The 111665-nt window shown below is 74.4% G+C and carries 108 protein-coding genes, 1 other RNA gene and 2 pseudogenes (2 of these 111 cut by a window edge); 55 read left to right on the top strand and 56 right to left on the bottom strand.

What is annotated here, in order from left to right; genetic code table 11:
- The 3 genes in view from JOF54_RS16305 to JOF54_RS16295 are tightly spaced (at most 30 nt apart) and all read right to left on the bottom strand, a layout consistent with a single transcriptional unit that may run on beyond the window.
- On the bottom strand, positions 1–521 hold the 5' end (the start) of the coding sequence (locus JOF54_RS16305) for an urease subunit alpha (RefSeq protein ID WP_210057722.1). It extends 1183 nt beyond the left edge of the window; only the first 521 of its 1704 coding nucleotides appear in the window; it begins with the start codon at positions 519–521; its stop codon lies beyond the left edge, outside the window.
- A 1-nt stretch (position 522) separates the two neighbouring features.
- Positions 523–876 (bottom strand): urease subunit beta, encoded by a 354-nt coding sequence (gene ureB, locus JOF54_RS16300; protein WP_210057720.1) that lies wholly within the window; start codon positions 874–876, stop codon positions 523–525.
- Between the two features lie 30 nt (positions 877–906).
- Positions 907–1209, bottom strand: a complete 303-nt coding sequence (locus JOF54_RS16295) for an urease subunit gamma (RefSeq protein ID WP_210057718.1) — start codon at positions 1207–1209, stop codon at positions 907–909.
- 106 nt (positions 1210–1315) lie between these two features.
- On the opposite strand from JOF54_RS16295, the gene JOF54_RS16290 reads away from it, so the two are divergent.
- Positions 1316–1825, top strand: coding sequence for a GNAT family N-acetyltransferase (locus JOF54_RS16290; protein ID WP_210057716.1), 510 nt, complete (start codon positions 1316–1318; stop codon positions 1823–1825).
- Between the two features lie 34 nt (positions 1826–1859).
- Here the strand turns inward: JOF54_RS16290 and JOF54_RS16285 are convergent, their stop codons facing one another.
- Complete coding sequence (locus tag JOF54_RS16285) at positions 1860–2894, bottom strand: glutathione S-transferase family protein (protein ID WP_210057714.1); 1035 nt, start codon at positions 2892–2894, stop codon at positions 1860–1862.
- A gap of 44 nt (positions 2895–2938) precedes the next feature.
- Positions 2939–4651 (bottom strand): WD40 repeat domain-containing protein, encoded by a 1713-nt coding sequence (locus JOF54_RS16280; protein WP_210057712.1) that lies wholly within the window; start codon positions 4649–4651, stop codon positions 2939–2941.
- Positions 4652–4800: 149 nt separating this feature from the next.
- Between JOF54_RS16280 and JOF54_RS16275 the strand changes: the two genes are divergently transcribed.
- Together JOF54_RS16275 and JOF54_RS16270 are read left to right on the top strand one after the other, a co-directional pair.
- On the top strand, positions 4801–6264 hold the full coding sequence (locus tag JOF54_RS16275) for a GuaB1 family IMP dehydrogenase-related protein (protein ID WP_210057710.1): 1464 nt from the start codon (positions 4801–4803) through the stop codon (positions 6262–6264).
- Between the two features lie 49 nt (positions 6265–6313).
- Positions 6314–7297 (top strand): DUF3500 domain-containing protein, encoded by a 984-nt coding sequence (locus JOF54_RS16270; protein WP_210057708.1) that lies wholly within the window; start codon positions 6314–6316, stop codon positions 7295–7297.
- A 151-nt stretch (positions 7298–7448) separates the two neighbouring features.
- Here JOF54_RS16270 and JOF54_RS22000 read toward each other — a convergent pair.
- From JOF54_RS22000 to ctaC, 4 genes and pseudogenes are all read right to left on the bottom strand, one after another.
- Positions 7449–7589: pseudogene (locus tag JOF54_RS22000) on the bottom strand (DUF2277 domain-containing protein); the annotation flags it as partial.
- Positions 7590–7773: 184 nt separating this feature from the next.
- Positions 7774–8169 (bottom strand): cytochrome c oxidase subunit 4, encoded by a 396-nt coding sequence (locus JOF54_RS16260; protein ID WP_210057706.1) that lies wholly within the window; start codon positions 8167–8169, stop codon positions 7774–7776.
- Positions 8166–9986: an aa3-type cytochrome oxidase subunit I gene (gene ctaD / locus JOF54_RS16255; protein WP_210057704.1), complete on the bottom strand. Its 1821-nt coding sequence runs from the start codon at positions 9984–9986 to the stop codon at positions 8166–8168. Before ctaD ends, JOF54_RS16260 begins: the two co-directional genes overlap by 4 nt.
- The gene (ctaC, locus tag JOF54_RS16250; protein WP_307804276.1) at positions 9983–10924 is read right to left on the bottom strand and encodes an aa3-type cytochrome oxidase subunit II; all 942 of its coding nucleotides are present in this window, start codon (positions 10922–10924) and stop codon (positions 9983–9985) included. The genes ctaD and ctaC overlap by 4 nt, the downstream gene beginning before the upstream one ends.
- A 72-nt stretch (positions 10925–10996) precedes the next feature.
- On the opposite strand from ctaC, the gene JOF54_RS16245 reads away from it, so the two are divergent.
- The 7 genes from JOF54_RS16245 (at position 10997) to JOF54_RS16215 (ending at position 17435) form a co-directional block, all read left to right on the top strand.
- Complete coding sequence (locus JOF54_RS16245) at positions 10997–12154, top strand: cysteine desulfurase family protein (protein ID WP_307804275.1); 1158 nt, start codon at positions 10997–10999, stop codon at positions 12152–12154.
- Positions 12151–12372, top strand: coding sequence for a sulfurtransferase TusA family protein (locus JOF54_RS16240; protein WP_307804274.1), 222 nt, complete (start codon positions 12151–12153; stop codon positions 12370–12372). The genes JOF54_RS16245 and JOF54_RS16240 overlap by 4 nt, the downstream gene beginning before the upstream one ends.
- A gap of 154 nt (positions 12373–12526) precedes the next feature.
- Entirely contained in the window at positions 12527–13645 is a 1119-nt protein-coding gene (locus tag JOF54_RS16235) for an ABC transporter substrate-binding protein (RefSeq protein ID WP_307804273.1), read from the top strand.
- 41 nt (positions 13646–13686) lie between these two features.
- Positions 13687–14571 (top strand): ABC transporter permease, encoded by an 885-nt coding sequence (locus tag JOF54_RS21995; protein ID WP_307804271.1) that lies wholly within the window; start codon positions 13687–13689, stop codon positions 14569–14571.
- Positions 14568–15434 carry an ABC transporter permease gene (locus JOF54_RS16225; RefSeq protein ID WP_307804270.1) on the top strand — a complete coding sequence of 289 codons (867 nt, stop codon included), beginning with the start codon at positions 14568–14570 and terminating at the stop codon, positions 15432–15434. The genes JOF54_RS21995 and JOF54_RS16225 overlap by 4 nt, the downstream gene beginning before the upstream one ends.
- The gene (locus JOF54_RS16220) at positions 15431–16495 is read left to right on the top strand and encodes an ABC transporter ATP-binding protein (RefSeq protein WP_210057702.1); all 1065 of its coding nucleotides are present in this window, start codon (positions 15431–15433) and stop codon (positions 16493–16495) included. The genes JOF54_RS16225 and JOF54_RS16220 overlap by 4 nt, the downstream gene beginning before the upstream one ends.
- 139 nt (positions 16496–16634) lie before the next feature.
- Positions 16635–17435 (top strand): glycosyltransferase family 2 protein, encoded by an 801-nt coding sequence (locus tag JOF54_RS16215; RefSeq protein WP_210057700.1) that lies wholly within the window; start codon positions 16635–16637, stop codon positions 17433–17435.
- Positions 17436–17544: 109 nt separating this feature from the next.
- Here the strand turns inward: JOF54_RS16215 and JOF54_RS16210 are convergent, their stop codons facing one another.
- On the bottom strand, positions 17545–17883 hold the full coding sequence (locus tag JOF54_RS16210) for a HesB/IscA family protein (protein WP_245360374.1): 339 nt from the start codon (positions 17881–17883) through the stop codon (positions 17545–17547).
- A 168-nt stretch (positions 17884–18051) separates the two neighbouring features.
- Positions 18052–19113 (bottom strand): glycerate kinase, encoded by a 1062-nt coding sequence (locus JOF54_RS16205; RefSeq protein ID WP_210057696.1) that lies wholly within the window; start codon positions 19111–19113, stop codon positions 18052–18054.
- Between the two features lie 113 nt (positions 19114–19226).
- On the opposite strand from JOF54_RS16205, the gene nadA reads away from it, so the two are divergent.
- Positions 19227–20420, top strand: a complete 1194-nt coding sequence (nadA, locus tag JOF54_RS16200; protein WP_210057693.1) for a quinolinate synthase NadA — start codon at positions 19227–19229, stop codon at positions 20418–20420.
- Positions 20421–20514: 94 nt separating this feature from the next.
- On the opposite strand, the gene pspAA is transcribed toward nadA, so the two are convergent.
- Positions 20515–20799: a PspA-associated protein PspAA gene (pspAA, locus tag JOF54_RS16195; RefSeq protein WP_210057691.1), complete on the bottom strand. Its 285-nt coding sequence runs from the start codon at positions 20797–20799 to the stop codon at positions 20515–20517.
- Positions 20796–21632: a PspA/IM30 family protein gene (locus JOF54_RS16190; protein ID WP_210057689.1), complete on the bottom strand. Its 837-nt coding sequence runs from the start codon at positions 21630–21632 to the stop codon at positions 20796–20798. Before JOF54_RS16190 ends, pspAA begins: the two co-directional genes overlap by 4 nt.
- Before the next feature lie 157 nt (positions 21633–21789).
- Between JOF54_RS16190 and JOF54_RS16185 the strand changes: the two genes are divergently transcribed.
- From JOF54_RS16185 to JOF54_RS16170, 4 genes are all read left to right on the top strand, one after another.
- Positions 21790–22356: a DUF3043 domain-containing protein gene (locus tag JOF54_RS16185; protein ID WP_210057687.1), complete on the top strand. Its 567-nt coding sequence runs from the start codon at positions 21790–21792 to the stop codon at positions 22354–22356.
- A 118-nt stretch (positions 22357–22474) separates the two neighbouring features.
- Positions 22475–23488 carry an aldo/keto reductase family protein gene (locus JOF54_RS16180; protein ID WP_210057685.1) on the top strand — a complete coding sequence of 338 codons (1014 nt, stop codon included), beginning with the start codon at positions 22475–22477 and terminating at the stop codon, positions 23486–23488.
- A gap of 3 nt (positions 23489–23491) precedes the next feature.
- The gene (locus JOF54_RS16175) at positions 23492–23704 is read left to right on the top strand and encodes a hypothetical protein (protein WP_210057682.1); all 213 of its coding nucleotides are present in this window, start codon (positions 23492–23494) and stop codon (positions 23702–23704) included.
- 94 nt (positions 23705–23798) lie between these two features.
- The gene (locus JOF54_RS16170; RefSeq protein WP_210057680.1) at positions 23799–24284 is read left to right on the top strand and encodes an NUDIX hydrolase; all 486 of its coding nucleotides are present in this window, start codon (positions 23799–23801) and stop codon (positions 24282–24284) included.
- Here the strand turns inward: JOF54_RS16170 and JOF54_RS16165 are convergent.
- A complete protein-coding gene (locus JOF54_RS16165) occupies positions 24281–24616 on the bottom strand; it encodes a hypothetical protein (protein ID WP_210057678.1) in 336 nt (111 codons plus the stop codon). The two genes, JOF54_RS16170 and JOF54_RS16165, sit on opposite strands and share 4 nt — an antisense overlap.
- Positions 24613–25749, bottom strand: a complete 1137-nt coding sequence (gcvT, locus tag JOF54_RS16160) for a glycine cleavage system aminomethyltransferase GcvT (protein ID WP_210057676.1) — start codon at positions 25747–25749, stop codon at positions 24613–24615. Before gcvT ends, JOF54_RS16165 begins: the two co-directional genes overlap by 4 nt.
- Positions 25750–25892: 143 nt before the next feature.
- Here gcvT and JOF54_RS16155 point away from each other — a divergent pair, with 143 nt between their 5' ends.
- Complete coding sequence (locus JOF54_RS16155; RefSeq protein ID WP_307804269.1) at positions 25893–27401, top strand: leucyl aminopeptidase; 1509 nt, start codon at positions 25893–25895, stop codon at positions 27399–27401.
- Between the two features lie 441 nt (positions 27402–27842).
- Here the strand turns inward: JOF54_RS16155 and JOF54_RS16150 are convergent, their stop codons facing one another.
- Complete coding sequence (locus JOF54_RS16150) at positions 27843–28187, bottom strand: hypothetical protein (RefSeq protein ID WP_210057674.1); 345 nt, start codon at positions 28185–28187, stop codon at positions 27843–27845.
- A 34-nt stretch (positions 28188–28221) separates the two neighbouring features.
- Between JOF54_RS16150 and lpdA the strand changes: the two genes are divergently transcribed.
- The 8 genes from lpdA (at position 28222) to JOF54_RS16110 (ending at position 37271) form a co-directional block, all read left to right on the top strand.
- On the top strand, positions 28222–29616 hold the full coding sequence (lpdA, locus tag JOF54_RS16145; protein ID WP_210057673.1) for a dihydrolipoyl dehydrogenase: 1395 nt from the start codon (positions 28222–28224) through the stop codon (positions 29614–29616).
- A 123-nt stretch (positions 29617–29739) separates the two neighbouring features.
- Positions 29740–31653, top strand: a complete 1914-nt coding sequence (sucB, locus tag JOF54_RS16140; RefSeq protein ID WP_210059628.1) for a 2-oxoglutarate dehydrogenase, E2 component, dihydrolipoamide succinyltransferase — start codon at positions 29740–29742, stop codon at positions 31651–31653.
- 9 nt (positions 31654–31662) lie between these two features.
- Complete coding sequence (locus JOF54_RS16135) at positions 31663–32568, top strand: TIGR01777 family oxidoreductase (protein WP_210057670.1); 906 nt, start codon at positions 31663–31665, stop codon at positions 32566–32568.
- Positions 32569–32578: 10 nt separating this feature from the next.
- Positions 32579–33301: a lipoyl(octanoyl) transferase LipB gene (gene lipB, locus JOF54_RS16130; RefSeq protein WP_210057668.1), complete on the top strand. Its 723-nt coding sequence runs from the start codon at positions 32579–32581 to the stop codon at positions 33299–33301.
- Positions 33302–33369: 68 nt separating this feature from the next.
- A complete protein-coding gene (locus JOF54_RS16125; protein ID WP_210057666.1) occupies positions 33370–34440 on the top strand; it encodes an ABC transporter ATP-binding protein in 1071 nt (356 codons plus the stop codon).
- Positions 34437–35408, top strand: a complete 972-nt coding sequence (locus tag JOF54_RS16120; protein ID WP_210057664.1) for a DUF2705 family protein — start codon at positions 34437–34439, stop codon at positions 35406–35408. Before JOF54_RS16125 ends, JOF54_RS16120 begins: the two co-directional genes overlap by 4 nt.
- A 58-nt stretch (positions 35409–35466) precedes the next feature.
- Positions 35467–36399 carry a lipoyl synthase gene (lipA, locus tag JOF54_RS16115; protein WP_210059627.1) on the top strand — a complete coding sequence of 311 codons (933 nt, stop codon included), beginning with the start codon at positions 35467–35469 and terminating at the stop codon, positions 36397–36399.
- A gap of 68 nt (positions 36400–36467) precedes the next feature.
- Positions 36468–37271 carry a DUF4191 domain-containing protein gene (locus JOF54_RS16110; RefSeq protein WP_210057662.1) on the top strand — a complete coding sequence of 268 codons (804 nt, stop codon included), beginning with the start codon at positions 36468–36470 and terminating at the stop codon, positions 37269–37271.
- Here JOF54_RS16110 and JOF54_RS16105 read toward each other — a convergent pair.
- A complete protein-coding gene (locus JOF54_RS16105) occupies positions 37250–37738 on the bottom strand; it encodes a DUF1707 SHOCT-like domain-containing protein (RefSeq protein WP_210057660.1) in 489 nt (162 codons plus the stop codon). The genes JOF54_RS16110 and JOF54_RS16105 overlap by 22 nt on opposite strands.
- 147 nt (positions 37739–37885) lie before the next feature.
- On the opposite strand from JOF54_RS16105, the gene JOF54_RS16100 reads away from it, so the two are divergent.
- Positions 37886–39673: an ABC-F family ATP-binding cassette domain-containing protein gene (locus JOF54_RS16100; protein WP_210057658.1), complete on the top strand. Its 1788-nt coding sequence runs from the start codon at positions 37886–37888 to the stop codon at positions 39671–39673.
- A gap of 94 nt (positions 39674–39767) precedes the next feature.
- Here JOF54_RS16100 and JOF54_RS16095 read toward each other — a convergent pair whose 3' ends face one another.
- Positions 39768–40718, bottom strand: a complete 951-nt coding sequence (locus JOF54_RS16095; RefSeq protein WP_210057656.1) for an AraC family transcriptional regulator — start codon at positions 40716–40718, stop codon at positions 39768–39770.
- An 88-nt stretch (positions 40719–40806) separates the two neighbouring features.
- On the opposite strand from JOF54_RS16095, the gene JOF54_RS16090 reads away from it, so the two are divergent.
- Together JOF54_RS16090 and JOF54_RS16085 are read left to right on the top strand one after the other, a co-directional pair.
- On the top strand, positions 40807–41295 hold the full coding sequence (locus JOF54_RS16090; RefSeq protein ID WP_210057654.1) for an anthrone oxygenase family protein: 489 nt from the start codon (positions 40807–40809) through the stop codon (positions 41293–41295).
- A gap of 54 nt (positions 41296–41349) precedes the next feature.
- A complete protein-coding gene (locus JOF54_RS16085) occupies positions 41350–42714 on the top strand; it encodes an FAD-binding oxidoreductase (protein WP_210057652.1) in 1365 nt (454 codons plus the stop codon).
- 24 nt (positions 42715–42738) lie between these two features.
- Here the strand turns inward: JOF54_RS16085 and JOF54_RS16080 are convergent, their stop codons facing one another.
- The gene (locus JOF54_RS16080) at positions 42739–43167 is read right to left on the bottom strand and encodes an RDD family protein (protein ID WP_210057650.1); all 429 of its coding nucleotides are present in this window, start codon (positions 43165–43167) and stop codon (positions 42739–42741) included.
- A gap of 204 nt (positions 43168–43371) precedes the next feature.
- Between JOF54_RS16080 and JOF54_RS16075 the strand changes: the two genes are divergently transcribed.
- From JOF54_RS16075 to JOF54_RS16050, 6 genes are all read left to right on the top strand, one after another.
- The gene (locus JOF54_RS16075; protein ID WP_210057647.1) at positions 43372–45543 is read left to right on the top strand and encodes a glutamine synthetase III family protein; all 2172 of its coding nucleotides are present in this window, start codon (positions 43372–43374) and stop codon (positions 45541–45543) included.
- A 220-nt stretch (positions 45544–45763) separates the two neighbouring features.
- A complete protein-coding gene (gene glnA / locus JOF54_RS16070) occupies positions 45764–47185 on the top strand; it encodes a type I glutamate--ammonia ligase (protein ID WP_210057645.1) in 1422 nt (473 codons plus the stop codon).
- Between the two features lie 156 nt (positions 47186–47341).
- Positions 47342–48592 (top strand): D-inositol-3-phosphate glycosyltransferase, encoded by a 1251-nt coding sequence (gene mshA, locus JOF54_RS16065; protein WP_307804264.1) that lies wholly within the window; start codon positions 47342–47344, stop codon positions 48590–48592.
- Positions 48585–49808, top strand: coding sequence for an MFS transporter (locus tag JOF54_RS16060; RefSeq protein WP_307804262.1), 1224 nt, complete (start codon positions 48585–48587; stop codon positions 49806–49808). The genes mshA and JOF54_RS16060 overlap by 8 nt, the downstream gene beginning before the upstream one ends.
- 4 nt (positions 49809–49812) lie before the next feature.
- Complete coding sequence (locus tag JOF54_RS16055) at positions 49813–50196, top strand: GntR family transcriptional regulator (RefSeq protein ID WP_210057643.1); 384 nt, start codon at positions 49813–49815, stop codon at positions 50194–50196.
- A gap of 95 nt (positions 50197–50291) precedes the next feature.
- Positions 50292–50780: a DUF4383 domain-containing protein gene (locus tag JOF54_RS16050; protein ID WP_210057640.1), complete on the top strand. Its 489-nt coding sequence runs from the start codon at positions 50292–50294 to the stop codon at positions 50778–50780.
- Positions 50781–50978: 198 nt separating this feature from the next.
- Here JOF54_RS16050 and JOF54_RS16045 read toward each other — a convergent pair whose 3' ends face one another.
- Positions 50979–53957, bottom strand: a complete 2979-nt coding sequence (locus JOF54_RS16045; protein WP_372443495.1) for a bifunctional [glutamine synthetase] adenylyltransferase/[glutamine synthetase]-adenylyl-L-tyrosine phosphorylase — start codon at positions 53955–53957, stop codon at positions 50979–50981.
- Between the two features lie 162 nt (positions 53958–54119).
- Between JOF54_RS16045 and JOF54_RS16040 the strand changes: the two genes are divergently transcribed.
- The 3 genes from JOF54_RS16040 (at position 54120) to JOF54_RS16030 (ending at position 57388) form a co-directional block, all read left to right on the top strand.
- Positions 54120–54764 carry a fasciclin domain-containing protein gene (locus tag JOF54_RS16040; protein ID WP_210057636.1) on the top strand — a complete coding sequence of 215 codons (645 nt, stop codon included), beginning with the start codon at positions 54120–54122 and terminating at the stop codon, positions 54762–54764.
- Between the two features lie 99 nt (positions 54765–54863).
- Positions 54864–55610: a sterol carrier family protein gene (locus tag JOF54_RS16035; protein ID WP_210057634.1), complete on the top strand. Its 747-nt coding sequence runs from the start codon at positions 54864–54866 to the stop codon at positions 55608–55610.
- Positions 55611–55711: 101 nt separating this feature from the next.
- Positions 55712–57388 (top strand): sensor histidine kinase, encoded by a 1677-nt coding sequence (locus tag JOF54_RS16030; RefSeq protein ID WP_210057632.1) that lies wholly within the window; start codon positions 55712–55714, stop codon positions 57386–57388.
- 108 nt (positions 57389–57496) lie between these two features.
- Here the strand turns inward: JOF54_RS16030 and JOF54_RS16025 are convergent, their stop codons facing one another.
- Positions 57497–58834 carry a glutamine synthetase family protein gene (locus JOF54_RS16025; RefSeq protein WP_210057630.1) on the bottom strand — a complete coding sequence of 446 codons (1338 nt, stop codon included), beginning with the start codon at positions 58832–58834 and terminating at the stop codon, positions 57497–57499.
- Between the two features lie 52 nt (positions 58835–58886).
- Positions 58887–59678, bottom strand: coding sequence for a carbon-nitrogen hydrolase family protein (locus JOF54_RS16020; protein ID WP_210057628.1), 792 nt, complete (start codon positions 59676–59678; stop codon positions 58887–58889).
- A gap of 64 nt (positions 59679–59742) precedes the next feature.
- Here JOF54_RS16020 and JOF54_RS16015 point away from each other — a divergent pair, with 64 nt between their 5' ends.
- A complete protein-coding gene (locus JOF54_RS16015; RefSeq protein ID WP_307804259.1) occupies positions 59743–61797 on the top strand; it encodes an NAD(+) synthase in 2055 nt (684 codons plus the stop codon).
- Positions 61798–61914: 117 nt separating this feature from the next.
- Here JOF54_RS16015 and JOF54_RS16010 read toward each other — a convergent pair whose 3' ends face one another.
- Complete coding sequence (locus JOF54_RS16010) at positions 61915–62736, bottom strand: transglutaminase-like domain-containing protein (protein WP_210057625.1); 822 nt, start codon at positions 62734–62736, stop codon at positions 61915–61917.
- Between the two features lie 5 nt (positions 62737–62741).
- On the bottom strand, positions 62742–63143 hold the full coding sequence (locus tag JOF54_RS16005) for a YtxH domain-containing protein (RefSeq protein WP_210057623.1): 402 nt from the start codon (positions 63141–63143) through the stop codon (positions 62742–62744).
- Between the two features lie 131 nt (positions 63144–63274).
- Between JOF54_RS16005 and JOF54_RS16000 the strand changes: the two genes are divergently transcribed.
- A complete protein-coding gene (locus tag JOF54_RS16000) occupies positions 63275–63664 on the top strand; it encodes an SRPBCC family protein (RefSeq protein WP_210057621.1) in 390 nt (129 codons plus the stop codon).
- A 273-nt stretch (positions 63665–63937) separates the two neighbouring features.
- Here JOF54_RS16000 and JOF54_RS15995 read toward each other — a convergent pair.
- From JOF54_RS15995 to JOF54_RS15985, 3 genes and pseudogenes are all read right to left on the bottom strand, one after another.
- Positions 63938–65395, bottom strand: a pseudogene (locus JOF54_RS15995) (catalase); the annotation flags it as partial.
- Between the two features lie 56 nt (positions 65396–65451).
- The gene (locus JOF54_RS15990; protein WP_210057617.1) at positions 65452–65892 is read right to left on the bottom strand and encodes a Fur family transcriptional regulator; all 441 of its coding nucleotides are present in this window, start codon (positions 65890–65892) and stop codon (positions 65452–65454) included.
- A 57-nt stretch (positions 65893–65949) separates the two neighbouring features.
- Positions 65950–66132 carry an SPOR domain-containing protein gene (locus JOF54_RS15985; protein ID WP_210057615.1) on the bottom strand — a complete coding sequence of 61 codons (183 nt, stop codon included), beginning with the start codon at positions 66130–66132 and terminating at the stop codon, positions 65950–65952.
- Between the two features lie 29 nt (positions 66133–66161).
- Here JOF54_RS15985 and map point away from each other — a divergent pair, with 29 nt between their 5' ends.
- The 3 genes from map to JOF54_RS15970 all read left to right on the top strand — a co-directional run bounded on the left by map (position 66162) and on the right by JOF54_RS15970 (position 68242).
- The gene (gene map, locus JOF54_RS15980) at positions 66162–67010 is read left to right on the top strand and encodes a type I methionyl aminopeptidase (protein WP_307804258.1); all 849 of its coding nucleotides are present in this window, start codon (positions 66162–66164) and stop codon (positions 67008–67010) included.
- A gap of 64 nt (positions 67011–67074) precedes the next feature.
- Positions 67075–67460, top strand: an RNA gene (gene rnpB / locus JOF54_RS15975) — RNase P RNA component class A.
- 98 nt (positions 67461–67558) lie between these two features.
- Entirely contained in the window at positions 67559–68242 is a 684-nt protein-coding gene (locus JOF54_RS15970) for a class I SAM-dependent methyltransferase (protein ID WP_210057613.1), read from the top strand.
- 60 nt (positions 68243–68302) lie between these two features.
- Here JOF54_RS15970 and mmsB read toward each other — a convergent pair whose 3' ends face one another.
- From mmsB to arfB, 5 genes are all read right to left on the bottom strand, one after another.
- On the bottom strand, positions 68303–69544 hold the full coding sequence (gene mmsB / locus JOF54_RS15965) for a multiple monosaccharide ABC transporter permease (protein ID WP_210057611.1): 1242 nt from the start codon (positions 69542–69544) through the stop codon (positions 68303–68305).
- On the bottom strand, positions 69541–71079 hold the full coding sequence (gene mmsA / locus JOF54_RS15960; RefSeq protein ID WP_210057609.1) for a multiple monosaccharide ABC transporter ATP-binding protein: 1539 nt from the start codon (positions 71077–71079) through the stop codon (positions 69541–69543). The genes mmsB and mmsA overlap by 4 nt, the downstream gene beginning before the upstream one ends.
- Before the next feature lie 137 nt (positions 71080–71216).
- Entirely contained in the window at positions 71217–72347 is a 1131-nt protein-coding gene (gene chvE, locus JOF54_RS15955) for a multiple monosaccharide ABC transporter substrate-binding protein (protein WP_307804256.1), read from the bottom strand.
- A gap of 309 nt (positions 72348–72656) precedes the next feature.
- Positions 72657–73664, bottom strand: coding sequence for a LacI family DNA-binding transcriptional regulator (locus JOF54_RS15950; protein WP_210057607.1), 1008 nt, complete (start codon positions 73662–73664; stop codon positions 72657–72659).
- 94 nt (positions 73665–73758) lie between these two features.
- On the bottom strand, positions 73759–74211 hold the full coding sequence (gene arfB, locus JOF54_RS15945) for an alternative ribosome rescue aminoacyl-tRNA hydrolase ArfB (RefSeq protein WP_210057605.1): 453 nt from the start codon (positions 74209–74211) through the stop codon (positions 73759–73761).
- 59 nt (positions 74212–74270) lie between these two features.
- On the opposite strand from arfB, the gene JOF54_RS15940 reads away from it, so the two are divergent.
- From JOF54_RS15940 to JOF54_RS15930, 3 genes are all read left to right on the top strand, one after another.
- Positions 74271–75131 (top strand): Fpg/Nei family DNA glycosylase, encoded by an 861-nt coding sequence (locus JOF54_RS15940; RefSeq protein ID WP_210057604.1) that lies wholly within the window; start codon positions 74271–74273, stop codon positions 75129–75131.
- A 104-nt stretch (positions 75132–75235) separates the two neighbouring features.
- Positions 75236–76732, top strand: coding sequence for a M15 family metallopeptidase (locus JOF54_RS15935; protein WP_210057602.1), 1497 nt, complete (start codon positions 75236–75238; stop codon positions 76730–76732).
- Between the two features lie 10 nt (positions 76733–76742).
- Positions 76743–77492, top strand: coding sequence for a hypothetical protein (locus JOF54_RS15930; RefSeq protein ID WP_210057600.1), 750 nt, complete (start codon positions 76743–76745; stop codon positions 77490–77492).
- A 460-nt stretch (positions 77493–77952) separates the two neighbouring features.
- Here the strand turns inward: JOF54_RS15930 and JOF54_RS15925 are convergent, their stop codons facing one another.
- Both JOF54_RS15925 and JOF54_RS21990 read right to left on the bottom strand, forming a co-directional pair.
- On the bottom strand, positions 77953–79383 hold the full coding sequence (locus JOF54_RS15925; protein ID WP_210057598.1) for an RNB domain-containing ribonuclease: 1431 nt from the start codon (positions 79381–79383) through the stop codon (positions 77953–77955).
- A 131-nt stretch (positions 79384–79514) separates the two neighbouring features.
- Entirely contained in the window at positions 79515–80396 is an 882-nt protein-coding gene (locus JOF54_RS21990) for a zinc ribbon domain-containing protein (RefSeq protein WP_210057597.1), read from the bottom strand.
- Positions 80397–80504: 108 nt separating this feature from the next.
- Here JOF54_RS21990 and JOF54_RS15915 point away from each other — a divergent pair, with 108 nt between their 5' ends.
- The gene (locus tag JOF54_RS15915) at positions 80505–81767 is read left to right on the top strand and encodes a multidrug effflux MFS transporter (protein ID WP_210057595.1); all 1263 of its coding nucleotides are present in this window, start codon (positions 80505–80507) and stop codon (positions 81765–81767) included.
- A 53-nt stretch (positions 81768–81820) separates the two neighbouring features.
- Here JOF54_RS15915 and JOF54_RS15910 read toward each other — a convergent pair whose 3' ends face one another.
- Together JOF54_RS15910 and JOF54_RS15905 are read right to left on the bottom strand one after the other, a co-directional pair.
- Entirely contained in the window at positions 81821–82396 is a 576-nt protein-coding gene (locus JOF54_RS15910; RefSeq protein WP_210057593.1) for a histidine phosphatase family protein, read from the bottom strand.
- A complete protein-coding gene (locus tag JOF54_RS15905; protein WP_210057591.1) occupies positions 82393–83283 on the bottom strand; it encodes an acyltransferase domain-containing protein in 891 nt (296 codons plus the stop codon). The genes JOF54_RS15910 and JOF54_RS15905 overlap by 4 nt, the downstream gene beginning before the upstream one ends.
- A 74-nt stretch (positions 83284–83357) precedes the next feature.
- Here JOF54_RS15905 and JOF54_RS15900 point away from each other — a divergent pair, with 74 nt between their 5' ends.
- Complete coding sequence (locus JOF54_RS15900) at positions 83358–84848, top strand: aminopeptidase P family protein (protein ID WP_210057589.1); 1491 nt, start codon at positions 83358–83360, stop codon at positions 84846–84848.
- 22 nt (positions 84849–84870) lie between these two features.
- Here the strand turns inward: JOF54_RS15900 and JOF54_RS15895 are convergent, their stop codons facing one another.
- The 3 genes from JOF54_RS15895 to JOF54_RS15885 all read right to left on the bottom strand — a co-directional run bounded on the left by JOF54_RS15895 (position 84871) and on the right by JOF54_RS15885 (position 87487).
- Positions 84871–85872, bottom strand: a complete 1002-nt coding sequence (locus tag JOF54_RS15895) for a Rossmann-fold NAD(P)-binding domain-containing protein (RefSeq protein ID WP_210057587.1) — start codon at positions 85870–85872, stop codon at positions 84871–84873.
- The gene (locus tag JOF54_RS15890) at positions 85872–86924 is read right to left on the bottom strand and encodes an aldo/keto reductase (RefSeq protein WP_210057585.1); all 1053 of its coding nucleotides are present in this window, start codon (positions 86922–86924) and stop codon (positions 85872–85874) included. Before JOF54_RS15890 ends, JOF54_RS15895 begins: the two co-directional genes overlap by 1 nt.
- Before the next feature lie 155 nt (positions 86925–87079).
- Positions 87080–87487: a RidA family protein gene (locus tag JOF54_RS15885; protein ID WP_307804254.1), complete on the bottom strand. Its 408-nt coding sequence runs from the start codon at positions 87485–87487 to the stop codon at positions 87080–87082.
- Between the two features lie 178 nt (positions 87488–87665).
- Between JOF54_RS15885 and JOF54_RS15880 the strand changes: the two genes are divergently transcribed.
- Positions 87666–88886 (top strand): S1C family serine protease, encoded by a 1221-nt coding sequence (locus JOF54_RS15880; protein ID WP_210057583.1) that lies wholly within the window; start codon positions 87666–87668, stop codon positions 88884–88886.
- A 19-nt stretch (positions 88887–88905) separates the two neighbouring features.
- Here JOF54_RS15880 and JOF54_RS15875 read toward each other — a convergent pair whose 3' ends face one another.
- From JOF54_RS15875 to JOF54_RS15860, 4 genes are all read right to left on the bottom strand, one after another.
- Positions 88906–89415, bottom strand: coding sequence for a YflT domain-containing protein (locus JOF54_RS15875; protein WP_210057581.1), 510 nt, complete (start codon positions 89413–89415; stop codon positions 88906–88908).
- Between the two features lie 171 nt (positions 89416–89586).
- Positions 89587–91098: a D-alanyl-D-alanine carboxypeptidase/D-alanyl-D-alanine endopeptidase gene (gene dacB, locus JOF54_RS15870; protein WP_210057579.1), complete on the bottom strand. Its 1512-nt coding sequence runs from the start codon at positions 91096–91098 to the stop codon at positions 89587–89589.
- A 71-nt stretch (positions 91099–91169) separates the two neighbouring features.
- Complete coding sequence (locus JOF54_RS15865) at positions 91170–91865, bottom strand: VOC family protein (RefSeq protein WP_307804253.1); 696 nt, start codon at positions 91863–91865, stop codon at positions 91170–91172.
- A complete protein-coding gene (locus tag JOF54_RS15860; RefSeq protein ID WP_210057577.1) occupies positions 91852–93567 on the bottom strand; it encodes an IlvD/Edd family dehydratase in 1716 nt (571 codons plus the stop codon). Before JOF54_RS15860 ends, JOF54_RS15865 begins: the two co-directional genes overlap by 14 nt.
- 33 nt (positions 93568–93600) lie before the next feature.
- Here JOF54_RS15860 and JOF54_RS15855 point away from each other — a divergent pair, with 33 nt between their 5' ends.
- The 4 genes from JOF54_RS15855 (at position 93601) to JOF54_RS15840 (ending at position 97756) form a co-directional block, all read left to right on the top strand.
- Entirely contained in the window at positions 93601–94620 is a 1020-nt protein-coding gene (locus JOF54_RS15855) for a zinc-dependent alcohol dehydrogenase (RefSeq protein ID WP_210057575.1), read from the top strand.
- Positions 94621–94689: 69 nt separating this feature from the next.
- Positions 94690–95988: a magnesium transporter MgtE N-terminal domain-containing protein gene (locus JOF54_RS15850; protein WP_307804251.1), complete on the top strand. Its 1299-nt coding sequence runs from the start codon at positions 94690–94692 to the stop codon at positions 95986–95988.
- Positions 95989–96046: 58 nt separating this feature from the next.
- Positions 96047–96553: a DUF1003 domain-containing protein gene (locus JOF54_RS15845; RefSeq protein ID WP_210059619.1), complete on the top strand. Its 507-nt coding sequence runs from the start codon at positions 96047–96049 to the stop codon at positions 96551–96553.
- A 24-nt stretch (positions 96554–96577) separates the two neighbouring features.
- Positions 96578–97756: an Mrp/NBP35 family ATP-binding protein gene (locus JOF54_RS15840; protein ID WP_210057573.1), complete on the top strand. Its 1179-nt coding sequence runs from the start codon at positions 96578–96580 to the stop codon at positions 97754–97756.
- Positions 97757–97798: 42 nt separating this feature from the next.
- On the opposite strand, the gene JOF54_RS15835 is transcribed toward JOF54_RS15840, so the two are convergent.
- From JOF54_RS15835 to JOF54_RS15810, 6 genes are all read right to left on the bottom strand, one after another.
- The gene (locus tag JOF54_RS15835; RefSeq protein WP_210057571.1) at positions 97799–98227 is read right to left on the bottom strand and encodes a sec-independent translocase; all 429 of its coding nucleotides are present in this window, start codon (positions 98225–98227) and stop codon (positions 97799–97801) included.
- A 2-nt stretch (positions 98228–98229) separates the two neighbouring features.
- The gene (locus JOF54_RS15830; RefSeq protein WP_245358155.1) at positions 98230–99780 is read right to left on the bottom strand and encodes a trypsin-like peptidase domain-containing protein; all 1551 of its coding nucleotides are present in this window, start codon (positions 99778–99780) and stop codon (positions 98230–98232) included.
- 4 nt (positions 99781–99784) lie between these two features.
- Entirely contained in the window at positions 99785–101293 is a 1509-nt protein-coding gene (locus JOF54_RS15825) for a zf-HC2 domain-containing protein (RefSeq protein WP_210057569.1), read from the bottom strand.
- On the bottom strand, positions 101290–101979 hold the full coding sequence (sigE, locus tag JOF54_RS15820) for an RNA polymerase sigma factor SigE (protein WP_210057567.1): 690 nt from the start codon (positions 101977–101979) through the stop codon (positions 101290–101292). Before sigE ends, JOF54_RS15825 begins: the two co-directional genes overlap by 4 nt.
- A 176-nt stretch (positions 101980–102155) precedes the next feature.
- Positions 102156–103040 (bottom strand): 4-hydroxy-tetrahydrodipicolinate synthase, encoded by an 885-nt coding sequence (gene dapA / locus JOF54_RS15815; RefSeq protein ID WP_210057565.1) that lies wholly within the window; start codon positions 103038–103040, stop codon positions 102156–102158.
- 45 nt (positions 103041–103085) lie between these two features.
- Positions 103086–103313, bottom strand: coding sequence for a biotin/lipoyl-binding carrier protein (locus JOF54_RS15810; RefSeq protein WP_210057563.1), 228 nt, complete (start codon positions 103311–103313; stop codon positions 103086–103088).
- An 86-nt stretch (positions 103314–103399) separates the two neighbouring features.
- Here JOF54_RS15810 and JOF54_RS15805 point away from each other — a divergent pair, with 86 nt between their 5' ends.
- Positions 103400–104059, top strand: coding sequence for an O-methyltransferase (locus JOF54_RS15805; RefSeq protein ID WP_210057561.1), 660 nt, complete (start codon positions 103400–103402; stop codon positions 104057–104059).
- 150 nt (positions 104060–104209) lie between these two features.
- Here the strand turns inward: JOF54_RS15805 and glgC are convergent, their stop codons facing one another.
- On the bottom strand, positions 104210–105436 hold the full coding sequence (gene glgC, locus JOF54_RS15800; RefSeq protein ID WP_210057559.1) for a glucose-1-phosphate adenylyltransferase: 1227 nt from the start codon (positions 105434–105436) through the stop codon (positions 104210–104212).
- A 134-nt stretch (positions 105437–105570) separates the two neighbouring features.
- On the opposite strand from glgC, the gene glgA reads away from it, so the two are divergent.
- Positions 105571–106749 (top strand): glycogen synthase, encoded by a 1179-nt coding sequence (gene glgA / locus JOF54_RS15795; RefSeq protein ID WP_210059617.1) that lies wholly within the window; start codon positions 105571–105573, stop codon positions 106747–106749.
- A gap of 270 nt (positions 106750–107019) precedes the next feature.
- On the opposite strand, the gene JOF54_RS15790 is transcribed toward glgA, so the two are convergent.
- A complete protein-coding gene (locus JOF54_RS15790; RefSeq protein ID WP_091410491.1) occupies positions 107020–107187 on the bottom strand; it encodes a DUF3117 domain-containing protein in 168 nt (55 codons plus the stop codon).
- Positions 107188–107314: 127 nt separating this feature from the next.
- Between JOF54_RS15790 and JOF54_RS15785 the strand changes: the two genes are divergently transcribed.
- The gene (locus JOF54_RS15785; protein ID WP_210057558.1) at positions 107315–108109 is read left to right on the top strand and encodes an enoyl-CoA hydratase/isomerase family protein; all 795 of its coding nucleotides are present in this window, start codon (positions 107315–107317) and stop codon (positions 108107–108109) included.
- Between the two features lie 3 nt (positions 108110–108112).
- Here the strand turns inward: JOF54_RS15785 and JOF54_RS15780 are convergent, their stop codons facing one another.
- The 5 genes from JOF54_RS15780 to dapE form a co-directional block, all read right to left on the bottom strand.
- On the bottom strand, positions 108113–108679 hold the full coding sequence (locus JOF54_RS15780) for a DNA-3-methyladenine glycosylase I (protein ID WP_210057555.1): 567 nt from the start codon (positions 108677–108679) through the stop codon (positions 108113–108115).
- Positions 108676–109158: an SRPBCC family protein gene (locus JOF54_RS15775; protein ID WP_210057553.1), complete on the bottom strand. Its 483-nt coding sequence runs from the start codon at positions 109156–109158 to the stop codon at positions 108676–108678. Before JOF54_RS15775 ends, JOF54_RS15780 begins: the two co-directional genes overlap by 4 nt.
- Positions 109155–109511: a DivIVA domain-containing protein gene (locus tag JOF54_RS15770; RefSeq protein ID WP_210057551.1), complete on the bottom strand. Its 357-nt coding sequence runs from the start codon at positions 109509–109511 to the stop codon at positions 109155–109157. The genes JOF54_RS15775 and JOF54_RS15770 overlap by 4 nt, the downstream gene beginning before the upstream one ends.
- Before the next feature lie 39 nt (positions 109512–109550).
- Positions 109551–110264, bottom strand: a complete 714-nt coding sequence (locus JOF54_RS15765) for an LOG family protein (RefSeq protein WP_210059616.1) — start codon at positions 110262–110264, stop codon at positions 109551–109553.
- Positions 110265–110350: 86 nt separating this feature from the next.
- On the bottom strand, positions 110351–111424 hold the full coding sequence (dapE, locus tag JOF54_RS15760) for a succinyl-diaminopimelate desuccinylase (RefSeq protein WP_210057549.1): 1074 nt from the start codon (positions 111422–111424) through the stop codon (positions 110351–110353).
- A gap of 65 nt (positions 111425–111489) precedes the next feature.
- Between dapE and dapD the strand changes: the two genes are divergently transcribed.
- A protein-coding gene (gene dapD / locus JOF54_RS15755) for a 2,3,4,5-tetrahydropyridine-2,6-dicarboxylate N-succinyltransferase (RefSeq protein ID WP_210057548.1) crosses the window boundary here: on the top strand, positions 111490–111665 show its 5' portion. The gene runs 769 nt beyond the window's last position; only the first 176 of its 945 coding nucleotides appear in the window; it begins with the start codon at positions 111490–111492; its stop codon lies off the right edge, out of view.

The raw sequence follows: 111665 nt of genomic DNA, 5'->3' as shown, positions 1-111665 counted from the left end.
GTGACGGTGGTGGCCTTGGAGCCCTCCGACGGCCCGGTGCCGCCGCCGCCGAGGGTGGTCAGGCCGGCGGCCAGCGCCTCCTCGACCTGGGACGGGGACAGGAAGTGGACGTGGGAGTCGAAGCCGCCGGCGGTGAGGATCCGGCCCTCGCCCGAGATGACGTCCGTGCCCGGCCCGATCACCAGGTCCGGGTGCACGCCGTCGGCGATGTCGGGGTTGCCGCTGCGGCCCAGGCCGACGATCCGGCCGGCCCGGATGCCGACGTCGGCGCGCACCACACCCCAGTGGTCGAGGACGACGACGTTGGTGATGACGGTGTCGAGGGCGCCCTCGGCCGAGGTCAGCAGCGACTGGTTGCCCGACTCGCGGATCGACTTGCCGCCGCCGAACACCGACTCCTCCCCGCCCGCGGTGAGGTCCTGCTCGACCTCGACCCACAGGTCGGTGTCGCCGAGGCGGATCTGGTCGCCGGTGGTGGGGCCGTACAGGGCCGCGTAGTCGGCGCGGTCGAGGAAGGCCACCTCAGGCCTCCGCCCCGGCCGGACCGGGTCGGCCGGCACCGCGCCGCTGGAGGCCGGGCACCAGCCGCCGCCCGCGCAGGGCGACGACGCCGACGGTGCGGGAGGCACCGGGCTCGAAGCGCACCGAGGTCCCGGCGGCGATGTCGAGCCGGAAGCCCGCGGCGGCGGCGCGGTCGAAGTCCAGGCCGCTGTTCACGTCGGGCAGGTGGACGTGCGAGCCGATCTGGATGGGTCGGTCGGCGGTGTTGGTGAACGTCAGCTCACCGCGCTCGTCCGGGCCGCGGTCGGCGTTGAGCTCGATGGTGCCGGGCCGGACGCGGACCGCGCCGGGGCCGTCGCCGCTGGTTCCCGCCATGCCTGCTCCTCGGGTCGCTGCTGGGTCGGTCTACTGGATGGGGCTGTGCAGGGTGACGAGCTTGCGGCCGTCGGGGAACGTCGCCTCGACCTGGACGTCGGTGACCATCTCGGCCACCCCGGGCATCACGGCGTCGCGGCCCAGAACCTCGCGGCCCGCGCTCATCAGCTCCTCGACGCCCGCGCCGTCCCGCGCCCGCTCGACGACCCAGGTGCTGAGCAGGGCGACCGACTCCGGGTAGTTGAGCTTGACGCCGCGGGCGAGACGGTCGCGCGCGACCATCCCGGCGACGGCCTGCAGCAGCTTCTCGACGTCCGACGGAGCCAGGTTCACGTCGTCCTCCCCTTCGCGGTCGCCGGTGGGCTGCGGTAGCGGTCACCGTACCGAGGGATTGTTTCGCCGGCGTTGCGGCCGGCCGGCGCCCGGTAGCGTCGGCCGGGTGCTGATCCGCCCCCGGACCGAGGCCGACGTCGTCGCCTGCGTCGCGCTGATGCGCCGCACCCACGAGGCCGACGGCTACCCGCGCTACTGGCGCGACGACCCGGCGGCCTTCCTGCGCGGCGCCGCCGAGGAGGCGGCCTGGGTGGCCGAGGACGACGACGGCACCGTGCTCGGCCACGTCGGCCTGCACGCCGCGGCGGGCGACCCGACCCTGCCCGCCGCCCGGCGGGCGACGGGGCTGCCGCCCGACCGGCTGGCGGTGGTGGCCCGGCTGCTGGTCTCCCCCGGCGCCCGACGGCGCGGGGTCGGCCGGGCGCTGCTGGCGCGGGTGACGGCGCAGGCGCACGCCGACGGCCGCCGGCCCGTGCTGGACGTGCTGCCCGAGGACGCGGGCCCGGTCGGGCTCTACGAGGCGGCCGGCTGGCGGCGGCTGGAGCCGCTGACCCTGGCGGTCGAGGGCCATCCCGACCTGCACCTGCAGGTGTACCTGGGGCCGCCGCCGGCCTGACCCCGGACCGGGCGGGCGGGCCGCGGCCCCGTGCTCAGGCGGCCCCGGCGCCGTGCCCGGCCGGCACGACCTCGGCGGGCCGCGGCGGGGGCGGCGGTGTGCCGTCGCCGAACGGGCGGCCGCCGAGCTGCTCGCGCCCGTGCGCGGTCAGCCAGCCGGACAGGTCGGGGCCCTTCGGCACGATCTGCGTCGGGTTGATGTCGACGTGGACGACGTAGTAGTGCTGCTTGATCTGCACGAAGTCGGTCGTGTCGCCGAAGCCCGGGGTCTGGAACAGGTCGCGCGCGTAGCCCCAGAGCGCCGAGAACTCGCTGAGCTTCTGCCGGTTGCACTTGAAGTGGCCGTGGTAGACGGGGTCGAAGCGGGCGAGGGTGGTGAACAGCCGGACGTCGGCCTCGGTGATGGTGTCGCCCACCAGGTAGCGCTGACCCGACAGCCGCTCCTCCAGCCAGTCCAGAGCGGTGAAGAGCCGGTCGTAGGCCTTGTCGTAGGCCTCCTGGGAGCCGGCGAACCCGCAGCGGTAGACGCCGTTGTTGACCTCGGTGAACACCCGCTTCGCGACCTCGTCGATCTCGTCGCGGTGCCGCTCGGGGTAGAGCTCCGGGGCGCCGTCGCGGTGGAACTCGGTCCACTCCGTGGAGAGGTCGAGGGTGATCTGCGGGTAGTTGTTCGTCACCACCTGGCCGGTCGGGACGTCGACGACCGCCGGCACCGTGATCCCGCGCTCGTAGTCGGGGAAGCGGGCGAAGTAGGCCTCCTGCAGCCGCTCGTAGCCCAGCACCGGGTCGCGGCCGCCCTCGTCGAGGTCGAAGGTCCAGCTGCGCTTGTCGTGCGTCGGGCCGCAGAGCCCGAGGGAGATGGCGTCCTCGAGCCCCAGCAGCCGCCGCACGATCAGCGTCCGGTTGGCCCAGGGGCAGGCGCGGGCGGCGACGAGCCGGTAGCGGCCCGCCTCGACGGGGTAGCCGTCGCGGCCGTCGCGGGTGATCCGGGTCGCGATGTAGTTCGTGTCGCGGGTGAACTCGCTGCCCGTCGTCACGTAGGCGCCCTTGGTGGAGTGGTCGTCGTCCATGGTGCCCACGGTAGACGACCGGGCCGCACCCGGCGGGGCTGCGCTCAGCCCTCCTCGGTGGTCGTGCTGGACGGCGGCACCGGGGTCGTGACGTCGGTCGCCGGGCTGGTCACCCGGTTCTTGTCGGCGTCCACCGCGCGCACCTGGTAGCGGTAGTCGTGGCCGGGCTCGACGGTGGCGTCGGTCCAGGTCAGCGGGGCGCGCGCCCAGAAGTCGGAGACGGCCTTGCGGGGCGCGCCCACGACCGTCGCGGGGCCGAAGGTGCCGTCGGCGAGCCGGTCGCGGCGGACGACGTCGTAGGTGAGGGAGCGCTGGTCGCGGTCGGCGTTGGTGACGGCGTCGACGACCACCGCCCCGGCCTCGACCCGCAGCTGCGGCGCGGTGCTGGCGTCGGTGAGCAGCGGTCCCTGGGTCCGGGCCGGCACCGCCGAGGGCACGGCGAAGCGGACCAGGCCCTGCTGGGGTTTGCCGTTGACGGCGGTGAACTCCCCCGCGGCGGCGACGTAGATCGTGGTCCCGACCACGTTCCAGGCCGCCTGGGTCTTGCCGGTGAAGGTGCCCGGCGTCAGCTCCGGGAACCAGCTGACCAGCGACGGGGCGGGCTGGCCCGCGAAGTTGCCGTAGTTGGAGCCGACCTGGGCGTTGGTGGCCACGGTGCCGCGCGCGGTCTTGGTCAGCGCCACGGCCCGCCGGTACAGCCGCGGCTTCGCCTCGGGGAAGCCGCCGATGTTCTGGCAGGTGTGGGCGTGCCCGACGACGTAGACGACGCCGCCGACCGGGGCGACCCCGTAGCTGTCGCCGTGGCAGTCCTGCAGCCAGCGGACCGAGCCGTCGGCCGGGTTCGCGGCGAAGGCGCCCTCGAAGTTGCCGCCGCCGTAGGCGTAGCCGGTGCCGTAGACGGTGTCCGCGTCGGCGGTCAGGCTGAGGATGGAGGCCTTGCTGCCGTAGTCCTTGACCACGGTGTTGATCTTCCAGGCCCCGACCTTGCCGCTCGTCGCGTCGACGGCGCCCATGCCGAGGGCCCGGGTGCTGCCGATCTTGTCGAACCCGCCGCCGATGACGACGCGCTTGCGGTCCGGGGTGGCGACCAGGGCGTTGACCGCCCCGGAGGGCTTCGGCGCCCAGCCGGTCAGCTTGCCGGTGCTGCCGTTCACCGCCGCGACGCGGGTGCGCAGCGTGGTGCCGACGCGGGTGAACCAGCCGCCGACGTAGACGTTGGCGCCGACGACGGCGAGCGCGTTGACCCGGGTGTTGAAGGCCGGGGCGGCCGCGCGCAGGGCGCCGGTCCTCGCGTCGAACGCGGCGAACCGCAGCCGCTTCTTCGTCCCGACCTGGGTGAAGTCGCCGCCGGCGAAGACGGTCTTCCCGTCGCTGGAGACGGCCAGCGCCTTGACCTGGCCGTTGAGCGCGCCCGGCTTGAAGGTGGTGCTCAGCTTGCCGGTGGTCAGGCTGTAGGCGAGCAGGTTCTTGCGGGTGGTCGTCGAGGTCCCCGGGGCGGCGCCGGCCGGGCGGGCCTTGCCGAAGTCGCCGGCCGCGTAGACGGTGCTGCCGATGACGACCTGGGTCCAGACGACGCCGTCGACCTGCACGGTGGGCAGGCCGTCGGCGGTCACGGCGGCGGCGCTGCGCTCCAGGACCGGGGGCACCGAGGCGGGGACGGCGGCACCCGCCGGGGTGGTCAGCGTCGCGACGGCGAGGGCGGCCGCCACGGCCGTCCCGCCGAGGGCGCGCCAGCCGCGCGCCGTCCGTGCCTGCATGTCGAAAGTCCCCCGATGTCGCCGTCCGCGGTCCTCGCGGACCCCGCTCCCCAGCCGTGAAGCGTACCGGCCGGACCGCCCGCGCACCGGTGAACGGCGGCCCGCCCGGGTGTGAGCCGGATCGCCAGAACCCGCCCCGGCGGGGGAGGATGGACGCCGTGCGCTTCCTGACTCCTCCGCCCGCCCACGACCTGACCTACTCCGACGTCTTCATGGTGCCGCGCCGCTCGTCGGTGACCTCGCGCCTGGACGTCGACCTGGCCAGCACGGACGGCATCGGCACGACCCTGCCCCTGGTGGTCGCCAACATGACCGCCGTCGCCGGCCGCCGGATGGCCGAGACGGTGGCCCGGCGCGGCGGGGTGGCGATCATCCCGCAGGACATCCCCACCGACGTCGTGGCCGACGTCACGGCCCGGGTGAAGGCGTCGCACCCCCTCTACGACACCGCGGTCACGGTCGCCCCGCACAGCACGGTCGGCGAGGCCCTGTCGCTGCTCCCCAAGCGGGCGCACGGGCTCGTCGTGGTGGTCCAGGACGGCCGTCCCGTCGGCACGGTCAGCGAGGCCGACGCGGCCGGGGTGGACCGCTTCGCCCAGGTGCACGAGGTGATGTCCGACGACGTCCTCGCCGTGCCGCCGGGCACCTCGGCCACCGAGGTCTTCGACGCGCTCACCAGCCGGCACCTGCAGGCCGCCCTCGTGGTGGAGGACGGCCGGCTGGTCGGGGTGATGACCCGCAAGGCCGCGCTGCGCTCGACGCTCTACCGGCCCGCGCTGGACGCCGACGGCCGGCTGCTGGCCGGGGCCGCCGTCGGGATCAACGGCGACGTGGCGGGCCGGGCCTCGGCGCTGCTGGCCGCCGGCATCGACGTGCTCGTGGTCGACACCGCCCACGGCCACCAGGAGAAGATGCTGCAGGCGCTCAAGAGCGTCCGCGAGGTGCGCGACGGCCAGGTGGAGCGCGGCGGGCGGCGGGTGCCGCTGGTGGCGGGCAACGTCGTCTCCGCGGCCGGGGTGCTCGACCTCGTCGACGCCGGCGCGGACGTGGTGAAGGTCGGCGTCGGCCCCGGCGCCATGTGCACCACCCGGATGATGACCGGCGTCGGCCGGCCGCAGTTCAGCGCGGTCCTCGAGTGCGCCGAGGCGGCCGCCTCGGTCGGCCGCTCGACGTGGGCCGACGGCGGCGTCCGGTACCCCCGCGACGTGGCGCTGGCGCTGGCCGCCGGCGCCGGCAGCGTGATGATCGGCTCCTGGTTCGCCGGCACCTACGAGAGCACCGGGGACCTGATGACCGACGCCCAGGGCCGGCAGTACAAGGAGTCCTACGGGATGGCCTCGGCCCGCGCGGTCAAGCTGCGGACCCGCGACTCCTCCGGCTTCGACCGGGCCCGCGCCGCCCTGTTCGAGGAGGGCATCTCGACGGGCCGGATGTACCTGGACCCGGAGCGCCCGAGCGTGGAGGACCTGATCGACTCCATCGTCGCCGGGGTCCGGAGCAGCTGCACCTACGCCGGCGCCAGCTCGCTGGAGGAGTTCGCCGAGCTCGCCGTGGTCGGTGTGCAGTCGGGCTCGGGCTACGACGAGGGCCGGCCGCTGCACTCCAGCTGGTGAGCCGCCGGGCCGCCGGCCCGCGTGCGGTGCCGGCGGCTAGCGTGCGGGGGTGACCACCGCCACGGCACCGCTGGCCCGCGCGATGCGCCGGGCCGCCGCCGACCTGCTCGACACCCTCGACCCCGACCAGCGGCGCGCAGTCCTCGGCCCGTTCGCGACCGCGGAGTGGCACACCTGGACCTACCTGCCCGGTGAGCGTCCCGGCCTGCTGCTCGGCCGGCTCACCCCGGCGCAGCGCGACCGCGCCCAGGACCTGCTGGAGACGGCGTTCAGCCCGCGCGGCCGCTCCGACCTCGCGATGGTGCTGCGCACCGAGGAGATCCGCCGCGAGCTCAGCCCCGCCGACGCCTCCCCGGCCCCGCACCTCGACCCGGTCTACTGGCTGCGCGTCCTCGGCCGTCCGGACGGCGCCGAGCCGTGGGCCTGGCGGATCAGCGGCCACCACCTGGTGGCCCAGGCCACCGTCGTCGGCGACGCCGTCGTCACCGCGCCGCAGTTCGTCGGCGCGCAGCCGGCCGAGATCACCCGCGGGCCGCACCGGGGCTTCCAGTCGCTGCCCCGCGAGCAGGACCTGGCGCGGCAGCTCGTGCTGGTCCTGGAGGAGGACCAGCGCCGGGTGGCGCTCACGCCGGGACCGGCGCCGGACGACGTGCTCACCCGGCAGGACCCCGCGGTCGTCGGCTTCCCCGAGCGCGGGCTGCCCCGGTCCCGGATGGACCGGCGGCAGGGGGCGCTGCTGGAGGCGCTGGTGCGGCAGTACCTCGAGCGCTCCCCCGCCGCCGTGGCCGACGCGGCCTGGGCGGACGCCGCCGACGCGGGCTGGGACGAGGTGCGCTTCACCTGGGCGGGCGGGCTGGAGCGGGGCGAGGGCCACTACTACGCCGTCAGCGGGCCGACGTTCGTGCTGGAGTACGACAACACCCAGGAGTCGGGCAACCACGTGCACTGCGTGTGGCGCGACCGGCGGCACGACCTGGGCGGCGACCTGCTGGCCCAGCACTACGCCGTCGGGCACCGCCCGCCGCCCGGCTGAGCGGCGACGGGGAGGGCGTCAGGCCGAGGCGAACCGCTTGGCCGAGCGGGCCCGCGCCTTGGCGGCCTCCTCCTCGCGGTTCTTCGCCGGCCCCGTGGTCACCCAGGTCCGCCAGCAGGTGCTCGGTGGCGTGGGCGATGTCGTGGACGGCTCGCTGGAAGGCCTCCTCGTTCGCCTTCGACGGCTTGCTCACCCCGGCGATCTTGCGCACGTACTGCAGGGCGGCGTCGTGCACCTCAGAGGAGGTGGCCGGCGGCTCGAAGTTGTTCAGCGGTCGGATGTTGCGGCACATGGCCAGACGATAGTGCGACGGCGCCCGAGCCAGAAGGGCTCAGGAGACGGAGCTGCTGTCCCAGCGTCGGTGACCCGCGGCCTGAACCTGAGAGGGCCGGGCCGAGACACGTCCTGCGTCTCGGCCCGGCCCTCTGGAGCTACCGGTCATGAGCGGCCCAGCACGAGGGCAGCCCAGGATCAGCTCAGTGCGCGTGGTCCCCGCGGTAGAACTCGTAGAGCAGGCCCGTCAGGCTGATCGCCCCGAAGCCGAAGCCCAGGATGGTCAGCCACCAGCCGAAGACCGGGCCGAGGAAGACCAGCACCGCGGTCAGCGCGACGAACAGCGGCCACTTGCTCTGCGGGGGGAAGAAGCCGAGCTCGCCGGCACCCTCCGCGATCTCGCCGGTCCGCTTGTCCTCGGGCCGGGGGTCGAGCCGCCGGGCGATGAGCCCGAGGTAGCCCGCGATCATCAGGCACAGGAAGAAGGTGAGGATCAGCGCGGTGGTGCCGGTGGCGTCGCGCGACAGGATCCAGTACACCGGCGCGATGACGGCGGCGAACGCCGTCAGCGCGAGGAAGATGTAGGCCTCGATCTTCACTGGCGACCCTCCTCAGGACGCGGGGACTGGCTCGGGTGGTCCCGCTCGTAGTGCGTGGTCGGGTCGTCCGAGGTGCCGTCGACGCGGGCCTTGAGCTCCTCCGCCCGCCCGGTGTCGTCCGGGGAGTCCACGGTGCTGTCCTCGAACATCCGGCCGTTGGTGCCCTCGTACTCGCTGAGGGCGACCTCGGGGTGGTGCAGGTCGAAGGCCGGGGACTCCGAACGGATCCGCGGGATCGAGGTGAAGTTGTGCCGCGGCGGCGGCGAGCTGGTGGCCCACTCCAGCGACCGGCCCCAACCCCACGGGTCGTCGTTGTTCACCAACGGGGCGTTCCGCGACTTCCACACGTTCCAGAAGAACGGGATCATCGACGCCCCCAACAAGAACGCGCCCGCCGACGACACCTGGTTGAGCACCGTGAACCCCTCGTTGGGGAGGTAGTCGGCGTAACGGCGGGGCATCCCCTCCACCCCCAGCCAGTGCTGCACCAAGAACGTGACGTGGAACCCGATGAACAACAACCAGAAGTGGACCTTGCCCAACGTCTCGTCGAGCATCCGGCCGGTGAACTTCGGCCACCAGAAGTAGAACCCGGCGAACATCGCGAACACCACCGTCCCGAACACCACGTAGTGGAAGTGCGCCACCACGAAGTAGGAGTCCGACAGCTGGAAGTCCAACGGCGGGGAACCCAGGATCACACCCGTCAGACCACCGAACAAGAACGTGGTCAAGAACCCGATCGCCCACAGCATCGGGGTCCGCATCGCGATGTTGCCACCCCACATGGTGCCGATCCAGTTGAAGAACTTCACCCCCGTCGGCACCGCGATCAAGAACGTCATGAACGAGAAGAACGGCAGGTTCACCGCACCCGTCACGTACATGTGGTGCGCCCACACCGCCACCGACAACGCCGCGATCATGAGCGTTGCGCCGACCAGGCCCACATAACCGAAGATCGGCTTCCGGGAGAACACCGGCAAGATCTCGGTGATGATCCCGAAGAACGGCAACGCGATGATGTACACCTCCGGGTGCCCGAAGAACCAGAACAGGTGCTGCCACAGGATCGGGCCACCGTTCGCAGCGTCGAACACGTGCGCACCCAACGTCCGGTCCGCCTCCAGCACCAACAACGCCGCCGCCAGGATCGGGAACGCGATCAGCACCAGGATCGAGGTGACCAGGATGTTCCAGGTGAAGATCGGCATCCGGAACATCGTCATCCCCGGCGCCCGCATGCACAGGATCGTCGTGATGAAGTTCACCGCACCCAGGATCGTCCCCAGACCGGCCATGTAGAGGCCCATGATCCACAGGTCACCACCCACACCCGGAGAGTTCACCGAGTCCGACAGCGGGGTGTACGCGAACCAGCCGAAGCTGGCCGCTCCCGACGGCGACAAGAACCCGGAGACGGTGACCAGACCGCCGAACAGGTACAGCCAGTACGACAGCATGTTCAGCCGCGGGAACGCCACATCCGGGGCGCCGATCTGCAACGGCATGATCGCGTTCGCGAACCCCGCGAACAACGGCGTCGCGAACAACAACAACATGATCGTGCCGTGCATCGTGAAGAACTGGTTGTACGTCTCCCGCGACAGGTACTGCAACCCCGGGAACGCCAGCTCAGCACGGATGCCGAGGGCGAGAACACCACCCAACAAGAAGAACGCCATCGAGGTGATGAAGTACAGGTTCCCGATCACCTTGTGATCAGTCGTCGTGATCCACTTCCACGACACCGTCCCCAGCTGACGGGTGGGGGCCGCGACCTCCTGGACGGTGGCCGTCCGCTGCATCGTCGTCATCGGTCGCCGACCTCTTCTCCCTGGTAGCGCGCGGCGTCACCCTGCGGGTCCGTGTCCTTGGGCCCGCGGTTCTCGCCGATGTTGCCGGCCTCCGCGAGTCCGCGGAGGTGGGCCTCGTACTCGTCCTCGCTGACCACGTGGACGTTGAAGAGCATCGCGGAGTGGTAGGTGCCGCAGAGCTCGGCGCACTTGCCGCGGAAGACGCCCTCCTTGGTGGGGGTCATCTCGAAGTTGTTGTTGCGCCCGGCGATGACGTCCATCTTGTAGTAGAAGGACGGCACCCAGAACGAGTGGTTCACGTCGGCGGCGCGCAGGTTGAACCGCACGCTCTTGCCGACGGGGAGATAGAGGTCGGGCGTCTGCTGGATGGTGCCGCCCTCCCACACGTCGTCGCCGACGTCCGGGTTGCCGGCCTCCTTGTAGTTGAAGACCCACGACCACTTCTGGGCCGTGACGTTGACCGTCACGTCGGGCTCCGCGCTGCGCGCGGTCACCGTGTTCTGCGCCAGGATCGTGTAGTAGAACAGCACGCCGATGATGACGAACGGCGCCGTGGTGTAGAAGATCTCCATCGGCAGGTTGTAGCGGTTCTGGTTCGGCATGTCGTTGTGGTCGGAGCGGTACTTCAGCACCACCCAGCCGATGAGGCCCCACACGAAGACGCCGATGATGCCGGCGGCGATCCAGGCACCGATCCACAGGTCGCCGATGGCCGGGGCGCGGTCGCTCGCGGCCTCGGGCAGGCCGAGGCGCTTCATCTGCGCGACCGTGTCGCCGGAGCACCCCGCCAGGAAGAGCAGGGCACCGGTGGCGGCCGAGGCCGCGACCAGCCGAGCCGTCGTCCGCCGGACCGGCCGTTGGCTGCTAACCACGTCGTGCCTTTCGTCGAAGCTGTGCATCAGGAAGAGGTGCGGGAGCGGCGCGGCCAGGCCACGCACCCCCATCCTCCGCGTTCACCCTAACCCAGTCGCGCGGGCCCGCCGAGTCGGCAGGGGCGTAGGTTCGCAGGCGTGGCGGAGACGGTGACGACGGTGTTCTGGGACGCGTCCTCGGCCGAGCCGGTGCTCCCCGAGGCCCAGCAGGCGTGGCTCGCCGCGCAGGCTGGCGGATGGGGAGATCCGAGCCGGCTGCACCGTCCCGGACGGCTCGCCGCGCAGGCCCTGGACGCGGCCCGGCAGCTGGTCGCGGACGCCCTGGGCGCCCGCCCCGACGAGGTGGTCTTCCCCTCCTCGGGGGTTCATGCCGCCCACGCGGCCGTCGCCGGCCTGGCGCTGGGCCGCCGACGGGTCGGCGAGGTGGTGGTGACGAGCACGATCGATCATTCGTCCGTGCTGAGCGCCGCGGATGCAGCCGGACGCCGCGTCGCGGTCCCCGTCGACCGCTCCGGGCACCTCGACCTCGAGCGCTGGCGGGCCGCTGTGCGGGCGCCGGGGGTCGCGCTGGCCTGCCTCCAGGTGGCCAACCACGAGGTGGGCACGCTGCAGCCGGTGGACGCCGCGGCGGAGGCCTGCCAGGAGGCCGGCGTGCCGCTGGTGCTCGACGTGACGAGCGCCCTGGGCCGGCTGGACCTGCGCCACCTGCCGGCCGGCACCGTGCTCACCGCCGGGGCGCAGGCGTTCGGCGGCCCGCCGTCGGTCGGCGTCCTGGTCCTGCGCCGCGGCGTCCGCTGGCGCGCCCCCTACCCGACCGACGACCACCAGGGCGGCCGCTGGCCGGGTCCGCCCGACGTCGCGGGTGTGCACGCCGCCGCCGCGGCGCTGGAGGTGTGGCTGCGCTCCGGGCGGGCCGTCGGCGACCGCCAGCGCGGCCTGGTCGACCGGCTGCGGGCCGGCATCCTCGCCGGGGTCCCCGACGTCGAGGTGGCCGGTGACCCGGTGGACCGGGTCCCGCACCTGCTCACCTTCTCGGCGCTCTACGTGGACGGGGAGACCCTGACGCTGGAGCTGGACCGGGCGGGCTTCGCCGTGGCCAGCGGCTCGGCTTGCAGCGCCAGCAGCGAGCACCCCTCGCACGTGCTGGCCGCGATGGGGCTGCTCACCCACGGCAACGTCCGGATCGGCCTGACCCGGCGCAGCACGGCGGGCGAGGTCGAGGCCTTCCTCGCCGTGCTGCCGCAGGTCGTCGCCGGCATCCGCGCCCGCCTCGGGGCGCCCGGCAGCCATCCGTGAGCGACGCGGTGGAGGAGCTGGACTGCCGCGGGCAGCGCTGCCCGCTCCCGGTGATCGCGCTGGCCCGGCGGCTGCCCGCGCTGCCGGTCGGCTCGGTGCTGCGGCTGCTGGCCGACGACCCGGCCGCCGCCCCCGACGTCGCCGCCTGGTGCCGGATGCGCGGCCAGACCCTGGTGAGCAGCCACCCGCCGGCCTTCGAGGTCCGCCGGGACCGCTGAGGCCGGGGGCGGCCCCACCACCGGGCGACGAGCCGGTGAACTCCGCTCCCCGCAGGGGCGCCACGGCGGCGGGACGCGCCGCGACGTGCCACTCTGTGCCCAGCAGGGGTGTCGACGTGCACACACCCCGCGCCGGCTCGACCGAGGGGAACCCGTGAACAGAATCCGCACCACCATCGCCGCCGCCGCCCTGGCGGGGCTCGTCCTGGCGGGCGCGGGCTGCGCCCCGCCGGCGGCCGAGCCGTCCGCCGACGCCGCGGCCGCCGCCACCGCGACCTCCGCGGAGGCGCTCGGCGGGATGGACGCGCTCGTCGCCGCCGCTAAGGCCGAGGGCCGGCTCAACGTCATCGCCCTGCCGCCGGACTGGGCCAACTACGGCGAGATCATCAAGGCCTTCGGCACCAAGTACGGCATCGAGGTGAACTCCGCCCAGCCCGACGCCGCCAGCCAGGAGGAGATCAACGCCGCGACGCAGCTGAAGGGCACCGACCGGGCGCCCGACGTCTTCGACCTCGGGCAGTCGGTCGCGCTGGCGAACACCGCGATGTTCGCGCCCTACCAGGTGGCGACCTTCGACAGCATCCCCACCGCCTTCAAGGACCCGTCCGGGACGTGGGTCAACGACTACGGCGGGTTCATGTCCATCGGCTACGACTCCGCGAAGGTGCCCGCGATCACCTCCGTCGAGGACCTGCTGAAGCCCGAGCTCAAGGGCAAGGTCGCCCTCAACGGTGACCCGACCCAGGCCGGCGCGGCGTTCAGCGGCGTGGTGATGGCCTCGGTGGCCAACGGCGGCTCGGCCGACGACATCAAGCCCGGCGTCGAGTTCTTCTCCCGGCTCTCCGACGCCGGCAACTTCCTGCCCGTCGACCCGACCGCGGCCACCATCGAGTCGGGGCAGACCCCCGTCGTCATCGACTGGGACTACACCAACGCCGCCGTGACCTCCAAGCTCTCCAGCTGGAAGGTGGTCGTGCCCGAGAACGCGCAGGTCGGCGGCTACTACTACCAGGCCGTCAGCAAGGACGCCCCGCACCCGGCCGCCGCGCGGCTCTGGCAGGAGTTCCTCTACTCCGACGAGGGCCAGAACCTCTACCTGGGCGGCGGGGCCCGGCCGGTCCGCGCCGACGCCATGCAGGAGGCCGGCACCCTCGACGCCGACGCCTACGCCAAGCTGCCCGAGGTCTCGGGCGACCCGGTGCTGCTGACCGCGGAGCAGAACACCGCGGCGGCCGCGGTGCTCAGCGAGGAGTGGGCGAAGGTGACCGGCTGAGTGCGCAGCCCCGGCCGGGGACGCCCGTGAGGGACGTCCCGGTGGCGGCACCGGCGACCAGGACCCCGCGGTCCCGGTCCCGGGCCGCCCGCCTGCTGCCGGTGCTCGGGGTGGTGCCGTTCCTGGCCTACCTGGCGGTCTTCCTCGTCGTGCCGACCCTGACGGTGGTCGTCGGCGCCTTCGTCGAGGACGGCCGGCCCAGCCTCGCGGTGGTCCGCGACCTCGCCGACCCGGCCGTGCTGGGCTCGCTGGCCAACAGCCTGGTGCTGTCGGCCCTGACCGCGGTGATCGGCGGCGTCGTCGGCGCCCTGCTGGCCTACGCCGTCGTCACCGGCCCGGCGGACGGCGCCCTGCGCCGGCTCGTCACCAGCGTCTGCGGCGTGCTCGCCCAGTTCGGCGGGGTGACCCTGGCCTTCGCCTTCATCGCCACCCTGGGCATCTCCGGGGTCGTCTCGGTCTGGCTGGACGCCACCTTCGGCACCGGCCTGACGAGCAGCACGTGGCTGTTCAGCCTGCGCGGCCTCGTCCTGGTCTACGCCTACTTCCAGATCCCGCTGATGGTCATCGTCTTCCTGCCCGCCCTGGACGGCGTCCGGGTGCAGTGGCGCGAGGCGGCGGAGAACCTCGGCGCCAGCACCTGGCAGTACTGGCGGCTGGTCGGCCTCCCGCTGCTGGCCCCGGCCTTCCTCGGCTCGCTGCTGCTGCTCTTCGCCAACGCGTTCGCCGCGTACGCCACCGCCGCCGCGCTGGTCAGCCAGGGCAACCCGATCATCCCGCTGTGGATCCGCTCGGCGCTGACCAGCGAGGTCGTGCTGGGCCACGCCAACTTCGCCTACGCCCTCGCGCTGGAGATGGTCCTCGTCGTCGCCCTGGTGATGACCGGCTACAGCCTCCTCGTGCGGCGGACGGCCCGGTGGCTCGGGTGAGCGCCCGCTCGCCGCGCCGGGCGGCGCGGACCCGGCTGCAGGTCTTCCGGGTCGTCGTGCTCGTGCTCACCGGGGCCTTCTTCGTCGTCCCGCTGCTCTCGATGCTCGACTTCAGCACCCGGCTGTTCAACGCCGACGGGCGCACCGGCGCGGCCTGGGCCCTCCTGGTCGCCGACCCGCTGCTGCGCGGGGCGATCGGCACGTCGCTGCTGCTCTCCCTGCTGACGGTGGTGGGCATGCTCGTGCTGCTGGTGCCGACGCTGGTCTGGGTCCGGCTGCGGGTGCCGCGGCTGGGCCGCGCCGTGGAGTTCCTCTGCCTGCTGCCGCTGACGGTGCCGCCGTTGGTGATCATCGTCGGGCTGACCAACGTCACCGCCTGGCTGTCCTACCTCTTCGGCGACACCGCGACCTGGCTGGCCTTCCTCTACGTCGTGCTCGTCCTGCCCTACGCCTACCGGGCGCTGGACGCCGGGCTGGCCGCCATCGACGTGGTCACCCTCGCCGAGGCCGCCCGCAGCCTGGGGGCCGGCTGGCTCACCGTCATCGTCCGCGTGGTGGTGCCCAACATCCGCACGGCGCTGGTCTCGGCGTCCTTCATCTCGATCGCCCTGGTCCTGGGCGAGTACACCTTCGCGTCGCTGCTGAACTTCGACACCCTCCAGGTGGCCATCGCGCTGCAGAGCAAGTCGAACGCCCAGGAGTCGGTGGCCGCCTCGCTGGCCTCGATCCTCGTCGCCGCCCTGCTGCTGGTGGGGCTGTCCTTCGTCAGCGGCCGCCGCCGGACCGGACGCGGGGCCGTCGCCGCCGGCGTCGCCCCGGTCCCCGCCGGCACCGCCCCGCCCGTTCCCGAGGAGCCCCGATGACCGCAAGCCCCCGCCCCGCCGAGCCGGGCTCGGTGGAGGTCCGGCTGGAGGACCTGCACCGCCGCTACGGCGACGTCCGGGCCCTCGACGGCCTGAGCCTGACCCTGGCCCCCGGCGAGCTGGTGGCCCTGCTGGGCCCGTCGGGCTGCGGGAAGACGACGGCGCTGCGGATCCTGGCCGGGCTGGAGGAGCCGACGTCGGGCCGGGTGGTCGTCGGCGGCCGCGACCTGACGACGGTGCCGGCCAACAAGCGCGACATGGGCATGGTCTTCCAGGCCTACTCGCTGTTCCCCCACCTCAGCGCCCGGGCCAACGTGGAGTTCGGGCTCAAGCTGCGCGGCGTCCGGCCCGGGCCGCGGCGCACCCGGGCGCTGGAGATGCTCGAGCTCGTCGGGCTCAGCACCCAGGCCGACCGCTACGCCAGCCAGCTCTCCGGCGGGCAGCAGCAGCGTGTCGCGCTCGCCCGGGCGCTGGCCTTCCAGCCGTCGGTGCTGCTGCTGGACGAGCCGCTCTCCGCGCTCGACGCCAAGGTGCGCGCGCAGCTGCGCGACGAGATCCGCCGCGTCCAGCTGGAGGTCGGGACGACGACCCTCTTCGTCACCCACGACCAGGACGAGGCGCTGGCCATGGCCGACCGCGTCGGGGTGATGAACGCCGGCCGGCTGGAGCAGCTGGACGCCCCGCAGGTGCTCTACGCCGCGCCCCGCAGCACCTTCGTCGCCGACTTCGTGGGGCTGATGAACCGGGTGCCGGCCGAGGTCGCCGACGGCCACGTCCGCGTGCTGGGCGCCCGGCTGCCGGCTCTCGAGGGGTCGGTGACGGCAGGCCGCGGCGTGGCCCTCATCCGGCCCGAGCAGCTGGCGCTGGTCCCCGGCGAGGCCGGCGCGTCCCGGGTGGTGGCCGTCTCGTTCCAGGGACCGGTGTCGCGGGCCCGGGTGCGGACGGCCGAGGGCACCGAGCTGGTCGTGCTGCTCGCCGGCCCGGCGGCCGCGGGACTGGCCGAGGGCTCCCCCGTCGACGTCCGGGTGGACGCCGCGGGCCTGCTCGTCGCCGCCCCCTGAGGGCCGGGCGACCCGTCCTGGCGCAGACCTGAGGTGATGCTGAGCCGCACCGGCCCCGGCTCAGCGGGCGGCCTGAGGTCAGCGCGGGAGGCTCGGGCCCACCGGGCGGAGGGGCCGCCCGATCCGCCCAGGAGCACCCGTGAGCAGCCCACCCTTCGTCTCCGTCCTCGTGGCCGCCGTCGGCGACGACGTCGACCTGCCGGCCGTCCTGCCGCCGCTGCCCGCGGAGGTGGAGGTCGTGCTCGTGGTGGACGGCCGGGCGCCGGCGGGCCTCCTCGCCGAGGCGCGTGCGCTGCGGCCCGGCCTGGTGACGGTCACCCAGACGCGCCGGGGACCGGGCAACGCCCTCGCCTGCGGTCTCCGGGCCGCCCGGGGCGACGTGGTCGTCCTGCTCGCCGCCGACGGCTCCTCCGACCCGGCGACGATCCCGCGGCTGGTCGGGGCCCTGACGGCCGGGGCCGACCTGGCCCGGGCCTCGCGCTTCCTCACCGGCGGAGGCTCGGAGGACCTGGCGCTGGTGCGGGAGATCGGCGACGACCTGCTGAACCTCGTGGCGAACCTGGCCTTCCGCACCCGTGCGAGCGACTTCAGCTCCGGCTACGTCGCCTTCTGGCGCGACCTGGCCCCCGTGCTGGACCTGCCCGACGTGGCCGTGCCGGCCCCGTTCGACGGGCACCTGCTGCCGGGCGACGGCCCGGAGGTCACCGCGCTGGTGGCCAGCCGGTTCGCGGCCTCCGGCGCCCGCGTCGTGGAGGTGCCGACCGTCGAGCGGCGACGCCGCCACGGGGGCCGCCGGCTGACCGCCCGGGCCCGGGCTCTGCGGGTGGTGGGCGCCGAGCGCCGCCGGGTGCTCCGGCGCCGGCGCGGGGACCGGACGCTGCACCGCGCCCTGGTGGCCCGGCCGCCGCGGCTGGTGCAGGACCTCATCAACGCGACCTGACGCGAGCGGACCGGCCGAGGACCCCGGGAACGACAGAGCTCCCTGTCCCCGGACTCGGTGGGGGCAGGGAGCTCTGCGGCTCAGGACGCGACGTGCGCGCCGCGGACGCTCAGTGGAAGCTGTCGCCGCAGGCGCAGGAACCCGTCGCGTTCGGGTTGTCGATGGTGAAGCCCTGCTTCTCGATGGTGTCGACGAAGTCGATGGTCGCGCCCATCAGGTACGGTGCGCTCATCCGGTCGGTCACCACATTGACGCCGCTGAAGTCCTTGACGACGTCACCCTCGAGGTTCCGCTCGTCGAAGAACAGCTGGTAGCGCAGGCCGGAGCAGCCGCCGGGCTGCACGGCGACGCGGAGCGCGAGGTCGTCGCGGCCCTCCCCGTCGAGCAACGCCTTCACCTTGTGCGCCGCCACGTCGGTCAGCAGGACCCCGTCGGCCACGGTGGGCATCCCGAGGGTGGTGGTCTGGTCAGTTGCCGTCATATTCGTCTCCCGCTTGGTCTGGGCGCTCTCGGCGGGGACAACCGGGCGTGCAGCGCGGCTATTCCCTGCTGCCAGTGTAAAGGCGGCCTCCGGGCGGTCCAAGCGCCGTGGGCAGACGGGCGGCGGACAGCCTCCTCACCAGCTCCAGGAGCGCCCGACGCGGCGCGCCGTGGCGGCCAGCTCGTCGGCGCCGACGTCGCCCCCGGACGGCGCGTCCCCGGTGGTCCGGCGCACCGCGTAGGCGGCCTCGATCCCCATCGTGCGCATCTCCCGGGCGCCGATCAGCACCTCCCCCGCCACCACGACGCACGGGGCCAGCGCGTCGGCGGCCGCCTGCGCGGCGGCCGCCACCACGCCCCCGCCGCGCGCGGCGAAATCGAAGACGGAGCAGCCGGTGACCACCAGGTCGGGGACGGCCCGGCCCGGTCCGGTGGCCGCGCCGAGGCCCAGCGCCGGCCCGGTGGCGAGCGACCCGCCCAGGGCCAGCACCGCGAGCCCGAGGCCGCCGCCGGCCCCGGCACCCGGCACCGCGCCCAGGGTGGTGTCGGGGCCGGCGAGGGCGGCGAGCCGCTCGAGGTCGGCGTCGGTGCGCAGCAGCACCGCGGGGTCCAGCCCGGCGTCGCGGCCCCGGGAGGTGATGCCCCGCAGCCCCAGCAGCGGCAGCTCCCGGGCCTCCGCCGGCACCACCCCCACGACGACGGTGCCCCGCAGCCGCTCCCGCACCGGGGCGAGGTCGAGGCGGCCGAGGCCGGTGAGCCCGACGACCCCGGCGTCCAGGGGCACGTCGGCCGTGGCCCCCAGCGCGGCCAGCAGACCGGCGCCGCCGTCGTGCACGGCCAGACCGGTGAGGTCGAGGTGCACCCGGCGCGGCGCGCGCTCGTCGAGCAGCAGCGCGAGTGCCGCGCCCAGCGGGCGGGAGGACGCCGTCAGCGGCAGCCCGGGGGCGGCGGGGGCCGCCTGCTCGACCCGCAGCGCGGACTCCACGGGGCCGTCGGCCCGGGTCAGCACCACCCCGTCGGCGGCGGTGGTGACGACGGGGACGCCCCACAGGTCCGCGGCCGCCGCGACGAAGCCGGCACCGGCGGCGCCGACCGGGGCGACGACCACCTGGGCGCGCGGCCAGCCGGACGCGAGCGCCTCCCCGGCCTGACGGCTGGAGAGGGCGCCGATGACGTCGGCGGCGACGACGACGCGCACGCCGGTCATCCTGGCAGCCGCCCTCCGCCGGGGCGCGGGTGGCCGGGCCGGGTGTGAGCCGGATCCCAGCGCGAGCGGGCGGTCCGGGCCCGGCCCGGGAGTAGATTGCGCCGGTGACCACCACCCCGCAGGCGGGTCCTCGCACGCCGACGCCGCTGTCGCTCCACGTCCTCGGCCGCGAGGCCGACCCGCGCTCCGAGCGGGGGGTCGAGTGCCCCGGCGAGCTGCCGCCGGCGTCGGACCCGGCGCTGGTGGAGCGCGCCCGCCGCGCGAAGGCTGCCCTCGGCGAGCGGCTGTTCGTGCTGGGCCACCACTACCAGCGCGACGAGGTCATCCAGTTCGCCGACGTGACGGGTGACTCCTTCAAGCTGGCGCGGGAGGCCGCGGCCCGGCCCGACGCCGAGTTCATCGTCTTCTGCGGCGTCCACTTCATGGCCGAGTCCGCCGACATCCTCACCGCGGACAGCCAGCGCGTGGTCCTGCCCGACCTGGCCGCCGGCTGCTCGATGGCCGACATGGCCCGGCTGGCGCAGGTGGAGGACGCCTGGGACGTGCTGGCCGACGCCGGGGTCGCCGACGTCACCGTGCCGGTCACCTACATGAACTCCTCCGCCGACATCAAGGCCTTCTGCGGCCGCCACGACGGCGTCGTCTGCACCTCCTCCAACGCGAAGTCAGTGCTGGAGTGGGCGTTCCGCCGCGGGGAGAAGGTGCTGTTCCTGCCCGACCAGCACCTCGGCCGCAACACCGCCGTGCTCGACCTCGGCCTGGGGCTGGACGACTGCGTCGTCTTCGACCCGCACCGCCCCGGCGGCGGCCTCACCCCCGAGCAGCTGCGGGCCGCGACGGTGATCCTGTGGAAGGGCCACTGCTCGGTGCACGGGCGGTTCACCCTCGACGCCGTGCACGACGTCCGCCGCCGGGTGCCCGGGGTGCAGGTCCTCGTCCACCCCGAGTGCCAGCACGAGGTGGTCCTCGCCGCCGACCTCGTCGGCTCGACCGAGTTCATCATCAAGACCGTCGAGCAGGCCCCGGCCGGCTCCTCGTGGGCCATCGGGACTGAGCTCAACCTGGTGCAGCGGCTGGCCCGGGCGCACCCGGAGCAGAGCATCACGTTCCTGGAGCAGCACGTCTGCTACTGCGCCACCATGAACCGGATCGACCTGCCGCACCTGGTCTGGACGCTGGAGAACCTGGCCGCCGGCCAGGTCGTCAACCAGATCACCGTCGACCGCGAGACGGAGCGGTTCGCGCTCGCCGCGCTGCAGCGGATGCTGGAGCTGCCGGGCGAGACGGCGAAAGACTGACGGACCCTCCACCCCCGGACGACGACGAGGGCCGGCCCGGGTCACCGGGCCGGCCCTCGTGCCGTACGTGGCGCGCCGTGGGGCGCCGCCGTCCTCAGCCCGGGATCAGGCCCTCGTCGGAGGCGTCCAGCAGCGCGCGGACGTCCTCCAGGGTGGAGCCCGCAGCCGGGAGGATGAGGTCGGAGTCGGACAGCTCGTCGTCCGGCACCGTCGTCCCCTGGGTGCGGACCTCCTCGAGCAGCGCGTGCAGCGCCCGGTCCAGCTCGGCCTGGTCGCCGGTGCCGACGGCCTGCTCGACCTCGTCGTCGAGGCGGTTGAGGTCCGCGACGACGGCGTCCTCGATCCGCCACTGGCCCTCGCCGAGGATCCGGACGATCATCGGAGGTCGCCCGCGTTCGGCTGGGCCTCCGGCTGGGTCTGCGGCGCGGTGTAGCCGGTCTGCACCGGCGGGACCGGCTGGGCCTGGCCGGCGGGCTGGCCGCCGATCGCCGGCTGGGCGCCCCCGGAGCCGGACGGCAGCGACGCGCGCATCCGCGCCAGCTCGTCCTCGACGTCGCTGGTGGAGGCCAGCTGCTCGAGCTCGAGGGTGATGTCGTCCTTGGCGGTGCCGGTCGGGTCGTCGAGCGCGCCGCTGGCGAGGAGCTCGTCGATCGCCCCGGCCCGCGCCTGCATCTGCTGGGTCTTGTCCTCGGCCCGCTGGATGGCCAGCCCGACGTCGCCCATCTCCTCGCTGATGCCGGAGAACGCCTCGTTGATGCGCGTCTGCGCCTCGGCGGCGGAGTAGGAGGCCTTGATGGTCTCCTTCTTGGTGCGGAAGGCGTCGACCTTGGCCTGCAGCCGCTGGCTGGCCCGGGTGAGCTTCTCCTCCTCGCCCTGCAGCTGCGCGTGCTGGGCCTGGAGGTCGCTCATCTGCTGCTGGATGCCCGAGCGGCGGGTGAGCGCTTCCCGGGCGAGGTCCTCACGGCCGACCTCGAGCGCCTTCTGCGCCTGCTGGGTGAGCTTGTCGGCCTGCGTGCTGAGCTGGGTGGCCTGCAGCTCGACCCGCTTGCGGCTGGTGGCCACGTCGGCCACCCCGCGGCGGACCTTCTGCAGGAGCTCCAGCTGGCGCTGGTAGGAGTAGTCCAGCGTCTGGCGGGGGTCCTCCATCTTGTCCAGGGCCTGGTCGGTCTTGGCTCGGAAGATCATGGAGATGCGCGAAAAGATGCCGCTCATAGGGGTCAGCTGGTCCTTCCCGGGTTGCGTCGTACCGCGGCGACACCGTCGCTCACAGATCTCCACCGTATCTCGCGCCCCGGCGGCGGCGCAGCCCCGGCGACCCTCCCCCGGCCAGGGTTTCGGTTTCGGGGGGAACCCCTGAGAGAATCCCGGGGTGGCACTCTTCCGACGGAGCAGCGAGGGCACCGAGCCGACCCCGACCGCCCCGGCCCCGGCGCCCGCGCCGACGCCGGGCGCGAAGAAGGACCGGCCCACCCCCACCCGCCGGGAGGCGGAGGCCGCGCGGCGCGAGCGGGTCAACCGCACGCTGAGCCCTAAGGAGGCCCGGCGGGCGGCGTCGCAGCAGAACCGCGCGGCGCGGATGCGCACCCTCAGCGCCCGGGAGGCGGCTCCGGAGAAGGCGCTGATGCGCGACTACGTCGACACCCGGTTCAGCCTCGGGGAGTTCCTGCTGCCCAGCCTGGTGGTCATCCTCGCGCTGAGCTTCCTGACCGCGGTCTACCCCACCGTCAGCGCCATCACCACGATCCTCATGTACGTCTTCATCCTGGCGGTCCTGGCCGACTGCTACTTCCTGTGGCGCGGCTTCAAGCGGGTGCTGGCCGACCGGCTGCCGGGCGCCCCGACCCGCGGCCTGATGATGTACGGCGTCAACCGCTCCATCCAGATCCGCCGGTTCCGGATGCCCGCCCCGCGGCTCAAGCGCGGCGACACCTACTGAGCGTCTCCCGCTCCCGTCCCGTCGGGGCAACCCCGCGCGCAGGAGTGTCAGCACCGACCGCTTGACTGTGCGGGTGGGCGGCTCGCAGCCGCCCGACCCTCGACGCGGAAGGTTGGACATGGAGTTCAGGTATCTCGGCAACAGCGGACTCAAGGTCTCCGAGATCAGCTACGGCAACTGGGTGACGCACGGCTCGCAGGTGGAGGCCGACCAGGCCACGGCCTGCGTCCGCGCCGCCCTGGAGGCCGGCATCACGACGTTCGACACCGCTGACGTCTACGCCAACGGCAAGGCCGAGACGATCCTCGGCGACGCCCTGGCCGGCGAGCGGCGGGAGAGCCTGGAGATCTTCACGAAGGTCTTCTTCCCCACCGGCCCGAAGGGGCCCAACGACACGGGCCTGTCGCGCAAGCACATCTCCGAGTCGATCAACGCCTCGCTCAAGCGGCTGCGCACCGACTACGTCGACCTCTACCAGGCGCACCGCTACGACCACGAGACGCCGCTGGAGGAGACCATGCAGGCCTTCGCCGACGTCGTCCGCGCGGGCAAGGCCCTCTACATCGGCGTCAGCGAGTGGACGCCGGAGCAGCTGCGCGCCGGTCACGCGCTCGCGCAGGACCTCGGGGTGCAGCTGGTCTCGAACCAGCCGAAGTACAACGCCCTCTACCGGATCATCGAGGCCGAGGTCGTGCCGACCTCGCGCGAGCTGGGCATCAGCCAGGTCGTCTTCTCCCCGATCGACCAGGGGATCCTCACCGGCAAGTACAAGCCGGGCCAGCCGGCGCCGGAGGGCTCCCGGGCGACCGACACCGCGGGTGGCGGCGCCAACTTCATCAAGGGCTCGCTCAAGGACGAGGTCCTCACCCGCGTCCAGCAGCTGGCCCCGCTGGCGGAGGCGGAGGGCCTGACCATGGCCCAGCTCGCCGTCGCCTGGGTGCTCCAGAACGACAACATCGCCTCGGCGATCACGGGCGGCTCGCGTCCGGAGCAGGTGCACGACAACGCCGCGGCCGCCGGCAAGAAGCTCTCGGCCGAGACGCTGAAGGGCATCGACGAGGCCCTGGGCGACGTCGTCGACTCCGACGGCTCCAAGGTCGGCGAGGCCTCGCCGACGTCGCGGCTGACCTGAGCCGTGGCCGCTCCCAGCACGGCCGGCCCGTGGCGCTGGACCGCCGACCAGGACCCGGGTGACGGGTCGCTGGACCGCACGTTCCCCAGCCAGGGCGAGGCCGAGACGTGGCTCGGGGAGTTCTACCCCGAGCTCCGCGAGGCCGGCGTCCGGTCGGTGAGCCTGCACGAGGCGGACCGGCTGGTCTACGGGCCGATGGGGCTGGACCCGGCCTGACGGCGCCCGGGCGCGCCGCCGTCGTCGACGACGGCGGCGCGCCCGGATCGCGGGGCAGAGGGCCCGGCCGCGCCCCCGCCCTAGGATCGGCCGGGTGCCGACCCCCGCCTACATCCTGGAGCTCCGCCGCAGCCTCGGGCACGGCCTGCTCCTGCTGCCGGGCGTCTGCGGCGTCGTCGTCCGCGACGACCTCGAGCCCGGCCGCCGCCACCTCCTGCTGGTCCGCCGCTCCGACGACGGCACCTGGAGCCTGCCGGCCGGCATCGTCGAGCCCGGTGAGCAGCCGGCCACCACCGTCGAGCGGGAGCTGCTCGAGGAGACGCGCGTCGTCGCGGTCGCGGAGCGGCTGGCGTGGGTCGTCGCCGACCCGCCGCTGGAGTACCCGAACGGCGACCGCTGCCAGTACCTGACGTCGGTCTTCCGCTGCCGCTACGTCTCCGGCGAGGCCGGGGTGGGCGACGAGGAGTCGACGGAGGTCCGCTGGGCCGACCTCGACGCGCTGCCGCCGATGGACGCCCGGCAGCACCAGCGGATCGCGGCCGCGCTGGAGGAGACCGCGCGGACGCGGTTCGAGCGCTAGACCGCGGCGGGCCCGGTCGGCTCCGGCGTGCCGGGGCGGCGGAGCTCCCCGGTCAGCAGCACGACCCCGAAGCCGGCCAGCAGCAGCCCGCCGACGGCGATCACCGGTCGGGCGCCGCGGACCGCCGCCGCCCGCTGCTCGTAGCTCTGGGTGCCGACGTCGCCGGCCTTGGCGCAGACGTCACCGGGCCGCATCGTCGTCCCCCGGCAGGTGACGTCGGGCGAGGCGCCGAGGGTGAACGGGTAGAGCAGCACCAGCAGGCCCACGAGGACGACGACGGCGTGGGCGACCACCGCGCGGCGCCGGGGCCCGCGCACGACCGGGGTGCTCACGGCTCGCGGACGCCGGTGGTCACGAACGGCGGGCGGGTGACGAGGAAGCCCTCGCGGCGCTGCCGGACGTCGACGGTGACGGCGTCGTCCTCGGCCAGCCGGGGGTCCAGCAGGGCCAGCCCGATGCCGGACTTCAGCGTCGGGGAGAACGTGCCGGAGGTGACGAGGCCGACGGCGGCTCCCTCGGCATCGCGGACGACCATGCCCGGCCGCGGGATGCCGCGGCCGACGGCCCGGATCCCGCGCAGCACGCGGCTGGGCCCGGCCTCCTTCTCCGCCCGCAGCGCGGCGGCGCCGAAGAACTCCGGCTTCTTCCAGCCGACGGCCCAGCCCAGCCGCGCCTGCACGGGCGTGATCACGGGCGAGAGGTCCTGGCCGTGCAGCGGGTAGCCCATCTCGGTGCGCAGGGTGTCCCGGGCGCCCAGCCCGGCGGGCTGCAGGCCGTAGGGCTCACCCGCCGCGACGACGGCGTCCCAGACGGCCGGGGCGGCAGCCGACGGGGTGACCAGCTCGTAGCCGCGCTCCCCGGTGTAGCCGGTCCGGCAGACGATGAGCGGCGCGCCCGCGTGCTCGACGACGACGAAGGACATGTAGGCGTGCCCGACGGGCAGGCCGGCGCCGGCCAGCACCTCGTCGGCCTGCGGGCCCTGGACCGCCAGCACGGCGTGGTCGTCGTGCTCGTCGACCACGGTGACGCCCTCGGGCGCGGCGGCGCGGAGCATGGCCACCACCTGGGCGCCGTTGGCGGCGTTGGGGATGAGGAACACCTCGTCGGGCCCGACGAGGTAGGCGATGAGGTCGTCGACCACGCCGCCGTCGTCGTTGCAGATGAGGGTGTACTGCGCCTGCCCGGGCCCGATCCGGTCGAGGTCGGCGGTCAGGCAGCGGTTGACGAAGGCGGCAGCGCCGGGGCCGGAGACCCGCGCCTTGCCCAGGTGGCTGACGTCGAAGAGCCCGACGGCGGTGCGGACGGCGGTGTGCTCGGCCAGCACGCCGGCCCCGCCGTACTCCAGCGGCATCGACCAGCCCCCGAAGGCGGCGAACTTGGCGCCGGCCCCCACGTGGCGGTCGTGCAGCGGCGAGCGGCGGAGCCCGGTCCCGGCGTCGCCCGGCGACGCCCCCTCAGTCGGCACAGCCTCGGCCTGCACAGCCACCTCCACCTCTCGTCCGGTCCCCGGCGAACCTATCGCAAGCGGGCCCAGGACCCCGGGCTAGCCTGAGCACCGCGCCCGGCCGGACGGGTCGGGCGCCGCACCACTCGAGAGGAACGTCGTACGTGAGCACTCCAGTCCTCCCCTCCCTGACCGTCGCCCCGGACCTGCCGACGACGGTCGACGTGCTCGTGGTCGGCCTGTCCGAGGAGGGCCTGCAGGGCCTGCCGCCCGACGTCGAGGCGGCCTACCAGCGCCGGCTCGGGACCGGCGTCGCCGCGCTGGCCACCTCCGTCGGCGCGAAGGCGTCGGCCGGCACCACCCGCACCCTGCCGGCCGTCGACGGCGGTCCCCGCCTGGTGGTCACGGGCCTGGGCGAGGGCCGGCCCGACGCCGAGGACCTGCGCCGCGCCGCCGGCGCCAGCACCGCCTACCTCGGCGCGCTGGCCGCGGAAGGCGGACCGCTGACCGCGGCGCTCGGCTTCGGCACCACCACGGTGGAGGAGCTGCAGGCCGTCGCCGAGGGCGCGCTGCTGGGCGTCTACCGCTACGCGCCGGTGAGCGGCAAGCCCGCCCCGGCCCCGGCCGTCGCGGCGGTGACCGTGCTGCACGCCGGCACCACGACCACGGTCGACGGCGCCGACGTCACCCAGGTGGCGCCCGTCGTCGCGGCCGCGGTGCTGACCGCCCGGGAGTGGGTCAACATCCCCCCGAACCTGCTCTACCCCGAGACCCTGGCCGAGGAGGTCAAGGCGCTCGTCAAGGACAGCAAGATCAGCTACGAGGTGCTGGACGGCCCGGCGCTGGTCAAGGGCGGCTACGGCGGCCTGCTGGCCGTCGGCGGCGGCTCCTCGCGGCCGCCCCGCCTGGTCCGGCTGAGCTACAAGCCGAAGGGCGCGACCCGCCACCTCGCCCTCGTCGGCAAGGGCATCACGTTCGACTCGGGCGGCCTGAGCCTCAAGCCCGGCGACAGCATGTACACGATGAAGTGCGACATGGCCGGGGCCGCGGCGGTGCTGGCGGCCACCCACGCCATCGCGAAGCTGGGCCTGCCGGTCCAGGTCACCGCGTACGGCGCGCTGGCCGAGAACCTCCCCTCGGACACGGCCTACCGGCCCTCCGACGTGCTGACGATCTACGGCGGCACCACGGTGGAGAACGGCAACTCCGACGCCGAGGGCCGGCTGGTGATGGCCGACGCGCTCGCCCGCTCCAACGAGGACCACCCGGACCTCGTCGTCGACGTCGCCACCCTGACCGGTGCCTGCATGGTCGCCCTGGGCGACCGGACCGCCGGCCTGATGGCCACCGACGACGAGACCGCCGACCTGGTCCTGGACGCCGCCGAGGCGGCCGGCGAGGACTTCTGGCAGCTCCCGATCCCCCGCGAGACCCGCGCCAAGCTGGACTCCAAGGTGGCCGACCTCAAGTCGACGGGCGGCGACCGCTTCGGCGGCGCCCTGGTCGCTGCGGCCTTCCTCCGCGAGTTCGTCGACGACGGCACCCCCTGGGCCCACCTGGACATCGCGGGCCCGGCCTTCCTGGAGGGCAAGCCCTACGGCTACGTCTCGGCCGGCGGCACCGGCGTCGGCGTCCGCACCCTGGTCGCCCTCGCCCGCGCGATGAGCCGCTAGCACGGGACGAGTGCTGAGGAACCGCACCAGGGAGAACCCCCGGCTGACGGTTTCTCAGCACTGGCAGGACCGCACCGGACGCCAGACCGGAGGGGCACCTGGGCGGACCGCCAGTGAGCGGTAGCGAAGGTGGCCGCGGTAGCGAAACGAGGGCCCCGGCTCCGGACACGTTCTTCGTCCGGGGCCGGGGCCCTCGTCTCGCTACCTGAGGCGGACATCTGAGTCCACCGCGAACGTTCAAACCCGTGCCGGCAGGAGCCCTGGTGCCGCTCAGTCCATCCCTGATGAGCGACACCGCCTGCCGGCACGGGGAGCGGGACGCCGCCCCCTGGAGGTCCGGGATCGTGTCAGGCGACCCCGGTCACGACGTACCACCTACCAGCCCTTCGGAGCGGGTCGCGGATCGGATGGGGCGGTGCGGAACTTTTTCTCGCCGCGCCCTCAGCGCAGGTCGGGGTGCCGCTTGTTGCGCGTGTTGTAGTCCCGCATCCGCTGCGGGTAGCCGACCACCGCGGCGTCGTAGCCGGGGATCTGCAGGTGGCCGGCGAAGGCGTGCGCCCACTCGGGCGAGGGCACGACGCGGCGGGTCCACTCGCCGTCGTAGGCCACCAGCAGCAACGTGACCTGGGTGACGGAGGTGCGCGGCTCGACGAAGGCCTCGACACCGCGGTGGGTGCGGGCGAACTCGGTGAGGTGGGCGGTGACCCCGTCGTCGACGACGCGGTTCCCCGACGCCACGCTGCGGCCCCGTCTGACCCGCTTCGCGGTCCGGTTCAACCAACCCATGGGTCCCAGTATGGCCGCCTGACAAGATGGTCGGATGAACTCGTACGACCTCGTCGTCCTCGGCGCCGGCAGCGGGGGCTACGCCTGCGCGCTGCGCGCCGCCCAGCTCGGGCTCTCGGTGGCCCTGGTGGAGAAGGACAAGGTGGGCGGCACCTGCCTGCACCGCGGCTGCATCCCGACGAAGGCGCTGCTGCACGCCGCCGAGGTCGCCGACGCCGCCCGCGACGGCAGCCGCTTCGGCATCCACGCCACCCTCGACAAGGTGGACCTGGCCGGGGTGCAGAGCTACTCCGACGGCGTCGTCAGCAAGCTCTACAAGGGCCTGACCGGCCTGGTCCGGGCCCGCGGCATCACCGTCGTCAGCGGGGCGGGCCGGCTGGTCCGCGACGCCGACGGGGTGGGCGTGCAGGTGGGCGAGGACCTCTACCGGGCGCCCGCGGTCGTGCTGGCGACGGGCTCGGCCCCGCGGCACCTGCCCGGCGTCGAGGTCGACGGCGAGGTGGTGCTGACCAGCGACGAGGCGCTCCGGCTGGGCACCCTGCCCGGCCGCGCCGTCGTCCTCGGCGGCGGGGTGATCGGCTCGGAGTTCGCCTCGGCCTGGCGGTCCTTCGGCGTGGAGGTGACGGTCGTGGAGGCGCTGCCCCGGCTGCTGGCCGCGGAGGAGCCCGCGTCGTCGGCGGCCCTGGAGAAGGCGTTCCGCAAGCGGGGCATCGAGGTGCTCACCGGTGTCGCCCTGCAGTCCGCCCGCCGCGAGGGCGCCGGCGTCGCCGTGACCCTGGCCGACGGCCGCACCCTGGAGGCGGACGTGCTGCTGGTCGCCGTCGGCCGGGTGGCCGTCAGCGACGGGCTGGGCTACGCCGAGGCCGGGGTCGCGCTGGACCGCGGGCTGGTGGCCGTCGACGAGCGGCTGCGGACGAGCGTGCCCGGCGTGCACGCCGTCGGCGACCTGGTGCCCGGCCTGCAGCTGGCCCACCGCGGGTTCGCGCACGGCATCTTCGTCGCCGAGGAGGTGGCGCACGCGGCCGGCCGGCTGGACGCCGCCCCGGTCCCGCCGCTGGACCGCGACATCCCGCGCGTCACCTACTCCGACCCCGAGGTGGCCTCGGTCGGCCTCACCGAGGCGCAGGCCCGGGAGCTGCACGGGGAGGTGGAGACGCTCACCTACGACCTGACCGGCAACGGCCGCTCGCAGATCCTCGGCACCTCCGGCTTCGTCAAGCTCGTCCGCCGGGCCGACGGCCCCGTCGTCGGCGTGCACCTGGTCGGCTCCCGCGTCGGCGAGCTGGTCGGGGAGGCCCAGCTGATCACCGGCTGGGACGCCTACCCGAGCGAGGTGGCGAGCCTGCAGCACGCCCACCCCACCCAGCACGAGGCGCTCGGCGAGGCCCACCTGGCCCTGGCCGGGAAACCGCTGCACGTGCACGGCTAGGGCAGGATGAGTCCCGCGGTGTCGCGGCGCCGCCCGGATCGGCCCCCGACCGGCGCAGGTCCCCGAAGGCTAGGCTGACCCGCAACCGCACCAGGTCACGTGATGAAGGAGTCCCAAGACACGATGTCGACTGATGTAACCCTCCCCGCCCTGGGCGAAAGCGTCACCGAAGGCACCGTCACCCGCTGGCTCAAGCAGGTCGGGGACGCCGTCGCCGTCGACGAGCCGCTGCTGGAGGTGTCCACCGACAAGGTCGACACCGAGATCCCCTCCCCCGCCGCCGGGGTGCTGCTGGAGATCCGGGCGCAGGAGGACGACTCCGTCGAGGTGGGTGCGGTGCTCGCCGTCATCGGCGAGGAGAGCGAGGCCGGCGGCGGTGGTGACGCCCCCGCGGCGGAGCCGCCCAGCCAGGAGCACGCGCAGGCCGAGGCCAGCACCGAGCCGGAGCCGGCCAACGCCGCCGACGCCGAGATCGCGCAGGACGACCCGCCCGCCCCGACCCCGGAGCGCACCGCCGGTGCGTCCGCGGGCAGCGGCACCGAGGTCACCCTGCCCGCGCTGGGCGAGAGCGTCACCGAGGGCACCGTCAGCCGCTGGCTGAAGAAGGTCGGCGACAGCGTCGAGACCGACGAGCCGCTGCTCGAGGTCTCGACCGACAAGGTCGACACCGAGATCCCCTCGCCCATCACGGGCACCGTGCTGGAGATCCGCGTCCAGGAGGACGAGACCGTCGAGGTGGGTGCGGTGCTCGCCGTCGTCGGCGACGCCTCCGCGAGCACCGGCTCCGACGACGGCGGCGCCCCCGCCGGCGCGGCCGAGGAGCCCCACGGCGACGACGCGGGCGCGGCCGGCACCCAGGACGAGCCGCAGGCCCCGGCCACCGCCACCGTGACCGACGGCACCGACGTCGAGCAGCAGCCCGCCGCCGGTGACGAGGGCGGCCAGGCGCCGATCCCGGCCCCCGAGCCCCGCTCGGCCCCGGCCCAGCCGGCGGCCCGCGAGGACGCCCAGCCCGAGCAGCACGGCCCCTCGTCCACCCGGACCTCCCCGACCCCGGTCGCGGCCGACGGCGACGCCGTCTACGTCACCCCGCTGGTGCGGAAGCTCGCCAAGGAGCACGACGTCGACCTCGCCTCGGTGAAGGGCACCGGCGTCGGCGGCCGCATCCGCAAGCAGGACGTGCTCGCCGCCGCTGAGGAGGCCAAGGCCGCCGCCGAGGCCGCGAAGGCCGCCCCCGCCCCGGCGCCGGCCGCCGCGGCCGCCGCCCCGGCCCCGGCCGCGGCGAAGGCCGCGCCGTCGGTCGAGCCCAGCTCGCTGCGCGGGACCACCGAGAAGATGTCGCGGCTCCGCAAGACCATCGCCAAGCGGATGGTGGAGTCCCAGCAGGTCTCGGCGACCCTGACCGCGACGGTGGAGGTCGACCTGACCGCCATCTCGCGCATCCGCGCCAAGGCCAAGGACGCCTTCAAGGCCCAGGAGGGCGCGAGCCTGTCCTACCTGCCGTTCATCGCCAAGGCGACGGTGGAGGCGCTGAAGGTCCACCCGAAGCTCAACGCCACGATCGACACCGAGGCGGGCGAGGTCACCTACCCGGCCTCGGAGCACCTGGGCATCGCCGTCGACACCGAGAAGGGCCTGCTCGTCCCGGTGATCAAGGACGCGGGCGATCTCAACATCGGCGGCATCGCCAAGAAGATCGCCGACCTGGCCTCCCGGACGCGGCAGAACAAGGTCACCCCGGACGAGCTCAGCGGCGGCACCTTCACCATCACCAACTACGGCTCGGCCGGGACCCTGATGGACACCCCGATCATCAACCAGCCGCAGGTCGGCATCCTCGGCACCGGCGCGCTGGTCAAGCGCCCCGTCGTCATCAAGGACGCCGACCTCGGCGAGGTGATCGCGGTCCGCGACATGATGTACCTGTCGCTGTCCTACGACCACCGCCTCGTCGACGGCGCCGACGCCGCCCGCTTCCTCTCGGCGCTCAAGCAGCGTCTGGAAGAGGGCGACTTCGGGGGCGAGTTCGGGGTCTAGGACACCGACGTGAGCACCTGGTTGCTGGCCGGCGCCTCCGGCTTCCTCGGCACCGCGCTGCGCGTGCGGCTGGCCACCGAGGGCCACGAGGTCGTCCGGCTGGTCCGGCGCGAGCCCGCCACGAGCAGCGAGCGCCGCTGGGACCCGGCGGCCGGCCTGCTCGACCCGGCCGTGCTCGACGGCGTCGACGTGGTCGTCGACCTCGCCGGCGCCGGGGTGTTCACCCACCCGTGGACGACCGCCCGCCGCGAGCTGCTGCTGAGCTCGCGGCTGGAGACCACCGGCACGCTCGCCCGGGCCCTCGCGGCCCGGGCGGGCGACGGCCGGGAGCGGGTGCTCCTCCAGGCCAGCGGGGTCGCCCGCTACGGCACGGAGCCCCGCACCGAGCCGGCCACCGAGGACACCCCGGCGGCGCCGGACTTCCTGGCCCAGCTGACCGTCGCCTGGGAGGGCGCCGCGCAGCCGGCCGTGGACGCCGGGGTGCGGACGGTGCTGCTGCGCACCAGCCCCGTGCTGGCCGCGAGCGGAGGAGCCTTCGTGCCCATGAAGCTCGCGTGGTCGGCCGGCCTCGGCACGGTGATCGGCTCGGGCCGGCAGCGGATGCCGATGATCAGCCTCGAGGACTACCTCGGCGTGACGACCTGGGCGGCGGCCGAGCCGCGGGCCCGGGGCGCCTACAACCTGACCATCCCCGAGCCGACGACGAACGCCGAGTTCACCGACGTGCTGGCCCGCGCGCTGCACCGCCCCCGGCTGCTCAAGGCCCCGGCCTTCGTGCTGCGCCGGGCGCTGGGCGAGCTGGCCGAGCAGCTGGTGGGCGACTGCTGGGCGGTGCCGGCCCGGCTGACCGGCGACGGCTACGTCTTCCGGGACCCCGACGTCCACGCCACGGTCGCCTCCGCGCTGCGGACCTAGACTCAGGGCCATGAGCCTCGACTTCCTCTACCCCGGCCTGGGCAGCGAGCTGGTGGACTACACCGACGCGTGGGAGCTGCAGCGCCGCCTCCACGCCGAGGTCGTGGCGGGCACCGCCCCGGACACCGTCGTCGTCCTCGAGCACGCCGAGGTCTACACCGCGGGCAAGCGCACCGAGGCCCACGAGCGGCCCCTCACCGGGGACGTCCCCGTCGTCGAGGTCGACCGCGGCGGCAAGATCACCTGGCACGGGCCGGGCCAGCTGGTCGTCTACCCGATCGTCAAGCTGCCGGAGGCCGTCGGCGTCGTCGACTACGTGCGCCGCCTCGAGGAGGCGATGATCACCCTCTTCGCCGAGTACGGCCTGGCGACCGGTCGCGTCCGGGGCCGGTCGGGCGTCTGGCTCGCCGCGGCCGACGGCCGCCCCGAGCGCAAGATCGCCGCGATCGGCGTCCGCGTCGCCGGCGGCACCACGATGCACGGCCTGGCCATCAACGTGGACCCCGACATGACGGGCTTCGACCGCATCGTGCCGTGCGGGCTCAGCGACGTCGGCGTCACGTCGATGGCCGCCGAGCTGGGCGAGGCGCCGACGCTGCCCGAGCTCGCCCACCTGTTCCGGCCGCACCTGGAGCGGGTGCTGGCCTTCGAGCCCTACGAGCAGTCCCCCGACCTCGCGGCGGCCCCGGCGACCCCGGGCGTCACCTACGGGCTGACGGTCGGCGCCGCCTGAGCCCGCGGGGAGGCGCCCACCGCTAGGGTGGGCCGACCCTCCCCGTCGAGAAAGGCCGCTCCGTGCCGGTGACCGAAGCCCGACGCGCGCTCCCGCAGGAGCCGGCGGCCTACGCCGTCGAGGTCCGCGACCTCCGCAAGACCTACCGGACGCGCAAGGGCCGGTTCCAGGCCGTGGGCGGGCTGGACCTCAAGGTGCCGCTGGGCGGGGTGCACGGGTTCCTCGGGCCCAACGGCTCGGGGAAGACGACGACCATCCGGATGCTGCTGGGCCTGATCCGCCCCGACTCGGGCGCGATCCGGATCTTCGAGCAGGACATCCCGACGGCGCTGCCCGCGGTGATCGGCCGGATCGGCGCGATCGTGGAGCAGCCCAAGTTCTTCCCCGCCTTCACCGGCCGCCGCAACCTCGAGCTGCTGGCCACCGGCATCGGCGCCCCCGCCCGGCGGGTCGGGGAGGTGCTGGACGAGGTGGGGCTGACCGGCCGGGACAAGGACCGGTTCCGCACCTACTCCCTCGGCATGAAGCAGCGGCTCGCCATCGCGGCCACCCTGCTCAAGGACCCCGACCTGCTGATCTTCGACGAGCCGACCAACGGCCTCGACCCGGCCGGCATCCACGAGATCCGGGCCACGATGCGCGGGCTCGCCGACCGGGGGAAGACGGTGCTGGTGTCCTCCCACATCCTCAGCGAGGTCCAGCTGGTGGCCGACACCGTGTCGATCATCGGCCGCGGCCGGCTGCTGGCCGAGGGCGAGGTGGACGACATCCTCGCCGCGACCGGCGGGCAGGCGGTGCGGGTGCTGGTGGCCGACCCGGCCCGGGCCGCCGCCGCCCTCGCGCCGGCCGGCTTCTCGGTGCTGCCGCTGCCGGAGGGCCGGATGGAGGTCCGCCGGACCGGTGACCAGCCGGGGTTCGACCCCGCGCAGATCACCTGGCTGCTGGCCCAGCAGGGCCTGTTCGTCGCCGAGCTGGTGCCCGTCCGCGCCGACCTCGAGTCGGTCTTCCTCGACCTCACCGCCGAGGAGCACCTCGGCGCCACCGCCGGCGGCCACCCCGCCGGTCCCCCGCCCCCCGGCCCGCCGCCCGTCACCGGCCCGGCCGGCCCCGCCCGTGCCGCCCAGGAGGACTGGCGATGATCCCCCTGCTGCGCGCCGAGCTGCTGCGCATCCGCAGCCGCCGCCTCACCTGGGTCGCCCTCGGTGCCGTGCTGCTCGTCATCGCCCTCAGCCAGCTGGCGGTGGGCGGGTCGATGCGCCCCGTCACCGCGGACGAGCAGGCCCAGGCCCAGGCCTCCTACACCGAGGCGGTCCGCGACTGGGAGACCAACCACGAGGAGTACGAGCAGGACTGCATCGCCACCGGGGCGAGCGCCGCGGACTGCGCCTACCCGCCGCCCGTCGTGGAGGACTTCGTGCCGCGCTCGGTCAGCACCTTCGCCGAGGCGGGGCAGCTGGTCGTGACCATCACCGTCGCGTTCACCGGGCTGGCGCTGCTGCTGGTGGGCGCCTCGGTCACCGGGGCGGAGCTGTCCACCGGGGCGCTCGCGAACTGGCTGACCTTCGTCCCCGAGCGGGGGCGGGTGTTCGCGGCCAAGGTCGTGGCGCTCGTGCTCGTCGCCGCGGCGTCCACCGCCGTCCTCAGCGCCCTGGCCCTGGGGCTGACCGCCGTCGTCGGGGCCGCCGTCGGCGCGACCCTGGACGGCGGGGGCGGCCTCGCCGAGATCGCCGGCCGCGGGGTGCTCGTCGGGGTGGCGGCCGTCGTCGTCGGGTTCGCCCTGGCCCTGCTGACCCGGCACACCATCGCGGCGGCCGGGACGGTGCTGGGCTACCTCATCGTGTCCGGGGTGCTGGCCGTGGTGTGGCTGGCCGTGCCGGCGCTGTCCGGGGTCCAGCGGTTCCTCCCCGAGAACAACCTGCTGGCCCTGCTGCTGGGCGAGCACACCTACTACACCGTCACCCAGGTGCCCCAGCCCGACGGGACCTACGAGTCCTCGGCGGTCGAGCACGCCATCTCCCTGACCCAGGGCTCGGTCTACTGGGCGGTCGTCGTGGTGGTCCTCGTCGCGCTCACCTACGTCGTCTTCCGCCGTCGCGACGTCAACTGAGCCGTCCCCGACCGGCGGGTAGTCTGAGCGGGTGACAATCGCCCCGGAAGGTCGCAAGATGCTGCGGCTCGAAGTCCGCAACGCGTCGGTGCCCATCGAGAAGAAGCCGTCCTGGATCAAGACGACGGCCAAGATGGGCCCGGAGTACCGCGAGCTGCAGCAGATGGTGAAGACGGAGGACCTGCACACGGTGTGCCAGTCCGCCGGCTGCCCCAACATCTTCGAGTGCTGGGAGGACCGCGAGGCCACCTTCCTCATCGGCGGTGACCAGTGCACGCGGCGCTGCGACTTCTGCCAGATCGACACCGGCAAGCCGGCCGACTTCGACGCCGGCGAGCCCCTGCGGGTGGCCGAGTCGATCCAGAAGATGGACCTGCGCTACGCCACCGTCACCGGCGTCTGCCGCGACGACCTGCCCGACGAGGGCATCTGGCTGTACGCGGAGACGATCCGCAAGATCCACGAGCTGAACCCCGGCACCGGCGTCGAGATGCTGGCCCCGGACTTCTCGGGCAACGCCGAGTACCTCGACCAGCTGTTCGAGACCCGGCCCGAGGTGTTCGCCCACAACGTCGAGACCGTACCCCGCATCTTCAAGCGGATCCGTCCCGGCTTCCGCTACGAGCGCTCCCTCGGCGTGCTCCGCGCCTCCCGCGACGCGGGCCTGGTGACCAAGTCCAACCTCATCCTCGGCATGGGCGAGACCCGCGCCGAGGTGACCGAGGCGCTGCAGGACCTGCACGACGCCGGCACCGAGCTGATCACCATCACCCAGTACCTGCGGCCCTCGCCGCGGCACCACCCGGTCGAGCGCTGGGTGAAGCCCGAGGAGTTCGTCGAGCTGGCCGCCGAGGCCACCGCGATGGGCTACGCCGGCGTGATGAGCGGACCGCTCGTGCGCTCCTCCTACCGCGCCGGCCGGCTCTACCGCCAGGCGCTGGAGTCCCGCGGGGCGACCGGGGCCGACCAGCCCGCCGCCGCATTGGCCTGATCGCCCCGGAGGGCGTAGAAAGGGGTGCCCCGACGGGGGCACCCGGAGGAACGAGAGGCAGAGCCACCATGGCCGACCAACCGCGCACCAAGGCGGTCGCCGCGACGCCGCTGAGCCCGAAGCAGGCGAAGCTCCAGGCGCGCGACGCCAAGCGGGCCGAGAAGGCCCGTCGCAAGGCCAGCACCGACCCGGCCGACATGGGCCGGATCCGCCAGGTCCGACGGGCCTACGAGCTGACCCACGAGTACGACAAGCCGCTGCCCTGGCTGCTGCTGGGCGCCCTGCTGGCCCCCGTCGTCGTCGCCGTGGTCGTCGGGCTGCTGTGGGACCACCTCTTCTACCTGATCCTCATCGGCGTGCTGACCGGCGTGCTGCTGGCCATGGTCGTGCTGGTCCGGCGGGCCAAGGCCGCCACCTACAAGCGCTACGCGGGCCAGGCCGGCTCGGCCGAGGTCGCGCTGCAGATGCTGCCCAAGCAGTGGGTCTCCACCCCGGTGATCGCGGCCAACCGGAGCCGCGACGTCGTGCACCGCACCGTCGGCCCGGGCGGGCTGGTGCTGATCGGCGAGGGCGAGCCCGGCCGGGTCCGCCAGCTGCTGGCCGGCGAGGTGCGCAAGCACGAGCGGGTGGCCTACGGCGTCACCGTGCACACCGTCGTGATGGGCGACAAGGAGGGCCAGGTCCCGCTGGGCCGGCTCGCCGACCACATCCGCAAGCTGCCCAAGAGCCTGCAGCCCAACCAGGTGACCGACGTCCGGGCCCGGCTGCGGGCGCTCGACGCGGTGCGGCCGCCCGTCCCGGTCCCCAAGGGACCGATGCCCACCAGCGCGCGGCAGGCCAAGGGCTCGCGTCAGGCGATGCGGGGCCGCTGAGCCTCCCGCGCGGCCGCGGCCTGGCTGCGCGCCCAGCCGCGGTGCGCCAGGTGGGCCAGCGACGCGCCGCCGACGGCCGCCACGCTGCCGCCGAGGAAGCCGAGGACGGCCACCTGCCCCGCTCCCCCGACGGCCAGCCCCAGCATGAGCAGGCCGGCGAGGCCGAGGCAGCCGAGGACCGCCAGCAGGGCCACCACGTCCAGCACGGTCCACGCCGGCCGCACCGGGGGCAGCGGGGCTGCGGGCGGCCGGTCGACGAGCGGCAGGTCGGCGGTCAGCCGGCGCAGCTCCAGCAGGGTGGTGGCGTGGACGGCGGCCTCCAGCCGGGCGTCGAGCTCGTCGTCGCGGAGGCGGCCGGCGGCGAAGTGCGCGGACAGCTGGTCGCAGACGGCGCTGCGGTCGAGGTCGCCCGCCCGCTGCTGGAGCGCGGTGGCGGACCGGGGGGCGAGGGCGTCGGACGGGTGCATGCGGCCAGTCTTGGTCGCGGCACCGGCCACCGCGAGCCCCGGGGCGCAGGTCCAGACCCTGGGCCGAACCCCCCACGCACCATCGAGACCACGGTCTGAGGACCACGACGTGACGCCGGCCCCGCCGGTGCACGGAAGGAGGACGCGGTGAGCAACCTCGTCAACGCCGAGCACGTGAGCATCGGGTTCGGCACCCGGATCCTGCTGGACGACGTCAGCCTGGGGCTCAGCCGCGGCGACGTCATCGGCGTCGTCGGCCGCAACGGCGACGGCAAGACCACGCTGCTGAAGATCCTCACCGGCCTCACCGAGCCCGACTCGGGCCGCGTCACCCGGACGGGGGCGGTGTCGATCGGCTACCTGCACCAGGCCGACGACTTCGCCGCCGAGTCGACCGTCCGCGACGTCATCGTCGGCGGCCGGCCCGACCACGTCTGGGCGTCGGACTCCGCGGCCCGCGCCGTGGTGGAGCACCTGCTGGGCGACGTCGCGCTGGACGCCGCCGTCGGCTCCCTCAGCGGGGGCGAGCGGCGGCGGACGGCGCTGGTCGCGCTCATGCTCGGCGACCACGACCTGCTGGTGCTGGACGAGCCCACCAACCACCTCGACGTCGAGGCCGTCGCCTGGCTCGCCGAGCACCTGCGCGCGCTCCAGGCGCGCGACGTGGCCATGCTCGTCGTCAGCCACGACCGCTGGTTCCTCGACGCCATCTGCACGCGGGTGTGGGAGGTCCACGACGGGGTCGTCGACTCCTACGACGGCGGGTACGCCGCCTACGTGCTGGCCCGCGCCGAGCGCGCCCGGCAGGCGGCCGGGATGGCCGCCCGCCGCAAGAACCTGCTCCGCAAGGAGCTGGCCTGGCTGCGCCGCGGCGCCCCGGCGCGGACGTCGAAGCCGAAGTTCCGGATCGACGCCGCCACGACGCTGATCGCCGACGAGCCGCCGCCCCGCGACCGGCTGGAGCTGCAGCGGTTCTCGGTCTCCCGGCTGGGCAAGGACGTCTTCGACCTCGCTCACGTCGACCTGGCCGTCGGCGAGGGCGAGGCCCGCCGGGTGCTGCTCTCCGACCTCAGCTGGTCGATCGGGCCCGGTGACCGGATCGGCCTGATCGGCGTCAACGGCGCCGGCAAGACGACGCTGCTCAAGCTGCTGGCCGGCGACCTCCAGCCCGACCGCGGGCGGGTCAAGCAGGGCCGGACGCTGGCGCTGGGCCACCTGCGGCAGGACGCGACGGCCGCGGCCGGTGACCTCCGCGTGCTGGAGGCGGTCAACGAGCTGCGCCGGACGACCTCGCTGGCCTCGGGCAAGGAGTCGAGCACCTCCACCCTGCTGGAGGACTTCGGGTTCACCGGCGACAAGCTGACCACCCGGCTCTCCGACCTCTCCGGCGGTGAGCGCCGGCGGCTGCAGTTCCTCCGGCTGCTGCTGTCCGAGCCGAACGTGCTGCTGCTCGACGAGCCCACCAACGACCTCGACATCGACACGCTGACCGTCATCGAGGACTACCTGGACACCTGGCCGGGCACGCTGCTGGTCGTCTCCCACGACCGGTACTTCCTCGAGCGGGTCTGCGACGTCACCTACGCCCTGATGGGCGACGGCACCTGCGTGCTGCTGCCCGGCGGCGTCGAGCAGTACCTGGAGACCCGCCGGCACGCGGCGTCCACGCCGAGCGGCCCGGCCGCCGGGGACGGCGGGGGCGAGGCCAGGGCCTCGTCGGCCACCGAGGCGCGCGCGGCCAAGAAGACCCTGGCCCGGGTGGAGCAGCAGCTGGGCAAGCTGGACGGGCGGATCGCCAAGGTCCACGACCAGATGGCCGCCGCAGCCGCCGACTACGGCCGGCTCGCCGACCTGCAGCGCGACCTCGACGCCCTGACCGCGGAGAAGGACGAGCTGGAGATGACCTGGCTGGAGGCGGCCGAGCAGGCGGGCTGACCTCCGGCGCCCTGAGCACTCCCCCGCTCCCTGAGCCTGTCGAAGGGCCTCCGACGAGCTCGGGCCGCGGGGGTCGAGCCAGGCCGCGGGGGTCTCAGGCCACCGTCGCCGCGGCCTCGCGGTGCTGGCGGGGCGAGCAGCCGTGGCGGCGCTTGAAGGCGGTGCTGAAGGCGAAGGCGTTGGCGTAGCCGACGGAGCGGGCGACCGCCTCGACGGGGCTGCGGTCCTGCGTCAGCCGCTCGGCCGCGAGGTCGAGCCGCCAGCCGGTGAGGTAGCCGATCGGGGACTCCCCCACCGCCGCGCGGAAGCGCCGGCTGAGGCCCGCGCGGGAGCAGCCGACCTCGGCGGCCAGCCGCTCCAGCGTCCACGGCTCGGCCGGGCTCTCGTGCACCAGCGCCAGCACGCGGGCGACCAGCGGGTCGGCGCCGGCCGACCACCAGCGCGGCGGCTGCGCGGCCGGGGAGCCGAACCAGGCGCGGACGGCCTCGACCAGCACGAGGTCGACGTAGCGGTCGACCACCCCGGCCCCGCCCGGCCGCGGGCGCTCCAGCTCCCCGGCGAGCGCCTGCACCAGCGCGGGGGCGCAGGCCGGAGCGGGCAGCACCGCCACCGGCGGCAGGGCGTCCAGCAGCCGGCCGCTGACCTGACCGGGCCGCTCGTAGGCCCCCGCGACGAACGAGCAGCCGCCCGCGGCCACCGCCCCGGTCCGGTTGCCCCAGCGACCCCCCGGTCCGAGGACGATCCCCGGCCTCGGGTCCAGCACCCGGCACCGCTGGCCGGGCTCGACGACGACGGCGGGCGGCCGGTCCGCCCCGTCGGCGAGGTCGTAGGGCTCGGGCCCCCGGACGACGGCGACGTCACCGGCGGCCAGCGCCACCGCCGGAGCGGACGCCGGCCGCAGCACGCAGGTGCCCGCCGTCATCACCACCAGGCCGACGGCGGCGCCGTCGGCGATCCGGACCGCCCAGGGCGGATCCATCGCGCAGGTCAGCACGAAGGCGTCACGGCCGCGGTGCCAGCGCAGCAGGTGCGTCAGGGCGTCCACACCTCACCGTAGCCCGGTGAGACGCTGACGAAGGTCCTGGCGCGGATCACCCATGGAAGTGCGCACCGGGAGGCGGGACTCTGGAGCCATGACCAGCCTCGGCACCGCCCTCGCCCTCGTCACCGCCACCGCGTCCGGGCTCACCGCCGGGGTCTTCCTCGGCTTCTCCGCCCTCGTCATGCCCGCGCTCCGCGGCCGGCCCCCGGCCGAGGCCGTGGCGGCCATGCAGGCGGTCAACCTCGTCGCGCCGCGCAGCCTGCTCATGGTGCCGCTGCTGCTGTCGGCGGCCGGCTGCCTGCTCGTCGGGGTGCACGCGCTGGTCACCCGACCCGCCGGCCAGGGCCTGCTGCTCTCCGGAGCCGCCGCCGGCCTCGCGGCCTTCGCGGTCACCGCCGGCTACCACGTGCCCCGCAACGACGCGCTGGCCCTGCTGGACCCCGCCGCCCCGGGCACGGCGGCCGCGTGGGCCCGGTACGCCGCGGGCTGGACGGTGCTGAACTCCGTCCGCACGGTGCTCGGCCTGGTCAGCGCCGTCGCCCTCGTCGGCGGGGTGCTGGCGCGCGGTCCGCAGGGCTGACGCCCCTCCCCGCGGCCGCCCGGGCCCGACCGACCGGAGGCTAGGGTCGGCGCCATGACGACGACGACGTTGGACGGGCTGGCCGCCGAGCTCGGGGACGCGCTGCTGACCGACCCGGACAGCTGCGCGGCCTACCGGCACGACTGGGCCCGCGAGCCCGGGGCGGGTACCCCGCTGGCCGTCGTCCGGGCGCGGACCGCCGCCGACGTCCAGGCCGCGCTGCGCTGGGCGAGCGCCCACGGCGTGCCCGTCGTCCCGCGCGGCGCGGGCACCGGTCTCTCCGGTGGGTCGTCCGCCGTCGACGGCGGGCTGGTGGTCAGCCTCGAGCAGATGCGCGGGATCGAGATCGACGTGGAGACCCGGGTGGCCGTCGTCGAGCCCGGGGCGCTGAACATCGCCGTCAAGGCGGCCGCCGCCGAGCACGGCCTCTGGTACCCGCCGGACCCCTCGTCCTACGAGATCTGCTCCATCGGCGGCAACGTGGCCACCAACGCCGGCGGGCTGTGCTGCGTCAAATACGGCGTGACCACCGACTACGTGCTGGGCCTGGACGTCGTGCTGGCGGACGGCACGCTGGTCACCCTGGGCGGCAAGCGGATCAAGGACGTCGCCGGGCTCAGCCTGCTCAAGCTGTTCGTGGGCAGCGAGGGGACGCTGGGGGTCATCACCCGTGTCATCCTGCGGCTGATCCCGGCGCAGCCGCCGCGGGCGACCCTGGTGGCCTCGTTCCCCACCGTCACCGCCGCCGCCCGGGCCGTCGTCGCCGTCGGCCGGACGCTGCGGCCCTCGATGATGGAGCTGATGGACGCCGCCTCGATCGGCGCCGTCGAGGACCACAAGCCGATGGGGCTGGACCGCAGCGCCGGCGCCCTGCTGATCGCGCAGTCCGACGCCCCGGCCGCGGCCGCGGCGGAGGAGGTCGCGGTGATGGAGGCGGCCTGCCGGGCCGCCGGCGCCGACGACGTGTTCTGCACCGACGACCCGGAGGAGGGCGAGATGTTCATCGCCGCCCGCCGGCTGGCCTTCCCCGCCATCGAGGCCCGCGGCTCGCTGCTGCTGGAGGACGTCGGCGTGCCGGTGCCGCTGCTGCCCGACCTCGTGGACGGCATCGCCGCCATCGCCGCCGAGCTGGCGGTCGAGATCCCCGTCGTCGCGCACGCCGGCGACGGCAACACGCACCCGATCATCGTCTTCGACCCCGCCGACCCCGCCGCGGCCGCGGCCGCCCAGCAGGCCTTCGAGCGGGTGATGACGCTGGCGCTCTCCCTCGGCGGCACCATCACCGGCGAGCACGGGGTCGGCCGGACCAAGAAGGGCGCCCTCCCCGCGCAGCTGGGCGCCGACGTGATGGCGCTGTCGCACCGGATCAAGGACGCGCTCGACCCGCAGGGGATCCTCAACCCGGGCGCGGTGCTCTGAGGCGGCCGGCGTCCCGGCCGGGCCTCAGCGGCGGTTGACCACGGCGGTGCCCGCCGCGTAGTCGTGGAGGCCGCGGCGGTCGGCGCCGACCACGAGCGGCGGCAGCGCGAGGCTGACGAGCGCCGCCCGGAGCACGGCCCGGGGCAGCCCCAGCGGCACCCGGTCCAGCCGGATGACCCCGATCCGGCAGACGAGCTGGCCGAGGCTGCCGCCCGTCAGCCAGCTGAGCACGGTCGACTCCACGAAGAAGGTGGCCAGCGCCATCCAGGCCTGCCAGCCGCTGCCGGTCATCACGACGGAGCCGAAGAGCCCGACGGCGACAGCCATCGAGACGGCCCAGTCCAGCAGCAGCGCCGCGATCCGCGAGCGCCACGAGGCCAGCGACCCGCGCCCGTCGGGGGCCAGCCCGAGCCGCTCGCCGGGGTACTCCTGCGGGACGGCGCTCGTGGTCACCCGTCGAGGTTACGTCGGCCCCACCGGGCCGCGGCCGGACCGGCGGACGACCGGGGACCCCGGGCCGCCGTCACACCGCCGTCACGGCGCCGGAACACCAGGGACTCCTGCCCTCCGTAGCGTCTCCGGTCGGACGGGGCCTCCAGGGATCACTCGTGCCGTCGGCCCCCGGTCACCCGACGCGCACCGACCCGAGGAGCACGCATGAGTGGAAGCGCCGCCCGTCGCGCCGCCGTCAAGGCCGTCAGCGACTACGCCATCCCCCACAAGGACTTCAGCGAGCCGCTGGGCGAGCTGTTCGGCAAGAACGTGTTCGGCCCCACCGAGATGAAGGCCCGGCTGCCCAAGAACGTCTTCCGCTCCGTCATCGCCACGATCGACGAGGGCGCCCCGCTGGACCCGACGGTGGCCGACGCGGTGGCCTCGGCCATGCGCGACTGGGCGATGGAGAACGGCGCCTCGCACTACGCGCACGTCTTCTACCCGTTGACCGGCCTGACCGCGGAGAAGCACGACTCGTTCCTGGAGCCCTCCAGCGACTCCAGCTCGATGGCGGAGTTCAGCGGCAAGACCCTGCTGCAGGGCGAGCCCGACGGCTCCAGCTTCCCCAACGGCGGCATCCGCAGCACCTTCGAGGCCCGCGGCTACACCGGCTGGGACGTCACCAGCCCGGCGTACATCCTCGAGAACCCCAACGGCAACACCCTCTGCATCCCCACCGTCTTCATCTCCTGGACCGGCGAGGCCCTGGACAAGAAGACGCCGCTGCTGCGCTCGCAGCAGGCGATGAGCGTCCAGGCCGCCCGGGTGCTGCGCCTGTTCGGCCACACCGACATCGACACCGTGGTCTCCTACGCCGGCGCCGAGCAGGAGTACTTCCTGGTCGACGAGCACTTCTACTACGCCCGGCCCGACCTGATGAGCGCCGGCCGCACGCTGTTCGGCGCGCCGCCGGCCAAGGGCCAGGAGTTCGACGACCACTACTTCGGCGCCATCCCGGAGCGGGTGCTGGCCTACATGATCGAGGTCGACCGGGAGCTGTTCAAGCAGGGCATCCTGGCCAAGACCCGGCACAACGAGGTGGCTCCCGGCCAGTTCGAGATCGCGCCGCTGTTCGAGCGCTCGAACCTCGCCCACGACCACCAGCAGCTGATGATGACCACGCTGCGGAAGGTGGCCGGGCGCTACAACATGACCTGCCTGCTGCACGAGAAGCCGTTCGCCGGTGTCAACGGCTCGGGCAAGCACGTGAACTTCTCGATCGGCAACAAGAACCAGGGCAACCTGCTCAACCCCGGCGACACCCCCCACGAGAACGCCCAGTTCCTCGTCTTCTGCGCCGCGGTCATCCGCTCGGTCCACCTCTACGGCGGGCTGCTGCGCGCCGTCGTCGCCTCGGCCAGCAACGACTTCCGGCTGGGCGCGAACGAGGCGCCGCCGGCGATCATCTCGATGTTCCTCGGCGACCAGCTGATGGACGTCTTCGACCAGATCGCCAAGGGCGGGGCGACCGGCTCGAAGGAGTCCGGGACTCTGCACGTGGGCGTCGACACCCTGCCGCCGATGAAGGCCGACCCGGGCGACCGCAACCGGACCAGCCCGTTCGCCTTCACCGGCAACCGCTTCGAGTTCCGCGCCCCCGGCTCCAACCAGTCGATCTCGGGCCCGATGGTCGCGATCAACACGATCATGGCCGAGGCCATGGACCACATCGCGACGGAGCTGGAGACGGCCGTCGCCGCCGGCACCGACTTCAACGACGCCGTCCAGACGCTGCTGACCGCGATCATCACCGACCACGGCGCCGCGGTCTTCAACGGCAACGGCTACAGCGACGAGTGGCAGGAGGAGGCCGCCACCCGCGGGCTGCTCAACCTGCGCACCACCCCGGACGCGCTGCAGCAGTTCTCCGAGCCGGCCGTCATCGAGGTCCTCGACAAGTACGACGTGCTCAGCCCCCGCGAGCTGGCCAGCCGCCAGGAGGTGTACCTGGAGCAGTACATCCTCAGCGTGCACGTCGAGGCGAAGCAGACCGCCGAGCTGGGCCGGACGACCATCCTGCCCGCCGCGCAGCGCTACCTCGGCGAGCTGGCCGGGGTGGCCGCCAGCCTCAAGGCCGTCGACCTGCCCTGGGACACCGGCACGCTGACGGCCATCTCCGGCCTGGTCACCGAGCTGCTCGGCGCCCTCGAGCAGCTGGACGCCGCGCTCGCCCACGAGCCGGAGGGCACCTCCATGGAGCACGCCGTCGCGGCCCGCGACACCCTCATCCCGCCGATGACCGCGGTCCGCGCCGCGGCCGACGCGCTCGAGGGCCTGGTGGCCGACGACCTCTGGCCGCTGCCCACCTACCAGGAGATGCTGACGGTCATCTGAGCGCCGTCCCGGCCTGAGAAGGGGCCGGGCACCCCAGGCGACCGGAGCCGGTCGGCAGACCGCCGCGCGCCGGACGGCCCCCACCCGGGGCGGTCCGGCGTCGCACGTCTGCAACAGCGCTGCAACGTGGCGGTAACGACCGCTGGCGTACCTTGCCGGGGAACCGGGGCGATAGCCTCGCCGTGCCCGCCCGCCAGCTCCCTACTCCACCGGAGGACGAATGTTCCAAGGCGCCGACGACCTGTTGGCTTACATCAAGGACGAGGGCGTCGAGATCATCGACGTCCGCTTCTGCGACCTGCCCGGCATCATGCAGCACTTCACCGTGCCGGCCGGTTCCTTCGGCCCGGAGGTCTTCGAGGACGGCCTGGCGTTCGACGGCTCGTCGATCCGCGGTTTCCAGAAGATCCACGAGTCGGACATGGCCCTGCTGCCGGACCCGACGACGGCCTACCTGGACCCCTTCCGGATCGCCAAGACGCTCTGCATCAACTTCTTCGTCCACGACCCGCTGACCAAGGAGCCCTACAGCCGCGACCCGCGCAACATCGCGCGCAAGGCCGAGGCCTACCTGGCGTCCACCGGCATCGGCGACACCGCCTTCTTCGCCCCCGAGGCCGAGTTCTACGTCTTCGACGACGTGCGCTACGAGACCAAGGCCAACACCGGCTACTACGCCATCGACTCCGTCGCCGGCGCCTGGAACACCGGGCGGGTCGAGGAGGGCGGCAACCGCGGCTACAAGGTCAAGTACAAGGGCGGCTACTTCCCGCTGCCCCCCATCGACCACTTCGCCGACCTGCGCGACGAGATGACCAAGCACCTCGAGGGCTCGGGGCTGGTCGTCGAGCGCGCCCACCACGAGGTCGGCACGGCGGGCCAGGCGGAGATCAACTACCGCTTCAACACCATGCTGGCGGCCGGCGACGACCTGCAGAAGTTCAAGTACATCATCAAGAACACCGCCTGGGCGGCCGGCAAGACGGCCACCTTCATGCCGAAGCCGATCTTCGGCGACAACGGCTCGGGCATGCACGTGCACTCCTCGATCTGGAACGACGGCACCCCGCTGTTCTACGACGAGGCCGGCTACGGCGGCCTGTCCGACGTCGCCCGCTGGTACATCGGCGGCGTGCTGGCCCACGCCCCCTCGATCCTGGCGTTCACCAACCCCAGCGTGAACTCCTACCACCGCCTGGTGCCGGGCTTCGAGGCGCCGGTCAACCTGGTCTACAGCTCGCGGAACCGCTCCGCCGCGATGCGCATCCCGATCACCGGCTCCAACCCGAAGGCCAAGCGCGTCGAGTTCCGCTGCCCGGACCCGTCGTCGAACCCCTACCTGGCGTTCGCGGCGATCCTGATGGCCGGCATCGACGGCATCCAGAAGAAGACCGAGCCGATGGCCCCGGTCGACAAGGACCTCTACGAGCTGCCGCCCGAGGAGCACGCCTCCGTGCCGACCGTGCCGGACAGCCTCGGCGGGGTGCTGGACAACCTCGAGGCCGACCACGACTTCCTGCTGGGTGGGGACGTCTTCACCCCCGACCTCATCGAAGCCTGGGTCGAGCTCAAGCGGGCCGACATCGACGGCGTCCGGCTGCGCCCGCACCCGCACGAGTTCGAGCTCTACTACGACTGCTGAGACCTGAGCGCAGCGCAGGGCGAGCACCGCACGGCACCGCACGGGCCGCGACCACTCCGGTGGTCGCGGCCCGTGCTGCGTCCGGGTGGCGGCGCACCCCGGGGATAGGGTGTCCCGGGCTGCCGGAGGGCGGCCCGGACGGCGGAGGGAGGGCGCGTGGGGGCCCCGGTCGAGTACCCGCAGCGGATCGCGATGGTCAGCCTGCACACCTCCCCCCTCGCGACCCCCGGCGTCGGCGACGCGGGCGGGCTGAACGTCTACGTCGACGAGGTGGCCCGCCGGCTCGGCGAGCGCGGGGTGGCCGTCGACGTCTTCACCCGGGCCGAGGACGACGGGCCCGAGGTCGTCGAGGTGAACGAGCACACCCGGGTGGTCCAGGTCCCGGCCGGCCCGCGCGAGCCGGTGGCCAAGGAGGACCTGCCGGCCCTGCTGCCGGACTTCGCGTCGGCGCTGGCCGAGCGCCTCGACGGCCACGACCTGCTGCACTCCCACTACTGGCTCTCGGGCCAGGTGGCCATGGCCGTCGCCGCTGGGCGCGGGCTGCCGCTGGTGCACACCATGCACACGATGGCCCGGGTGAAGAACAGCGCGCTGGGGGCCGGCCAGAGCGGCGAGCCCGACGTGCGCGAGCGCGGGGAGGCCGAGGTGGTCGCCGCGGCCGACGTGCTGACGGCCAACACCAGCGAGGAGTCCGCGGAGCTGCAGCGGCACTACGGCGCCGACCCCGCCGCGATCGCCGTCGTCCCGCCCGGGGTGGACCTGCACACCTTCCACGCCTGCAACCAGCCCGCCTCCCGCGCCCAGCTCACCGTCGGCGCGGACCGGCAGGTCGTCCTCTTCGTCGGCCGGATCCAGCCCCTCAAGGCACCCGACGTCGTCATCCGGGCAGTCGCCGAGCTGGTCCGCCGCGACCCGGGCCGGCGCGAGCGGCTCCGGCTGATCGTCGTCGGCAGCCCCAGTGGGCCGCAGGCCGCCTGGGCCCGCTCGCTGGGCCCGCTGGCCGCCGAGCTGGGCGTCGCCGACCTCGTCGAGCTCCGCCCGCACTCCCCGCGCGCGGAGCTGTTCCGCTGGTACTGCGCCTCCGACGTCGTCGCCGTGCCCTCCTACAACGAGTCCTTCGGGCTGGTCGCGCTGGAGGCGCAGGCGTGCGGCCGGCCGGTGGTGGCCACCGACGTCGGCGGGCTGCGGCACGCCGTCCGCGACGGCCAGACGGGCCTGCTGGTAGCCGGCCACGAGCCGGCCGCCTGGGCCGACGCCCTGGCCACCCTGCTCGACGACGCCGGCGAGCGCGGCCGGATGGGCGCCAACGCGGCCGGCCACGCCTCCCGGTTCAGCTGGGACAACACCGCCGCCGCGACGCTCGAGGCCTACCACGCGGCCCGGGTCCGGCACGCCGCCCGTGGCTGAGCCCCGCCCGGCGGTCGCGCCCGCGGCCGCCCGGTCGGCCTGGCGGGCCGTCGTCGGGTTCGGCGTGGTCAGCCTCGCCGCGGACATGGTCTACGAGGGCGCCCGCTCCGTCACCGGCCCGCTGCTCGCGTCGCTGGGCGCGACCGCCGTCGTCGTCGGGCTGGTCACCGGGCTGGGCGAGGCCGTCGCCCTGGTGCTGCGGCTGTTCTCCGGCCGGCTGGCCGACCGCACCGGCCGCTACTGGGGGCTGACGCTGGCCGGCTACGCGCTGACCGCCGTCTGCGTGCCGCTGCTGGCGGTGACCCCGTTCCTGGGCGGGGCCGGGCTCGCCGTCGCCGTCGCGCTGGTGCTCGCCGAGCGCACGGGGAAGGCGGTCCGCAGCCCGGCGAAGTCCGCGCTGCTCGCCACCGCCGCCGCCCAGGTGGGGATGGGCCGCGGGCTGGGCGTGCACAAGGCGCTGGACCAGGTCGGCGCGTTCGCCGGCCCGCTGGTCGTCGCCGGGGTGGCCGCGCTGACCGGGGCGCTGTGGCCCGCCGTCGCCGTCCTCGTGGTCCCCGGCGGGATCGCGATGGCCCTGCTGCTGGTGGTGCGCCGCCGGGTGGGCGACCCGCGGCCGGCCGCGTCGCCGTCGGCCCCGGGCTCCCCGCCGGCGGCGGCGCTGACCACCCGGCTGCCCGGACCGTTCTGGTGGTTCGCCGGCTCCTCGGCCGCCGCCACCGCCGGGCTGGTGACCTTCGGCGTCATCTCCTTCCACCTCACCCGCGAGCAGGTGCTGCCCGTCGCCGCGGTGCCGGTCGTCTACGCCGGCGCGATGGCCGTCGGCGCGGTGGCCGCGCTCGCCACCGGCTGGGCCTACGACCGGGTTGCCGGACGGGTGCTGCTGGTGCTGCCCGTGCTCGTCGTCCTCGTGCCGCTGCTGGCCTTCTCCGACGCGGCCGGGCCGGCGGTGGCCGGCGTGCTCGTCTGGGGCGCGGCCGTCGGGGTGCAGGACTCCACCGTCAAGGCCCTCGTGGCCGACCTCGTCCCCGCCGGCCGCCGCGCCGGCGCCTACGGGTCCTTCGCCGCGGTGCAGGGCGGGGCCGCCGTGCTGGGCGGCGCCGGGGCCGGCTGGCTGTACGAGCGGTCGCTGCCGGCGCTCGTGGTGCTGGTCGCCCTCACCCAGGTGGTCTCGCTGGTGCTGCTGCTGGTCAGCCTGCGCCGGTCTGCGGCAGGCTGAGCCGGTGAGCACCCCCGAGCCCGACGCGCTGCCCGGCCTCCGGCTGGACCCCACCTCGGCCGTCCCGGTCGTCGAGCAGATCCAGGTGCAGGTCGTCGACCTGGTCACCACCGGCGCCCTGGCGGCCGGCCGCCGGCTGCCGTCGGTCCGCGCGCTCGCCACCAGCCTGGGCGTCGCCCCGGGCACCGTCGCCAAGGCCTACCGCGGGCTCGAGCAGGAGGGGTTCGTCGAGACGGCGGGCCGCCACGGCACCGTCGTCGCCGACCAGCAGGTGGCGACCACCGCGCACACCCGGCAGCAGCTGCGAGCGGTCCTGCAGCCGCTGCTGGACGACGGGCTGAGCCGGGCCGAGGTGCTGCGGCTGGTCCGCTCCGTGCTGGAGGGTTGACGCGGGAACCGACCTGTGCTGCGGGCCGTTTGCGGGTCCGGACGACGGGTACCGCACCGGTGACAGCTTCCCCGTACCGTCACAGGAGACCCACCATGTCCACCGCTTCGCAGAGCGGACCCCGCACCACCGCGGGCCGCACCGGCACCACCGCCGTCCAGAAGGCCGCCCGGCTCGTCGGGGTCGTCTTCCTCGCCGTCGGCGTCCTCGGGTTCATCCCCGGGATCACGACGGGCTACGACACCCTGCAGTTCGCCTCGCACCACTCCGAGGCCAAGCTGCTGGGCCTGTTCCAGGTCTCGATCCTGCACAACATCGTCCACCTGCTCTTCGGCGTCGCCGGCCTCGTGCTGGCCCGCACGATCGGCGGGGCGAAGGGCTACCTCATCGGCGGCGGGGTCATCTACCTCGTCCTGTTCGTCTACGGCCTGGCCGTGCCGATGGAGAGCTCCGCGAACTTCGTGCCGCTCAACGTGGCCGACGACATCCTGCACCTCGTCCTCGGCGTCGGCATGATCGCCCTCGGCGCCCTGCTGACCCGGCGCCCGGACGTCGAGCGGCACACCGACGTCGCGAACACCTGACGGCCCGCCCGGCCGCCTGCTGATCCGGTGCCCCGCCCCCTCGGACCTCCGAGGGGTGCGGGGCACGGTCGCGTCCAGGGGCCTCCCACGCGCCCTGAGCCTGTCGAAGGGCCTTCGACGAGCTCAGGCAGCGGTGTGTGAGGCGGGCTCGGGCAGCGGTGTGCGAGGTGGGCTCAGGCAGCGGAGGGCTGAGGAGCTCTACTCCAGGCCCCAGAACACCCGGTCGACGACACCGCGGGCCCGGCGGGTGATGCGGCGGTAGTCGGCGAGCAGGTGCGAGGACTCCCCCGGGCCGTAGCCCAGCAGCTCGGCCAGGGCGGCGAGCTCGCGGTTGTCGGCGGGCAGGGAGTCCCCGCCGCGGCCGCGGACCAGCATGATCTGGTTGCGGATCCGGCTGGCGAAGAGCCAGGCCGCCTCCAGGTGGCCGGCGTCGCCCTCGTCGAGCAGCCCCGCCTCCCGGGCGGCGCGCAGCGCGGTGACCGTCCGCGAGGAGCGCAGCGCGGGCACGGCGTGCGCGTGCTGGAGCTGGAGCAGCTGGACGGTCCACTCGACGTCGGCCAGCCCGCCCGGGCCCAGCTTGGTGTGCTTGGCCGGGTCGGCCCCGCGCGGCAGCCGCTCGGCCTCCACGCGCGCCTTGAGCTTGCGGATCTCCGACAGCTGGGCGGCGCTCAGGCCGCCGTCCGGCCAGCGCCGGGCGTCGATCTCGGCCAGCAGGTCGGCCCCGACCTCGACGTCGCCGGCCAGCGCGTCGGCCCGGACCAGCGCCTGCAGCTCCCAGGTGGAGGACCAGCGTCCGTAGTAGTTGCGGTAGGCCGTCAGCGAGCGGATGAGCGCGCCGCCCTTGCCCTCGGGCCGCAGGTCGGCGTCGACGGCCAGCGCCGGGTCGGCGCCCGGGCGGGCCAGCAGCCGGCGCATCTCGCTGATCACGGCGGCCGCGGCCCGCGTCGGGTCCCCGCCGGCGGCGCTGCCGCGGGCCACGTCCCCCATGACGAACATGGCGTCGCAGTCCGAGGCGTAGGACATCTCGTGCCCGCCCCACCGGCCCATGGCGATGACCGCGATCGGCGGCACCGCGGCCGGGTCGGACGCGCCGGCCCGGACCACGGCCAGCGCGGCGTCGATGGTGGCCGAGGCCAGGTCGCTGATCGCCTCGCCGACACCCAGCACGTCCAGCTCGCCCAGCAGGTCCGCCGCCGCGATCCGGAAGAGCTCGCGCCGTCGGATGGCCCGGACGGCCTCGATGCCGGCCTCCGTGCTGCTCTGCCGGCGGGCGGCGGCACGCATCTCCCCGCTGAGGTCGGCGAGCGGGCGCGGTCGCAGCTCCTGCTCCCCGGCCAGCATCTGCACCGTCTGCGGGGCCCGGGTCAGCAGCGAGACCGCGAACCGGCTGGAGGCGAGGATGCGGGCCAGCCGCTCGGCCATGGCACCCTCGTCGCGCAGCGCCCGGAGGTACCAGGGCGTGGTGCCCAGCGCCTCGGAGACCTGGCGGAAGGCCAGCAGACCGGCGTCGGGGTTGGGGGCGCCGGCGAACCAGCCGAGCATGGCCGGCAGCAGCTGGCGCTGGATCTCGGCCTGCCGCGACACGCCCTGCCCGAGGGAGCCGATGTGGCGCAGCGCCGCCCGCGGGTCGGCGTAGCCGAGGGCCTTCAGCCGGTCGACCGCGGCGTCGGTGGTCAGCCGCAGCTCGGGGCTGGGGATCCGGGCCACGACGTCGAGCAGCGGGGAGTAGAAGAGCCGCTGGTGCAGCCGGCGGACCCGGCCGGAGGTGTGCCGCCAGGTGCTGAGCAGCTGCTGGACGGGGTCGCCGTAGCCGAGCGAGCGGCCCAGCCGGCGCAGGTCGGCCTCGCCGTCGGGCAGCACGTGGGTGCGCCGCAGGTGGAACAGCTGGATGCGGTGCTCGAGGGTGCGCAGGAAGCGGTAGGCCAGACCGAAGCCCTTGCCGTCCTCGCGGCCGACGTAGCCGTTGTCGACCAGCGCCTTGAGGGCCGGCAGCGTGGCCCGGGTGCGCAGCCGCTCGTCGACCCGGCCGTGCACCAGCTGCAGGAGCTGGACGGAGAACTCGACGTCGCGCAGGCCGCCCTCGCCCAGCTTCAGCTCCCGGCCCTGCTCGCGGGCCGGGATGTGCGCCACCACCCGCTTGCGCATGGCCTGGGCGTCGCTGACGAAGTTCTCCCGCTCGGCCGCGCGCCAGACCATCGGCGCGACCATGTCGACGAAGTCCTGGCCCAGCGCCAGGTCGCCCGCACAGGGGCGGGCCTTGAGCATGGCCTGGAACTCCCAGGTCTTCGCCCAGCGCTCGTAGTAGGCCTGGTGGCTGGCCAGCCGGCGGACCAGCTGGCCCGCGCGGCCCTCGGGGCGGAGCGCCGCGTCGACCTCCCAGATCGTCCCGGCCGCCGTGTGCGCGGAGCAGATGCGGCTGAGCTCGGCCGCCATCCGGGTGGCCGTGGCCACGGCGGCGTCAGCGCTGAGCAGGGGCTCGCCGTCCTCGCCCAGGGCCGGCTCGGCGACGAACAGCACGTCGACGTCGCTGACGTAGTTGAGCTCCTGGGCGCCGCACTTGCCCAGCCCGACGACGGCGAGCCGGGTGAGCAGGGCCGGCTCCCCCGCCTTCGCGCGGGCGATCGACAGCGCCGCCTCCAGGGTGGCGTCGGCGAGATCGGAGAGCTCGTCGGCGACGTCGTCGACCACCTCGATCGGCTCGGGCGCGCAGAGGTCGCGGGCGGCGATCCGCAGCAGGGCCCCGCGGTAGGCGGTGCGCAGCGGGTCCCCCGTCAGCTCCGTGGCCACCGGCAGGACGGCGTCGGGGTCGGCGCCGGTGGCGGCCATCAGGGTGCGCCGCAGCGTCCCCGGCGACGCCTTGTCCAGCTCGCCGTCGAGCAGGTCGAGGTGCTCGGGGTGGGCCAGCAGGTGCTGGGCCAGCGAGGCGCTGGCCCCCAGCACCATGACGAGCCGGCGCGCCAGCTCGGGCGCCGCGACCAGCCGTCCGGGCAGGTCGGGCTGCTGCTCGTAGAGCCGGCTGAGCCCGCCGAGGGCCAGGTCGGGGTCGGCGCTGCGGACGAGGAGGTCCAGCACCGCCTCCTGGTCGACGTGCCAGCCGTCCAGGGCGGCGAGCGCGGCGGCGGCGTCGAGGAAGCCGCGACGGGCCAGCGTCCCCTGGGTCGTCTGCAGCCGCGTCATGGCGAGCATCGTACTGAGCACCGGCCGGGCCACCCGTCCGTCCAGAGTCCCGTCGTCCGGCGCGGGGCGCGCTGCGGCCCGGACGGCGCATCCAGGCGGCCGTCCCGGACGCACTAGCACCCGTAGGTCCCCTCCTGTTCGACGACGAGAGAAGGAACGCACATGAGCACTCGACGACTGGCCCGGGCGGGCGGCGTCCTCGCCGTGGCCCTCGGCACCTCGGTGGCCCTCGCCCTGCCGGCCGCGGCCCACGGGAAGCCGGCGCACCAGCCCGGCGACCGGAGCCTCGCCACGGTGCTGGCGAAGGACGGCGCCGGGTTCGACCGCGACCCGCGCGACTTCGACATCCTGGACAACGCCGTCACCGCGGTGCTGACGGCCGACCCGGCGAGCCCGGTGGCCGTGCTCGCGGACGGCGACACCGCCCTGACCGCGTTCCTGCCCACCGACCAGGCCTTCCGCCGGCTGGCCCACGACCTGACCGGGACCTGGTACCGCTCGGAGTCGCGGGTCTTCACCGTCCTGGCCGAGGAGCTCGGCGTCGAGACCATCGAGGCCGTGCTGCTCTACCACGTGGTGCCCGGCGCGACGATCACCTACCGGCAGGCGCTGCGCTCCGACGGGGCGGCGCTCACCACCGCGACCGGGGCGACCGTGCAGGTCGACGTCGTCCGCCGCGCCTTCGTGCGCGTCGTGGACGCCGACCCCGACGACGCCGACGCGGTGGTCGTGAAGAAGGACGTCAACCGCGGCAACCTGCAGATCGGCCACGCCGTCAGCCAGGTGCTGCGACCGGTCGACCTCTAGCCGGCCGGGGGTGGGCGCCCGCGGGGGACCGCCCACCCCCGGCGCCCGTCGTCCCGGCCGCGGGAGCGCTTGGTAGCGTCCCCGGCGGAGGTGGGAGCGATGGCATCGCTGCGGCAGCGGCCCGCCGACGCTCTGCTGGAGCAGTCGGCGGCCGTCCTGGACGCCCTGCGCGGGCTCGACGCGGTCAGCGCCGACGCCGACGAGGTGGCGGGCCGGTTGGTCGCCCTGCAACGGGCGCTGCGGGCGACGCTGGCGACCCCGGTGGCCGAGCGGGCGCAGCCGTTGCCCGCGGTGCTCACCCTGGCCGCCGTCGCCCCGGAGCACCCCGCCACCACCGTCGGGGACGCCGTCGAGGAGCTGGCGGCGCACGCGGCCGAGGTGGCCGCCGCCCTCGCCCCCGAGGGCCTCGCGGCCAGCACCGTGGTCCGCACCCCCGCCGGTGCCGCCACCCTGGAGGACGCCCTGGCCGTCCAGCTCGTCGCCCAGGTGCTCGCGGCCGACGACCTCAACCGCTCCCACCCCGAGCCGCCGCTGGTGCCGCTCGGCCGCGGCGCCCTGGCCCGGGCCAGCCGCGCGCTGGTCGCCGTGCTCGCCGACCGGCACCCCGGGCGCTCGGTCGAGGTCCGGGTCCCGCCCTTCGCGGCCGTGCAGTGCGCGATCGGCGACCCCGGCCCCCGGCACACCCGTGGCACCCCGCCCAACGTGGTCGAGACCGATGCTGTGACCTTCCTGAGGATGGCCGTCGGCCGGACGCCCTGGGCGCGGGCCCTCGCCTCGGGCAAGGTCACGGCCTCCGGGCTGCGAGCCGACCTCACGCCGGTCCTGCCCCTCCTGAGACGCGGCTGAGGAGACTTCCGCCCCGGGCCCACCGGTCCGATCTCGCCCTCGTGGGCGAAACTTGTTCGGAAGTCGTAGATTTCTGGTTCCGGCGTCCCTAGCATCCTCGGGTGAGCTCCAGTCCCCGCGATCGTCCCGTGCGGACCCGACCGTCGCCGGCCCCGTCGCCCGGCGGCGATCCTGGCGCGCTCGCCGACCGCTTCCGTGACCTGCTGGGGCGGATCCGCGAGATGGGCCGCGAGACCACGGTGGCGGGTCGGCTCCGGCGGATGGTGGAGCTGTCCGTCGGCCTGACCCGGGCCCAGTACGCGGCCTTCGCCGTGCGCGCGCCCGACGGCGGTGTCGAGCGGTACGTGCTGAGCTCGGCCGACACCGAGGAGGTGGCGACCATCCAGCTGCGGCTGACGCTGCACGGGGTGGACGGGTCGGCGCACCTGCGCGGTCTGGCGGCCAGGACGGCCTCGCGTCCCGAGCCGGCCGCGGGCCGTCGGAGGCTCCCGCGCAGCCCCGTCCTCGAGGTGCCGCTGCAGACCCGGTTCGGCCTCTACGGCACCCTCTACGTCTTCGGCTCCAGCGGCGCCGAGCCCTTCACGGCCGACGACCGCGAGCTGCTGGACCACCTCGTCGAGACGACGGCTCTCGGGGTCGACAACGCCAGCCACCTCGAGGAGGCCCGGCAGCGCCAGCACTGGCTGATGGCCTCGGCCGAGGTCAGCCGGCTGCTGCTGGGCGGCGACGGCGACGAGCGGGCCGTCTGGCGCGAGATCGCCGCGAACGTGAAGTACCTCGCCGGGGCGCGGACGGTCACCATCTCCCGGCCCAGCGAGGACGACCCCGACGAGCTGGAGGTGCAGGTGGCCTCCGGCGTCGGCGCCGAGGCGCTCGAGGGCCGGCGCTACGCCCGCGCCGGCAGCCTCGCCGACCTCGCCATCTCGACCGGGGAGGTGCAGCTGGTGACCGTCGGTGACCGGCGCGGGGTGCACTCCGACGTGGAGCCGAGCATCGGGGTCGGCCCGCTGCTGGCGCTGCCGCTCAAGGGACGCGGCGAGGTGCACGGTGCCGTCGTGGTCAGCCGTCCGCTCGGCGAGCCCGCGTTCGCCGCCGCCGACGTCTCGATGGCCGAGGACTTCGCCACCCAGGCCGCCCTGGCCCTGGAGCTGGCCGAGACCCGGTCGGCGCGGCAGCTCCTCGAGGACCGGGACGAGCACGACCGGATCCCCGACACCCTCCAGGACCAGGTGATCCAGCGGCTGTTCTCGATCGGCCTCAGCCTGCAGAGCACCGCGGGCGAGGTGCTCGGCGCCGCCGCCCGGCCCCGGCTGTTCCGGGCCATCACCGACATCGACGACACCATCCAGCAGGTCCGCGCCTCGGTCGACCCGCGCCGCCGCGGCGAGCGCTCGGCGGCGATGACCCTGCTGCGGACGACGGTCCTGGGCCTGGTCGACGAGCTGGAGCCCGACCTGGGCTTCCGCCCCGAGGTCGTCTTCGCCGGCACCCTCGACACCGTCGTGGACGCCGGCGCCAGCACCGTCGTGGAGCGGGTCCTGCGGACGGCCCTGCAGGACGCGGTCCGGCCGGCCGGGGCGCACCGGGGCCGGGTGGAGGTGAGCGGGGGCGGTGACGGCCTCACGCTCCTGGTCGCCGACGACGGCGCCGGCCTGGCCGAGCGGGGCACGGCGGTGGCCCGGCTCTGGGAGCAGGCAGCCGACGACGGCCAGATCTTCACCGTCGAGCGGCCCGCCGACGGCGGGCTGCGGCTGCGCTGGCTGCTGCCGCAGGGCTGAGGGTCTGACCGCTCGTGTGAGCACGGGGTCGCGGTCACCCCGCCGGCGCCGCTATCCCGCGGCCACCCGCCTCGCCGGGCTCGCGGGTTTCCCCCGGCCGCGCCGGGCTCAGAGGACGGGCAGCAGCCGCCGCAGCTCCATCGGCGTGACCTGGCGGCGGTACTCCTCGAACTCGGCCCGCTTGTTGCGCAGGAAGAAGTCGAAGACGTGCTCGCCGAGGGTCTCCGCGACCAGCTCGGACTTCTCCATCGCCCGGATCGCCTCGTCGAGGTTGCGCGGCAGCGGCTCGATGCCCAGGGCCTGGCGCTCCCGCTCGGTGAGCGACCAGACGTCGTCCTCGGCGCCCTCGGGCAGCTCGTACTCGCCCTCGATGCCGGCCAGGCCGGCGTTCAGCATCAGCGCGAAGGCCAGGTACGGGTTGGCCGCGGAGTCGATGGAGCGCAGCTCGACGCGGGCCGAGGAGCCCTTGTTGGGCTTGTACATCGGTACCCGGACCAGCGCGGAACGGTTGTTGCGGCCCCAGCAGATGTAGCTGGGGGCCTCGCCCCCGCCGGCCAGCCGCTTGTAGGAGTTGACCCACTGGTTGGTGACGGCGGTGATCTCGCCCGCGTGCCGCAGCAGGCCGGCGATGAAGTGCCGCGCGACCTTGGACAGGTGGTGCTCGGCGCTGGCGTCGTAGAAGGCGTTGTTGTCGCCCTCGAACAGCGACATGTGGGTGTGCATGCCCGAGCCCGGGTGCTCGGTGAACGGCTTGGGCATGAAGGAGGCGTGGATGCCCTGGGACAGCGCCACCTCCTTGACGACGACGCGGAAGGTCATGAGGTTGTCCGCGGTCGACAGGGCGTCGGCGTAGCGGAGGTCGATCTCCTGCTGGCCGGGACCGCCCTCGTGGTGGGAGAACTCGACGGAGATGCCCATCTGCTCGAGCATGGTGATCGCCTTGCGGCGGAAGTCGCTGCCGAGGCTCTGCGGGGTGTGGTCGAAGTAGCCGGACTGGTCGACCGGGACCGGCGGCTGGTCGGGCTCCAGCGGGTCCTTGAAGAGGAAGAACTCGACCTCGGGGTGGGTGTAGAAGGTGAAGCCGAGGTCGGCGGCCTTCTTCAGCGCCCGCTTGAGGACGTAGCGCGGGTCCGCGTAGGACGGCGAGCCGTCCGGCATCGAGATGTCGCAGAACATCCGCGCCGTCGCCGGGCTGGTGTCGCGCCAGGGCAGCACCTGGAAGGTGGCGGGGTCGGGGTGGGCGACCATGTCGGACTCGTAGACGCGGGCGAAGCCCTCGATGGCCGAGCCGTCGAAGCCCATGCCCTCGGCGAAGGCGCCCTCGAGCTCGGCGGGCGCGATGGCCACGGACTTGAGGAACCCGAGCACGTCGGTGAACCACATCCGGACGAAGCGGACGTCGCGCTCCTCGATGGCCCTCAACACGAACTCGGTCTGCTTGTCCACGGGCTCAGTCTGCCCGTCGGCCCGTAACGCGCGCGTTACGACCCCGGCGCGCTCAGAAGCGCCGGTTCGCGAGCACCGGGAGGGCCTGGCGGACGGCCGCCAGCTCCCCGGGGTCGACGTCGGCGACGAGCAGCCCCGGCCCGTCCCCCAGGCCGGCCCGCACCACGCCGGTGGGCCCGACGACGAGGCTGTGCCCCACCCCGGTGGGGGCGCGGCCGGAGGAGGTCACGCCCGTCGTCGCCGGGTCGGCCTGCCCGCACGCGGCGACGAAGACGGTGGCGTCCAGCGCCCGGGCGCGGACCAGCAGCTCCCACTGCTCGACCTTGCCGGGACCGGCGCCCCAGGAGGCGCAGACCGCGACCACCCGGGCGCCGCGGTCGGCCAGGGCGGTGTAGAGACCGGGGAAGCGGACGTCGTAGCAGGTGGTGAACCCGACGGGCACCCCGGCCACCTCGACGACCAGCGGCTCGTCGCCGGCCGCGACCGTGTCGGACTCGGCGAACCCGTAGGCGTCGAAGAGGTGGATCTTGGCGTAGGCCGCCTCGACGCCCGGGCCGGTGACCAGCAGCGTGTTGGTGACCCGGCCGTCGCCGGCGGGGGTGAACATCCCGGCCGCGACGACCACGCCGGCGTCCGCGGCGACCTGCCGGACGCCGTCGGCCCACGGCCCGTCGAGCGGCTCGGCGACGCCGGTCAGGTCGTGGCCGAAGGCGCGCATCGTCGCCTCGGGGAACAGGACCAGGTCGGCGCCGGCGTCCGCGGCCTCCCGGGTGCGGCCGGCCACCTGCGCCAAGTTGGCGGCCGGGTCGGGTCCGCTGACGATCTGGGCGAGGGCGAGGCGCATGGCCGCATTCTGCCCCCGGCTCCTCGCCGCCGGCGCCCGGAGGCCGTGCGGCAGACTGGCGCCCGTGGACTTCGACTCCGTGTACGACCAGGGCTTCGCCCGGATCGCGGCCTGCACGGCGCCGGTCACCCTCGCCGACCCGCGCGCCAACGCCGCGTCGGTGCTGGAGCAGGCCCGGGCCTGCGACGCCGAGGGGGTGGCCGTCGCGGTGTTCCCCGAGCTGGCCCTCAGCGGCTACGCGATCGAGGACCTGCTGCTGCAGGAGGTCCTGCTGGACGAGGTCGAGGCCGCCGTCGCCGACCTGGTCGCGGGCACCGCGGACCTGCGGACGGTCGTCGTCGTCGGGGCACCCCTGCGGCACGGCAACCGGCTGCTGAACGCCGCCGTCGTCGTGCACCGCGGGACGGTGCTGGGCGTCGCCCCCAAGTCCTACCTGCCGACCTACCGCGAGTTCTACGAGCGCCGCCACTTCGCCCCCGGCGACGACCGCCGCGACGCCGTCCTGCACCTCGCCGGCCAGGAGGTCCCGCTGGGACCGGACCTGCTGTTCACCGCTGTCGACGTCCCCGGCCTCGTGGTGCACGTCGAGGTGTGCGAGGACGTCTGGGTGCCGCTGCCGCCCAGCACCGAGGCCGCGCTGGCCGGCGCGACGGTGCTGCTCAACCTCTCCAGCAGCCCGATCACCGTCGGCCGCGCCGACGACCGCCGGCTGCTGGTCCGCTCGCAGTCCGCGCGCTGCCTGGCCGCCTACGTCTACGCCGCGGCCGGCTCCGGGGAGTCCAGCACCGACCTGTCGTGGGACGGCCAGACGATGGTCTACGAGCTGGGCCAGCTGCTGGCCGAGACCGAGCGCTTCCCCGACGGCCCGCGCCGGGCCGTCGCCGACGTCGACCTGCTCCGGCTGCGCCAGGAGCGGCTCCGGACGGGCACCTTCGACGACAACCGGCGCACCTGGCAGGACCGGACGGGCGGCGACACGTTCCGCACCGTCCCCTTCACCCTCGACCCACCGCGGCACGACATCGGCCTCCAGCGGCGCGTCGACCGCTACCCCTTCGTCCCGGACGACCCCCAGCAGCTGGCCCAGGACTGCTACGAGGCCTACAACATCCAGGTCTCGGCGCTGGAGCAGCGGCTGACGGCGATCGGCCAGCCCAAGATCGTCATCGGCGTCTCCGGCGGCCTCGACTCGACCCACGCGCTGATCGTCGCGGCCAAGGCGATGGACCGGCTGGGCCGGCCGCGCAGCGACATCCTCGCCTTCACCATGCCCGGGTTCGCGACCAGCGCTGGCACCAAGGACAGCGCCACCCGCCTCGGGGAGGCGATCGGGGCGACGTTCGCCGAGCTCGACATCCGGCCCGCCGCCCGCCAGCTGCTGGCCGACATGGACCACCCCTTCGCCGGCGGCGAGCCCGTCTACGACGTGACCTTCGAGAACGTGCAGGCCGGGCTGCGCACCGACTACCTGTTCCGGCTGGCCAACCAGCGCGGCGGCATCGTGCTGGGCACCGGTGACATGTCCGAGCTCGCGCTGGGCTGGTGCACCTACGGCGTCGGCGACCAGATGTCGCACTACGGCGTCAACGCCGGCGTCCCCAAGACGCTCATCCAGCACCTGATCCGCTGGGTGATCGGCACCGGGCAGTTCGAGGAGGAGACCAGCGCGGTGCTGCGGGTGATCCTCGACCAGGAGATCTCCCCCGAGCTGGTGCCCGTCGCCGAGGGCGAGCGGCCGCAGAGCACCGAGGACGTCGTCGGCCCCTACGCGCTGCAGGACTTCACCCTGTTCCACGTGCTCCGCTACGGCTTCCCGCCCAGCCGGATCGCGTTCCTGGCCCGGCACGCGTGGGAGCACGCCGACCGCGGCGACTGGCCGCCCGGCTTCGACCTCGACTCCCGCAAGGAGTTCGACCTGCCGACCATCCGGCACTGGCTGGAGGTCTTCATCCGCCGCTTCTTCGCCTTCAGCCAGTTCAAGCGCTCGGCGATCCCCAACGGCCCCAAGGTCGTCGCGGGCGGCTCGCTCTCCCCGCGCAGCGAGTGGCGCGCCCCCTCCGACGGCAACGCCACCATCTGGCTGGCCGAGCTCGACCGCAACGTGCCCCCCTCTTCTTGACTGCGCTCGCGCGGGCGGGCTGATGCCCCCGCCTTCGTCGTCGGGACGGGACGAAGAGCGTGTCCCGTCCCTCCTCCTCCAGGCGGGGGCGCCCGACCCTCGACGCTCGCGCAGCAGTTACGGGTTCCCGGGGGCGTCTTGGGCGGTGACCACCATCGACTCGAGGTACGGCGAGCCGAAGGTGGTGGCCATGGCCACGTCGCCGGCGTCGCGGCCCCGGCCGATGAGGACGCGGCCCTTGCGGCGCTGGTTGTTGCGCGGGTCGAAGGTCCACCAGCGGTCGCCGAGGTAGACCTCCATCCAGGCCGCGAAGTCCATCGGGGCGTCCAGCGGCGGGACCTCGATCTGCGGGAGGTAGCCGAAGACGTAGCGCGCCGGGATGTTGAGCGCCCGGCACAGCGAGACCCCGAGGTGGGTGAAGTCGCGGCAGACCCCGTAGCCCGACGCGTGCACGTCCGCGGCCGTCGTGCGGGAGTTGCTGGCCCCGTACTGGAACGTCAGGTGGCTGTTGACGTAGTCGCAGATCGCCTGGACCCGGGTGTAGCCGGGGGTCAGGCCGCCGAAGCGGTTCCAGGCCTCCTTGCCCAGCACGTCGGGCAGGGCGTAGCGGCTGGGCAGGGTGTAGATCAGGACGTCGTCGGGGAGCTTCTCCGGCGCGATCTCCGGGGCGTCCTCGTCGGCCTCCTCGGTGTCGTCGGTGACGATCACCGCGGCGTCGTAGGTGATCGTCGACCGACCGGCCGGGATGGTCAGCCGGCGGCAGAGGTTGCCGTAGAGGTCGGTGTAGGTGCTGCTCACCAGGTCCGGGTCGAACGACCAGGTGGCCTCGACCAGCTCGGCGTCCTGGTCCCCGAGGGGCTCCACCTGGAACACCGAGGGGACGTCGAAGCGCGACTGGTGGACGAACTCGCAGCCGATCTGCAGGGTGCGGGTGCTCACCCGGGTCAGCCGGCGGAGCGCGGCGGGCCGTCGCCCTCGAGGGCGTCGGGGTCCGGGGCGGCGGTCGCGGGGGCGGAGGTCGTCGGGGAGGGCTCCGGGGTCGCCGGGTCGCCGCTGCCGGGGGCGGACCCGCTCGTCGCACCGGTGGCGGAGTCGGTCACCTTGGTGACGACGTCGGCCACCTGGTCGGGCAGCTTCTCGGCGGTCTCCTTGACCTTGTCGGCGACGTTGGCCACGGTCTCGCGCACCTGGGGGCTGCGGGCCAGCCGGTCGGCCTGCGCGCGCAGCTTGTCGGCCTGCACCTTCAGCTCGGCGTAGCGGGTCTGGCCGGCCTTGGTCCCCAGCACGTAGCCGGCGCCACCGGCGATCCCGGCCACCAGCAGGGTCCTGATCTTGACGATCTTCATGCTCACTCCTCCGTCGGGCTGCGGTCGACGCACTCCGTCGGCGCCTCGGAGGGGAAGTTTACGATGAGCGCGCCGCCCCCGGACGGGGGCTCCGGCGTCGTCACACGACGGGAACACACCGAGGAGGACTGATGGCCGTGCGCCGCCTGAGCGCCGAGGGCGCGGCCCCCGCGGGCGTGGCCTGGGAGCGCTACGCGGTGATCGGGGCCTGGCCCACCTGGTCGCCGCAGATCCGCCGCGTGGAGGCCGACGCCGAGCGGATCGCCCGCGGGGTGACCGGCACCGTGCACGTCCCCGGGGGCCTGCGGCTGCGCTTCACCATCACCGACGTCGACCCGGTCGCCCGGCGCTGGAGCTGGCTGGTCCGGCTCGGCCCGGTGCGGATGGACCTGCACCACGACGTGCGGGCCGCGCCCGGCGGCGGCTCGGCCACGGGGCTGGTCGTCGAGGGTCCCACCGCGCTGGTGACGGCCTACGCCCCGCTCGCCTGGCTGGCCCTGCGGGAGCTCGTCGCGCGCTGAGCGGAGAGCCCGTCGACGGGCTCAGGGAGCGGTGGCCCTTCGACGGGCTCAGGGAGCGGGGACGGCACCGGCCGGCACCCGGTGCGGGTGCCGGCCGGTGACCGGGTGGTGCGAGGGGGCTCAGGCCTGGCCGGAGACCCCGGCCGGCAGCGGGCCGCCGTTGAGCGGGGTGCCCCGCTCGATGGTGACCTCCTTGTTGACCGCGGTGTCCGGGTCGTCGGAGGCCGGGGCCGGGCCGTGCGCCTCGGCCGCCGCGCTGCCGTCCAGGTCGGCGACGGCGTCGCCGAGGGCCTGGTCGACGGCCCGCCAGTAGGCGAAGACCCGCTCCTTGATGTCCGGGCGGACCGTGCCCAGCGTCGAGGCGATGGTGATCGCGAGGCGGGTGCGCTCGTCGGCGTCCATCACCTCGTTGACCAGCGTGCGGGCCTGGCCGAAGTCGTCGTCCTCGGAGCGCAGGGCGTAGGCCGTGCGGACCATCTCGGTGTCGGTCTCCCACGAGTGGCCCGAGAAGAGGTCGGTCTTCACCTCCGGGCCGTTCACCGTGTTCGGGAAGTAGACCGGCTGGCTCGGGGTGTAGTTGTAAGCCATCGGGCCGTCGAACTGGTAGGTGTTCACCTCCACCTTCGGCTGGTTCACCGGCAGCTGCAGGTAGTTCGGGCCGATGCGGTAGCGCTGGGTGTCGGCGTAGCCGAAGACGCGGCCGAGGAGCATCTTGTCGGGGCTGAAGCCGATGCCGGGCACCACGGTGCTGGGCGCGAAGGCGGCCTGCTCGATCTGGGCGAAGAAGTTCTCCGGGTTGCGGTCCAGGGTCATGGTGCCGACCTTGATCCGCGGGTAGTCCTTCTTCGACCAGGTCTTGGTGAGGTCGAAGGGGTTGAAGCGGTACGTCTTCGCGTCCTCGTACGGCATCACCTGGACGTAGAGCGTCCACTGCGGGAACTCGCCGTCGGCGATCGAGGAGAAGAGGTCGCGGCGGTGGGCCTCGGGGTCGGTGGCCGCGGCCTGGGCGCCCTCCTCGTTCGAGAGGTTGACGACGCCCTGCTCGGACTCGAAGTGGAACTTCACCCAGCTGCGCTCGCCGGCCTCGTTGACCCACATGTAGGTGTGCGAGCCGTAGCCGTTCATGTGCCGCCAGCTCTTCGGGATGCCCCGGTCCCCCATCAGGTAGGTGACCTGGTGCGCCGACTCGGGCTGCAGCGTCCAGAAGTCCCAGCGCATGTTCCAGTCCTGGAGGCCGGAGTCGGGCTGGCGCTTCTGGGTGCGGATGAAGTGCGGGAACTTCATGGCGTCGCGGACGAAGAAGACCGGGGTGTTGTTGCCCACCAGGTCCCAGTTGCCCTCGGACGTGTAGAACTTCAGCGCGAAGCCGCGGGGGTCGCGGACGGTGTCGGCCGAGCCCTGCTCGCCGGCGACGGTGGAGAAGCGGGCGAGCATCTCGGTCTTGACGCCGGGCTGGAACAGCGCCGCCTTGGTGTACTGCGAGACGTCCTCGGTGGTGACGAAGTGGCCGAAGGCGCCGCCGCCCTTGGCGTGCACGTTCCGCTCCGGCACGCGCTCCCGGTTGAAGTGCGCCATCTGGGCGACGAAGTGGAAGTCGTGCAGCAGGATCGGGCCGGTGCCGCCGGGGCCGGTGCCCAGGGAGAACTGGTCGCTGGGCGCGGGGGCGCCGGTGTCGGTGGTGGAGACGGGCGCGGACGGCCCGGTGGGCGGTGCGGAGAGCTCGGTGGTCATGGTGCCTCTCGGTTCTCGGGGAGGGTGTGCGGGGAAGGTCGTGGGGCGGGCCGGCGTCAGGACGCCGCGGTGGACGCGCAGGGCGCGCAGGTGCCCCAGTAGGTCACCTCGGCCTCGTCGACGACGAAGCCGGCGGTCTCGGCCGGCACGGCGCAGGGGACGGTCCCGACGGCGCAGGCGACGTCGGTCACCGACCCGCAGCGGCGGCAGACGAGGTGGTGGTGGTTGTCGCCGGCGGCGGTCTCGAACCGCATGGCCGAGCCCGCGGGCTCGAACCGGCGGAGCACGCCGCGGCGGGTCAGCGTGTTGAGGGTGTCGTACACCGCCTGGGTGGACACCGCGCCGAGCCGGGCGCGGACGCGCTCGGTGACCTCGTCCGCGGTGATGTGGGGCGTCGCGTCCAGGACCTCGAGGACGGCGAGCCGGGGCCGGGTGACGCGGAGGTCAGCGGCCTTGAGCTGCTCGCCCCAGGGCGCGGCGGCAGCGGAGGTGGTCATGACCCGACCGTAGCACCCTTGTCTGGAACCGTTCCAGATTGTCCGCGCCCAGAGCGGTCAGTCGTCCTTCCAGCGCGGGTCCTCGTCGAACGCCTCGTTGCGCTCGGCCACCCTGTCCAGCGCCTGCTCCGCCTCCTCGCGGGAGGCGTAGGGGCCGAGCCGGTCGGCGATCTTGCCGGCCTTCGTGTCCTGCACCGCCGACCGGGTCTTGAGGTCGTACCACCACTCGCCATCAGCCATGCCCTGACCGTACAACTAGCCTGGCGGGCGTGAGCCCCGTCCTGCCCGCACCCGTCTCCCCGCCCCGCCCGGTGCCCCGCTCGATCCCCCGTCCCGAGTACGTCGGCCGCCCCGCTCCCCGCCCCTACGAGGGCCCGGACGTCCAGTCCGCCGAGACCGTCGAGCGGATGCGGGTGGCCGGCCGCGTCGCGGCGGGCGCCATCCGGGCGGCCGGCGACGCCATCGCCCCCGGCGTCACCACCGACGAGCTGGACCGCGTCGCCCACGAGTACCTGCTCGACCACCACGCCTACCCCTCGACGCTGGGCTACCGCGGCTACCCGAAGTCCTCCTGCACGTCGGTGAACGAGGTGATCTGCCACGGCATCCCGGACGCCCGGCCGCTGGAGGACGGCGACCTGGTGAAGATCGACGTGACCGCCTTCGTCGACGGCGTGCACGGCGACAGCTGCGTCACCTTCGGCTGCGGCGAGCTCGACGAGGCCTCCCGGCTGCTGGCCGAGCGCACCGAGGAGGCGCTGCGCCGCGCCGTCGCCGCCGTCCGACCGGGTCGGGCGGTCAACGTCCTCGGCCGCGTCGTCGAGAGCTACGCCAAGCGGTTCGGGTACGGCGTCGTCCGCGACTACACCGGCCACGGCGTGCACACCGCCTTCCACTCGGGCCTGGTCATCCCCCACCACGACGACCCCCGGCACGCCACGGTGATGCGCCCCGGGATGACCTTCACCATCGAGCCGATGCTCACCCTCGGCACCGCCGAGTGGTCGATGTGGGACGACGGCTGGACCGTGCTCACGGCCGACGGCAGCCGGTGCGCGCAGTTCGAGCACAGCCTCGTGGTCACCGAGACCGGCGCCGAGGTCCTCACCCTCCCCTGACCGGTCCGCGCCCCCGGTCGCTGGGGCGACCACCGCGGACAACTCGGTTAGAGTGTCCGGCGGACGAGTCGGTCAGGCGGCCGCGGCACCGGCGACGGTGTCGAGGAAAGTCCGGACTCCACAGAGCACGGTGGTGGGTAACGCCCACCCGGGGTGACCCGCGGGACAGTGCCACAGAGAACAGACCGCCCGCGCGGCGACGTGCGGGTAAGGGTGAAACGGCGGTGTAAGAGACCACCAGCGCCCCAGGTGACTGGGGCGGCTCGGCAAACCCCACCGGGAGCAAGACCAAGAAGGGCACGCTCGCGTGCCTGCGGAGACGCCCGAGGGCTGCTCGCCCGAGTCTCCGGGTAGGTCGCACCAGGCCGCTGGCGACAGCGGTCGCAGATGGATGGTCGCCCCCGGCCCTCGTGGCCGGGACAGAATCCGGCTTACCGACCGGCTCGTCCCCTCTCCGTCGCACTTACGTGCGGCGGCTCTCCGCTCGGCCCGGCCCGACCTCGCCGTCCGGTCGACGGCTGACCGCCGCGGTCCCTGTCGTGCGGGACATGACACGTTCGCTCATCCGGCGTGTCCTCGGGGGATCACGGGGGCGGGTCTACGACGCCGCCCTGCTGAGCCGCCGACGACACCACTTCCAGTCCGAGATCGCCCGCGCCCGCGCCGAGGGGGTGGTGCGCGTCAACGTCGGCGCCGGCCGGCGCGCCCTGCCCGGGTGGGTCGACACCGACATCAGCTGGCGCTGCGCCGCGCACCTCGACGCCATCCGGCCCTGGCCGGTGGCACCCGGCAGCGTCGACCTCGTCTTCGCCGACAACGTCATCGAGCACCTGACCCTGGAGCAGGGCCGGGCGCTGCTGCGGGAGGCCTTCACCGCGCTCGCGCCCGGCGGGGTCCTCCGGCTCGCGACGCCCGACGTCGAGGCCAGCGCCCGCAGCTACCTCGAGAACGGCGAGCTCGCCCGGCAGGGGATGGCCCGCAACGCCGAGCTCGGGAACGTGCTCAGCCACCCCGTCCAGCTGCTGTCGGAGGTCTACGTCGGCGCCGAGCACTACCGCGGCTTCTGCTACGACCACGCCGCGCTGGCCGCGGAGATGCGGGCCGCCGGGTTCGCGGTCGAGCGCTGCGTCGCCGGCGACAGCGCCCACCCGGACCTGAGGGGGCTGGAGCACCGGATGCACCCGGCCGAGGTGGCCACCCAGCTCTGCGTCGAGGGGACGCGACCGGCCTGAGACGCGACAGCGCCCTCCCCGCCGAGGCGGGGAGGGCGCTGCTGCGTCGTGCGGCTAGGCCTACTTCGAGGCGTTCGCCGCGCGGCGCTTGTTGAAGATGTCGAAGGCGACGGCCAGCAGCAGCACGAAGCCCTTGATGAAGGACTGCACCTCGCTGCCGAGGCCCAGCAGCGACATGCCGTTGTTCAGCACGCCCATGATCAGACCGCCGATCATGGCTCCGGTCACGGTGCCGATGCCGCCTGTGACGGCCGCGCCGCCGATGAAGACGGCCGCGATGGCGTCCAGCTCGAAGCCGGTGCCCGCACCCGGGAGGGCCGAGTTGCTGCGGGCGGTGAAGGCGATGCCGGCGATGGCGGCCAGCACGCCCATGTTGACGAACAGCCAGAAGTCGACGCGCTTGGTGTCGATGCCGGACAGCTGGGCCGCGTGCAGGTTGCCGCCGCGGGCGTAGACGTGGCGGCCGAACACGAAGCGGTTCATCACCGTCGAGTAGAGCAGCACGAGCGCCGCCAGGATGACGAGCACGATCGGGGTGCCGCGGTAGCTGGCCAGGGTGAAGGTGATGGCCAGGATGAAGACGGCGGTGAAGCCGGCCTTGACCAGGAACCACGAGCGCGGCTCGTCCTCCAGGCCCATCTTCACCCGCTTGGCGCGCTCGCGGAACTGGCTGAGCAGCAGGCCGGCGGTCGCGGCCACGCCGAGGATGACGGTGAGGATCTCGAACGTCGACGTCGCGCTGGGCTGGGGCAGGAAGCCCGAGCCGATGGCCACGTAGGAGTCCGGGAACGGCGTGATCGGGACGTTCTGCAGCACCATCTGGGTGAGGCCGCGGAAGGTCAGCATGCCGGCCAGGGTGACGATGAACGCCGGGATGCCGACGTAGGCGACCCAGAACCCCTGCCAGGCGCCGATCAGGCCGCCCACGACCAGGCCCAGCAGGACGCCGGCCCAGACGGGCATGCCCCACTGGACGATGAAGATGCCGCTCATGGCGCCGACGAAGGCCACCACCGAGCCCACCGAGAGGTCGATGTGGCCGGCGATGATGATCATGACCATGCCGATGGCCAGGATCAGCACGTAGGCGTTCTGGTTGATGATGCTGGTGACGTTGCGCGGGGTCAGCAACGTGCCGCCGGTCAGGATCTGGAACAGGATCACGATCGCGATCAGCGCGATGAAGATGCCGATCTGGCGCAGCCGTCCGGCGAGGAAGGAGAGCACCCCGCCCGAGGACTGCTCGCGCGGCGGCGGGATGACCGGCGACGGGTCCGTCGCGGTCTGGGTGGTCGAGCTCATCGGGATCCGTCCTTGTCCATGGTCATGTAGTGCATCAGGTCCTCGGCCCGCGCGCCCGCCACCTCGACCTCACCGGTGATGCGTCCGGCGGCCAGGGCGTAGATGCGGTCGCAGATGCCCATCAGCTCCGGCAGCTCGGAGGAGATGACGATGATCGCCTTCCCCTGCGCGGCCAGGGAGTTGATGATCGTGTAGATCTCGTACTTCGCCCCGACGTCGATGCCCCGGGTGGGCTCGTCGAGGATCAGCACGTCGGGGTCGGTGAACATCCACTTGCTCAGCACGACCTTCTGCTGGTTGCCGCCCGAGAGCTTCCCGGTCAGCACGCCGACGTTGGGCGCCTTGATCCGCATGCTCTTGCGGTAGTCGTTGGCGACGACCTGCTCGCGGTTCGCGTCCACCCAGCCGGTCTTGGCCAGCTTCTCCAGCGCGGCGCCGGAGATGTTGCGCTTGATGTCGTCGATCAGGTTCAGCCCGTACCGCTTGCGGTCCTCGGTGGCGTAGGCGATCCCGTTCTTGATCGCGTCGCGCACCGTCTTGAGCTGGATCTGCCGGCCGTTCTTGTACAGGTTGCCGGTGATGTTGTGGCCGTAGGAGCGGCCGAACACGCTCATCGCGAGCTCGGTCCGGCCGGCGCCCATCAGGCCCGCGATGCCGACGACCTCGCCGGCGCGGACGTAGAGGTTCGCGTGGTCCACCACGGTGCGGGAGTGCTCGAGCGGGTGCTGCACGGTCCAGTCCTCGATCCGCAGCACCTCCTCGCCGATGTCCGGGGTGCGGTCGGGGTAGCGGCTCTGCAGGTCGCGGCCGACCATCCCGCGGATGATCCGCTCCTCGGAGATGTCGTCGGCGTCGAGATCGAGCGTCTCGATCGTGCGGCCGTCGCGGATCACGGTCACCCGGTCGGCGATGGCTTTGATCTCGTTCAGCTTGTGGCTGATGATGATGCAGGTGATGCCGTGCTCGCGCAGGCCCCGCAGCAGGTCCAGCAGGTGCGCGGAGTCCTCGTCGTTCAGGGCCGCGGTCGGCTCGTCGAGGATGAGCAGGCGGACGTCCTTGGACAGCGCCTTGGCGATCTCCACCAGCTGCTGCTTGCCCACGCCGATGTCGGTGATCTTGGTGATCGGGTTCTCGGCCAGCCCCACCCGCGCGAGCAGCCGGGCCGCCTCCAGGTTCGTGGCGTTCCAGTCGATGACGCCGCGCTTGGCCTGCTCGTTGCCGAGGAAGATGTTCTCCGCGATCGACAGGAACGGGCTGAGCGCCAGCTCCTGGTGGATGATCACGACGCCCGAGCGCTCGGAGTCGCGGATGCCGGAGAAGGACGCCGGCTGCCCGTCGAGGACGATCTCGCCCTCGTAGGTGCCGTGCGGGTAGACCCCCGACAGCACCTTCATCAGCGTCGACTTGCCGGCACCGTTCTCGCCGCAGATCGCGTGCACCTCACCGCGCTCGACGGTCAGGTTGACGTCCTGCAGCGCCTTCACGCCGGGGAACGTCTTCGTGATGTTCACCATCTCAAGGATGTGGTCAGCCATGCTCTTCCTCGTGTGCTGCTTCGGTGGTGCGGGTCGGACCCGCCTCACGCCCTGAGCCTGCCCCGCGGGGCGGGACAGGCTCAGGACGCGTTGGTCGGCTCAGGAGCCGGTCGCCCGGTCCGCGGACCGGGCAGGGCTCACTCGCCCTTCTCGACCTCGGCCTGGGTGTAGTAGCCGGAGTCGACGACCTCCTTGGTGAGGTTGTCCTTGGTGATGATCACGGACTCGTGCAGGTAGGCCGGGACGACCTTGACCTTGTTGTTGTAGGTCTCGTTGTCGTTGGTCTCCGGGGTCTTCCCGTTCAGCACCGCGTCGACCATCGTGGCGGCCGTGTCACCGAGCTTGCGGGTGTCCTTGAAGATCGTCGAGTACTGCACGCCGTCGAGGATCAGCTTGTCCGAGGGCTTCTCGGCGTCCTGGCCGGTCACGATCGGGTTGTCGATGCCCGCCGACTTAGTGGCGTTCAGGATGCCGCGCGAGATGCCGTCGTAGGGCGACAGCACGCCGTCGAGGTCCTTGCCGGAGTAGAAGCCGTTGAGGATGGTCTCCATCCGGGCCTGCGCGGTGTCGAGCTTCCACTGCTGGGTGGCGACCTGCTGGAACTCGGTCTGCTTCGACGGGACGACGAGGGTGCCGTTGTCGATGTAGGGCTGCAGGACGCTCATCGCACCGTTGTAGAAGAAGGTGGCGTTGTTGTCGTCCGGGCTGCCGGCGAAGAGCTCGACGTTGAACGGGCCCTTCTCGCCGGTCTCCTTGCCGTCGGCGTCGAGGATGCCGAGGCCGGTGAGCAGCGAGGTGCCCTGCTGGATGCCGACCTTCTCGTTGTCGAAGGTGACGTAGTAGTCGACGTTCGGCGAGCCGTTGATCAGGCGGTCGTAGGCGATGACCTTGACGCCGTCGGTACCGGCGTCGGCCAGCTGCGTGGTGAGCGCGGTGCCGTCGATCGAGGCCACGATCAGCGCCTTGGCGCCGTTGTTCAGCATCGACTCGATCTGCTGCTGCTGGTCGGGGACCTTGTCGTTGGCGTACTGCAGGTCGACCTTATAGCCCAGGGACTCCAGCTTGGCCTTGACGTTGTTGCCGTCGTCGATCCAGCGCTCGGAGGTCTTGGTGGGCATGGCCACGCCGATCAGGGCGCCGGCGTTGGAGCCCGGCTCGGCGGAGGTGTCGCCACCGGCGCCGGCCCGGCCGCCGCCGCAGGCGGAGAGGCTGAGGGTCAGGGCGGCGGTCGCCGCGAGGCCGGCGAGCATTCGGCGTCTGTTGATCACGAAGGATCCTTTCGGTTGTTGCTGCCGGCACCCACGGGCATGGCGGAGCGGAGCGAGCGGGAGCGGGCACGTGCGGCAGGAGGTCGAGGACCGACCTGGGGCACGGACGTCGCGGACGGGGTGGTCACCGGCGCCGGGATCGGGCGAGCAGCAGAGGGCGCGGTGACCGCGCGGACTACTGGCATCTGTCCGACTCCGTCGTCGTCAGGGGAAGGTTCCCTACGTTTGTGACCGGTCACATCTAAGCACAGGGACTCAACCGGGCGCGCCTCCTTGAGGAAACGCTGAGTATCGCTCACATAACGATGCTCAGCGGGCCGGCGGGGCCGTCGAACCGCGGACGACCAGCTGCGGTTCCAGCGGGGCCGGCTCCTCCCCCTCGCTGCCGCCGAGCAGCCGCGCGACGCAGCGCCGGCCGAGCTCCTCGAAGTCCTGCCGCACGGTGGTCAGCGGCGGCCAGAAGTGCGCGGCCTCGGGCATGTCGTCGAAGCCGACGACGCTGACGTCGCGGGGCACGTCGAGCCCGGCGTCGCGGAAGGCGTGCACGAGCCCGAGCGCCATCTGGTCGTTGGCCGTGAACACCGCGGTGAAGTCGCGGAAGCGGGCCAGCTCGCGACCGGCGTGGTAGCCGAAGTCGGGCGTCCAGTCCCCCAGCACGGGCGGCCGGACGGGCAGGTCGGCGTCGACCATCTCGGCCAGGAAGCCCTGCATCCGGGCCTCCGCCTCGATCCACTCCTGCGGTCCGGCCAGGTGGAAGATGTCGCGGTGCCCGAGCCGCACGAGGTGCCGGGTGGCGGCCCGCGCCCCGGCCAGCTGGTCCACGAACAGCTCGTGCTCGTCGCCCTGGGCGCGGGAGTGCAGCAGGACGTAGGGGATGTCCAGGGCCAGCTCGTCGATCTGGTTGAGCGTGCGGGTCTGCGGGGCGATGATCACCAGCCCCTCGACCTTGTGCTCGACCTGCAGAGCCAGGGCCTCGCGGATCACCTGCGGCTCGGTCGAGGCCAGGTTCGTGGTGTTGACGAGGTAGCCGGCGTCCCGCGCGGCGCGCTCGACCCCCTGGATCGCCGCGGACGGCCCCCACTGCGTGCGCTGGGAGGCGATCACGCCGAAGGTGCGGGAGCGGCTGCCGCCCAGCGCGCGGGCGATGGGGTTGGGCCGGTAGTTGAGCTCGTCGATGACGGCCTGCACGCGGTCGCGGGTCTCGGGCCGCAGGCTCGGGTGGTCGTTGATCACCCGGGAGACGGTCTGCCGCGAGACACCGGCGATCCGGGCCACGTCCCGGATGCTCGCGGGGTGACCGAGCTTGGGCGCGGTCACGGGCAGCACCGGGACACGACGAGCACCCTACCCGCCGTCAGCACCCCGCCGGCCGCCGATGATCATGGTCGCCGACCGGCGCCCGGCGCGCTGATCATGACCAGCCGGCGTCACGCCCCCGCCGTCGCCCGGCCTTGACGCCGGAGCGGACCCGCTTGCCCTGCAGCCGCCGCTCGACGGAGCCGCGGGTGGGCCGGGTCGCCCGGCGCCGCGGGGGCGGGGGCGCCAGAGCGTGCCGCAGCTGCGCCGCGAGCCGGTCGCGGGCGGCCTCCCGGTTGCGCAGCTGGGCGCGGTGCTCCGAGGCGACGACGACCAGGGCGCCCTGGACGAGGCGGCCGGCGAGGCGCGCCGTCAGCCGCTCCTGCAGCGCCGGCGGCAGCCGGCCCACCGACGCCGAGCCCTCGGGCGTCCAGGACAGCTCGACCCGGCTGTCGGTCGTGTTGACGCCCTGCCCGCCCGGTCCGGAGGCGCGCGAGAACCGCCAGCGCAGCTCCTCGGCGTCGACCATGAGGTCGGCGGTCACCACGAGCGGTCCCTCGGCGGCCATGCCCCGACCCTAGCCAGACCCCCGACCGCGCCTTGGTCGCACCGGGCACACTGTCCGCCGTGCCCGAGCTGCCCGAGGTCGAGAGTGCCCGCGCCACCGTCGAGCGGGCGGCCCTGCACCGCCGGATCGCCGAGGTGGACGACACCGACACCTACGAGTGCCGGCCGCACGCCCCCGGTGAGATCCGGACCGCCCTGCTCGGCCGCTCCCTGACCGGCGCCTTCCGGCGCGGCAAGTCCCTGTGGTGCGAGACCTCGGGGACGGGGCGCTCGCGGACCCCGGGGACGGGGCGCTCGCGGACCCCGGGGCCGGTGCTGGGCCTGCACCTGGGGATGAGCGGGCGGATCCTGGTCACCGGGCCCGACGGCACGCTGACCGAGGGCGGCGACTGGCTGGGCGGCCGGTACGGCCAGGGCGGTGAAGAGCCCGACCGCAAGGCGGTCTGGGACCGGTTCACGCTGACCTTCGAGGACGGCGGGACGCTGCGGCTGTTCGACAAGCGCCGGCTCGGCCGGGTCCGGCTCGACCCGGACACCAGCGCGCTCGGCCCGGACGCCGAGACCGTGGGGGCCGAGGAGCTGGCCGCCCGTGTCCGCCGCGGCCGGTCCCCGCTCAAGGCCCGGCTGCTCGACCAGTCCGTCGTCGCCGGCGTGGGCAACCTGCTGGCCGACGAGACGCTGTGGCAGGCCCGGCTGTCGCCCCGCCGCCCGGTCGACGAGCTCACCGACGGCGAGCTCGAGCGACTGCACGAGGCGCTGCACACCGCGACGAAGGCCGCCATCGCGCACGGCGGCGTGCACACCGGCGAGGTCATCCCCTTCCGGGGCGCGGGCCGGCACTGCCCGCGCTGCGGCACCGCCATGGAGCGGGCCACGGTCGGCGGCCGCACCACCTGGTGGTGCCCGGCCGAGCAGACCTAGGCCGGCCGGCGGGAGCCCGGGCCGGGGTCCCGCGGCGGCCACCGCCCGCGGAGCGCCCGGGTTACGATCCTCGGACTCGGGTCCCGCTAGCGAAGGCTTCCCCCATGCGACTGCAGCCCCCTCCCGGCCGGCCGCGCTCCGCGCTGCTCGCCACCGCCCTCGTCGGGCTGCTCGCCGTCGCCCCGGCGGCGGCCTTCGCCGAGACCCCCTCCCCCGCGCCCGCGGCGAGCCCGGCCGCCACCCCGGATCCCGCCGCGACGGCCGGGGCGACCGCCACCCCGGAGGCAGCCCCCACGCCCGTGCCGAGCCCCGGCACGACGGCCGAGCCGGCCGGGCCGACCCCGAGCAGCACCCCCTCGGCCACGTCGACGCCGTCGGCCACCACCCCGACCACCGCCGGCCGCGCGCCGGCGCAGCGGGCCGCGGCGGGAGCCCGCGCGCTGACCCTGCGCGTCACCTCCAGCGGGAGCCCGGTCGCGGGTCGCTTCTACCAGGACATCGGCCGCTACGCCTTCTCCGGCAACGCCACCGGGCTGGCCGCCGGCACGACGATCACCGTCCACCGCCGCGCCGCCGCAGGGAAGACCTGGACCCAGGTGGCCGCCGCGTCCCTGGTGGACGACGCGTTCTCGGCCCGGCTGCCCGTCACCTCGATGGGTCGCTTCGTCTTCGTGGCCACCACCGGTGGGGCGCCCGGCAGCGGCGACGAGCTGGCCAGCGCCGCCGTCACCGTCGAGGTCGCCGACGCCACCACGTCACTGGACGAGCCGGCCGCCCGGGTCGACGCGCTGAAGAAGCCCGCGCTGACCGGGTCGATCGTCCCGGCCCGGGCCGGCGTCGAGGTCCACCTCGACGTGAAGGTCGGCTCGCGCTGGCGGCACCAGGCCACCGCGACGACCAACGCCGCCGGGAAGTTCCGGGTGGCCTTCGGGCACCGCGTCGGCACGCTCGCCCGGTACACGCTGCGCGCCACCACCCACGCCCCGAACCGGGACCGCTGGGACGTCAGCGGCAGCCGCACCCTGACCCGAGTCGCCGTGCTCAACGCCGTCGTCACCAGGACGACGGCGGCCGAGGTCGCGAAGACCTGGCGCAAGGGCTGCCCCGTCGGCCGGTCGAAGCTGAGCACCATCACGATGAACTACTACGGCCGCGACAAGACGATGCACCGCGGCGTCCTCATCATCCGGACCGACCTGGTGCCCGAGATCAGGCGGGCCTTCGGCGACGGGCTGGACGCGCGCTTCCCCCTCGCCAAGATGGACAACCCGAACGTCTACGGCGGCAACGACCCGAAGCAGATGGCGGCCAACAACACGAGCGGCTTCAACTGCCGCAAGGTGGTGGGCAACCCCTACGCCCAGTCCCCGCACTCCTACGGCACGGCCATCGACATCACGCCGGTGCAGAACCCCTACCGCGACTCGAAGGGGAAGTGGTGGCCCAGCAACGGGAAGAGCTACATCGACCGGTCCCCGCTGCGCTTCGGCATGCTGGGCGCCTCGTCGCCGGTGACGAAGCAGCTGAAGAAGGACGGGTTCTTCTGGGGCGGGCTGTGGAACCCGGGACGGGACTACCAGCACTTCGAGTACCGGCGATGAGCCCGCGCCCGTGACCCGCCGGCGCCGGCTGGCGCTCGCGGCCCTGGCCGTCGTGCTGCTGACCGGCTGCACCCCGGCGCCGTCCGCGGGTCCGCCGTCGGGTCCGACCCCGTCGCCCGGGCCCGCCACCCCCGGCGCGGCCACCGCGTCGCCCGCGCCGTCGGAGACCGCGGACCCCGAGCCGACCACCACCAACACCCTGCCGCCGCCCCCGGCACCCACGGGCCCGGCGCCGTCCCGCGCCGGCGACCTGGACGCCGACGCGCTGCCGGTGCCCGCCGGCTGGCGGACGGTCGTCCGGGAGGGCGGGGCCGAGGAGGGCTTCGAGGGCAACGGCACCTGGGTGCGCGCCCGCGACCCGCGCTACGCGGCCCAGGACGTCATCACCCTCGGCTGCGCCGACGTCACCCGTGACGACTACCCCGACCCGGTCGCGGCGCTGGAGGGGAGCTACGTCGACGACGGCGGCGCGCCCGGCGTGGGTGTGGCGCTCGACTTCGCCGACGAGGCCGCCGCCACCGCCTACTGGCAGCGCTACACCGCGCAGGTCGGGGCCTGCCAGGATCTCGACGAGCCCGTCCGGACGACGCTGGAAGCGGACCTGCCCGGCCTCGTCGACCGCCGCACCTACCCCGACGACGGGCAGTGGACCGAGGTCGGCCGGCGCAGCGGCGCCCGGGTCACGCTGGTCATCCTCAGCGACGACGGGCACCGGATCACCCGCGCCCAGGCCCGGACCCTCCTCGAGCAGCTGGCCTGACCCCCGGGAGCGATCCCGCTCCCCTCCCCCCGACGCGTCCGCGAGCCGACGCGCCCGCTGCCGCGCCCCGCGCCCCGTCCGGACGGCCGCGCCCCGGGTACCGGGCGCGGGAGCACCGACGGGGCGCGGAGACCCCCCAACGCCCTCAGGACCGGCCAACGCGCCCTCCGACGGCGCTCGTCGTGTCCAGTATTGGACATGTCCGAGAGTGGACAACCGGGTTGCTTGAACCAGCCGTTCGTGCTGCCTAGAGTTCTTCTCAGCGGGGCGAGGGAATGAACCCCCGAGCTTTCTCTCGCCCCGCCCCACCCGTCCCGCCGCCCCGGTCGCACCCGGCCCGGCGCCGAGGACGGGCCGACGACCTGGCGTTCCTGGGGAGGGACAGCCTGCAGCCCCCGTCCTCCTGGACGGGGGCTGCGCTTTCTCCCGGGCCGGTGACGCACCCGGCGGGTGAGGAGGACTAGCCGACGCGCTCGAAGACGACGGCGCCGCTCGCGAGGTCGGCGGAGACCAGGCGGACCTGGATCTCCTGCCCCAGCGGCAACCCCTCCCCGCGGACCCGGGCCTCCACCGCGGGGTCGGCCACGACGACGGTGCCGTGCCGTCGCTGCTCGTCGACGTCGACCACGGTGGCGGGGAAGAGCTCGCCGACCCGCGGGGCCAGCAGCACCACCTCGACGAGGTCCACCACCGACCGCTCGTACTTCTTCGCCCGCCGGTCCGCCGCGGCCATCTCCGCCGGCAGCGCGGGCAGCGCCTCGCGCACCCAGGCCGGCACCGGCGTCCCGGCGCAGAGCGCCAGGCAGACCTCGCCGACGTAACGGTCCACCAGGCGGCGCAGCGGCGCGGTGCAGTGGGCGTAGTCGGTGGCCAGCGCGGAGTGCTCGGCGTCCAGCGGCACCTCGCCGTCGAAGGCCTGGTAGCCGGCGCCGCGGAAGAGCATCGTGCAGGCGTTGAGCATCGCCGCGTGGGCCGGCAGGGCCGGGTCGAGGCTGCGGACGAACTCCGGGTAGTCGAGCTCGGCCGGCCAGCTGATCCGGAGCGCCTTCGCGGTGGCCCGCAGGGTGCGCAGCGCGCCGGCGTCGGCCGGCGGCATGCTGCGGACGATCCCGACCTGGGCGTAGAGCATCAGGTGCGCCGCCGCCATCCCGGTCAGCAGCGAGATCTGGGCGTTCCAGCCCTCCACGGGCAGCGGGGCGCGGAACTCCAGCCGCCAGCCGTCGTCAGCGGGGACGACCTCCTGCTCGGGCAGCGGCAGGCTCACCCCGCCGCGCTCGCGCTCGCGCTGCTCTCGCCAGCGCCCCACCTCGGCCAGCAGGGCGAGGGAGCCGCGCGGGCTGCCGCCGTCGACCTCGGCCTGGGCCTGGCCGTAGTCCAGCTGCTCCCGGCTGCGGACGCGGGCCCGCACCACCTCGGCGTCGGTCATCCGGCCGTGCGCGTCGAGCGTCAGCGTCCACAGCAGCGCCGGCCGCACCTGGTCGGGCAGCAGGCTGGCCGCGCCCTCGCTGAGGGCCGGCGGGTGCAGGGGGACGCGCCGGTCGGGCGCGTAGAAGGTCATGCCCCGCCGGTGCGCCTCGCGGTCGACCGGGTCGCCGGCGGTGACGAAGGCGGCGACGTCGGCGATCGCGTAGGAGACGACGAACCCGTCACCCTGCCGGGCGATGTGCAGGGCCTGGTCGAGGTCGCGCGCCCCCGGCGGGTCGATGGTGACCAGCTCGAGGTCGGTGCGGTCCAGGTCGGGGAGCGACGCTGCGGCCACGGAGGCCTCCGCGGCGGCCAGCACGTCGGGCGGGAACTCCTCCGGGACCTCCAGCTCGGCCCGGATCCGGGCGAGGCCAGCCGCCAGGTCGGGGGGCAGCACGCCGGGCAGGTCGACCTTGCGGGCAGGCATGGCCCGACCCTACAAGGACCGGTCCCCGCACCGGTCCCCTCGGGAGGGCCTTCGACAGGCTCAGGCCGCGATGGTCGAGGGCTGAGGCCGCGGTGGTCGACGGGGTCGGGCCACGGTGGTCCCGGGGAGCGTCAGAGGCCGGACTCGGACGTCCGGACGAGGATGCGGCCGCACTCCTCGCAGCGCAGCACCTCGTCGGCCGGGGCGGCGGTGAAGCCCCGCAGGTCGGCGGCGTTGATGTCGAGCTGGCAACCGGTGCAGCGGCGGCGGCGGAGCTCGGCGGCGCCCACGCCGGAGTGGCTGGCGCCGATCTTGTCGTAGAGCGTCAGCAGGGCCGGCGGGATCACGCCGGCGATCTCGTCGCGGACGCGCTGCCGCTCGGCGGCCTGCTCGGCCAGCTCGCGCAGCTGCGTCGTGCGCTTGGCCTCCAGCGTCGCCAGCTGGGCGTCGATCTCGGCGGCCTCGCGGCGCAGCCGCTCCCGGTCCTCGGTCGCGGTCTCCAGCTGCTCCATCACGGCCAGCTCCGCGTCCTCGAGGGTCACGATCCGCCGCTCGAGGTGGGAGACCTCCTCGATCAGCGAGCTGAGCGCCTTGGGGTCCGCCACCGTGCCGTCGGCGATCCGGTGCTGGTTGCGGGTGAGCCGCTCGCGCACCGGCTCCAGCTCGTTCTCGGAGCGGTCCTGCTCGCGCTGCAGGTCGGAGACGGCGGTGTCGGCGCCGACGAGGTCGGAGGCCAGCCGGCGGCGGGCGTCCTCCAGCCGGGCGATCTCGGCGTGCTCGGGCAGCGTGCGGCGACGGTGCGCCAGCTGGGCGAGGGCGGTGTCGACCCCCTGCAGGTCGAGCAGGCGCTGCTGGTCCCCCTGGTCGGCTCTGATGGCGTGCTCCCTCCGTGCGCGGCACCCGCTCGGGCGCCGCTGGGCGCACAGCCTACGTCCGGCCGGCCGGCGGGGCGGGAGGACGTCGAGGATCCGGGTGCCGGCGCGCGGAACAAATCCGGACGTGGTGGAGTTCACCCCGTCAGGTCCTGCCCGTGCGCTGCGCGGGAGGGGCCGTCCCGCTCTCGTGGTCACACCGTCGTGCGCCGTCAGAGGAGCTCCCGAGCTCGACCGAAGGACTCCCGCATGACCTCGCTCGCCGAACCGCAGACCACCACCGACACCACCGCCGCCTCACCCGGCACCCGGTACGTGGGCCGTCGCTACCTCCAGCTGGTGCTGGTGCTGGGCGCCCTCAGCGCCATCGGGCCGCTGACCATCGACGCCTACCTGCCGGCCCTGCCGGCGCTGAGCGCCGAGATGGGCGCGACCGACTCCCAGGCCCAGCTCACGATCACCGGTCTGCTGCTCGGCCTCGGGCTGGGCCAGCTGCTGGTCGGCCCGCTGTCCGACGCCGTCGGCCGGCGCAAGCCGCTGCTCGTCGGGCTCGCCGCGCACGGGCTGATGTCCGTGCTCTGCGCCCTGGCACCCTCCATCGAGCTGCTCGCCGTCACCCGGACCCTGCAGGGCCTGGCCGGCGCGGCCGTCGCCGTGGTCTCGATGGCCGTCGTCCGCGACCTGTTCAGCGGCATCAAGGCCGCCCAGCTGCTGTCGCGGCTGATGCTCGTCGTCGGCGTCGCGCCGATCCTCGCGCCCTCCATCGGCAGCGCGCTGCTGGCCTTCACCTCTTGGCGCGGCATCTTCGTCGTGCTCGCCGTCGTGGCCGTCGGCCTGTTCGTGCTGGCCCTGCTGGCGCTGCCGGAGACGCTGCCCGTCGTCCGCCGCCAGCCCGGCAACGTCCGCGGCTCGCTGCGGGCCTACCGCGGCCTCTTCGGCGACCGGCTGTTCGTCGTCATGGTGCTCGTCTCCGGGCTCATGTTCGCCACGCTGTTCGCCTACATCTCGGGCGCCCCGTTCATCCTCCAGGAGCTCTACGGACTCTCCCCGGCCGAGTTCGGCGTGGCCTTCAGCGCCAACGCCCTCGGCCTGGTGGTGATGACCCAGGTCAACCCGCTGCTGGTCAAGCGCTACAGCCCCGTGCGGGTGCTGCTGGCCTCGGTGACGATCTCGACGCTGGGAGCGGTGGCGCTCGTCATCACCACCGCGACGGGCGTCGGCGGCTTCATCGGCTTCATGGTCCCGCTGTTCTTCGTGGTCTCCGCGGCCGGCCTGGCCTTCCCGAACGCCCCCGCCATCGCCCTCAACCGGCACGGCGAGGCCGCCGGCAGCGCCGCCGCCCTGCTGGGCTCGGCGCAGTTCATGATCGGCGGCGCCATCGCCCCGCTGGTCGGTGCGCTCGCCAACGGCACCCCGGTGCCGATGGCCGGCGTCATCCTCGGCGCGAGCACGCTGGCGCTGGTGCTGTTCCTGTCGGCCCGCCGCCGCCTGGACGCCGTCTCCTACGACTGAGGAGCACCGCCCGGTCCGCCCCGTCCCGCAGTGCGGGGCGGGGCGCGGCTGTCTCAGGGCCGGGCGTTCCAGCGCTCGAGCGCGGGCTGACCCTTCTCCTCGCCCAGCACCGACACGGTGCTGGTGTCGAGCGGGAAGTGCACCCCCAGGGTGAGGTCGAAGCCGAGCCAGCGCATCGCCAGCGCCCGCAGGCTGTGCCCGTGGGCGAAGCAGATGGCCCGCTCGACGCCGGAGTCGCGGACCCGCCGGACGACGCGGTCCAGCCGCTCCGCCACCTGGTCGGCGCTCTCCCCGCCCGGGGTGGGGTGGCTCCAGATGGTCCAGCCCGGGACGTCCTCGTGGATCTCGGCGCTGGTCCGGCCCTCGTAGTCGCCGTAGGCCCACTCCGCGAGGTCCTCGTCCAGCTGCGGTGCGTGCGCGCCGGTGAAGCCGGCGAGCTCGGCGGTGTCCCGCGCCCGCCGGCGCGGGCTGCTGAGGACCAGCTGGAAGTCCCGGGGCTCGAGGTGACCCACCAGCGCCCTCGCCTGCTGCTCGCCGCGCTCGGTGAGCGGCAGGTCCGTGACGGAGGTGTGCCGCCCGTTGGCGCTCCACTCGGTCTCGCCGTGCCGGACGACGTACAGCTCGGTCACCGGAGCGCTCCCGCCAGCGGCAGGCGGCCGTCCCGGACCGACCAGTGGCCGCCGTCGGCCCAGCGGTCGAGGATCGCGCGCTGCAGGCTCGTCTCGCGCGGGAGCGCGCTGCGGTCCACCTCCCCGCGGCGGGCGAAGCAGAAGAACAGCGCGTCGTCGTCCCCGGGCATGGGCTCACCGTACAGGCGCCACCGCGCCTGGAAACGGGCCATGTTCGACGCCGGGTCGAGGGCGGCGGCCAGCGCCGGGTCGAGCAGCCAGCTGCGGCACCAGAAGTCCTCGACGGGGCGGTCCGGGAAGTGGGTCGGGAAGAACCGGGCCGCCGCGGCGAAGGAGCGGTCGACGGCGTCGGGGTCCAGCGGGCCCGAGCGCGGGATGTGGGTCGAGCAGACCCGCCCCTCCTCCAGCAGCTCCAGGTTGAACTGCAGCCGGCCCAGCCAGTAGAGCGAGCCGCTCCAGGTGTGCGCCAGCCAGCCGTAGGTGTGCACCCCGAAGCCCCCGAAGGTGAGCCGGTGCACGTGCACCTGCTGGCCGACCTCGCGGACGGTGTCCGCGCTGACGTCGTCGGGGACCCCGCGCCCGCGGTGGTAGGCCAGCAGGTCGGGCGTGGTGACGACGACGGCCCACAGGGCCAGCACCCCGACGCCGTGGGCGTCGGCGTCGCCGTCGTAGCCGGGGAACGGGTCGCGGTCCGGCTCGCCCGGGAAGCGCCCGAGGACCCCGCGCAGGGCGTCGGCGAGCCGGTCGACCTCGGCGATTGCCGCCGGGTCCCGGCCGACGTCGGCCGCGCTGGCGAGGGCGTCGGCGACGTCCTCGGGGCGCAGCCCCAGGAGGGTCAGCCGGCCGGCCAGTCCGGGGTCGTCGAGCACCGTGCGCGCGTCCTGCATCCGCCCACCCTAGGGACCGCCGGCCCGGTGCCGGCGACCCGGTCCGGCTCCGGGGCGGGTGCGATGATGACGGCATGAGCGACCGCCAGCCCGCCCTGCCCAACCGCCAGACCCCGTTCTCCGCGGCCTTCCAGGAGTTCATCGCCCAGGGCTGGACCCCGCACGACCCGGTGCTGCCGCAGCCGCTGCCCGCCGCCGGCCCGGCCCGCGCCCGTCGCGAGGCCGTCAGCGCCTTGTTCCCCGGTGAGCGCCTGGTGGTGCCGGCCGGCGGGCTGAAGGTGCGCTCCAACGACACCGACTTCCGCTACCGGCCGCACTCGGCCTTCGCGCACCTGACCGGCCTGGGCACCGACCGCGAGCCCGACGCCGTGCTGGTGCTGGAGCCGACCGACGACGGCCACGAGGCGACGCTCTACTTCAAGCCCCGCGCCCCCCGGGACTCGGCCGAGTTCTACTCCGACGCCCGCTACGGCGAGATGTGGGTGGGCAAGCGGCCCTCCCTGGAGGAGATGGCCGCCCTCTGCGGCATCACCTGCGCCCCCGTCGAGGAGCTGCCCGACCGGCTCCGCAAGGACGCCGGCGCCACCGGCGTGCGGGTGGTCAGCGGGGTGGCCGACGGCGCGCTGGCCGAGGTCCTCGCCGAGATCCGGGCCGACCTCGACGCTGAGGCCGCCGAGGCGGTCGAGGCCGCCGACACCGAGCTCGTCGTGGCGCTCAGCGAGCTGCGGCTGACCAAGGACGCCTTCGAGGTCGAGCAGATGCGGGAGGCCTGCCGGCAGACCGCGGACGGGTTCGCCGCCGTCGTCGCCGACCTGCCCGAGGCGGTCCGCCGGGGCCGCGGCGAGCGCTGGGTGGAGGGCGTCTTCGGCCTGCACGCGCGCCACGTCGGCAACGCCGTCGGCTACGACACCATCGCCGCCTCCGGCGAGCACGCCTGCACGCTGCACTGGATCCGCAACGACGGCGACCTGCGACCCCAGGACCTGCTGCTGCTGGACGCGGGCGTCGAGCTGGACAGCCTCTACACCGCCGACGTCACCCGCACCCTGCCCGTCTCGGGCACCTTCTCCCCCGCCCAGCGCCGCGTCTACGAGGCGGTGCTGGAGGCGCAGGAGGCCGGGATCGCGGCGGCGCAGCCGGGCGCGACCTTCTCCGACGTGCACAAGGCCTCCGTCGCCGTCATCGCCCGGCACCTGGAGGCCTGGGGGCTGCTGCCGGTCACCGCCGAGGAGTCCCTCGCCGAGGACGGCGGGCAGCACCGCCGCTGGATGGTGCACGGCACGTCGCACCACCTGGGCATCGACGTCCACGACTGCGCGCAGGCCCGCAACGAGCGCTACCGGCAGGGCACGCTGGAGCCGGGCATGGTGCTGACGGTCGAGCCGGGCCTCTACTTCAAGGGCGACGACGAGCTGGTGCCCGAGGAGCTGCGCGGCATCGGCGTCCGGATCGAGGACGACATCCTGATCACCGCCGACGGCAACGAGAACCTCTCGGCCGCGCTGCCCCGGACCGCCGACGACGTGCAGGCCTGGATGGCCGGCGTCTGGTCCGACCGGGCCTGAGCCCGGACCGGCGGCGCCGGGGTCAGCGGCGCCAGGCGCGCAGGATCCCCTGCTCGCGCTCGACGAAGTCGGCCGCCTCGGTGGAGCCCGCGTCCTCGGCCCAGCGCCAGGTCGCGGACGCCGTCTCGACGGTCGGCCGGAAGACCAGCCCGGCCGCCGCAGCGCGGCCGGAGTCGACGGCGTCCTGGCAGATCTGGTCCTCGGGGTACCAGAGCGGCCGGTCCTCCTCGTCGACGTCGATCAGCTGGCCGCGGAGCAGCTTCTCGTGCGGGACGACCACCAGCTCGACGTCGTCGGCCGTGGCGCCGACGGCCAGCAGGCAGGCGTCGAGGACCTCGGCCAGGCTCTCGGACCGGCCCGGGCCGACGGTGTTGAAGGTGCCGCCGCGCCCGGCGGCGAGCATCGCGGTGCTCCAGCGGGCGATGTCGCGGGCGTCGGAGAACTGCACCGGCCGGGCGGGGTCGCCGGGCACCAGCACCCGGCGCGGCAGCCGGCCGTCGCGGGCCGCCGCCAGCCGCAGCGGCCAGTAGGTGAAGCGGGTGGAGCGCGGGCCCACCATGATCCCGACGCGCGGGAACAGGGCGACGCCGTCGAACTCCTCGGTCACCGCCGCCTCCCCCGCCAGCTTGGCCAGCGAGCGCTCCTGCAGCCGGTCGGTGGCGGGCTCGACGCCGTCCTCCCGGACGGGTGCGTCCTCGTCGGGGACGGCGGGGCCGCCCGGGGCGTAGACGCTCATCCCCGAGACGTAGGCGTAGCCGCCGACGGCCCCGGACAGCAGCCGGGCGGTGGTGCGGATGGCCGGGGCACCGGGCGCGGTGTCGTTGAAGGTGTCGAAGACGCCGTCCCACTCCCGCCCGCGCAGGGCCGACAGGTCGCCCTGCCGGTCACCGGTCAGCACCTCGACGCCGTCCACCGGCGCCGTGCCGGAGCGGCTCAGCACGGTGACGTCGTGGCCGGCCGCGACCGCCTCGGCCACCGCGTGGTAGCCGAGGAACCCGCCGCCGCCCAGCACGAGGAGCCGCATCAGCCCTCCCACCCGGCGACGGGGGCGCCGGTGACGGCGGCCTGGCGCAGCTCGTCCTCCAGCAGCGGGTAGGGGAACGCCGGCTCGGGCGCGCTCACCGCGTCCAGCCGGCGGGTCTGCTCCGCGCTCAGCCCCACCTCCAGCGCGGCGACGTTCGCGGCCAGCTGCTCCTCGGTGCGCGCACCGACCAGCACCGTGCCGACGCCGGGCCGACGGGTCAGCCAGGCCAGGGCGACCTGGCCGGGCGTGGCGCCGACCTCCTCGGCGACCGCCCGCACCTCGTCGAGGACGTCGAAGTTGCGGTCGGTGAACTTGGAGTCGCCGAACGGGTTGGCGCCGCCGAGGCGGCCGTCGGCCGGGCGCCGGGGCGCGTCGCGGGCGTACTTGCCGGCCAGGAAGCCACCGGCCAGCGGGCTCCAGGGCACCACGCCCATCCCCAGCGCACGGGCGGCGGGGACGTGCTCGCGCTCGACGGTGCGCTCCACCAACGAGTACTCGACCTGCAGCGCGACCGGGGCGGGCAGCCCGTGGGCCTGGGCCAGCGTGGCGACGCGGGTGGCGAACCAGGCCGGCAAGTCGGAGAGGCCGTAGTAGCGGATGGTGCCCGCCCGGACGAGGTCGGCGAAGGCCTGCAGCACCTCCTCGGCCGGCGTCACCCCGTCCCAGACGTGCAGCCAGTACAGGTCGACGTAGTCGGTGCCCAGCCGGCGCAGCGACCCCTCGACCGCGCGGACCAGGTTCTTACGGCCCGAGCCGCCCGCCAGCGGGTTGGAGCCGTCGGAGCGGAACCCGTACTTGGTGGCCAGCACCACGCGGTCGCGGAGGCCCCGCTCGGCAAGCAGCCGGCCCAGCAGCTCCTCGCTGCGGCCGCCGGCGTAGACGTCGGCGGTGTCGACCGCGTTGCCCCCGGCGTCGAGGTAGGCGTGCAGGATCCGGGCCGAGGCGTCGTCGTCGGAGCCCCAGGCGTCGTTGCCCAGGGTCATCGCGCCGAAGGTGAGGGGGCTGACGGGCAGGCCGGAGCGGCCGAGGGTCCGCAGGGAGGTCAGGGGCACGTGGCGATCGTGCCACCGGCTCCCCAACCAGACCAGGTCACGCCGGGCCCAGGCTGCGCCGCCCCCGGCGAGACCCGGGAACCGCTGACGGGTCGCCCGGGGAGCGGTTCGACGGCTGCGACCTCTCAGCGGTTCGTCGCGGCCAGCCGGCCGGCTCAGGCCGGCGGGGCGGCGGGAGGGACGACGGCGTCCACCTCGACCTCGACGAGCAGGGCCGGGTCGATCAGCCGGGACACCTCGACCATCGTGGCGGCCGGTCGGACGTCGGCGAAGACCTCGCCGTGCACGCGGCCGACCTCGGCCCAGCGGCTGATGTCGGTGACGTACATCCGGGTCCGGACGACGTCGGCCAGCGAGGCGCCGAGCTGCTCCAGGGCGGCGGCGACGCGGCGCAGCGCCTCCCGGGTCTGGGCGGCCGGGTCGTCCCCGCCCACCGCTCCCCCGCCCTCGGCGGCCGCCGTCGTCCCGGCGACGACGACGAGGTCGCCCACCCGGACGGCGCGCGAGTAGCCGACCGCGTCCTCCCACGGCCCGCCCGAGGACACTCGACGACGCGTGCTCACGGGGACACCGTGCTCCGTCACAGGTCGATCCGTCCACCCGGGCCCGCCCGTCGGCCGCGAGATGTCCGGGTCGGGCTGCGGATCGTCCCGAGGCGGTCTAGGTTCGGCTGCGGCACCGCACGACCGGTGCCGTCCCAGCCGTTCCCGGGGAGGTCCTGTGCGGGTGCCGAGAACCGCGGTGGTCACGGCCACCGCCCTGGCGGTGGTCGCCGTCAGCGGCTGCACGATCAACGTGGTCGCCCCCGGCGGGAGCAGCGCGTCCCCGCCGCCGCCGGCCCTGGGCACGCCGGCCGCGGCCTCCGCGCCGCCCTCGCCGTCGGCTCCGTCGACGGCCACCGCCCGGGACTGGTCGGCCGTCGCGGCCGAGGTGCGCAGCGGCGTCGTCCGGCTGCAGGTCGTCGGCTGTGACGGGAGCTGGACCGGGTCGGGGTTCCTCGTCGACGACGACCTGGTCGTCACCGCCGCGCACGTGGCCCGCGGGGCCTCCTCGGTCTCCGTCACCTCCGAGGCCGGCGTGGTGCGCGGCGAGGTCGTGGACCTGGACCTCAGCGCTGACACGGCCCTGCTCCGGCTCCGCCGTCCCCTCGCGGGGCACCGGTTCACCGTCGCGGCGGCCCGACCCGACCTGGGCGTCGACGTGGGCGTGCTGGGCTACCCCTTCGGCGTCGACGACGTCCGGCTCAGCCGCGGAGCGGTGAGCAGCGGGGACACCCGCGTGCGGTACGAGGGCGAGGACGGGTTCACCGTCGACCACGTCGTCACGACCGACGCCGCCGTCAACGGCGGCAACAGCGGGGGCCCGGCCGTCGACCGCGAGGGCGTGGTCGTGGGGCTCGTCTCGGGGAACAGCAACTGGAGCGGTGACCCGAACGAGCCGGTCCCGGCGCAGGGGAACAACTTCCTCGTGCCCTCCGACGTGGTCCACGACCGCGTCGAGGAGTGGTCCGACGAGCGGGGTACCAGGACGACCGCGTGCTCGGCCGACGACGACGCCCCCGTGGCGGCGGACTTCGATCTCGACGTGGGGGTCGACTCCGAGGCCGACGACGCGGACGACATCGCGCTCGCCCTGTACCTGCACGGCGACAGCATCAACCAGGGCTTCTACGACGCGGCGTGGTCGCTCTTCACCCCGCGGCTGCAGGCCCGCTTCGACGGGGTGGAGGGGTGGTCCGACGGGCTCTCGTCCTCGTACTGGACGCAGCTGGTGGTGCGCCGCGTGGACCGGGACGGCCGCACCGCCGACGCCCGCGTCGACCTCCGCACGCGGCAGGACGCCGCGGACGGCTTCCGCGGCCAGACCTGCTCGGACTGGTCGATGCGCTACCGGATGAGGCTCGTCGGGGGCGCGTGGCTCATCGACGACGCGGACGCGGGAGCTGGTCCGACGTCCTGCTGACGTCGGACCCGGCCCCCGGCTACTCGAACGCGGCGGCGCGGGCGCCGGGCTGCTGCTGCAGCATCTCGCGCGCGCGGGCGGCGACCTTGTGCTCGCAGAGCACCTCGTACTTGGTGGCCACGGTCTGGGTGACCGAGGTGAAGTCGCGGCGTCCGCGGGACATGCCGTAGCCGATCGCGGCGAAGCCCATGCCCAGCACGATGCCGATGGCCAGCGAGGACAGCAGCAGCAAGAGGAAGCTCTGCACCCCCGGCACGAAGATCAGCAGCACGAGGGCGACCAGCAGACCGGTGGAGACGCCGGACTGGACCCCGCCCAGCAGCACGGTGCTCCAGGTGCGGCGGCCCAGGACGCGCTCGACGGACTTGAGGTCGGTGCCGACGATGGCGAGGTTCTGCACCTCGAACTTCTCGTCGGCCAGGTAGTCCACCGCCTTCTGGGCGTCGGCGTAGCTGGAGTAGATGCCGACCGACTGCGGGAACTGGAGCTCGAAGATCGAGCCGATGGTGCGGGACTGCGGGATGCTCATGGGCTCACCAGGATCTTCCGGGACTGAGGGGGCGCCCCCCTCGGGGTCGCTGCGGCTGCACCCCCAAATCTAGCGGTCCCGTCCCGGCCCCCCGCTGCAGGACCGCCCGGCGGGAGGACGGGCCGGGCGGCCCGGCTGGACGAGCGGCCATGGACCGCCGGGCCGCCGGGCTCAGCGGCGCCAGCCGGCGAGCGTCGTCACCAGCCGGTCCTCGACCGGCCGGGGCGAGGTGCCCGCGTGGTTGCTGATCATCGCGAAGACGTAGCGCCGCCCGTCGCGCCCGGTGACGTAGCCGCTGAGGGCGGTGACCCCGGTCAGGGTCCCGGTCTTGGCGTGCGCGTTGCCGGCGGCGCGGGTGCCGGTCATCCGCGAGCGGAGCGTGCCGCCCACCATCCGGCGGCTGTCCCCGGCCACCGGCAGCGCCCGGTCGAAGGCGGCGAACCAGGGCTCGCGGCGCACCTCCAGGAGGGTGCGGGCGAGCGCCCGGGCGGTGACGGTGTTGCGCCGGGTCAGGCCCGAGCCGTCGGTGAGGGAGACCCCGCCCATCGGCACCCCGAGGCCCTTCAGGTAGCGCCTCGTCGCCGCGAGCCCGGTCGACCAGCTGCCGGGCTTCCCGGACCGGGCGCCCATCGCCTTGGTCAGGGCCTCGGCGTGCATGTTGTTGCTCAGCTTGAGGAACGGCACCAGCAGCTCCGCCAGCGGCATCGAGGTGTCGCGGGCCAGCCGGGTCCGCTGGCTGGCCGGCGTGGCCACCACCACCGTGCCGCCCTCGACGACCACCCCGGCCTTCGCCAGCTCGGCCCGGAAGACGGCGGCGGCGTAGAGGTCGGGCCGGTGCACCGTGACGAGGGTGCTGGCCCGGGCGCGGCCCAGCGGCACCCGGCCGGACACCGTGATCGTCCCCGAGCCGTGGCTGCGCCGCACCGCGACGGTGCTGGAGCTGGACGACGGACCCGTGGTGGTCCGGTTGACGATCCTCAGGTGCCGGGCGGCCGCGGCGGGCGTCGTCGTGATCTTCGCCCCGGCGCCGCGCTCGCCCGGGGCGTAGTGGACCAGCACGGTGCCGGAGTCGAGGTCGGCGTTCGGGGCGACCGTCAGGGCCGAGATCTCGGCCGCGTAGTAGTCGTCGGCGTAGCCCGTCGACCACCCGGGGTTGTAGCGCTGGGTGTCGAAGTAGCTGGCGTCGACGGCCAGCCGACCGGTCACCCGGGTGATCCCGGCCGCGCGCACCTGGCGCGCCAGGGAGCGGTAGTCGGACTCCCGCGTGGTCGGGTCGCCGTAGCCCTTGAGGTAGAGCCGGCCCTGGACGGCCCCGCGGACGACCGTCCCGCGGCGGAACACCTCCGTCTTGAACCGGTAGGACGGACCCAGCACGTCCATCGCCGCAGCCGCCGTCAGCGACTTGGTGTTGGACGCGGGCACCAGCGCCCGGCCGCCGCCGCGGTCGTAGAGGGTGGCACCGCTGCCGGCGTCGAGCACCACGGTCGCGCTGTCGGCGCGCTGCACGCGGGAGTCGGCCATCACCGAGGCCAGCTTCCTCGCCAGACCGGGGTCGGCCGGGGCGGCGGCGGCCGGGACCGCCGTGCCGGCGGCCAGGGCGAGACCGGCGCTCGCGGCCACGAGCGCCGCGAGGGCCCGGGCCGGAGGTCGAGGGCGGGGGGTGGACGGGCTGCTGGGGCGCACGGGTGCTCCTGTGGTCGGCCCCGAGCGCGCTCACCCTAACCCGGTCGACGACCGGCGGGCGGGCCCCGGGATCAGCGGACGTCGAAGACGCAGAACTCGTTGCCGTCGGGGTCGGCCAGCACGTCCCAGCGGATGTCGTCGTCGGCCGCCCGCAGCAGCGTCGCGCCGGCCGCCAGCGCGTCCTCGGTCCGGCCCCAGACGTCCCAGTGGATCCGGTTCTTCACCGTCTTGGGCTCGGGCACGTCCTGGAACACCATCTCCCACGGCATCCCGGGCACCCCCTCGAGCCAGCAGAAGTCACCGCCGTCGCTCGGGTGCTCGACGCCGACGCCGAACAGCCCGGCCCACCAGCGGGCGCTGCGCTCGGCGTCCGGGCTGTCGACGGCCAGCTCGTAGAGCCGGTAGCGCGGCAGCCGGTCGGGCTCGCGGACGAAGGCGCACAGCTCCCCGCCCTCCGGGTCGGCCATCAACGTCCAGGGGAAGCTGTCGCCGTCCAGCACCCGGGCGCCCAGCCCGACGAGGTCGTCGACCGCCCGGGCGTGCAGGTCCAGGTGCACCCGCTGCTTCACCGTCACCGGCTCGGGCACCCGGTTCACCCAGAGCGTGTGCTCGGGCACGTCGTCGACCAGCAGCGCGTTGTCGCCGCGCCGCTCGGCGGCCAGGCCCAGGGCGCTGGCCCAGAACCGGCTCATCCGCTCGGCGTCGACCGCGTCGACGCACAGGTCCTTGTAGCGCAGCCGTCCCGACGGCACATCAGTGCGACTCACGGCTCACCTCCGATCCGCTCCGGCCGACGAGGAAGTCGAGGTCGGCCCCGCGGTCAGCCTGCAGCACGTGGTCGACGTAGAGGCGCTCCCAGCCCCGGACCGGGCGCGCGTGGGCGGCGGTCGACGCGGGCGACGGCTCCCGCGCGGCCCAGACCTCGGGGTCCACCTCCGCGTCGAGGGTGCGGCCGGGCACGTCGAGGGCGACGACGTCACCGGTCCGCAGCCGGGACAGCGGCCCGCCGGCGGCCGACTCCGGGGCGACGTGCAGCACGACGGTCCCGTAGGCCGTCCCGCTCATCCGGGCGTCGCTGATCCGCACCATGTCGCGCACGCCCAGCTCCACCAGCCGCCGCGGGATGGGCAGGTTGCCGACCTCGGGCATCCCCGGGTAGCCGCGCGGGCCGCAGCCGCGCAGCACCAGCACCGTGTCCGGGGTGACGTCCAGCTCGGGGTCCTCCAGCCGCGCGTGGGCGTCCTCGATGCTGTCGAAGACCAGCGCCGGACCACGGTGCACCAGCAGCCCGGGCGAAGCGGCGGCGGGCTTGATGATCGCCCCGTCGGGCGCGAGGTTGCCGCGCAGCACCGCGATCCCGGCGGCCGCGACGACCGGCGCGTCCCGCGGCGCGATGACGTCGGGGTCCCACACCGGCTGGTCGGCCAGGGTGTCGACGAACCGCTCCCCCGTCACCGTGACCGCCCCGGGCGCCATCAGGTCGGCGACCTCCGCGAGCGCGGCCCGCAGACCGCCGGCCCGGTAGAAGTCGTCCATCAGGTGCCGGCCCGACGGCTGCAGGTCGACCAGGAGCGGGACCTCGTGGCCGATCCGGTCGAAGTCGTCGAGGTCCAGCGGCACGCCCAGCCGTCCGGCCAGGGCCAGCAGGTGGACGACGCCGTTGGTGGAGCCGCCGACGGCGGCCAGGGTGACGACCGCGTTGTGGAAGGCCTCGGCGGTGAGCACGGCGCTGGGCCGGTGGTCGCGGTGGACGAGGTCGACGGCCAGCCGGCCCGTCTCGTGGGACAGCGCGAGCAGTCGCGCGTCGGCGGCCGGGGTGCCGGCGAACCCGGGCAGCGTCATGCCCAGCGCCTCGGCCAGGCAGGCCATCGTCGAGGCTGTGCCCATGGTGTTGCAGTGGCCCTTGCTGCGGATCATCGACGACTCCGACGCCGTGAACTCCTGGGCGCTCAGGGTGCCCGCCCGGACCTCCTCCGACAGCCGCCAGACGTCGGTGCCGCAGCCCAGCGGCTGGCCGCGGAACGTCCCGGTGAGCATCGGCCCGCCGGGGACGACGACGGCGGGCAGGTCCACCGAGGCGGCGGCCATCAGCAGGGCCGGGATGGTCTTGTCGCAGCCGCCGAGCAGCACGACGCCGTCGACGGGGTTGGCGCGCAGCATCTCCTCGATGGCCATCGCCGCGAGGTTGCGCCAGAGCATGGCCGTCGGGCGGACCAGCGTCTCCCCCAGCGACATCACCGGCAGGTTGTGCGGCACCCCGCCGGCGGCCCACACCCCGGCCTTGACGGCGGTGGCCACCTCGTCGAGGTGCGCGTTGCAGGGCGTGAGGTCGGAGGCGGTGTTGGCGATGGCGATGTGCGGGCGGCCGTCGAAGGAGTCGGCGGGCGTGCCGCGGCGCATCCAGGCCCGGTGGATGTAGGCGTCGCGGACGTTCCCGCCCGACTCGGCGTACCAGGCGTCGCTGCGCATCCTGGCACCCTAGTTCGGCCCTAGGATCTGCGCATGCGGGCCCTGCTGATGACCGCCCCCGGCCGGGCCGAGGTGGGCGAGGTGCCCGGCCCCCGCGCGCACGGCGGCGAGGTCGTCGTCGAGGTGGAGCGGGCCGGCGTCTGCGGCACCGACGTCGAGCTGTTCCACGGCAGCCTGGGCTACATCGCCGAGGGCGCCACCCGCTACCCGATCCGGCCCGGCCACGAGTGGTGCGGCCGCGTGCGCGCGCTGGGCGCCGGCGTCGACCGCGCGTGGCTCGGCCGCCGCGTCGTCGGCGACACCATGCTGGGCTGCGGGCGCTGCGCCCGCTGCCGGTCCGGGCGCCACCACGTCTGCGCCGACCGGACCGAGATCGGCGTCCGCGGCGACCAGCCGGGGGCGCTGGCCGAGCGGCTGGCCCTGCCCGCCTCGGCCCTGCACGCCATCCCCGAGCAGCTGAGCCCGGCGGCGGGCGCGCTGGTGGAGCCCGGCGGCAACGCCCTGCGGGCCGTGCGCGCGGCGGCGCTGCAGGGCGGCGAGCGCGTCCTCGTCCTGGGGGCCGGGACGATCGGCCTGCTCACCGCCGCCTTCGCCGTCGTGCACGGCGCCCGCGTCGTGGTGGCCGACCCCCGTCCCGAGGCGCTGGCGCTGGCCGCCCGGTTCGGGGCCGAGGGCGTCGACCCCGACGACCTCACCGAGGACTCCGCCTTCGCGGCCGTCGTCGACGCCAGCACGGGCGCGGGCAGCCCCGCCGCGGCGGTCCGGCTGGCCGAGCCCGCCGGGCGCGTCGTCCTCATCGGGCTGTCGGCCACGCCCAGCGCGCTCGACACCCGCGCCCTGGTCTACAAGGACCTGCAGGTGAGCGCCCTGCTCGGCGCCTCCTCCGGGCTCGAGGGGGCCATCGCCTGGTACACCGCCGGTGAGGTGGTGCCCGACCCGCTGGTGGCGGCGGTGGTGGGCCTGGACGGCGTGGCCGCGGTGCTGGCCGGCGAGCGGCCGGCCGGGGCCGGGCCGGGTCCCAAGGTGCACGTCGACCCGCACCGGCGGCCCTGAGCCCGCACCGGTCGCCGCGCGGGCCCGGTCACGGCCGGCGGGGACGCGCCGCGGGTTGATAATCGACCCGTGGCACCCTCCAGCGCGACCTCGGTCTTCATCTCCCGCATCCGGGGTCTGCCGGTGCTCGACGGCGGCGGCGACCAGGTCGGGAAGGTGCGCGACGTCGTCATCCAGCGCCGCGCCGCCGGCCGCGCACCGCGGGTGAAGGGGCTGGTCGTCGAGTCCTTCGCCAAGCACCGGATCTTCGTGCCGATGGCCTGGATCACCCGGGTGGACGCCGTCCAGGTGGTCATCACCGGCCCGGTCAACACCCGCCGGTTCGAGCGCCGGGAGTCGGAGATGCTCGTCATCGACGACCTCTTCGACCTCACCGTCAGCCGTCTCGACCAGCCCGGCCCCGCCGTCATCTTCGACGTCGCCATGCGGCCCGCGCGCAGCCACGACTGGGTGCTGTCGGAGGTCGCCCTGCGCGAGGTCGTCAAGGCCTCCCGCTTCGCCCGCCGCGGGCACACGGCGATCGTCGACTGGTCCGAGGTCGAGATGCTGCGGGTGGAGCACGCCCAGGGCACGGAGCAGCTGATCGCGCAGATGGAGGACATGAAGCCGGCCGACGTGGCCCGCGAGCTGCACGACATGTCCCCCGAGCGGCGCACCGAGATCGCCTCCGCGCTCGACGACAGCCGGCTGGCCGACGCCCTCGAGGAGCTGCCCGAGGACGAGCAGGTGGCGCTGATCACCGAGCTGGACACCGACCGGGCCGCCGACGTGCTGGAGGAGATGGACCGCGACGACGCCGCGGACCTCATCGCCGAGCTGGCCCCCGAGCTGGCCGAGGTGCTGCTCGCGCGGATGGAGCCCGAGGACGCCAAGGACGTCCGCCGGCTGCTCAACTACGCCGAGTTCACCGCCGGCGGGATGATGACGCCCGACCCCGTCGTGCTGCCGCCGGACGCCACGGTCGCCGAGGCACTGGCCCGGGTCCGCGACGCCGAGCTCACCCCCGCCCTGGCCTGCATGGTCTACGTCTGCCGCTCCCCGCTGGAGACCCCCACCGGCCGCTTCGTCGGCCCGGTGCACTTCCAGCGGCTGCTGCGGGAACCTCCCTCGACCCTGGTCTCGGCCCTGGTGGACAGCGACCTGGAGCCGCTGACGGCCGGCGCCAACCTGCACGCCGTCAGCCGCTACTTCGCGACCTACAACCTCGTCAACGCCCCGGTGATCGACGCCGAGCACCGGCTGATCGGCGCGGTCACGGTCGACGACGTGCTCGACCACGTGCTGCCGCAGGACTGGCGCGGCACCCAGCTGGACTCGCAGTCCACGCTGAGCACCGGCCCCGGAGGGGTGACCCGTGGCCAGGGCTGACCGCGCCTCGCAGCGGCTCAACACCCCGGGCGCGCGGCGCCGCCTGGAGCTGCCCAAGATGAACCTGGACCGGGACACCTTCGGCCAGTTCGCCGAGGGGTTCGCCCGCTTCATGGGCACCGCCCGGTTCCTGGCCTGGATGTCGGTGATCGTCATCGTCTGGGTGCTGTGGAACATCCCGGCCGGCCCCGACCGGCCGCGCTTCGACGACTACCCCTTCATCTTCTTGACCCTCGTGCTGTCGCTGCAGGCCTCCTACGCCGCGCCGCTGATCCTGCTGGCCCAGAACCGGCAGGAGGCTCGCGACCGGGTGGGCCTGGACGCCGACCGGGAGCAGGCGGCGCAGAGCCGGGCCGACATGGACTTCCTGGCCCGGGAGATCGCCAGCCTGCGCAACTCCGTCGGCGAGCTGGCGACGCGCGACTACGTCCGCTCCGAGCTGCGCTCGGAGCTGCGGACCATGCTCGCCGAGCTGGACGCGGCCGCCGACGACAGCCGCGACGGGCGCGACGGCACCGCCGGCCGGCTCAGCAGTCCCAGCGGTGCGGACCGGCGGGAGCGCTGAGGAGGCTCGCCTAGGCTGGGGGGCATGCTCGACGCCCCGACGCCTGTCCTCGACCACCCCCTGCTGCCCCCCGTCCGCGAGGCCCTGACCCGCGTCGACGACCCCGAGATCAAGAAGCCGATCACCGAGCTCGGGATGGTCGCCGCCGTCGAGGTCGACGCCACCGGGCAGGTCCGCGTCGAGGTGCTGCTCACGGTGTCCGGCTGCCCGATGAAGGACACCCTGCGCCGCGAGGTGACCGCCGCGGTCTCGGCCGTCGAGGGCGTCACCGGCGTCCGGGTCGACCTCGGCGTGATGAGCGACGAGCAGCGCGTCGCGCTCCGCGAGCAGCTCAAGGGCGGCCAGACCGACCGCGACATCCCCTTCGCCCAGCCGGGCTCGCTGACCAAGGTGATCGCCGTCGCCTCGGGCAAGGGCGGCGTCGGCAAGTCCTCGGTCACCGTCAACCTGGCGCTGGCCCTGGCCGCGGCCGGGCGCAAGGTCGGCCTGCTGGACGCCGACATCTACGGCCACTCGGTGCCGGCCATGCTCGGCATCGCCGACGCGCGCCCCACCTCGGTCGAGGACATGATCCTGCCGGTGCCCAGCAACGGGCTCAAGGTGATGTCGATCGGCATGCTCAAGCCGCGTCGCGACCAGGTGATCGCCTGGCGCGGGCCGATCCTCGACCGCGCGCTGACCCAGATGCTCGCCGACGTCTACTGGGGCGACCTGGACTACCTGCTGCTGGACCTGCCGCCCGGCACCGGTGACGTGGCCATCTCGCTGGGCCAGAAGCTGCCCAACGCCGAGGTGCTCGTGGTGACGACGCCGCAGGCCGCTGCGGCCGAGGTGGCCGAGCGCGCCGGCACGATGGCCTCGATGATGAACCAGCGCGTCATCGGCGTGGTGGAGAACATGTCCTACCTCGCCGTCACCTGCCCGCACTGCGGGGAGGAGCAGCGGCATGAGGTCTTCGGCAGCGGCGGCGGCCAGGACACCGCCGACGGGCTCACCACCCGGCTCGGCTACGACGTCCCGCTGCTGGCCCGGGTCCCCCTCGACCCGCAGCTGCGGGCGGGCGGGGACGAGGGCGCCCCGGTCGTCACCAGCGCTCCTGCCCAGCCGTCGGCCCAGGCGCTGGCCGCCCTGGCGGACGGCCTGGACCGCCGCGGTCGCGGGCTGCTCGGCCGTCAGCTGGGACTGGCGCCCGCCGGGCGCTGAGCCCGCTCCCGGGTCACCGGGCCTCCGCCCGGCGGCGGGGGCTCAGGTGGCGTCGGGGTCGAACGGGGTGAGCACGCGGGACGCGCCCGCCGCCGCCCCGGCCAGCACGGGCTCCTCGCCCTTGACGCCGTTGATGGCGTCGGCGACGTCGTCGGGCTCGCCGCTGACGGTGGCGGAGACACCCTTGATCTCGGCCTTCACGTCGGCGACGATCGGGTCGACGTCGTCCAGCAGGTGCTTCTGGATGAAGGCCTTCGGGTTGAGGTCGCGCATGTCGACGTCCTCGAAGCCCGGCCCCAGCTCCTTGGTGAGCTGCTCCTGGGCGGTGCCGGCGATGGTGCGGACGTACTGCACGACGCGGGCCGCCTTGCGGGCCAGGTCGGGCAGCCGCTCGGGGCCGAACAGCACGATCGCGATGACCAGCAGCAGCAGGAACTCGGGCCCGTTGACGTCGAGCAGCATCGGCACCATGCTCACCCCTCCTTGCTGCCCAGCGTGACCCTGGCCGACCGGTCGGCCGAGCCGCGAGTGTAGTCCAGCGCGACCGCCTGGCCGGGCCGTCGGGTGCGGATCGTGACGATCAGCTCCTCCATGGTGCGGACCCGCTGGTCGTCGACCCGGGTGATGACGTCGCCCTCGCGCAGGCCGGCGTCGTCGGCCGGGCCGCCGTCCTCGACGGACTGCAGCCGGACCCCGGACGTCGAGTCGGCCACCGTGGCCCCGATGACGGGGTAGCTGGCCTTGCCCTTCTCGACCAGCTGCTGGCCGATCTGGCGGGCCTGGTCGACGGGGATGGCGAAGCCGAGGCCGATGTTCCCGGTCTGCCCCTGGCCGGAGCCCAGGGTGAGGATCGCGGAGTTGACCCCGATCACCCGGCCCGCGGCGTCGACGAGCGGACCGCCGGAGTTGCCGGGGTTGATCGGGGCGTCGGTCTGGATGGCGTTGATGTAGGCCGTCGGGGCGTCGGCGTCGGAGCCCGCGTTGACGACGACGGGCCGGTCCTGGGCGCTGACGATGCCCTGGGTGACGGTGCCCGGCAGGCCCAGCGGGGCGCCGACGGCGACCACCGGCTGGCCCACCTCGATCGCCTCGGAGTCGCCGAAGGGCAGCGGGTCGAGGTCCTGGGAGCCGCGGACCTTGATCACGGCGAGGTCGTAGGACGGGCTGCGGCCGACCAGCGTGGCGTTCTGCCGGCGGCCGTCGGAGAAGACCACGCGGATCCGGTCGCCGTCCGCGGCGCCCGCGACGACGTGGTTGTTGGTCATGATCCGGCCGGCGGTGTCGAGCACGAAGCCCGAGCCCGTCGAGCTGCCGGTCTGGATCATCACCGTGCCGGGCAGCACCCGCTTGGCCACCTCGACGGTGTCGGCCTGCGCCGGCGGGCTGGGCAGGGGGCTGGCGCTGCCGCTGGTGCCCGGGTCGGCGGGCGACGGCGCGCTGGTGGCGGGTGCGGGCTCGGCCACCGTCCGGCCCGCGAGCAGCGAGCCGCCGTAGCCCGCGGCACCGCCGACGAGCAGGGCGGTGACGGCGGCGAGCGCGACGACCGGTCCCAGCCGGCTCCGGCGCGGCTGCGGCCGGGTCAGGGCGGTCGAGCCGCCCGGCGGCGGGAACGACGACCCGCCGGCCCAGCCCGCGCCGGGGGGTGCGGCGGGCGGCGGGTAGGGGGCGGTGGGCGGCGCCCACGACGGCGCCGCGGGCGGCTGGGCGTCGAAGCCCGGACCGCGCGGGGTCCAGGGCTCGGGCTGGCTCCACGCCCCCACCGACAGCGGGGCGGTGTCGGCGTGCGGGTCGGACGAGGGGGCGGCGTACGGGTCGGCCACCGGGGTGGGCGCGCCCTGCGGGGCCGGCGGGGCGTCCTCGGGCGGGCGGCCGAACGGCGCCCAGTACTGGTCGTCGGGCGACCCGGCGCCCGGCTGGTGGTGGGACTGGTCAGCCGGTGCGGGCCCGGGGTGGTCGTCGGGGCCCGCGTGGTCGTCGGGCCCGGCTCCGCCGGAACCGCTGCCCGGCGGGGTGTTCTCGCCCAATGACCTAGCCCTTCGTGTCGGCCAGCAGCGTTCCCCAGCCCTCGCGGATGCGCTCCATCGTAGTGCGCTCCCGCGGGGCCTCGTGGGGCAACGAGGCGACAGCGGCGGCCAGCAGGGCGCCCGGTCCGTCGGTGGTCACGGTGAACACCCGGTCGCCGGACTGCCAGCTGGCCAGGGCGGACGGGCCGGAGCGGGTCCAGGCCCCCAGGCCGGTGTCCCAGGACGAGCCCTCGGGTCCCGCGGCCAGCAGGCCGCGCTGCTCGTGGACGGTGAGGGTGGAGACGCCGTCGCTGTAGACCAGGTGCACGGCCCCGGGCTCGGCCGCGCCGTCGGAGCGCAGCCGCACCAGGGCCAGGCCCGCCAGCCGCTCGTCGCAGGCCCAGCCGGCGCGCGACAGCACGGGGGCGTTGGAGAGCGTGAGAGCGGTGCCCGCCGTGGTCACGGCGGCCACCGGGGTCGTCGGGGCCGCGGGCTGGTCGAGCGCCGACGTGCCCACCTCGAGCACCGCGAACCCGGCGGACAGCCGCAGGGTGCCGTCGGCGTCGAAGGTCTGCTGGGCCAGCAGCAGGCCGGTGGCGTCGTCGACCCACCAGCGCGCGGCGACCGAGCCGTCGGCGCGGCTGGCCTGGACGACGGCGGCCGCACGGCCCGCGGCCTGCCCGTCGGCCCAGCCGCCCAGCCGGAAGTGGGTCGACAGCAGCTCGACGGCGCCCTCGTCGGGCATCCGGCCGGGTCCCGGGGGCGGGACGGTGCTGGTGGCCACGACGGCGCCGAGGGCGTCGCGCACCTCGGCGGTGCTGCCCTGCCCGGGCACCGAGCGGACGGCGACGGCCGCGCCCAGCGTGCCGGTGGCGCTGGTGGTGCGGACGTCCTGCACGCCGCGGTAGCCCACCTGCCCGCCGGCGGTGAGGGCCCGGCGCAGGGCCGCGACGGCGGAGACGGGGTCGAGCGGGCGCTCCCCGAGGAGCGCGGGCTGCCGGCCGGCGGCGGGGGCGGGTCCGTCGAGGTCGGCGGGGTCGGCGGCGACCACGGCCCCGACGGCGGGATCGACCAGCGGCAGCTGCGCGAGGGTGGCCCCCAGCTCGGCGCGGGCGCGGACGCCGGGGTCGGCGACGGCGCTGAGGGCGGCCGCGGGCGCCGCGGCCCAGCCCAGGGCGCCGGCCCCGACGACGGTGGTGCCGACGGCGACCGCGGCGGCGGTGGCCCGCAGCCGGCGTCGACGACGGCTGGTCCGGGAGCCCGGGCGCGTGCGGCGGGAGGGCTGGCCCCGCAGCGGCGTCCGGGCCTCCTCGCCGGCGATCCTCAGCAGCCGCTCGGCGAGCTCGCGGGGCGCCTCGGTGGCAGCGGGCCCGCGCAGGGCCTCGCGGACGCGGCGCAGCTCGGCGACGTCGTCGCGGCAGGGGGTGCAGTGCACGAGGTGGACGAGCAGCCGCTCGCGCCGCCCGGGCGGCAGCGAGCCGTCGACGAGCGCCGAGCGGTCACCGGCCAGGGGCCGGCACGGCGGTGGGCTCACCCGACCCGCTCCGGCTCGGCCCGCCCGCGGCGGTCCGCGCGCAGCCGACCGGCCTCCCCGCTCTCCACCTCGACGCCGCGGTAGCGGCCCTCGCCGAGGGGGCGGCGGTGGGCCAGGGCGGCCCGCAGCTGGGAGCGGCCGCGGTGGATGCGGCTGCGGACGGTGCCGATCTTGATGTCGAGGACCTCGCTGATCTCCTCGTAGCTGAGGCCCTCGATGTCGCAGAGCACGACGGCGGCCCGGAACTCCGGCGACAGCGCGGCCAGCGCGGCGGCGACGTCGTGGTCGAGGTCGGCGTCGGCCAGCTGCTCCGACGGGGTGGGCCAGCTGCTGGGCAGCCGCTCCTCGGAGCCGTCGGCCATGCCGTCGAAGCGGATCTTCTGCCGACGGCGCGCGCCGTCGAGGAAGAGGTTGGTGGTGATCCGGTGCAGCCAGCCCTCGAAGGTGCCGGGCTGGAAGCGGTGCAGGGAGCGGAAGACGCGGACGAAGACGTCCTGGGTCAGGTCCTCGGCGTCGTGCGCGTTGCCGGTGAGGCGGTAGGCCAGCCGGTAGACCCGGGCGCTGTGGTCGCGGACGACCTCCTCCCAGGTGGGCGGCGTCCAGACGGGCTCCTCGGCGTCGGCCGCGGGGGCCGCGTCGACGGGCGGCTGCCACTGACCCGGGTCGGGCGCGGGCCACTGCGTCATGGAGAGGACCTCCTCCTGGCCGCCGGGGCCAGCTGTCGGGCCCTCAGTCTGGCGAGCGTTCCTGGCAGAGCGCTGGCCGAAGCCTGTGAACGACCTGTGCACCTGTCCCACCTCCCCGGGGCTTGAACGCCGGCGGGGCGCCGGACGTTCCCCGACGCCGGGCTCGGGCGGTCCGCTCAGGCGAGGCCGGCGGCCACGAGCGCGCGGCCGAGCGCAGCGGTCTCCTCAGCCGTCGCGTCCACCAGGGGTGCCCGCACCCCGCCGACCGGGCGGCCCCGCAGGGCCAGGCCCGCCTTGACCAGGATGACGCCCTGGGTGGCGAAGACGCCGGTGTAGATCGGCAGCAGCCGGCGGTGCAGGGCGAGGGCCCCGGCGACGTCGCCGGCGAGGTAGGCCTCGACCATCGCCTTGGTGCCCGGACCGCTGAAGTGGGTCGAGGTCCCGACGACGCCCACGGCCCCGACCGCGAGCAGCGGGAGGGTCATCGGGTCGTCGCCGGAGTAGTAGGCGAGGTCGGTGGCCGCGATGACCGCCGAGGTGGCGACGGGGTCGCCGGTGGCGTCCTTGACCGCGACGACGCGGGGGTGCTCGGCCAGCCGGAGCAGGGTGTCGCGGGCCAGCGGCAGGGCGGCGCGGCCGGGGTGGTCGTAGACCATCACCGGGACGTCGGTGGCGTCGGCGACCGCGCGGAAGTGCGCGAGCACGCCCGCCTGCGGGGGCCGGGAGTAGTAGGGGGTGACGACGAGCAGCCCGTGCGCCCCGCCGTCGGCGGCCTGCCGGGCCAGCTCGAGGGTGTGCGCGGTGGAGAAGGTCCCGACGCCGGTGAGCACCGCGGCCCGGTCGCCGACGGCGTCGAGGACGACGCGCAGCAGCGCGGCCTTCTCGGCGTCGGTGGTGGTCGGGGACTCCCCCGTCGTACCGCTCAGCACCAGCCCGTCGTGGCCCTGCTCGTCGACCAGGTGCACCGCGAGCGCGGCGGCCGCGTCCAGGTCCAGCGCCCCGTCCTCGGCGAAGGGCGTCACCATCGCGGTCAGCAGACGGCCGAACGGCGGCGTGGGCATGGGGCTCATCCTAGGGTCAGCGGTCCCCGGTGAGCGGCAGGGCGCTCAGCGCCCGTCGGGGGTGATGACGACCAGCGGGTCGCCGTCGTTGACCACGTCGCCGGCCGCGACGACCACCTCCGCCACCGTGCCGGCCACCTCGGCGAGCACCGGGATCTCCATCTTCATGGACTCGAGGATGACCACCGGGTCCTCAGCGGTGACCCGCTGGCCGACGGCGACCTCCACCTTCATGACGGCGGCCACCAGCTCGGCGACGACGGTATGGCTCATGGCGCCATCGTAGGGTGAGCGACGCCTCGTCAGGACCGGCCGGCGGCGGGGCCGGGCACCGGCGCGATGTCGATAGGGTGACCCCCGTGACCGCGTCAGGCAAGACCTCCCCCAAGACTGCCCCGAAGCCGGCGACCTGGGCCTACGCCGAGGACTTCGTGGCCGAGCCCGAGGCCGCGGCGGCCGCCCGCGAGAGCGCCGTGCCGCTGGGCATCACGTCGGTCGGCCGCGGCTCGGCCGCCACGCTGACCTTCCTCGCGCGCGCCGTGCAGGCCCGCGCCGTGGTGGAGATCGGCACGGGCGCCGGCGTCTCGGGCCTGGCCCTGTTCGCGGGCATGCAGCCCGACGGCATCCTCACCAGCGTCGACACCGAGCCCGCGCACCAGCAGGCCGCGCGCAAGGCCTTCCTCTCGGTCGGCATCCCCACCCAGCGCTTCCGGCTGATCAGCGGTGACGCACTGAACGTGCTGCCGCGGCTCAGCGACGGCGCCTACGACCTGGTCTTCGTCGACGGCGACCCGATGGAGTACCCCGAGTACGTCGAACAGGGCATCCGGCTGCTGCGCCACGGCGGGCTCATCGCCCTCGACGGCGCCCTGCTGGGCGACCGGACCGCCGACCCGGCCCAGAACGACGAGGAGACCGAGTCGGTCCGCGCGGCGCTGGAGCTGATCCGCGACCACGAGGACCTCGTCACCACCCTGCTGCCCGTCGGCGACGGGCTGCTGGTCGCCGCCAAGCGCTGACCGACGCGCTCGGAGCTGTCACCCGCTCCCACCGCGCCCTGAGCCGTCCCCGCGCCCTGAGCCTGTCGAAGGGCCTTCGACAGGCTCAGGCAGCGGGGGTCGAGCTCGCGCAGCGGGTTCCAGCTCAGCCCACCAGCGGGCGGGCCGGCGTCAGCTCTTCTCGACCTTGACGCCCTTGCCGACGACGGTGATCCCGCCGTCGGAGATGGTGAAGCCGCGGTCGAGGTCGGCCTGGCGGTCGACGCCGATCTTGGCGCCGTCGGCGACGACGACGTTCTTGTCGAGGATGGCGTTGCGGACGACCGCCTTCTTGCCGATCCGGACGCTGCTCAGCAGCACCGAGCGGTCGACCTTCGAGCTCTCGAGCACCCGGACGTTGGGCGAGAGCACCGAGCTCTCGATCGACCCGCCCGAGATGATGCAGCCGGGGCTGACGACGGAGTCCAGCGCCAGGCCGCGCAGCGTGAACTTCGCGCCGGGCATCTGCACCGGGTAGGTCGAGATCGGCCAGTCCATGTTGTAGAGGTTGAAGACCGGGTCGACCGAGACGAGGTCCATGTGGGCCTCGTGGTAGGCGTCGATCGTCCCGACGTCGCGCCAGTAGGCGCGGTCGCGGTCGGTCGAGCCGGCCACCTCGTTGCTCGAGAAGTCGTAGACCTGGGCGTCGCCGCCGGCCACGAAGGCGGGGATGATGTCGCCGCCCATGTCGTGGCGCGAGGTCTCCGACGCGGCGTCGGTGGTCAGGGCGTCGATGAGGGCCTGGGTCGAGAAGATGTAGTTGCCCATCGAGGCGAACGACGACTCCGGGTCGTCGGGCAGGCCGGGCGGGTCGGCCGGCTTCTCGAGGAACTGGTCGATCTTGGCGTCGGCGCCCGCGTCGATGACGCCGAAGTCGCTGGCCTGGCTGCGCGGGACGCGGATGGCCGCCACGGTGCAGCCGAGGCCGCCGGCGATGTGCGCGTCGAGCATCTGCTCGACGTCCATCCGGTAGATGTTGTCGGCGCCGAAGACGACGACGTAGTCGGGGCGCTCGTCGTTGATGAGGTTCATCGACTGGAAGATCGCGTCGGCGCTGCCCTGGTACCAGCGCGGGCCCAGCCGCTGCTGGGCGGGGACGGGGGTGACGTAGTTGCCCAGCAGGGTCGACATCCGCCAGGTGAGGGAGATGTGGCGGTCGAGGGAGTGCGACTTGTACTGGGTGAGGACGGCGATCTGGCGCATCCCCGCGTTGACGAGGTTGGACAGGACGTAGTCGATCAGGCGGTAGGTGCCGCCGAACGGGACCGCGGGCTTGGCCCGGTCCATCGTCAGCGGCATCAGCCGCTTCCCTTCTCCACCGGCCAGGACGATCGAGAGCACCTTCGCACGCGCTGCCATGGGCCGAACCCTAGGGTGTCGCCGCGAACAGCGACAAGGGGCCCCCGACCGGGCGGCCCGGCGCCCGCGCACCTGACGTCGCGCCGGGGGGCTGTGCGACGATGCGCTCCATGACTCCCGCCAGCGCCGACCGGTTGTCCATCTCCCTGCTGACCCGGGAGTACCCGCCGACGATCTACGGCGGGGCCGGCGTGCACGTCGCCCAGCTGGTGCCGCAGCTGCGGGCGCTGGTGGACGTCGACGTGCAGTGCATGGGCGAGCCCCGCGAGGGCGCCACCGCGCACCCCGAGAACTACCCGCCGGGGGCCAACGCCGCGCTGCGGGTCTTCGGCGCCGACCTGGCCATGGCGGCGGCCGTCCCCGAGGTCGACCTCGTGCACTCCCACACCTGGTACGCCAACCTGGCCGGGCACCTGGCCGGGCTGTTCCACGGCATCCCGCACGTCGTCAGCGCGCACTCCCTCGAGCCGCACCGGCCGTGGAAGGCCGAGCAGCTGGGCGGCGGCTACCAGCTGTCGTCGTGGGCGGAGCGCACCGCGTTCGAGGGCGCCGACGCGGTGATCGCGGTCAGCAACGGGATGCGGACCGGGGTCCTGGAGTCCTACACCGACCTCGACCCGGCCAAGGTGCACGTGGTCAAGAACGGGATCGACACCGACGAGTTCGCCCCGGACCCGGGCACCGACGTCGTCACCGGCCTGGGCGTCGACCTCGACCGCCCGTCGGTGGTCTTCGTCGGCCGGATCACCCGGCAGAAGGGGCTGGTCCACCTCGTCCGCGCCGCCGAGCAGCTGGACCCCGACACCCAGCTGGTGCTGCTGGCGGGTGCCCCCGACACCCCCGAGATCGCCCGGGAGTTCGACGAGGCCTTCGCCCACCTCCAGAGCGCGCGCGGGAACGTCATCTGGGTGCAGGAGATGCTCCCCCGGGCCTCGGTCCGCCAGGTGCTCAGCCACGCCACCGTCTTCGCCTGCCCCTCGGTCTACGAGCCCCTGGGCATCGTCAACCTGGAGGCGATGGCCTGCGAGACCGCCGTCGTCGCCTCGGCCGTCGGCGGCATCCCCGAGGTCGTCGTCGACGGCGAGACCGGCTACCTGGTCCCCTACGACCCGGCCCAGGCCGCCGACCCCGCCTTCGTCGCCGACTTCGAGGCCTCCCTCGCCGAGCGCATCAACGCCCTCACCGCCGACCCGACCACGGCCACCGCCTTCGGCAAGGCCGGCCGCCAGCGCTGCATCGACGAGTTCAGCTGGGCCAAGATCGCCGGCCAGACCGTCGACGTCTACCGCGAGGCCCTACGCGTCCACGGTTGAGGTGAGGCGCCCGACGCGCCACGAGCACGGCAGGAGCAGGCGCGGCCGACGAACCAGACCCGCACCGGACGGGGCGCCGCTGAACGGAGGAGGAGTGGGTGGACACGCTCTTCGTCCACCCACGACGACGACGGCAGCGGACCAGGGCCCCGTCCGCGTCCGAGCGGAGCGAGGACAGACAAGACAGTTACCACAACACAAAAACCCCGCTGCCGTGGCAGCGGGGTCTTTGGGTCTTGTCCGTCACGGGCGTCAGCCCGCGGGGTTGGCCTATCCGACCACTTCCTTGAGCGCTCCGGCGAGCTCCTGCGCCTCGCCCGCGTTGAGCTCCACGACGAGCCGGCCGCCACCTTCCAGCGGCACACGCATGACGATCCCCCGTCCTTCTTTGGTGACCTCCATGGGGCCGTCACCAGTCCGCGGCTTCATTGCAGCCATCGCGCATCCTTGTCTGTCGTGATCCGGCGTTTGGGATGATTATTCCGCATCGCCGCCGTTCCCGCCGCGTCGGGGCTGCACGCGCTGCCCGCCGGAGGGGTGCGAACTGGACCGTTACAGTGCGGCCATGACGACCTCCGGCCTGCGGCTCGGGGTGTCCGACGGCGTCGGCACCCTCACCTTCGACCGGCCGGCGGCGCTGAACGCGCTGGACCTGGAGACGAAGACGGCGCTGCTGGCGGGGCTGGCCGAGCTGGGCGCCGAGCCGGGGGTCCGGTGCGTCGTGCTGACCGGCACCGGGCGCGCCTTCTGCGTCGGGCAGGACCTGCGCGAGCACGTCGCCGGGCTGGCCACGGGCTCCCCCGAGGACGTCTGGCGGACCGTGCCCGAGCACTACAACCCGATCGCGCTGGCCCTGCACGGGCTGGACAAGCCGGTGGTGGCCGCGGTCAACGGCGTGGCCGCGGGGGCGGGCGCCTCGCTCGCCTTCCTGGCCGACGTCCGGGTGCTGGCGGCGTCGGCCAGCTTCTCGCTGGCGTTCGCGGGCATCGGGCTGAGCTGCGACACGGGGGCGTCCTGGACGCTCCCCCGCCTGGTGGGGCCGACCCGGGCGCTGGAGCTGATGTACACCGGCCGCCGGGTCGACGCCGAGGAGGCGCTGGCGCTGGGGCTGGCCACCGAGGTGGTGCCGGACGACGCGTTCGCCGCGCACGTGGCCGCGCTGGCGGCCCGGCTGGCGTCGGGGCCGACCCTGGCGTTCGCGGCCATGCGGCGGGCCGTCGCGGAGGCCGCGGGCCGGCCGCTGGCGGCGGCGCTGGAGGTGGAGGCCGAGGGGATGCGCCGGACCGGCGCCTCGCAGGACCACCGGGCCGCCGTCGACGCCTTCCTGGCCAAGCAGACCCCGACCTTCACGGGCAGCTGAGGCTCAGCCGTCGAGGACGACGCAGCACCCTTCGAGGTGGTCGTCGACCAGTCCGACCGCCTGCATCAGCGCGTAGGCCGTCGTCGGTCCGACGAAGCGGACGCCCCGGGCCTTGAGCGCCTTGGCCAGCGCGACCGACGCGGGCGTGGTGGCGGGCACCTGGTCGGCGGTGGGGCGGGGCCGGGGCGGCTGGCGGAAGCCCAGCACCAGGTCGGCGAACTCCTGCCCCAGCCCGTCGACGACGCGGGCGTTGGCGATCGCCGCCTCGATCTTCAGCCGGTTCCGGACGATCCCGGCGTCGGCCATCAGCCGCTCGACGTCGTCGTCGCCGAAGCCGGCGACGACGGCGGGGTCGAACCCGGCGAAGGCGCGGCGGAACCCCTCGCGCTTGCGCAGGATGGTGATCCAGGCCAAGCCCGACTGGAATGCCTCCAGGGTCAGCCGCTCGTAGAGGCCGCTGACGCTCGTGACCGGGCGGCCCCACTCGTCGTCGTGGTAGGCGAGGTAGTCGGGGGTGCCGAGGGCCCAGGGGCAGCGCGGCCGGCCGTCGGGTCCCGGCAGCACGCTCACCCGGCGGGCTCCGCCCTGGGGGCCTCGGCGACCGCGGCGAGCTGGCGCAGGCTCTGCCGGAACCCGACCCGCATCAGCGGCAGGACCAGCCGGGCCAGCCGGTTCGGCAGCGGCCCGCCGGGGACGGTGAACAGCTCGACGGCCGAGACCTCGGTCCGGGTCGCGTCCCCGTGCAGGTGGAAGACGCCCTCGCCGGTGAAGTAGGGGCCGAGGTGCAGCACCTCGAGCTCGGCGTGGCCGTCGGCGGGCGGGGTCCAGCCGGTGACGACGAAGTTGTCGAGCAGCCCCAGCGGGAGCCGGCCCAGCCAGAAGCCCGAGAGGGCGGCGATCCGGACGCCGAGGCCCGTGTCGTGCGGGCTGCGCACCCGGAGCGTGGTCAGCGGGATCCAGCGCGCCTGGCCGTGCCAGTCGACGAGCTCGTCCCAGACGCGGTCCAGGCTCGCGTCGACGGTCGTGGCGACCTCCAGCCGGGTGCTCACGCCGGGCCGTCGGCGCGCGGTCCGTGGTCCTCGCGGTGCTCGGGCTCGGCCGGGACGACGGCCCAGGTCTCCTCGGGCGGCTCACCGGTCAGCGCGGCGATCCGGGCGTCGCGCTCGGCGATCTCGGCGGCGAGCCGCTCCAGCAGCTCGTCCACCTGACCCATCGCGTAGCCGCGCAGCGCGGTGCCGAAGCGGGCGCCGCGGACGTCGTCGGCGCTCAGCGGGCCCTCCGGCAGCTGCTGGCGGTAGACGTCCTCGACCGGTTCCCTGCTCATCTCGCCCACGCCTCCTGCCGCCGCCACCGCCGCGATCCCCAGGGCCGCGACGGCGACCACGGCGATGATCCACTCCATGCGCTGATCGTGCCAGACGGGGCCGAGCGCCCCGGCCGGTCAGCCGTCGGCGCGGCCCGCCGAGACCAGCGCGACGGCCTCGTCGAGGTCGTCGGTGAGCTGCAGCAGGTCGAGGTCGCGCTGGCCGACCGAGCCGTGCGGCAGCGCGGTGTCGCGGAACCAGTCGAGCAGGCCCTGCCAGTAGGCCGAGCCGAACAGCACGACCGGGAACGAGGTGACCTTCTGGGTCTGCACCAGGGTGAGGGCCTCGAACAGCTCGTCGAGGGTGCCGAAGCCGCCCGGCATCACCACGAAGCCCTGGGCGTACTTGACGAACATGGTCTTCCGCGCGAAGAAGTAGCGGAAGTTGATGCCGAGGTTGACGTGGGCGTTGAGCCCGGACTCGAAGGGCAGCTCGATGCCGAGGCCCACCGACACCCCGCCCGCCGCGGCGGCGCCCTTGTTGGCCGCCTCCATGATCCCGGGGCCGCCCCCGGTGATGACGGCCAGCCCGGCCTCGGCGAGCCGGCGTCCGAGCTGCTCGGCGGCGGCGTAGCTGGGGTCGTCCACCGACGTCCGGGCGGAGCCGAAGACGGCGACGGCGGGACCCAGCTCGGCCAGGGTGCCGAAGCCCTCGACGAACTCGGACTGGATGCGCAGCACGCGCCAGGGGTCGGTGTGCACCCAGTTGACCGGCCCCCGGCTGTCCAGCAGCCTCTGGTCGGTCGTGGTGTCGGGCACCTGCTCACCCGCCCGCAGCACGGGCCCCTGCATGTAGCGCTCTCGCTCGTTCAGCACGCCGCCAGCCTAGGCGCGCACCGCGGCCGCGCGCCGGCACCCGCCGGTGCGTGCGCCCGTCGTCAGGAGAGCCAGCGGACCAGGGCGTCGCGGCAGGTGACGACCTCGTCGCCGGGGCAGAACTCGTCGTCGGCGTGGGCCTTGCTGGGGTCGCCCGGGCCGAAGTTGACCGCCGGCACCCCGCGGGCGCTGAAGCGGGCGACGTCGGTCCAGCCGAACTTGGCGCTGGGCTTGCCGCCCACGGCGGCCAGGAACTCCGCGGCGGCCGGCTGGTCGAGGCCGGGCCGGGCGCCCGGGGCCACGTCGGTGACCCGGACGGGGAAGCCGTCGAGCACCTGCCGGACGTAGGCCTCCGCCTGCTCCGGGGACTTGTCGGGAGCGAAGCGGTAGTTCACCTCGACCTCGCAGCGGTCGGGGATGACGTTGCCGGCGATCCCGCCGCGGATGCCCACGGCGTTCAGGCCCTCGCGGTAGGTGAGGCCGTCGACGACGACCTCCTGCGCCTGGTGCGCGGCGAGGGCCTGCAGCACGGGCCCGGCGTCGTGGACGGCGTTGTGGCCCTTCCACGAGCGCGCGGAGTGCGCGGCCACGCCGGTCAGCTCGACGACGACCCGCATCGTCCCCTGGCAGCCGCCCTCGATCCGGGCGTTGGACGGCTCGCCCAGCACCGCGAAGACGCCGTCGAGGTGCTCGGGGTGCTCCGCAGCCAGGCGGTTCAGCCCGTTCTTGCTCTCCTCGACCTCCTCGTTGTCGTAGAAGATCCAGGTGACGTCGCGGCCGGGGGCGGTGAGGACGGCGGCGGCGGCGAGCTGCGCGGCGACGCCGCCCTTCATGTCGCAGGCCCCGCGCCCCCAGACCAGCGTCCGGCCGTCCTCCTCGGTCACCCGCGAGGGCACGTTCCCGGCGATCGGGACGGTGTCCAGGTGGCCGGCGACGACGACCCGCTCGGCCCGGCCCAGCTCGGTGCGCGCGACCACCACGTCGCCGGTCCGGGTGACGTGCAGGTGCGGGTAGGCGGTGAGCGCCTCCTCGACGAGGTCGGCGACCGCTCGCTCGTCACCGCTGACCGAGGGGACGTCGACCAGCCGGCGGAGGAGGTCGACGACGTCGCCCTCGAGGTCCAGGGGGGTAGCCACCCCGGCACCCTAGCGGCAGGTCGCGGGCTCGGGTCGTGCCAGCCGCCCCCGGTACGCTTCCCGCCATGACCGACGCCGCCGCTGCCCCCTCCCGCCCCGCCTGGGGCTGGGGACTGGCCACCGTCCACTCCTCCGGCCAGGTGCTGGACACCTGGTTCCCCGCCCCCGCGCTGGGCGCCCCGGGCGCCGAGGAGGCCCCGGCGTCGCTGACGTCGGCCGAGGCCGAGGACGCCGTCCGCGG

It is taken from the genome of Microlunatus capsulatus (assembly GCF_017876495.1).
Classification (GTDB): Bacteria; Actinomycetota; Actinomycetes; order Propionibacteriales; family Propionibacteriaceae; genus Microlunatus; species Microlunatus capsulatus.
Note: the sequence above shows the minus strand (reverse complement) of the source record. Positions and strands in the feature narration are given on the sequence as shown.

Excerpts from the sequence above, each read along its gene's own strand:
- arfB (WP_210057605.1), bottom strand. The coding sequence starts at position 74,211 with ATGGCCGCCGAGGGACCGCTCGTGGTGACCGCCGACCTCATGGTCGAC.
- JOF54_RS15785 (WP_210057558.1), top strand. The coding sequence starts at position 107,315 with ATGACGACCTCCGGCCTGCGGCTCGGGGTGTCCGACGGCGTCGGCACC.
- mmsA (WP_210057609.1), bottom strand. The coding sequence starts at position 71,079 with ATGGCTGACCACATCCTTGAGATGGTGAACATCACGAAGACGTTCCCC.
- JOF54_RS16045 (WP_372443495.1), bottom strand. The coding sequence starts at position 53,957 with ATGACGCGGCTGCAGACGACCCAGGGGACGCTGGCCCGTCGCGGCTTC.
- JOF54_RS16075 (WP_210057647.1), top strand. The coding sequence starts at position 43,372 with ATGAGTGGAAGCGCCGCCCGTCGCGCCGCCGTCAAGGCCGTCAGCGAC.
- JOF54_RS16180 (WP_210057685.1), top strand. The coding sequence starts at position 22,475 with ATGGAGTTCAGGTATCTCGGCAACAGCGGACTCAAGGTCTCCGAGATC.
- JOF54_RS15855 (WP_210057575.1), top strand. The coding sequence starts at position 93,601 with ATGCGGGCCCTGCTGATGACCGCCCCCGGCCGGGCCGAGGTGGGCGAG.
- JOF54_RS16085 (WP_210057652.1), top strand. The coding sequence starts at position 41,350 with ATGACGACGACGACGTTGGACGGGCTGGCCGCCGAGCTCGGGGACGCG.
- JOF54_RS16285 (WP_210057714.1), bottom strand. The coding sequence starts at position 2,894 with ATGGACGACGACCACTCCACCAAGGGCGCCTACGTGACGACGGGCAGC.
- JOF54_RS15810 (WP_210057563.1), bottom strand. The coding sequence starts at position 103,313 with ATGAGCCATACCGTCGTCGCCGAGCTGGTGGCCGCCGTCATGAAGGTG.
- glgC (WP_210057559.1), bottom strand. The coding sequence starts at position 105,436 with ATGGCAGCGCGTGCGAAGGTGCTCTCGATCGTCCTGGCCGGTGGAGAA.
- JOF54_RS16110 (WP_210057662.1), top strand. The coding sequence starts at position 36,468 with ATGGCCGACCAACCGCGCACCAAGGCGGTCGCCGCGACGCCGCTGAGC.
- JOF54_RS16090 (WP_210057654.1), top strand. The coding sequence starts at position 40,807 with ATGACCAGCCTCGGCACCGCCCTCGCCCTCGTCACCGCCACCGCGTCC.
- ctaD (WP_210057704.1), bottom strand. The coding sequence starts at position 9,986 with ATGACGACGATGCAGCGGACGGCCACCGTCCAGGAGGTCGCGGCCCCC.
- JOF54_RS15790 (WP_091410491.1), bottom strand. The coding sequence starts at position 107,187 with ATGGCTGCAATGAAGCCGCGGACTGGTGACGGCCCCATGGAGGTCACC.
- JOF54_RS15985 (WP_210057615.1), bottom strand. The coding sequence starts at position 66,132 with ATGGCTGATGGCGAGTGGTGGTACGACCTCAAGACCCGGTCGGCGGTG.
- JOF54_RS16005 (WP_210057623.1), bottom strand. The coding sequence starts at position 63,143 with ATGAAGATCGTCAAGATCAGGACCCTGCTGGTGGCCGGGATCGCCGGT.
- JOF54_RS16120 (WP_210057664.1), top strand. The coding sequence starts at position 34,437 with ATGATCCCCCTGCTGCGCGCCGAGCTGCTGCGCATCCGCAGCCGCCGC.
- lipB (WP_210057668.1), top strand. The coding sequence starts at position 32,579 with ATGAGCCTCGACTTCCTCTACCCCGGCCTGGGCAGCGAGCTGGTGGAC.
- JOF54_RS15895 (WP_210057587.1), bottom strand. The coding sequence starts at position 85,872 with ATGCGGCTCCTCGTGCTGGGCGGCGGCGGGTTCCTCGGCTACCACGCG.
- JOF54_RS16040 (WP_210057636.1), top strand. The coding sequence starts at position 54,120 with ATGAGCACTCGACGACTGGCCCGGGCGGGCGGCGTCCTCGCCGTGGCC.
- JOF54_RS16275 (WP_210057710.1), top strand. The coding sequence starts at position 4,801 with ATGGACGCCGTGCGCTTCCTGACTCCTCCGCCCGCCCACGACCTGACC.
- JOF54_RS15935 (WP_210057602.1), top strand. The coding sequence starts at position 75,236 with ATGCGACTGCAGCCCCCTCCCGGCCGGCCGCGCTCCGCGCTGCTCGCC.
- ureB (WP_210057720.1), bottom strand. The coding sequence starts at position 876 with ATGGCGGGAACCAGCGGCGACGGCCCCGGCGCGGTCCGCGTCCGGCCC.
- JOF54_RS16150 (WP_210057674.1), bottom strand. The coding sequence starts at position 28,187 with ATGGGTTGGTTGAACCGGACCGCGAAGCGGGTCAGACGGGGCCGCAGC.
- JOF54_RS15840 (WP_210057573.1), top strand. The coding sequence starts at position 96,578 with ATGCTCGACGCCCCGACGCCTGTCCTCGACCACCCCCTGCTGCCCCCC.
- lpdA (WP_210057673.1), top strand. The coding sequence starts at position 28,222 with ATGAACTCGTACGACCTCGTCGTCCTCGGCGCCGGCAGCGGGGGCTAC.
- sucB (WP_210059628.1), top strand. The coding sequence starts at position 29,740 with ATGTCGACTGATGTAACCCTCCCCGCCCTGGGCGAAAGCGTCACCGAA.
- JOF54_RS15925 (WP_210057598.1), bottom strand. The coding sequence starts at position 79,383 with ATGCCTGCCCGCAAGGTCGACCTGCCCGGCGTGCTGCCCCCCGACCTG.
- JOF54_RS15835 (WP_210057571.1), bottom strand. The coding sequence starts at position 98,227 with ATGGTGCCGATGCTGCTCGACGTCAACGGGCCCGAGTTCCTGCTGCTG.
- JOF54_RS16000 (WP_210057621.1), top strand. The coding sequence starts at position 63,275 with ATGGCCGTGCGCCGCCTGAGCGCCGAGGGCGCGGCCCCCGCGGGCGTG.
- JOF54_RS15990 (WP_210057617.1), bottom strand. The coding sequence starts at position 65,892 with ATGACCACCTCCGCTGCCGCCGCGCCCTGGGGCGAGCAGCTCAAGGCC.
- mmsB (WP_210057611.1), bottom strand. The coding sequence starts at position 69,544 with ATGAGCTCGACCACCCAGACCGCGACGGACCCGTCGCCGGTCATCCCG.
- JOF54_RS15915 (WP_210057595.1), top strand. The coding sequence starts at position 80,505 with ATGACCTCGCTCGCCGAACCGCAGACCACCACCGACACCACCGCCGCC.
- JOF54_RS15970 (WP_210057613.1), top strand. The coding sequence starts at position 67,559 with ATGACACGTTCGCTCATCCGGCGTGTCCTCGGGGGATCACGGGGGCGG.
- JOF54_RS16220 (WP_210057702.1), top strand. The coding sequence starts at position 15,431 with ATGACCGCAAGCCCCCGCCCCGCCGAGCCGGGCTCGGTGGAGGTCCGG.
- JOF54_RS15900 (WP_210057589.1), top strand. The coding sequence starts at position 83,358 with ATGAGCGACCGCCAGCCCGCCCTGCCCAACCGCCAGACCCCGTTCTCC.
- JOF54_RS15860 (WP_210057577.1), bottom strand. The coding sequence starts at position 93,567 with ATGCGCAGCGACGCCTGGTACGCCGAGTCGGGCGGGAACGTCCGCGAC.
- JOF54_RS16035 (WP_210057634.1), top strand. The coding sequence starts at position 54,864 with ATGGCATCGCTGCGGCAGCGGCCCGCCGACGCTCTGCTGGAGCAGTCG.
- JOF54_RS15770 (WP_210057551.1), bottom strand. The coding sequence starts at position 109,511 with ATGGAGTGGATCATCGCCGTGGTCGCCGTCGCGGCCCTGGGGATCGCG.
- JOF54_RS16280 (WP_210057712.1), bottom strand. The coding sequence starts at position 4,651 with ATGCAGGCACGGACGGCGCGCGGCTGGCGCGCCCTCGGCGGGACGGCC.
- JOF54_RS16105 (WP_210057660.1), bottom strand. The coding sequence starts at position 37,738 with ATGCACCCGTCCGACGCCCTCGCCCCCCGGTCCGCCACCGCGCTCCAG.
- JOF54_RS16190 (WP_210057689.1), bottom strand. The coding sequence starts at position 21,632 with ATGAGCGGCATCTTTTCGCGCATCTCCATGATCTTCCGAGCCAAGACC.
- JOF54_RS15845 (WP_210059619.1), top strand. The coding sequence starts at position 96,047 with ATGAACCTGGACCGGGACACCTTCGGCCAGTTCGCCGAGGGGTTCGCC.
- JOF54_RS15765 (WP_210059616.1), bottom strand. The coding sequence starts at position 110,264 with ATGCAGGGGCCCGTGCTGCGGGCGGGTGAGCAGGTGCCCGACACCACG.
- JOF54_RS16020 (WP_210057628.1), bottom strand. The coding sequence starts at position 59,678 with ATGCGCCTCGCCCTCGCCCAGATCGTCAGCGGACCCGACCCGGCCGCC.
- pspAA (WP_210057691.1), bottom strand. The coding sequence starts at position 20,799 with ATGATCGTCCGGATCCTCGGCGAGGGCCAGTGGCGGATCGAGGACGCC.
- sigE (WP_210057567.1), bottom strand. The coding sequence starts at position 101,979 with ATGACGCAGTGGCCCGCGCCCGACCCGGGTCAGTGGCAGCCGCCCGTC.
- JOF54_RS15905 (WP_210057591.1), bottom strand. The coding sequence starts at position 83,283 with ATGCAGGACGCGCGCACGGTGCTCGACGACCCCGGACTGGCCGGCCGG.
- lipA (WP_210059627.1), top strand. The coding sequence starts at position 35,467 with ATGCTGCGGCTCGAAGTCCGCAACGCGTCGGTGCCCATCGAGAAGAAG.
- JOF54_RS16050 (WP_210057640.1), top strand. The coding sequence starts at position 50,292 with ATGTCCACCGCTTCGCAGAGCGGACCCCGCACCACCGCGGGCCGCACC.
- JOF54_RS15875 (WP_210057581.1), bottom strand. The coding sequence starts at position 89,415 with ATGAGCATCCCGCAGTCCCGCACCATCGGCTCGATCTTCGAGCTCCAG.
- dapA (WP_210057565.1), bottom strand. The coding sequence starts at position 103,040 with ATGCCCACGCCGCCGTTCGGCCGTCTGCTGACCGCGATGGTGACGCCC.
- JOF54_RS16210 (WP_245360374.1), bottom strand. The coding sequence starts at position 17,883 with ATGCCCACCGTGGCCGACGGGGTCCTGCTGACCGACGTGGCGGCGCAC.
- glnA (WP_210057645.1), top strand. The coding sequence starts at position 45,764 with ATGTTCCAAGGCGCCGACGACCTGTTGGCTTACATCAAGGACGAGGGC.